The following is a 115343-nucleotide window of genomic DNA, read 5'->3' on the forward strand; positions in this document are numbered from 1 at the left end:
AATTGTATAACCCTTTCAAAACATAGCACATGGAACTAAATGATTTTTTGGCTCACGTAGCCATGCGGAAACCGCTTGATACACCCGAGATCATGGAATTGCTGAACCGCATGAGTGACGAAGCCCGCCGCATCACATTCGAACTGAACGGATCGTATCACACCATGGAAGAAATCCGGGCACTGATGTCCCGGCTTTTCGGTCGGCCGGTAGACGACACTTTCCGGGTATTTCCTCCTTTTTATACGGATTTCGGGAAAAATATCCATATAGGAAAAGATGTGTTTATCAATGCCTGCTGCCATTTCCAGGACCAGGGTGGAGTGACACTGGGCGACGGTTGCCTGATTGGACACAACGTGGTTTTCGCCACACTTAATCACGACATGAATCCGGAAAAGCGTGCGGCTATGACACCGGCTCCCATCGTGCTGGGAAAACGCGTATGGGTAGGCTCTAACAGCACCATTCTGCAGGGAGTCACCATTGGCGACAATGCCATCATTGCAGCCGGAGCCGTCGTAACGAAAGACGTGCCTGCCAATACCGTAGTAGGAGGTGTACCGGCCAAATTCATACGGAACATAGAATAATCAGGTTTCTTGATAGAATGATGTAAAAAAGCAAAGAAGATAATTTGCAAGCCTTTTTTCACCTTTTATGTTTCCCGATGCAGAACCGTATATTTTCCTAGCGTAAGCCTTAGGGTTCTGCGTACAGAAACGTAAGGTTTACGGTGCTGAAACATAAAAAATCGCCTGTCTCATTGGTAAAGAGACAGGCGATTTTTATCATATAGACTTTCATGTTCAGGCAGCCAGCCAGATGTATCCCAGCGGAATCAGAATACCCGCTAAAAGCAACCATTTTCCGCGTCCTGCCAGTCCATTTTTTCCCTTGACCATGAACAATCCGGAAACGGCAAAGAATACCAGCGAAACAGCGAAAAAGTCGCCCATGAGATTCCATCCCTGAATGCGGTTATAATGCAACCGGTTGAACCAGTACACCACCGGACGTTTTTCGTGTACTTCATAATCTACACAACCGCTGGCTGCGTCATACACACCCACGCCGCCTTCCAGCATCAGGCGATGATGGCTTTCATCAATAGACAGCACCCGCTTTACAGGAGGCAAATCTTCCTGTCGGTTCCATGCCGCAAGGAGTTCTTCGGCCTGCATGCCTTTCTCCAGTTGAACGGCCGCTTCCGTGGTACGGAAAGCCGGATCCTTGCCATTCATGTGGTTCAGCAGGATGCCCGACACGGCATAAATCAGGCAGACTCCTACCATCAGGTAGCCCAAGTCACGGTGCAGCACACGAAACCAGTAGGAGAGACTCTTATTCCGCCACTTCATATTCCGTGCCGTCTATGTAGTAAATGGAATAATAGTCCTTGTTATTGGTCTTCATCCATTCACGCATGCTCTGAATGTTGTTCATCTCCGCATCGCAGGTTTCACCGTTTCCTTCTGCTTTTTCCTGCTTTTCCTTCAATTCTTCTTCCGCCTGGTCAATGTATTCCTTGGTCAGACGGTTCTCGCGAAGAATCCCTTTGATGATGACCTCTGAACCAATCAACTCACGGTTGAATCCGCCGATATTACCTTTTGCCTCCACACGTACGGAAGTCTTCTGGTCTTTTCCCATCACAAAGCAACGGCGTCCGGAATGCTTGCAGGTATGCGTGATGAATCCTTTCAGCACCACCTCCTTGTCTACATTCTTTTCTGCATCCTTCAGAATGTCTTCCACATATTTTGCCTCATTGACCGACAGAGCGGCAGTAGGCTGTTCCTGAGAGGTCTCTGATTTTTTGCCATTGTTCACACACGAAGTAGCCGTCAGCAGACAGGCCGCAGCTACGATAAAAAACAGTTTTTTCATTTTCAATTGAGTTTATAGTTATTCATATTTATTCCAAGGAAGAAATAACAGTGCGACTATCCCGGATAAGCCGGCAGCGCACACGCATAGCGCCATCAGTATCCGTCTGTACAAAGATACCTTGTTTCTGCACAAAAAGAAAGTCAGGAGGGCTAAAAAGAAGCTCACCGCCAATCCCTTTGAAGAAAGATTGCCCGCATAGAGATTTACAAAGGAACTCGTTTCGGACGAAGGTGACAAACGGAACGGGAACAGCCATTCCGAAAGCTCATCCCACAAAACGCGCTTCCGGTCCTGATGATAGAAAGAGAGCGACTGAAGCGTCACGGCATCCAATCCGTAGCAGTCCATTCCTTCCGCATCCGATACGCGTACGGTCCAGTAAAGCAGGTTTCCCAGAATGCTGATTTCGTCTTTCGTGATGTCTACCGGACGGATATCGAACGGCAGGAAGCGATAACCGCCTTCGTCCGTGCTTTCCAGTAAGCCCATTTCACCCTTCTCACCAAACAGATAGCCATAGAAACGCTTGTCGCTCGTCTCACTCATGACAAACCATCTGATGCCCAGTTGCGAACCGATACCTGTATCTTTCACGAAAGGCCGTCCGTTCACCATCTTCAGGTGGAAGAGAGCTCCTTTGCTGTCCAGACAGAAATAGCCCTCCTCATAAGGCTTTCTCACTGTAGGGTTTCCCCAATATGCTTTTACCGGAAAGTTGAACCCTTTCTTGATAAGCTCTTTGGTGAAGATTTCACTCTTCTGCCGATTTACCGAATTGGACTGCGCATCGACAAAAGTCAGTTCACGGTCCATCCGGAAGTAGTCGCCGGGAAGCGTAAGATTTCCCCGTTTGGGCATGGCTTCCAACAACACTCCCATAGCGGGTTGCGGAGAGAATACATCGACCGGACGAAAACGGAACATCACTTGTTTGCTCCGCAGGATTTTCACGTCGATGGCCTGTCCTTCCAGCGAATCGGGCAACTGACCTTCCATGGCCAGCTGGCGATAATTCAGCAACGGAAGCAGTGAATCGTATTGTGCGCGAGGGTACTCGTTGCCATGAATATCATAAAATGAATTCTTATGCTCGCGAAAGTCAATCACGCAAAGTTCCTTCAACCGGGCACTATAATACATCAGCGGATAGCTGTGCGAATCGTCGGTCATTTTCTGTACCAGTGCCGGCACCGTCCAGGAAGCCAGCAGGGTGACAGACACCAGAATGATTGAAAAAATGAGAGATTTGTATTTCATTGTTCATTGTTTTTATTGTACACCATACTTGAACCGAATGCAGGATGAGAAAGGAAAGATAAAAGAAGCTGCCAGTATCCAGCAGATTCCTGCCCCGAACTGTGAATAGGCTCCGGGATAGGAAGAAACAAACAGCATGGACAGCAGTCCCACCGATACCACAATGCATAGCATCCGCTGTTTCCACTGGGGCTCGATACAAATCCACGCAGTGAAGCCATAGCCTGCCACTGCTGCCACCATCCAGGGAAGCAACTGCTGGAGCATCATTCCTACAATTTCGGAAGGCAGGAACAGGCAAACCACAGCTGAAAGGACCAGCGAAAGCAGCAGACAAAGCAACAAGACAATACTGAAACCATACCACAGCATGGAGGCCATAATCTGTGTTTCTCCTGCCGGAAGATGGAGTGTCAGCTTCAGCCGTTTCTGCGTCATCTCGGGCACATACTGCACGACTCCCAGTGCAATTCCGGCCAGTGGCAGCAGATACATCATCCACGGGGCAACCGATGTGCCCTGAAAAAGACAGCCATACCACACATTGACCGCTTCATTCAAACGGATTTCATGGGTAAGGTCGATGTAGGTATAACCCACAGCTGCTGCCATCAGCAACAACATCACCCCAATCAGGCGGCGGGTTTTCATCCATTCTTTATAAGATAAGGCTCTGAATAAATTCATGACATTAATATTTACCTGTTAAACCAATAAATGCATCTTCCAGCGAAAGATTCTCTTCTGTAATTTCCGTGACACCCATCGCCTTCAACCGTTGTTCGACTTCGGCCTTTGGCAGAAAAGAATATACTTCCCATTTATCACCCAATGCGGAGGGATGCCAGAAGTCTTCATCGGCTTCCAGCTTAAATCCATCTCCCGGACGGGTGAAACGGTATCGCTTGAAATGGTGCATGATTTCCTTTACCGGCTTATGCAACAGCAAGCGACCATAATCCATGATCATACAATCATCTATCAGCAGTTCCATGTCCTGAATGATGTGCGAAGTGAGAAAGACGGTCTTGTTCTCTGCCGACGCATATTCCCGAAGATATTCTACAAACAGACGACGATAACCCGGGTCCAGTCCCATGGAAAAATCATCCAGAATCAGCAGTTCCGGGTCCTGGGCAAAAAGAAGTCCCAGCGCTACCTGCGAACGCTGTCCGCACGACATGGTAGAGAGTTTCTGTGAAGGAAGTACCTGCAACTTTTTCAGCAATTCATAATAGGCCTCTTTCTTCCATTTCGGGAAGAAGGCCGAATAAAATTTCTCTATCTGCGAAACCGTAAAATAGGCATGTTGCACATGCCCTTCCAATAACAGTCCCACCTTCGATTTGGTAAGCGGAGAGAGGTGTTCCATCTCCTCACCAAACAGCCTGCACACGCCCGAACGAGGCTTCAGGTAACCGTTGAGGATATTAATGATGGTGGTTTTCCCAGTGCCGTTCTTTCCCAACAGGCCCAATACCTTTCCCTGCTCCACGTCGAAACTGAGATTTTCGTAAATCAAGCGGTTTCCGTAATAATGCGTAATATTTTCACACTCTATTATTTTACTCATTGTAAAACGATTAAATGATTAGTTCTTAAAATTTTACCCCTACCTTGATGACGGGTTGCACGAAATTCTTTCCTGCCATTGTAGTTGTAAAAGCCCTGGCATACGTCACCTCGCCCCGGACATAACCGGACAAGGCAGGAGTAATTTCTCTTTCATACCCCACGGCCGCATATGGCACCAGCCGGACAGCTGTCTGATAATCGTATTCTTGCACCAGTAAGTCTGCTCTTTCTGCCGGACGTTGCTGGTCCTCCGATACACTGACATATTGTCCGTCTTCCTTCATACAGCCCCATCCGCCCTGCAAGCCCAGTCCGGCGGAAGCAGTCCATACCTGCCGGCCTTTATACCAGTTTCTGGCACCCTGAAGCCATAGCCCCATGACGTGCAGACTCTGCTTCCGGAAGAACGGATATTGCGATGCCGTCACAGAGCGGGAACGATAGTCCAGCCGCACTTCGGCCGACCAGTCTGAACGGCTCTCTTTACCTCCTGAAAGAAGTTGATACGCCAACCAGGCACGCAGCTGGTCCCTGCTCATCACTTCATTGCTACCGTAATAGACAATCTGCGATACGCCCAGTCCGTCCGTACTCTCCTTATATGAGTTTTCCCTGTTCTCCAGTGATTTCAGCGCAATGCCCAGTTCCATCGCCTGAAAAAGTCGGGACTGCTGCCAGGTAAGCTTTGCACGGTAACCCACCTCACTCCCTGTATGAGTAGAGTAGGTGATGGAAGTCGAAGAACCGCTTCCAAAGCGTCCGGAAGTCTTTCGGATGAATACCTCCTGAAACCAGTGCAGGTCTCCGCGATGATACTGTCCCTGAAAGGCTGCTTCATGCGTTTGGGTAAACAAGGGTGTCGTGTTCGAGGTATATCCACTTTCACCAAACACCTCACTGCGCCCGTAGAAACCTCCAAAACTGATGAGAGAAGTGTATTGACGGTCGGTCGTTCCATAGATTCCGAAGCCTACCGTTTCCACGTTGCGCAAATACCCATAAGAAAGTCCGACCTGCCATCCGGAAAAAAGTTCGTACGAGAAACCCGTCGACAAATGCAGGTTCATCAGGGAATTCTGATGCCGCAAGTCCTTGAACTTGGCATAGTTTTCCGTACAGTATTCCAGTTGCCCTCCCCATGAAAGGCGAGGAGTGAGGAGATAGCCTGCTTCCCCTCTAAGCATGTACCATTCATGCCGTTTCGTACCGGCTCCCGAGTCGTCCATTTCCACAATGTCAAAAGGTGTCTCTTCCGGATGCAGAAAAGCCGAACCCGACATGTGCTTGCCTTTTTCCGTGCCATATGCCATGGCACCTCCTAATACCAGCCGCGAGTTCAGCCGCCAGTAGGATTCGGTTGAGACCAATCCGCCCAGCCGGCTGTCCGACTGATCATAATTCACCAGTTTCCCGTTTCCGTAACTGCCTTCCGCCTGAAGATAGGAGATGCGTCCGCACTCCATCCCCGACAGAAAAGAAGGATTGCTTCCGGCAGAAGCCGCATACCTCCACAAGGTTTCCTGAAAGTCCGTTCGAAGAGGAGAGGAGGTCCCTGAGGGAACACTTCCCCAGGACCTGCCTCCCGCCACAAGTACAAGAAAAAAGCAAGCGATACGATAATGCTTCATGTTTAGTTTCTCAAAGAAGATTTGCTCCGCTGATGGAAGTCAGCTGTCGAATTGTTTGTATCCTGAAAAATAATTCTGGCTCCGTTTTTCAAGGAGGCCTCGGCATCTATTCCGCTGGCATCGGTTAAATTTCCTACACCGAGCGAATAGTTATAGACCAGCTTTCCTTCATTCTCCGCAAGTACTTCCGTAGCCTCTTTATCCACGTTGCGATACAAGGTATATCCCATTCCGCGGGTAAGTTCCACATAGCCTGCATCTACCGAGGGAAGAAGGCGCTTCTGGTTGCCGTCGGCTCCCTGCACGAATACTTCGATACCGTCTACCACCCACTCTGTCGGCACTTTCTTACGCGGCTGACTGGCACTTCCTCCATAAAGGTTGGTGGTGGATGCATCGTCTACAAAAGCCTGTAGGGTAGTACCTTCCGGACGGAACACAAAGAATGCCGGTCCGAACTGGCTGACAGGCCATGCATTACCCAAACCATATTTGTAAGCCTTCAAGTAATGGTCGGTAGAAATAAGTTCCGAAGGCGAAGGATAGTATTTGGCATTGTTGAAGTCCTCAATGTCATACAGGCAGTAATAGGTACTGTTGGCCAAATTTACGGACTGAGAATAAGTCTGTGTGTGGTCGATGGCCCCATTCAGTGCAATCACCAGTTCTTTTCCGGCTTCCAGCTGTACCTGCTTGTCGAAATACCAGACAGCCGTTCCGGCCGGTATCCATCCTTCTGCCGCATAAAAGAGTTCACCGTTCACATAGTCCTTATTCGACGCATGAGGGTTGTAAGGATTGACCATACCCAATGCAAAGTCGCTGATATCGAGTGTTTCCGAAGAATTGTTATACAGTACGACATACTGATCCATGGCAAACGTACCCGAACCATCGTCTTTCGGACAGCCTCCTACATACAGTTCCTTAATCAGCACGGAACCTCCTGAAGACATTTCCAGTTTGATGGTAGCCTCTACCGTTTCCTGAGTCACATTGACCGATGTATTCAGTCCATTGAAAAGATACACTTTGGCATCGGCCACCCGTTTGTCGGAAGCCGAAGCTTCATAGATACCTTGCGGCACTTCAAAAACAGCCACCCCTTCCGCATTGGTCGACTGACTGAAAGTAGTACTGCCCGACGTATTCTTCAAAGTTACACTGACTCCCTCCACTGGTTCAAATCCGCTTCCCTCGGGATACACCAGCCGAATGCTTACACTGCTCACCTGATAACCACCGTTCTCTTTCTCTTTGCACGCGCTGAAAGCCAGTATCTGGATTAAGACACAGCACGCAAATAACATCTTTTTCATCATACTCATACGTGTTTATAGTTTTAATTTAAATGATATGCCATAGTTAAAGGGAGTGACCAGCGAAGAAGCAAACAGACTTCCCTCATTACCCGTCTGCCAGTTCTTTATCTTCTGCATGCTGTAGAAGAAATTATTGGCAAAAAATGACACCGTCAGGTACTTCCCGATTTCTTTTGATACGTTCAGGTTGGCTGAGAAATAGGGGGAATATCCCTGCTTCCTGAACATATAGCCGGTGGTGCTTTTTACCACCAGTTTACTGAGTTCGTTATACAACTCCTTGTCATGTTCGGCAGCCCACAGGAACTTTTCCGTAAACGGTATACGGGTTTCCATATCTTCTCTCGATACATAATACAGCGGATACGTAGCCACGTAACTGGCTCCGTTATAAATATCCGTCTGGGTGGACGAGGGAAGATAATCGCTCTGCGAGTCGAGCACATAGCTCCGGGTTCCACCGCTGTATTCACTCAGGTTCTGCCGCGTATTCAGAAGAGTGCTCTCAAAACGCAGAGAGAAAATCATTCTGATTTTCGGCACGTGCGTCACCAGGGTCAGGTTGGTGTTCAGTCGCTGTGTCATGAATCCGTTATAGTTGCCATTGCCTCCTACATAATAACCGATGTATTTATAAGGCTGTCCGTCCGTATCGGTCAGGCTGCTGGTAGACGGTACCATCACTTCATCAATTCCTTTGTAGCGATAATACTTCCCGTCTATGCGGATGGAGGTATTGATTGCCTTTATCCGGTCAAAATCAAGCACCCATTCCAGTCCCATCCGTGAAGAGGAAGAACCATTCACATTCATGACGGCCGACTGGAAATCATGAATCTCCTTATAGGCAAGCGTCTGAGAGGTAAGTATCCCGTTCTTGTCGGACACGGTCACGACTCCTGTTGTACGATCAATGCTATACACCCTGTCGGCTGAAGGTATCAGGCAATCATTGAGCGCGCTTTGGTCGGTCAACTTATAATCAAACGGAGTATAGATACGCGTACTGGTATAAGGCTGTGACAGGGTGTTGTAGAAGAACGACAACGAAATCCGTACCCCCTTCAGACGAATGTCCATTCCGGCTTCCCGCATAAGGCTGTACTGCCACTGCAACTCCGGATTATAGACAGGAAGCACAGGATGGGTGTGATAAGCATAATAGGTTGTTCCGTCGGCCATTGCTCCAGGGGCAAATGCCAGACGGTCTACATACGTTTCCCGGGGATACAGCATCTCGAACGAAGGAAGTTTCACCGCCTTTCCCCATCCGGCACGAAGGGTCGCTCCTCGAAAGAAACCATGCTCTTTTTCGCCAAATGAATACTTGGCACTGACACGGGGAGACAGACTGGATACGGTGCCATACACCGTGCCCGGGATGAAAGTCATGTCACTTCGGAGTCCTCCTTTAAGCAGCAACTGCGAATGACGGAAAGGCAGGGTTATCTCTTCTTCTGCATACGCAGCCAGATTGTGCATGAAAGGCAACTCATCGTAACGGTATTCCCTCCAGGTAGGAGCTACCGACATGTCTTCATAATACGTTCCCTTACCCAGGTTGCCTTCTCCTTTCATATCTGCTCCTGCCAGCAGGTTGCTGGTTACGCCTCCGATTTTATGGCTCCAGCGTGCTTTCAGGTAGGCAGTGTAATTTATGGGACGACTATCGTTGAATGACGTTACATACCAATAGCCGGTAGGCAACAAAATAATAGGTGAGGAGGGATCCTCTTCATATTTGGAAGCCACAAAATACCCTTCTTCGATAGTATGCAGTGCAGGCTGGACGGACGAAGCCGACTGGTTTTTCTTTTCTTCCACCCGGTTGTCGGCGTACGAGAAGGTCACTCCTCCACGCAAATTGGATAACCAGGGCGAATTCAGCATATAGTTAAACGAGAGACTGCTCCATAACGCATTGTCCCGACTCTTGGTATAAGTCTCCTTGAAGGCATCCGGATCGGCCTTGGTATTATTACCTCCCACATTACCGTTCAGACTGAAATCGACAGACAAGGTTTTTCCGGTCTTTGTATGCAGGCTGTTAGAGTATCTCACGCCAAACGCATTGCGTACATACGAGGTGTAGGGCGATGCAATGTCTGACACAGAACGAACCCGTTCATAGGACAGGTTCAGTACGCCAGCTTTTGCCCCCAGTTCCACTCCTTTACTTACGGCATACGACTGGGTGGTAGGACGCACAGCCACATCGACAATCAGCGGACTTTTTCCTTTGCGTGTCACAATTTTTACCACTCCGTTGGTCAGGTCACCATATTCCACAGAAGGTACACCGGTGATAACTTCAATCCGTTCTACATTGCTGTTGCCAATATTACGGGTATCCGTTCCGGAAGTAGAAGCGGCCGTAGCATTACCCGACAGGCGCACCCCGTCCATCTCAACTACGGTTCCAAAATCAGGATTCCCCATTTCAGTGCTTTCTCCTCTCAACGTGATTACCTGAGCGGAAGAAGTCAGTCCCTTGAACTTGCTGGTCTGTTCTCCGGGCAAAAGACTTAACGCATCAGACACGCTGACACTCTGCAAATGGTCCAGTGCCGTACGGCCCAGCGTGTATGCTGTAGTAGCATCTGCGGTTTTTCTTTCTGCCGTGACAGTCACTTCGTTCAGGGCCAAAGTCTGTTCGGAAAGATATACCACGATGTTTTCCTTATCCTTTCTGACGTCCAGCTGTAATTTATATTCAGAATAGCCCAGACAACGCACCAGCACCTCATGCTTTCCTTCTGCCAAATGCTGAATGACGAACTTTCCTTGCGAATCGGTCATGGTACCGATACCACTTCCTTCAATCCACAAAGTCGCAAACTCCACCGGTACTTTCGACTTGGCATCGAGCACGGTTCCTGCTACCTTATACGACTGCCCCCAGGCAGTCAGACTGGCACTTGCGAAAAAGGCTAAAACGATTGTTTTCATATCCTGATGATTTCAGGCGCAAAGGTATCCTTATTGGCAAGCTGTGTCAATCGCCAAAATTAGGTAATGTGAGGTCTCTTTCTCATCATATATAGGTACTCCGGAATCTGATGCATAAAGTAGGAGGATACTAAAAAAGGCTCTGAAAATCTATCGATTTTCAGAGCCTTTTCTCATTTTGCCTCACGGCTTCGGTACACCCTCAGGGATTCGAACCCTGGACCCACTGATTAAGAGTCAGTTGCTCTACCAACTGAGCTAAGAGTGCATCCACTATAATTGTCAAACTTTCCGAAATTTTGTACACCCTCAGGGATTCGAACCCTGGACCCACTGATTAAGAGTCAGTTGCTCTACCAACTGAGCTAAGAGTGCATCACTATTTTCATTTGCGAGTGCAAAGGTATATTTTTTACACGAAACAGCCAAACGTTTTCGAAATTTATTTTACAATATTTTTTCAATTCTTTTCTGAATGGCTGGTTATTAGTCACATAAAAAAGGTCGGCACTAAGAATTTGACATGCCGACCTTTCGTTTTTATGGATGAATATGAGATTTATTTCTCAAATTAGAAACGGTAACCTACGCCGATAGAGAAGGTCATGTTCTTAGGTTTGTCACCATCATATCCGTCAGGATAATCAAACGGAGAAATGAAACCATTCTGACCAGTCAAGTTAACCAAATAGTGGTCACCAATTTCAAGACCGATACCATACTGGATACCTAAATCAAAACGGCTGTATTCTGCATCCTCTCCATCTTCTCCTTTGAACAATTTGTAATCGCCACCTTCATCGAATTTACATTTACCACCTAATCCAAATGCCAAATACGGACCTGCATTGATAACAAATTTTGTATTATCGCTGATATTGAATTTGTAAGCAGCCAAAATAGGAATATCCAAATAGATTGGTCTCACTTTGGCATAATCCTTAACTTTATAACCTTTAGAAGAAATCATCAATCCAGACTGCAAAGACCAGTTTTCACTGAATCCATAGTCCATACCTACTCCCAATTGGAAACCTGGCAATGCTTTGGTATTTTCAAACTTAGTCATGTTACTGAAGTTCATGCCTACGCGTGCATCCCATTTTACCTGAGAAAAACCAGCCAATGCAAACATTCCCAATACAGCGGTCATTAAAAACTTTTTCATAATTCTCTTTTTTTAGTTTTAGGTTCCGTTCCCTTGAACCGTTTTGTTTTATTCCGGAAGCAGAGGAACCGCTTTCTCTTATAATATATAAAGAGAAAAGCCTGCTTTCGTTTGTGATTGTTTACAAATGTATAAAACTATCTCAAATTATCAAAACTTTACACAACATGAAAAAGCGTAAAAGAGTGATATTTTAGGTTATCATGCCTAAAAACGGGATTATCCGTCTGTTTTTGGAGATTAAAAAAAACGCCTTTGCGTTTACGCCAAAACACAAGTACATTTGAACTGAAACGCACTTACGTTTCAAATAAAACGCAAGTACATTTAAAACAAAACGCCTTTGCGTTTTGAATCAAACGTAAAGGCGTTTTTAAAGAGTACTTAAAGCTCCTTCAAGATGTCATAAAATCAGAATTAGAATCCCATATTTTTGCATTTTCCACTGACTTTCTGAATATCCAGGCGGATAATCTCCGTGCGATGAAAAGACTTGTTGGCATATTCGATGCCCTGCATCTTATGCTCCGGACAGTATTTCGAAATCAGCAGGGAGAGGGCAGACATCCGCTCGGCTTCGTGCAAGCTATGGTGTGCCGTACATTGCAGTACAATGCTTTCATACCCCGTAGTAAACTTGTCCGGGATAACTTTACTGCGACCGGTGACACAGAAAGACACGTTGGGACAGGCGTCAATGCAGCGCAATTTACGTCCCACCGGTGCACAATGGATGTAAATGGAGTTGCCACGGTCCCACACATAGTTTATTGGGATGCCGTATGCGCCGTCTCCCTCTTCAGTACGCATAGAAAGGATACCGAATTCACCTTCCTTTAATATTTCAAATGCACGTGCTTCATCGAGCAGACGATCTTGCCGGCGCACGTCTTGATTCGTATATTCCATAATGATAGTGCTTATTGGTTGGCCAGTTCATAGATTTCACGGGTAGCCTGTGCATCCAGACGGACATAGCTGCCCACGTATTCACCCTTGTTTTCATGCAGTTTTTTTACCAGCAGGTCGATGTCTGGATGCTCAATACCCAGTTCCTTGAAGGTGACAGGCATACCGATGGCGTGGAAGAAGGATTTCAGACGGGCTACACCTTCCAGCGCCATAGCCTTCTTGTCGTCCGATTCGGGCACATCCCACACACGATGAGCATATTGTGCTACCTTACCCACGTTATGGCTGGCCATGTAGGTTAACCAGGCAGGGAAAATAACAGCTAGTCCGGCTCCGTGCGTCACGTCGTATACGGCACTCACTTCGTGTTCCATAAAGTGAGAAGCCCAGTCCTCCACGGCTCCCACGCCGCACGTACCGTTGTGTGCGATGGTACCTGCCCACATCAGGTTGGCACGGGCTCCGTAATTTTCCGGCTCCTTCATTACCCGAAGGGCTTCCGTGATAATGGCCTTGAGTGTTCCCTCACACATACGGTCGGGCACCTCCTGATCTTCTGTATTGGTGAAATAGCGTTCCATGATGTGTGCCATCATGTCGGTCACCCCGCAAGCTGTCTGCCAGGCGGGAAGGGTATAGGTCAGTTCCGGGTTCATCACAGCAAACGTAGGACGCAACAATCCGTGCGTGCGGACACTCAGTTTCTTCAGTCCGTCCAGTTTCGTGATGACCGTATTACCGGAGCCTTCACTTCCAGCCGCAGGAATAGTAAGCACCACACCTAGTGGAATGGCTTTTTCAGGCACTACCTTATTTATATAGAAATCCCAGAAATCGCCTTCGTAAGGGATGCCCATTGCAATGGCTTTGGCTGTATCGATAACCGAACCGCCTCCCACCGGAAGCAGAAAGTCGATTCCTTCGCGACGTCCCAGCTCAATACCTTCGTACACTTTCGGATCGGTGGGGTTGGGTTGGATACCTCCCAGTTCCACATGAGCAATGCCTGCTTCGTCGAGGTATTTTTTTACTTTATCGAGTAGTCCGCTGCGCACTACGGAACCTCCTCCGTATACAATCATCACTTTCGTACCTTTATATTTCTTCACCAGCTCGGCGGTCTGGCTTTCCGTTCCTTTTCCGAATACGAATTCGGTAGGACTGTAAAAAGCGAAGTTATTCATATCTATTATAAATTATAGGGTTTACATGTAGTACGACAAAGTTAAAGAATTTCTTTGTATCTTTGCGCCACAATAAAAAAATTGAACCTATGAAATCAGATATTGAAATAGCTCGCAGTATTGAGCTGACAAAAATCAAGCAGATTGCCCGCGAGTATGGTATTCCCGTAGAAGAAATCTCTAACTACGGACGCTACATTGCCAAAGTTCCCGAAACATTGATCGATGAAGAAAAGGTGAAAAAGAGTAACCTGATTCTGGTAACGGCCATCACACCGACCAAAGCCGGTATCGGAAAGACTACCGTATCCATCGGTCTGGCACTGGGACTGAACAAAATCGGAAAGAAAGCCTTCTGTGCCTTGCGCGAACCGTCACTTGGTCCTTGTTTCGGTATGAAGGGTGGAGCTGCCGGAGGTGGTTATGCACAGGTGCTCCCGATGGACAAAATCAACCTGCACTTTACAGGTGACTTCCATGCCATCACTTCGGCTCACAACATGATTACGGCCTTGCTCGACAACTATATGTACCAGAACAAAGACAATGGCTTTGCCATGAAAGAAGTGCTCTGGAACCGTGTGCTCGACGTAAACGACCGTGGCTTGCGCTACATCGTGACCGGACTGGGCGGAAAGACCAATGGTATCACTCGTGAATCGGGATTCGACATCACACCGGCATCGGAAATCATGGCTATCCTCTGTCTGGCAAGAGATGAAAACGATTTGCGCCGCCGCATCGAAAACATTCTGTTAGGATTCACCATCGACAACAAGCCTTTCACAGTAAAAGACTTAGGAGTAGCCGGAGCGATTACGGTATTGCTGAAAGATGCCTTGTCGCCTAACCTGGTACAGACTACGGAACATACACCGGCCTTCGTACACGGTGGTCCGTTTGCCAACATCGCACACGGATGTAACTCGGTACTGGCTACCAAACTGGCAATGACCTTCGGTGACTATGTAGTGACAGAAGCCGGATTCGGTGCCGACCTGGGTGCAGAGAAGTTTTACAACATCAAATGCCGCAAAGCCGGACTTCAGCCGAAACTGACCATCATCGTGGCTACAGCTCAGGGATTAAAGATGCACGGCGGGGTAGATGTAGACAAAATCAAGGAACCGAACATGGACGGCCTGAAGGAAGGTGTGAAGAACCTCGACAAGCACATCGAGAACCTCCAGTCATTCGGACAGACCGTAGTCGTAGCTTTCAACCGTTATGCTAACGATACCGATGAGGAACTTGACTTCGTACGTCAGCACTGTGAAGAAATGGGCGTGGGCTTTGCCATCAACAACGCGTTTATGGAAGGCGGAGACGGTGCCATCGAATTGGCTAATCTAGTAGTAAACACCATCGAAAACAATCCGTCACAGCCGTTGACCTTCACTTACGACGAAACTGATTCAGTGGAAGAGAAAGTTACCAAGATTGCCTGCGAATTGTATGGTGCCAAACAAGTGCTGTTCGGCCCGGCTGCCCGCAAGAAGATTCAGATGATAAAAGAGCTGGGATACAACAACTTCCCTGTCTGCATTGCCAAGACACAGTATTCATTCTCTACCGACCCGAAACTCTACGGAGTGGCTTCCGGCTTCAACTTTGCCGTGCGCGATATCGTCATCAATGCGGGTGCAGAAATGCTGGTAGTAGTGGCTGGTGAAATGATGCGTATGCCGGGATTGCCGAAAGAGCCGCAGGCATTGCACATTGACATTGTGAACGGAGAAATAGAAGGATTGTCATAAGCAGATGAAGCCACAGTTTCTTGTCGGAGCCATGATGCCCGGAAGCGGGCAGACCCTCGTTGCCTTGGGACTGATGCGTGCGTTGCGTCAACGCAACCTGCGTGTGCAGTCTTTCAAATGCGGACCCGAACTGGCAGACCTTCGCTATCATGCGCTGGCTGCCGACCGTGAACCGGTAAGCCTGGACACCTGGCTGAGCTCACGCAGTCACCTGCAAGCCGTCTACAATCGTTATGGAGAGAAGGCTGACGTGTGCGTGGTAGAAGGACGGGCAGGTTTGTTCGACGGATTCCGGAAAACGCAGGGAAGCAGCGCCGAAATGGCCCGACTGATGAAGATACCTGTGGTGATAGTGGTGAGTGCACGCAATGCAGGCTACTCCATCGCTGCCATGCTGTATGGCTTTAAACATTTCAATACAGAACTGAAAATAGCCGGAGTGATTTTCAATCAGGTCACTTCGGCTGCACAATACGGTTTCCTGCGCGAAACCTGTGCCGAGGCCGGGGTGGAATGCTTGGGCTATCTCCCTTATCTGGAGGAAACAGGCCTTCCACCTCGTCATCAGGCACTGACACTTCCTGCAAGGAAGAGCCTTGACCTGCTTCTCAATCAAGTGGCGGAACAACTGGCACAGCATGTAGACATTGACAAACTGCTGAACCTTTCCACCCGTATTTTCCCTTGTACCTATTCGCTTCCTTACATTTCCGAAACAGAAACGGATATGTGGACCGGCAAGCGCAAACAGCGAATCGCATTGGCTTCCGATCCGGCTTTTCCTTTCGTGTATCGCCAGAGCACAGACAAGACAAAAGGAGACATCACACGTTTCAGTCCGGTATATGGCAGTGAACTTCCCGAAGCGGACATTGTATATCTGCCCGGAGGTTATCCGGAATTGTTTGCCCGTCAGCTGCATCGCCGGAAACGCCTGATGGAGCAGTTACGCGAATACGTAGAGAAAGGAGGAAAACTGCTGGCAGAAGGAGGAGGAATGGCCTTGTTGGGGCAGACACTAACCGCACGTCCCGGAGGTACAGCCTACGAAATGGCGGGAATTCTGCCTTATTCAGTCATTGCGAAAGACAATCGCCCGTGCAGCGGATACCGTCAAACACATTATCACGACTTATGTCTGAAAGGATATGAGTACCGTTACTTTGACATTGTTCCTTCGGAAGAAGCAGCTTCACTGCAAACACCAGTCTGTAATTTAAAAGGAGGAGAAGTATCGGGGTCATTTTTCTTCCGCTATAAAAACTGTATAGCCACCTCCGTACATCACTATTGGGGAGAAACCGGGTTGTATAAGCTCTGGGAATAGCTGGAGAAGGGAATTTTTCTATTTTCCACACGAAAAAAATCGGAGAAAACAGACGATTCTAAAAAATAAATTCTATATTTGCATCACCAAAGTCGCGGCAGTAGCTCAGTTGGTAGAGCATCAGCTTCCCAAGCTGAGGGTCACGGGTTCGAGTCCCGCTTGCCGCTCCTCAGTGTTTAAAGGCTAATATTCTGATAATTAAGGGTGTTAGCCTTTACTTTTTATATTCGTTCATCTGTAGAGATACAAGAAAGTTGCTTGTCCGGCATTTTTTATTTTCCCAAAATGAATCATAAAGAAAAGCAGGAAGAAACCCCACTCATGGATTTTCTCCCTGCTTTTCTTTATGTAAATGCTATATTCTTTTAAGAATTCATACTCATCAGGAACTCTTCGTTGTCTTTTGTCTTCTCCAGACGATCTTTCACGAAATCCATTGCTTCGATAGGATTCATGTCCGACAAGTATTTACGGAGAATCCACATGCGGTCAAGTGTAGTCTTGTCAAGCAGCAAGTCGTCGCGACGAGTACTTGAAGCCACGATGTTGACAGCCGGGAAGATACGCTTGTTGCTCAGGTTGCGATCCAGCTGCAACTCCATGTTACCTGTTCCCTTGAATTCTTCGAAGATAACTTCGTCCATCTTAGAACCTGTATCAATCAAAGCAGTAGCTACGATTGTCAGTGAACCGCCACCTTCAATGTTACGTGCCGCACCGAAGAAGCGTTTAGGCTTGTGCAACGCATTGGCATCCACACCACCGGAAAGTACCTTACCAGATGCCGGAGAAACCGTATTGTATGCACGAGCCAGACGAGTGATAGAGTCCAGGAAAATTACAACGTCGTGTCCGCATTCTACCATGCGCTTTGCTTTTTCCAGCACAATGCCGGCTATCTTCACGTGACGTTCTGCCGGTTCATCGAAAGTAGAAGCGATTACTTCAGCTTTCACACTGCGAGCCATGTCGGTCACTTCTTCCGGACGTTCATCGATGAGCAGCATAATCATATACACTTCCGGATGATTGGCCGCAATAGCATTGGCGATATCTTTCATCAAGATAGTCTTACCAGTTTTAGGCTGTGCTACAATCAGTGCACGCTGTCCTTTTCCGATAGGAGCAAACAAATCAACTACACGAGCCGACAAGTTGTCATTATATCCTTTGCACAATTTGAATTTTTCATCGGGGAAGAGCGGAGTAAGGTGATCGAACGGAATGCGGTCGCGCACCAAAGCCGGATCGAGTCCGTTAATTTTAGAAACCTTTACCAGCGGGAAATATTTTTCACCTTCTTTAGGCGGACGGATAGTACCTTCTACCACGTCACCGGTTTTCAAGCCGAGCAGCTTGATCTGTGACTGTGACACATAAATGTCATCGGGTGAAGAAAGATAGTTGTAATCTGAAGAGCGGAGGAATCCATATCCGTCGGGCATGATTTCCAGTACACCGGTACCTTGAAGAATATCATCAAAATCGTAGACTTTTTCTACCGGTTTGGGAGCCGGTGCCGGAGTATTATTGGCAGGAGTTTCAGTAGAAGGAGAAGATGGCTGCTGCTCTGGCACATTCTGGTTGGCAGCAGGCTGCGGGTTGTTGTCCTTTCCCTGATTACTGTTATTATTGTTGTTATTAGGACGGTTGTTGCGATTATTCTGACGAGCCTGACGCTGCTGATTTTTCTGTTTAGGTTCTTTAGCCGGCATTACAGGCACCTCCATTTTGGTAGCCTCAAATTTACCCAGCAATTCAGAAGGTATCTCGAATTTTTCAGACGGGAGGTCTTCGATAGGAATAAAATCGTTATTATTCAAGTCGAGCGGTGGAAGTTCCATGTCGTCATCATCGATAGGAAGCGGAGCCGGTTTAGCAGTAACTTCAGCTGGTGTACTTTCAGCGGCTTCCTGCGCTTCTTTTGCCAGAGTAGATTTATTTTTGGAACCCGGCTTACGTCCACGCTTGGCTTTGGGCTTTTCTTCAGTGGCAGGAGCAGCGATAACTTCGGGCTGAACTGTTTTTTCTGCAACCGGTGCCACGATTTCCTCTTTTTCCGTCGGTGCAGGAATTTCCTTGAACAAAGGAGTCGGTGCAGGAAGGGCAGGAGTATTGGCCTCCAGTTTCTGTGCCTTGTCTTTGGTTGCCGTGTATACTTTGTCCCCTTCTTTCTTTATACTGATGCGCGAGCGCTTACGTGGCTGTCCTTCCTTGCGTTCTTCGTTATTTTGCTGTGCGGCCACTTTTTTTGTCGCACCGACAATTGCCTGCTCATCCAGAATGCGATACACCAGTTCTTCTTTTTTCAGTGAATCGACTTTTTTCAGACCCAACTCTTTGGCAATCTGCTGCAATTCAGACAAATTTTTGTCGTTTAATTGAATGATATTGTACATAAATAGGTTAAATGAATTATTAATATTGGGTGTGTGAAGCATGACAAACCGTTCAGAGGTCTCTTTCCTCTTTCACACATTTGAATTATCAATGATTTTTGATTGTTTTTTATTGAATTCGGATTGGATACGAAACACGTTTCCAACTACCTTTTTGCATTATTGCGAGTACAAAAGTAAGTGTTTTTTGTTATAAACACGAATAAATGCGGACTTTTTTTACAGTTTCTGTCCCCGGATTAAAAGAATTGTGCTAAATTAGCGTTGAAAATACAATTTAATTGACACATTAATGCTTATGAAAAAAGTAATTTTTACAGAAAAGGCTCCTGCTGCCATCGGTCCTTATAGCCAGGCAGTAGAAGTAAACGGCATGGTATTCTTGTCGGGCCAGATTCCGGTAAATCCGGCTACAGGCGAAGTGGTAGAAGGTGGAATCACTGAACAGACTACTCAGGTATTCGAAAATATCAAGAATGTACTTGCAGAAGCCGGACTGACAACTGCCAATGTGGTAAAAACCACTGTGTTCCTGGCAGATATGGCACTGTTCGGTGAAATGAATGCCGTATATGCCAAGTATTTCGAAGGCGATTATCCTGCCCGTTCTGCGGTAGCTGTCAAAGCTTTACCGAAAGGAGTGCTGGTAGAAATTGAAAGTATTGCGGTAAGATAACCGTAAAGGAAGCAGGCCGTAAGGGGAATGCCTTTGTGGTCTGCTCCCAATTTGTTTAACAGGAAATTTTGTGACAATGCAACTGAACATGCGTACAATTTGGGGAGAGAACAAATGGAAACTGGCCACTTTCATACTGGCTATTCTGACAGTAACGGCTTCGGTTTTATATATTTACAGATACGAGCCTTTCTCGTCCGGACTGGAAATTACCGACGAACTAGGAGGAAATATCTTTCCGGTCACCATCCTGTCTACGGCTACGACCGATGCACAGCTGATTGTGCCGGCCGACAGTACTTATCTGGGAAATCCCAAATCGTGTATCGGTATTAAGATACGCAGTCCGCATGCCAACAGCAAACTTCACATAGAATTAGCAGAAACTCCTTTCTTTGCTCATTCGGTTTCTGAATTCATTCTGCCGGAATCAGGAAAGGAATACCTGGTTTTCCCGGATGTGATATGGAATTATCAAGCTCTGCTGGAAAATACTCAGGCCATGCCTGTTACCGTGTCCATACAGGCAAAGGTAAATAACAACCGGACATATTCGGCGGTACATACGTATTCCGTACGCAGCATCAATGAATGCCTGTTAGGCTACATTGACAGTAAAATGAAATTTCACGACACGGGCGATTTCTTTGCGGCCTATGTCAACGAAGACAACCCTAACATCAGCCAGGTGCTGCGCGAGGCACTGGATTCACGTATTGTCAACCGTTTCTGGGGATACCAGAGCAAGGATCCAAAAATCGTAGACAAGCAGGTGTATGCCTTGTGGTATGTCTTGCAGAAAAGAGGGTTCAAATACAGCTCCATCAGCAACAGCAGCCTGTCGTCCAACGTAGTCTTCACCCAGCGCGTACGTACGTTCGACGATGCCCTGCAGTCGGCACAGATTAACTGTGTGGACGGAAGCGTACTGTTTGCTTCCTTGCTGAAAGCCATCAACATCAATCCGATTCTGGTACGCGTGCCGGGCCACATGTTTGTGGGTTATTACACCGACCGTTTGCACCAGGAGATTCATTTCCTGGAAACGTCCATGATTGGCGACGTGAACCTGGATGACTTCTTCCCGGAAGAGAAACTCGACTCCACAATGGCGGGAAAATCGCAGGAAAGCGTGTCAAAATTCATGTTTGAGAAATCCAAGGAATATGCCACTCGCATTTACAACGAGCACAAGGACCTGATTCATTCGGGCAAAGTGAACTACATGTTCCTGGAGATAGACAAGGCTACCCGCGCGTATGTGCAGCCCATTGCGGCCAAATAAGACCTCAATCTCATGAAACTGATTTATCTTTATCATAGCGGCTTCGCCCTGCTGGGGGAAGGTTACACGCTTATTTTTGACTATTTTGAAGATTCCGTGTCGGCCGACAAAGGCATCGTGCACGAACAGCTTTTTTCACGTGAAGGACGGTTGTATGTGTTTTCCAGCCATGCACATGCCGACCACTTTAACCGGCAGATACTCTCCTGGAAAGCGCTTCGGCCTGACATCGTCTATCTGCTTTCGACCGACATTCCTCTTTCTGACCAAGACAAAGAAAATGGAAATTTCCATACACTGGCGAAAGGAGACACCTATCGTGACGAATATCTCACCGTGCGGGCTTTCGGCTCGACGGACATAGGCATCTCTTTTTTAGTCCAGACCCCGGAAGGAGCTACCGTATTCCATGCCGGCGACCTGAACAACTGGCACTGGATGGATGAAAGTCCGGAGGAGGAATGGAAACGTGACGAAGCTTTCTTCCTTCGTGAGCTGGAAGACATTGCCGTCTGCAAGGCGAAAATGGATATCGTGCTGTTTCCGGTCGACCCTCGTTTAGGAAAGGAATACATGCGAGGACCTTTACAATTTGTGAAACGGATAAAAACGACTATATTTGTACCGATGCACTTTGACGAAGCTTTTGAGAAGGCTTCGGCTTTTGCACCTTTGGCTGCATCGGAAGGAACTCAGGTTCTTACTCCTGTCCGTCGCGGCGAAACATTGAACTTAGACCACTATATCAACTTAAAATAAAAAGACAATGGAAATAAAAGGAAGATTTGACCACTTCAATATCAACGTAACTAATCTTGAAAAAAGTATCCAATTCTACGAAAAGGCGCTCGGACTGCATGAGTCTCACCGCAAGGAAGCGGCCGACGGTTCTTTCATCCTGGTGTACCTTACCGACGGATGCACGGGTTTCTCATTGGAACTGACCTGGCTGCGCGACCATACGGAAGCCTACGAACTGGGAGAAAACGAAAGCCATCTTTGTCTCCGCGTGGCAGGCGACTACGATGAAGTACGCAAGTTCCACAAGGAAATGGGCTGTGTATGCTTCGAGAACGAACAGATGGGACTGTATTTCATCAATGACCCGGACGATTATTGGATTGAGATTCTTCCGCTGAAATAAACCTTTATCTCTAATACTAAAAACAAAAAACGTTATGAAAAAGTACATTTCTCCGGGTTCCTGGTTTTCACTGGAATATCCCGACAACTGGTGTGAGTTTGAAGATTCGGAAGACTGCTTTCTGTTTTACAACCCTGACAAATGGACCGGGAACTTCCGTATTTCTGCCTATCGGGGCAATTCGTCAGCCTATGCCAACGAATGTCTGGAAGACGAACTGCATCAAGTACGCGGGGCCAAGAAGGTGAAAGTCGGTTCATGGGACTGTGCCTATTCTTCCGAAAGCTTTCAGGAGAATGGCGTGTGGTACACCACCCACATCTGGGTGACCGGTCGGGGAGAAATCTCCGTGGAGTGCTCGTTCACCGTGGCCAAGGGCGAGAGTCCCAAGGCTGGCGAGGCTATCGTAGCTTCCCTGAAGGTACGCAATGCATCCGACAAGCCGGTGAAGGAAGTAACTCCGGTCCGTATCCTGGAAATCAACCAGATAAATGAAAATTATGACTGGGCTGTTTCTACAGTGAAAAAACAACTGACCAAGGACTTTACCGGTACAGAAGCCGACTTGGAAAACTTGCAGAAAGTAATCGACAGCGGACGTTTTAACCCCAAACAGCGTCAGGCGTGGGAAAGCTTCGGTACGGCATTCGGCGTGATACTGATCAACGAGATGGACGGCATGGAATGGGTGACGGTCATCGACGGACAGAAAGAATTTCCGGCACTGCGTTTCCGCAATTCAAAAGTAATGGTCAACCCGATTTCCCTGATATGGGACAAGGCGAAAAGCGGACAGCCGTGCGACCTGAAAGCGGAATTCGAACGGATAAAGAACGAAGTGGAAGCGGTGATGGACTAATCCTGTCCGCATCCTATTTTTAGCAGCTACGAATTAGATTATGACTCCATATTTACAAGTAGAAAACCTGACCAAGTCGTTCGGCGACTTGGTCCTTTTTAACGGCATATCTTTCGGTATTGCAGAAGGACAGCGCATCGGACTGATAGCCAAGAACGGCTCGGGAAAAACCACCTTGCTGAATATCCTGGCCGGTAAGGAAGGCTACGATGAAGGGAAAATCACCTTCCGCCGCGATTTGCGCGTGGGCTATCTGGAACAGAGCCCGAAATATCCTGAAGAGCTGACGGTGCTCGAGGCCTGCTTTTATCACGGCAACTCTACCGTAGAGCTGATTAAGGAATATGAACGGTGTATGGAAACACCCGGCAACCCCGGCATGGACGAACTGCTGGTGCGGATGGAGCACGAAAAGGCCTGGGACTATGAACGACGTGCCAAGCAGATTCTTTCGCAACTGAAGATACGCGACTTCTCCCAGAAAATCGGACATCTGTCCGGCGGGCAGTTGAAGCGTGTGGCACTGGCCAACATCCTGATTACCGAACCGGATTTGCTGATTCTAGACGAGCCGACTAACCACCTCGACCTGGACATGACGGAATGGCTGGAAGAGTACCTGAACCGTGGTAGTCTGAGCTTGCTCATGGTGACGCACGACCGCTATTTCCTGGACCGTGTGTGCTCGGAAATCATTGAAATAGACAACCGCCAGTTGTATTCCTACAAAGGAAACTACAGCTACTACTTGGAGAAACGGCAGGAACGTATCGAAGCGACCAATGCGGAGATTGCCCGTGCCAACAACCTGTATCGCACGGAACTGGAATGGATGCGCCGTATGCCACAGGCACGCGGACACAAGGCCCGTTACCGCGAAGAAGCCTTCTATGAACTGGAGAAGGTGGCCAAGCAGCGCACGTACGACGCGAACGTGAAACTGGATGTCAAGGCTTCGTACATCGGTTCCAAGATTTTCGAGGCCGACCACCTGTGCAAGCGTTTCGGCGACCTGAAGATTCTGGATGATTTCTCCTACATCTTTGCCCGCTACGAGAAGATGGGTATCGTGGGCAACAACGGTACGGGTAAATCTACCTTCATCAAGATTCTGATGGGACTGGAAAAACCCGACAGCGGTACGCTGGACATCGGCGAAACGGTGCGTTTCGGCTACTACTCGCAGGAGGGACTTCAGTTTAACGAGCAGATGAAGGTGATTGACGTGATTACGGACATCGCCGAGGTCATTGAGCTGGGCAACGGCAAACGGCTGACGGCTTCACAGTTCCTGCAGCATTTCCTCTTCACGCCCGAAACGCAGCACAGCTATGTGTACAAGTTGAGTGGGGGAGAACGACGCCGGTTGTACCTCTGTACGGTACTGATGCGGAACCCGAACTTCCTGGTACTGGACGAGCCGACCAACGACCTGGACATCGTGACACTGCAGGTGCTGGAAGAATACCTGCATAACTTCAAGGGATGCGTCATCGTGGTGAGCCACGACCGCTACTTCATGGACAAGGTGGTAGACCATCTGCTGGTATTCAAAGGACAGGGCGACATCCGCGATTTCCCCGGCAACTATTCTGACTACCGCGACTGGAAGCTGGCCAAGGCAGAACACGAAAAGGAAGCAGCCAAGCCCAAGGAAGAAAAGACGCAGCGTGTCCGTCTGAACGACAAGCGCCGCATGACCTTCAAGGAACGGAAGGAATTCGAGCAGCTGGAAAAGGAGATTGCCGCACTGGAGGAAGAAAAGAAACAGATAGAAGAAGCCTTGTGCAGCGGTACACTCAGCGTAGACGAACTGACCGAGAAGTCCAAGCGTCTGCCTCTGCTCAACGATGAGCTGGACGAGAAGACCATGCGCTGGCTGGAACTGAGTGAAATTGAGGGATAAAAAAGCTGAAAGGACGTTTGAAATAAAACGCTTTTACGTTTAAAACAAAACGCAAAGACGTTTTACTTCAAACGTCCTTGCGTTTTATCTGAAATGCCTTTGCGTTTTCAAGCAAACGCAAAGGCATTTTTTATGTCCGTTTTTTTACTGATACAAGAAGCGCTTGATGCTCTTCTTAGCCGTCTTTTCAAATTCCTCCGGATAAAGTTTCACTTGCGTAATCTGCGAATAAGCCGGAAGTACCTTGTTCAGTTCGATGCGGTTCAGTTCCAATGCTTCCTCCAGCTGTTTCTTGTTCATTCCATGCGAGAAGGCGTCTTCATTGTCCGGATAAACCAGCGCCACAAGCTTGTTCTCTTTCAGAATCACCAGTGATTCGTTCACGTAAGGCATGTTGTTCAGGCGAGCCTCAATTTCTTCCGGATAGATATTCTGCCCGGAAGCGGTAAGCAGCATGTTCTTGCAACGGCCCTTGATGAAGATGTTTCCATCCGCATCCTTGATGGCCATGTCGCCAGTGTGCAGCCAACCGTCCTTGTCGATAGTCTGTGCAGTGGCACTTTCGTTCTTGTAATATCCCAGCATCACATTCATACCCCGGCACACCAGTTCACCCGGAATCCGTTCAGGGTCTTCCGAAATCACCTTGGTTTCCATGTTGGCCACGGTCTTTCCGCACGAAGTGTACAGGATCTCATCCCAGCGGCTGTGACAGATAAGCGGCGCACATTCGGTCATACCGTATGCGATGGTGTAGGGGAAGTTGATTTTACGCAGAAAGGCTTCTACTTCGGGGTTGAACGGGGCTCCTCCGATTACGATTTCAATAAAGTTTCCGCCGAACACCTCCATGGCCTGCTGACGAATCTGTTCCTTGATTTTATCGCTGATGATAGGCAGGTTCAGCAACAGCTTTCCGAGCTTGTTGTCCACCTTCGGGAGAATGTTCTTCTTGAAAATCTTTTCCACAATCAGCGGCACGCAGGCAATGACGCGCGGACGGATTACGGCAAACGATTCTGCAATGATTTTCGGGCTCGGCATACGGGTGAGGAACCACAGATGCGCTCCTTTGGTGATACCGTAAAGGAAGTCGAACACCAGTCCGAAGATATGTCCCAGCGGAAGCATGGATACGATGCTGTCGCCCGCTTTCAGTCCCACTTTCTGATCAATGTGTACGATGTTTGAAATAATACTGCGGTAGGGAAGCATCACCCCTTTAGAGTAACCGGTAGTACCCGAGGTGTAATTGATGACAGCCAGTTCTTCCGGTTCTTCCCGACGGTAGGAAACCTGTTCGGCACGGAAGCGGCAGGGATATTTCTTTCCGAATTCTTCGTTCAGGTGTTCGCGTGCATACGTCAGTTTCTCCGAGCGTGACACCACCAGGTCGAAATTCTTCAGCTCGATGATACCTTCCAGATTAGGCATGGCTGCTTCGTTGAACATCTCCCACACCTGATCGCCTACGAAAAGCATGCGTGCTTCCGAATGGTTAACAATGTGGTGTACGTTGTCGGCCTTGAATTCGTGAAGGATGGGCACAGCTACTGCCCCGTAAGTAACGACGCCTAGGAAGGTAGCCGTCCAGTTTGCACTGTTGCGCCCGCACAGCGCGATCTTATCCCCTTTTTTGATTCCTGCATGTTCGAACAGGATATGCATTTTCTCTATTTTTCTGGCTACGTCTTTATATTGCAGCGTAGCTCCTTTGTAGTCTGTCAGTGCATCACGGTTCCAGTTGGCGCGGATGCTTTCTTCAACAAGTTGTATAAAACTGTCTTGTATTTCCATTTCAAATTGCACAATGTTTGACACAATGTGCGCAAAATTAATAAAACTTGTCCGATTTCTTTTCATTCTTTGTCATTTTTTTGAGAGAATAGACTATTTGACAAGAATTTCTTCCGTTTGGGACAGAAGCTGATAAATGAATTTCCAGCCTTAGAATGCGGTTCTGCAGCTGCAATTCTCGATGTATCTAATTTTATTCGTATCTTTGCCGATTGAATAAAAAATAATAGCGAAAGAATGAATTTTCAGAAACTGACTCCCATTGTGAACAAACCCAATGCGTGGGCTCTGAGTCCGCTGGTGGTATTTTTATGCCTGTATCTGGTGACTTCCCTACTCATCAATGATTTTTATAAAATTCCGATTACCGTAGCTTTCATGGTGTCTTCCATTTATGCCGTAGCTACGACGAAAGGACTGAGCTTAAACGACCGCTTGTTGCAATACTCCGCAGGAGCGGCCAACAAGAACATCATGCTGATGATATGGATTTTCATCTTGGCGGGGGCCTTTGCACAGTCGGCTCAAGCCATGGGGGCTATCGATGCGACGGTAAACCTGACCTTGCGGCTGCTTCCGGGCAATCTGCTGCTGGCGGGAATATTTCTGGCATCATGCTTCATTTCCCTTTCTATCGGTACGTCGGTCGGTACCATTGTCGCACTGGTTCCTGTAGCTGCCGGTATCGCGGCCAAGACGGATGTCAGCGTGGTTTTCATGACGGCGGTAGTAGTGGGTGGTGCCTTTTTCGGCGACAACCTGTCCTTCATTTCCGATACGACCATCGCGGCTACCCGTACGCAAGGGTGCGTGATGCGCGACAAATTCCGGGTAAACTCTCTGATTGCCTTTCCGGCTGCCTTGCTCGTATTCATCTATTATATTATCTACGGAAGCCATATCGAAGTGGCACAGGATATTCCTCACGTAGACTGGATGAAAGTGATTCCATACATCATAGTGCTGGGAACTGCAGTAGCGGGCGTCAACGTTCTGCTGGTGCTGTTGCTGGGACTGATTTCTACGGGTATTGTAGGCATGGCATACGGCACGTTCGATGTGTTCGGATGGTTCGGCGCCATGGGAAAAGGTATGACGGGCATGGGAGAACTGATCATCGTAACCCTGATGGCCGGAGGTATGCTGGAACTGATACGTTTCAACGGGGGAGTGGACTATGTGCTGCACCGCCTGACACAGCACGTAAAGGGTAAACGCGGAGCTGAACTGAGTATTGCGGCCCTGGTAAGTCTGGCCAATATCTGTACGGCCAACAACACGATTGCCATTATTACCGTAGGTCCGCTGGCCAACGACATCGCCGAGCAGTTCCGGGTAGACAAGCGGAAGAGTGCCAGCATTCTGGATACGTTCTCATGCGTCATTCAGGGCATTATTCCTTACGGAGCACAGCTGTTGATTGCGGCCGAGCTTTCCGGTCTGTCGCCTATCAACATCATCGGTTATCTGTATTACCCTATGACATTGGGCGTAGTGGCCATACTGAGTATCTTGTTCCGTTATCCGCGCCGGTATTCCTGATCAGGCTATGCACCGGATTTTTTAATTTTGTCATCAAACTAAAACAGAAAAATATATGCTGATTTATAATACTACTTTTCATGTAGAGATGGGCGATGCCCGTAACTTTGTGATTTGGCTGAATGAATATTACATTCCCGAAGTGGAAAATCTGGGTGAGCTGAAGAATCCCCGTATTCTGCGTATCCTGAGCCATAAGGAGCAGGACAGTGAATGCTTCTCACTGCAGTGGGAAGTGGAAGACAGTGCTGCACTGCACCGCTGGCACGTAAAGCAGGGGGCGACACTGAATGCGGAGATGATGAAGGTGTTCAAGGATAAGGTTATCGGTTTCCCCACATTAATGGAGGTGATAAGGTGATACAGCCGGTCAAGGAAAAAATCATTCTCGGCATCGACCCGGGTACGAACATCATGGGATACGGAGTGCTGAAGGTGACAGGTGTCAAGCCGGAGGTAATGACCTTGGGTGTCATCGACCTGCGTAAATGTACCGATTCGTACCTGAAACTGAAGCATATCTACGAACGGGTACAGGGCATCATTGCTTCGTATCTTCCGGATGAGCTGGCCATCGAAGCTCCATTCTTCGGGAAGAACGTACAGTCCATGCTGAAGCTTGGACGCGCACAGGGAGTAGCCATCGTGGCCGCACTGACGCGTGATATTCCCGTAACGGAATATGCCCCGCTGAAAATCAAGATGGCCATTACCGGCAACGGGCAGGCCAGCAAGGAGCAGGTAGCCGATATGCTGAAGCGCATGCTGCACATACCCGACTCGGAAATGGGCCCTTTTATGGATGCGACGGATGCTTTAGGAGCGGCTTATTGCCATTATTTGCAGATGGGACGTCCGGAAATGCCAAAAGCTTATTCCAGCTGGAAGGATTTCATTGCCAAGAATCCGGGACGCATAAAGAAATAGGAGATTATAACCATGAATTTAAAACAGCTTGTAGTAATGTCGGCCGTGGCTGTGGCTACCGGGTGTACTTCTTCACAACAACATACCAGAACGCCGTTTGATGAATATCCGGTGTACGAGGGGGAATCGGTGGAAATGGCTTATACGCCAGCTTCAACCCGGTTCTCGCTTTGGGTTCCTTCGGCTCAGGAAGTGCGGGTGCTGCTGTATGAAAAAGGACAGGGAGGTTCTGCCTATCGTATGGTGAAAATGGAACCGGAATCTGACGGTATGTGGCAGGCTCGCGTGGACGAAGACCTGAAAGGAAAGTTCTATACGTTCAATGTCAAGATAGACAACGTGTGGCAGGGAGATACACCCGGACTCATGGCCAAGGCTGTGGGGGTGAACGGCGACCGTGCAGCCGTTATCGACTGGAAAGAGACGAATCCGGAGGGGTGGAACGAAGACAAGCGTCCGCCGCTGAAACGTTTCTCCGACATGGTGATTTATGAACTGCACCATCGTGATTTCTCTATCGATACCATCTCCGGCATCCAGAACAGAGGAAAGTTCCTGGCTTTGACGGAGGAAGGAACGCATACCTATCTGGGCGAGAAAACGGGTATTGACCATTTGAAGGAGTTGGGGGTGACACACGTACAGCTGTTGCCTTCGTTCGACTTTTCTTCGGTGGACGAAACCAAGCTCGACAAACCGCAGTACAACTGGGGATATGACCCGAAAAACTACAACGTGCCAGAAGGTTCGTATGCCACCGACCCTTATCAGCCCGAAGTGCGTATCCGCGAGTTCAAGCAGATGGTCATGGCACTTCACCGAGCAGGCATCCGGGTAGTGATGGACGTGGTGTATAATCACACGGCTATCACGAAAGGAGGCAATTTTGAACGGACTGTACCGGGTTATTTCTATCGTACGGACGAGGACGGGAAATGGGCCAACGCATCGGGTTGTGGCAATGAAACGGCCAGCGAACGACCGATGATGCGGCGTTTCATGATAGAGTCGGTCTGCTATTGGGCCAGAGAGTATCACATAGACGGATTCCGTTTTGACTTGATGGGGATTCATGACATCGAGACCATGAATGCCATCCGCAAGGCACTCGACAAGATTGACCCTACAATATGCATGTATGGAGAAGGCTGGGCAGCCGGAGAACCGCAACTGCCGGATAGTCTGCTGGCCATGAAGAAGCATGCGGCCCGGTTGCCACACATCGGCATGTTCTGCGATGAAATGCGCGACAGCCTGCGTGGCCCGTGGGGAAACGATGCCAAGGGAGCTTTTGTCATCGGACGCATGGGATATGCTGCAGGCGTGAAGTTCGGACTGGCGGGAGGAATTGCACATCCGCAACTGGTCAGCGACAAGGAGTCCACCGTTCCGGCTTTCTGGGCTGCACAACCGGAGCAGATGATCAGTTATGTGAGCTGTCACGATGACCTTTGTCTGGCCGACCGCCTGAAGGCGACGTTGCCGGGACTTTCTGCGTTAGAGATGAACGCCTTGGCCAAACTGGCCGCTACGGCAGTATTCACATCACAAGGCATTCCGTTCTGGTATGCAGGTGACGAAGTGCTACGCGACAAGCAGGGGGTAGCCAATTCGTACAAGAGCCCGGACGCAATCAATGCCATCAACTGGGGACGGAAGACTTCGCAGCGTGATTTCTTTGATTATGTGAGGGGCCTGATTGCCATGCGAAAGGCACATCCTTCTTTCCGTATGGGCGATGCGGACTTGATTGCCAAACACCTGGAGTTCTTGCCGGTACCAGCCAGCAATGTGGTGGCTTTCCGTATCAAGGGAAGTCCGGCTGGCGATTCGTGGCTGAACACGATTGTGGTGCTCAATGCCCGTACGGAACCAGTGCAGATTGACGTACCTGAGGGGCGTTATTGGATAGCCTGTCGTGACGGACGCATAGACAATGTGCTGGGACTGGGCACGCTGACCGGCAACAAACTGGTGGTAGCGCCTCGTACGGCCATGATTGTGCATCAATAAACCAAGAGAACAACTACTTAAAGAAACAAAATAAAAACAGAGAAAGACAATGCAGAATGTAATTACAATTGAGAACGGAGTGACTCGTCATCCGTTGTACCGGATGAAAGAGCCTGTGAACTTGCAGATTGCGGCAGGAGAACATGTGGCCATCGTAGGACCGAACGGCGGCGGAAAGAGTCTGCTGGTAGACACCATTACCGGACGCTATCCGTTGCTGATGAATGAAGTGAAATACGACTTCTCTCCTTCGGAATCGAAGATGGCTTGCGATAATATCAAGTACATCACTTTCCGTGACTCGTACGGGGATGCCGACGGGAACTATTATTACCAGCAGCGCTGGAATTCGCAAGATTTGGACGATACGCCTATCGTGGCCGATTTGCTTCCTCCCTGCAAGGACGAACAATTACGAAAAGCACTGTACGATTTGTTTGGCATTGAGGAGATGCTCAGCAAACATATTATTCTGCTGTCGAGCGGGGAGCTCCGCAAGTTTCAGCTGACCAAGACCCTGTTGAGTGGTCCGAGAGTACTGATTATGGACAATCCTTTCATCGGATTGGATGCGCGGACTCGGGGACTGCTGCACACATTGCTGGGAAAACTGACTGAAATGACCAACCTGCAGGTGATTTTGGTCTTGTCGAAGACAGACGATATCCCGACGTTCATTACGCACGTGATACCGGTGGAAGACCGTCATTGTGGTCTGAAAATCACTTTGCAGGAATATCTGTCACACCGTGAACCGGACCCTGCTCATGTGCTGTCTGACGAGAAACGGCAGCGGATACTGGACTTGCCGTATGCTGATAACCTGTTCCACACGGAGCATATCGTAGACTTGAACAAGGTAAGCATCCGTTACGGTGAACGGGTGATTCTGAAAGAGCTCGACTGGACGGTGAAATGCGGTGAGAAATGGGCGCTCAGCGGCGAGAACGGGGCAGGGAAGTCCACTTTGCTGGGCCTGATCTGTGCCGACAATCCGCAAAGCTATGCCTGCGATATTTCTTTGTTTGGTCGCAAACGGGGCAGCGGCGAGAGTATCTGGGAAATCAAGAAGCACATCGGTTATGTGAGTCCCGAAATGCACCGCGCTTATCTGAAGAATCTGCCGGCCATTGACATTGTGGCCAGCGGATTGCATGATTCCATCGGCCTGTATCGTAAGACACAGGAAAAAGATGTGGATGCGTGCGTGTGGTGGATGGATATCTTTGGCATTGCCGACCTGAAAGACCGTAGTTTCCTGCAACTCTCCAGCGGAGAACAGCGTATGGTGTTGTTGGCCCGTGCGTTTGTCAAAGACCCGGAACTGCTGATTCTGGACGAGCCGTTGCACGGACTGGATATGCGTAACCGCCGGCTGGTGAAGGATGTCATCGAAGCATTCTGCGCCCGGAAGGATAAAACCCTGATTATGGTAACCCACTATCAGGAGGAACTGCCCGCTACCATTACGAATTCTTTGTTCCTGAAACGTAATAAATAGAAGAAGCTGATTTTTGGTAGATGCAGATTCTTTTCTGCGAGAAAGCACATCTGTGTTTCATTTCCGGGTAGAAACCATGTTCAAGCGTTTCTCCGGGAATATGACAAATGAAATCAGATACAGAAACCCATATGAAAATGGCAAATGAAGATGACAGTGTAAAATCATCTTCATTTGCCATTTTATTTTAAAGGATATTTATTGAATTTGAAAAGTCTGTAAGCAAGAACTTACATGCTTAGTATGCGAAAGTTTTACCAACTCTGTTTGTCCTGCATCTGGCGAAGTGCTGTCCGGTAGTCTTCTACCAGCTCCTTCATCACCTCATCCACCGTCTGTAACTTGCGAAGCTGAGATGCGGCTTGTCCTATTTCCAGTTCTCCTTCGTAGAGGTCGCCTTCGAAGATTCCCTTTTTGGCCCGGCCTTTTCCCAACAAAGCCTTCAGTTCATCTACTGAGACTCCTTTCTGTTCCGCCTCCTCTATCTGCTTGTAGAAATCATTTTTAATCAGACGGGTAGGGGAAAGCTGCTTGAGTGTCAGAAGAGTATCTCCTTCATTCAATCGCAGGCAACGGTCCTTGAAATTGAAATGTGCCGAACTCTCTTCCGTCAGAGCAAAGCGGGTACCCATCTGTACTCCTTCTGCGCCTAACGCTTCGGCGGCTAAGATACCTTCACCCGAAACAATTCCTCCTGCTGCAATAAGAGGCACACTACACACCTTTTTGACGGCCGGAATCAGACAGAAAGTCGTAGTTTCCTCTCGTCCGTTGTGTCCGCCTGCTTCAAAGCCTTCTGCCACAATGGCATCTACTCCGGCTTCCTCACATTTCATGGCAAAACGGCTGGAAGATACCACGTGAGCCACCTTGATGCCTGCCTGTTGGAGCTTGGAAGTCCATGTCTTGGGATTTCCCGCAGAGGTAAACACGATTTTCACCCCTTCTTCCTGAATGATTTCCATGAGGGTTTCAATCTCCGGATACATCAGCGGCACATTGACTCCGAAGGGCTGGTCGGTAGCAGCCTTGCACTTGCGGATGTGTTCACGCAGAGTCTCCGGGTGCATGGAACCGGCCCCTAACAGCCCCAGTCCACCAGCATTGCTCACGGCTGAAGCCAGTCTCCATCCGCTACACCATACCATTCCACCTTGAATGATGGGGTAGCGGATACCGAAAAGGTGACAGACTCTGTTTTGCATATCAATCAGTTATTTTTTATATTTCTCAATCAGGTTCTTGGCTACGGTGTCACCCAGTTCTACTGCTTTTTCCAGGTTGGCCATGCCTTCCTTCTTCTTTCCCTGCTGTACCTGGCAGTAACCCAGCATACGATAGGCTGCCGCATTCTTGGCATCCAGTTCAATAGCTTTGTTCAAGGCTTTTACCGTTTCTTCCGGCTGGTTTACCCGCAAATGTACGCTTCCTTTTTCTACCCAGTATTCCACGTTCTTCGGTTCCATCTCAATAGCCTTGTTGATGTCATTGATGGCCTGCTGGTACATACGGCATTGCATTTCAACCTGCTCACGGATAAAATAGAAATCAGACGATACCTGGCCCATCATGGCGTCGTGGAACAAATTGTAGTCTACCACTGCTTCGCGGAACTGTTTGTCTTCCGCTTTCATGCGGGCACGTTCGTACAGATATGGAGCAGCTTCTTTTCCATAGGGAGGATTGTATTTAGCCACGGCACTGTCCATCAAGGCAATGGCTTCCTTCTTTGAAGCACCTTCAATCAGTTCCTTGGTCTTGGCAGCGGCATAGAAAGAAGCGGCAGAAGCTAACGGCGAGCGGTTTACTGCTTCGTAGCTGGCAAATGCTTCCGGATATTTCTTCATGGCAAAATAAATATCTCCCTGCAGCTGGTAGTACAGTCCCTGCTTGTCGTTTTCCAAGGCCGTATTGATTTCCTTCAGTGCCCGCTCCATGGTCCAGTCGCCATACGGTTTGGCTCCCTGGAGACCAAGCACATAATTATATAGCAGTTTAGAAAGGTTATAGTATGCGTCTCCCTTGTTTTCGTTCACTTCCACCATGGTTTGCAAATCTTTTTCTGCCAGTGCATAGTGTGCGTCGTCACCGTATCCTATGTAACAAACGGCACGGCGGGAATAACCTTCACTGTTTTTCGGATATTGCTGGACAAATTCGTTCAGCAGGTTCAGGTATTCTTCTTTTGACAGGTTGGAAGAAGACATATAAAGGTACACCAGTGCCTGAGACTCGTCTTCCGGCAATCCTTTTTTGATGCCGATGGTATTCAGCGTAAAGTCATTGGCAGAGAGTGCGGTGATAGACAGACTCTTTGCATAGCCTATTCCGATGGCATAGCTTGATGTACTTTCCTTGTCACTGTTCTTCTGTACCAATCCCACTACTTCTCCTTCTGCATTCATCACCGGACAGCTTACGGTCTTTTCGCCCGTTTTCATGTTCAGAGTATAATAGAAAGAGTTGTGGCTGATGGTATCGATTTTGGAGATGGTGCCGTGTGTGCCCGAAGCCGCTTTCTGTGTAGAGTAGGGAAGCACGTACACCGTTTCACTGACTGCACCCGGACGGGATGTCGGTTGCAAGGCCACAATCTTCTTATCGGCTGCTGTCTTGAACTTTACTACGTCGTACATATCGTTGGCTCCCAGAATGTATTCCACCGGCAGTTCTTTTCCATCGGCAGTCACGACTACGGCACGTTCGGCTCCTTTAAACAGGGTATAGTCGGATACGGCCGTACCGTTTTCATCAATGTAGAATCCGTTTCCGGTATTGAGAATCTGATTCTCCTTATTGTACGTGATGACAGAGAACACAGCTTTTCTGGCTTTGCTGGCCCATTTGGGAAGTTCCTGAGCCATTCCGGTCTGAAAAGCCATCCCACAGCATGTCAGCACGAGGGTAATTTTTCCTATTTTCATGGTAGTATGTATGTTTTATTGTTTTATTCTTCTCCGAATCCTCTTTGTTTCACAGCTTCATAGATGAGGATACCTGCTGCCACGGACACGTTCAGTGACTCAATGTTGCCGAACAACGGAATCTTGATCCATTCGTCGCAAAGTGCCAGGTGGTCATAAGGCACACCGGTATCTTCCGCACCCATGATGATACACGTAGGACCCTGATAATCGGCCTTGGTGTAGTCATAGTCACCCTTCTCTGTCGCTGCCACAATCTTGAATCCGCTTTCTTTTAAGAACTTGATGGTATTTGTCAGGTTGTTCTCGCGGCACACCGGAATGGTATGCAAGGCTCCGGCAGAGGTCTTGATGGCATCTGCATTGACACTGACACTGTTTTTTGACGGAATGATGATGGCATCTACACCGGCACATTCACACGTACGGGCAATGGCTCCGAAGTTACGCACATCGGTCAGGCCGTCCAGCAAGATGAGCAGCGGGTTCTTGCCCTGCTCAAACAAGAAAGGCACGATGTCTTCTGTACGCTGGTAAGTGATGGGCGAGATAAAGGCCACCACTCCCTGATGGTTCTTCTTGGTGATGCGGTTGATGCGTTCCACCGGTACGCGCTGCACGGGGATGAACGTATCTTTCAACACGGCGAAAAGCTCCTTCGACAAGTCGCTCTGGATGTCTTTCTTGATTAATACTTTGTCAATTTCTTTTCCGGCCTGGATAGCCTCGATAACGGCGCGTACGCCGAAAATCATTTCGTTCTTTTCTATCATGGTCTTGTTTGTTTCTTGTTATTGTTTAAAGCCTAACAGGGCACGGGCGTTCTGTACGGCAGCCTCTGTCAGGGTGGCACCGCTGAGCATGTGGGCAATTTCCTGCACCCGTTCTTCATCCGTCAGGCGACGGATATGACTGTTGGTTCCGGTGTCGGTATCTTCCTTGTACACCTTGTAGTGCGCAATTCCGCGTGCGGCAATCTGGGGCAGGTGAGTGATGCTGATAACCTGGCGGTTCTGGCGTCCCATGTCCTGCATTATCAGTGCCATTTTCTCTGCGATGGAGCCTGACACACCGGTATCAATTTCATCGAAGATGATGGTCGGTAGTTTGACGGCTCCGGCAATCATGGCCTTGAGTGAAAGCATGACGCGGGCAATTTCACCTCCCGAAGCGATGGAAGCCACGTTCTGCAAAGTTCCGTTCTTATTGGCTGAGAACAGGAAAGTCACGCTGTCCATCCCTTTGCTGTCGGGTTCTTTTCTGGGAGTCAGTTCCACGGCAAAACGCACGTTAGGCATACCCAGTGGGATGAGCAGGGATTCCATCTGCGATTCAATGTGCCGTGCCGACTGTGTACGAAGCGCGGTCAGCTTTTCGGCCTGACGAAGCACCTCGGCATACAATTTCTTCTTTTCACCCTCCAGTTCTGCAATCCGGTCGTCGAAAGAAGTGATGGCATTCAACTGGCTGCGATAGCTTTCCGTCTGTTCAATCAGTTCTTCTACCGACTGCACACGGTGTTTCTGCTGCAAGGAATAAATCAGGTTCAACCGTTCGTTGACAAAATCCAGACGTGCCGGATTGAATTCCACTTCTTCCTCCGCATTGTCGATTTCGCGGGAAATATCTTTCAGTTCAATGTAGCAGCTGTTCAGCCGTTCCATCCATTCCTTAGCCGGCGCATATACCTGTGTCAGGCCCTGAAGAGTCTGCATGCACTCCTTGGTCAGTGAAACCGTACCGCCTTCCTCACCGTTAATCAGCTGGCTGGCTTTATAGAGTCCAGCCTTAATGTCCTCGGCATGGCTCAGTGTCTCTGCTTCCTGTTCCAGTTCTGCCTGCTCTCCGTCTTTCAGTCCGGCTTCTTCCAACTGTTCCAGCTGAAAGCGGATATAATCTTCATCCTGACGGCTCTTTTCAGCCTGTGCGATGAAATCATCCAGTTCCTTTGCCACCTTTTTATAAGAAAGGTATACCGACTGATAAGCCGACAATGCCTGCTCGTCTTGTGCTAAAATGTCCAAAATGTTCAACTGGAAACCTTCCTTGTTCAGTAGCAGGTTTTGGTGCTGGCTGTGCACGTCAATCAGTTTTTCGCCCAGCATTTTCATCTGTGCCAGCGAAGCCGGCGTATCGTTGATGAAAGCACGGCTCTTCCCGTTGGCCGACACTTCACGGCGAAGGATACATTCGTCCGGTTCAAATTCGATGTCATTCTCCTGAAAGAACGGTTCCATGCCGTAGTTGGCAATCCGGAAAGTCGCCTCCACAATACACTTGGAAGCTCCCTTCTTGATGGATTTCACGTCGGCACGCTGTCCCAACAGGAGTCCGATAGCCCCTAAGATAATAGACTTTCCGGCACCGGTCTCACCGGTAATCACCGAAAAGCCGGACGTAAAGTCAATGTCCAGCTTATCAATCAGGGCATAGTTCTGTATAAAGATAGACTGTAGCATAACGGTTTAGGAATGAAACAGACTGGAAAGTTTATCCACAATGTCTTCGGCCACTTCCTGCTTGCGCTTTAACGGGTAGGAAACAGCTTCAGTGCGGTCTATAATCGTAATCTTGTTGGTGTCGCAACGGAAACCGGCTCCTTTGTCATTCAGCGAGTTCAACACGATGAAGTCAAAGTTCTTGCGTGCCAGCTTATCCTGGGCATGGCTTACCTCGTCGCAAGTTTCCAGTGCAAACCCCACCAGTAACTGGTCCGGACGTTTTTCCTTTCCTAAGGAAGCGGCAATGTCGCAAGTCGGTTTCAACCGCAGCACCAGGTCGTCCTTTTCCCGTTTGATTTTCTGGTCGGCCACCTGCTCCGGCGTGAAGTCCGCTACGGCTGCACACAAGATTCCTGCGTCTGCATCCTTGAAGGCATCGGCAGCTGCACGGTGCATTTCGGCCGCACTCTCCACGTCTATGCGACGAATGTTCGGATGAACCGTCTGCAGGGTAACCGGACCGCTCACCAACACCACTTCCGCTCCACGTGAAGCACAAGCCTCAGCCAGGGCATAGCCCATCTTTCCGGAAGAGTAATTGCCGATAAAGCGCACCGGGTCAATTTTCTCATAAGTAGGCCCTGCGGTAATGACGATTTTCCGTCCGGCCAGGTCTTGCTGACGGGCAAAGAACGCTTCTAATACCTCGATGATTTTCTCAGGCTCTTCCATGCGTCCTTTTCCTACCAGGTGGCTGGCCAGCTCGCCCGAAGCCGGTTCGATAATATGATTGCCATAGCTGCGCAGAATGTCGAGGTTATGCTGGGTAGAAGGATGAGCAAACATATCCAGGTCCATGGCCGGAGCCACAAACACCGGAGCCTTCATCGACAGGTAGGTCGTCACCAGCATGTTGTCGGCTACCCCGTGCGCCATCTTTCCGATGGTGGAAGCCGTAGCCGGAGCGATGACCATGGCGTCGGCCCACAATCCCAAGTCCACGTGGCTGTGCCATGTGCCGTCACGCTGTGAGAAGAACTCGCTGATGACCGGCTTGCTGGTCAGCGCCGAAAGCGTGATGGGAGTGATGAACTCCTTTCCTGCCGGCGTGATGACAATCTGCACCTCCGCACCTTTCTTAATCAGTCCGCGTGTCAGCACGGCCGCCTTGTAGGCCGCAATACTACCCGTAATACCCAGTACAATTTTTTTGCCTTGTAGTGTATTCATGCTACCTTCCGTTTACTTGACCAGCCCCGTTTCGCGCAGGCGGATTTTTGTCAATACATTCTTCGTGTTCAGTGTGAAGTCTCCGTTCATAATCCAGCCATAGTAGCCCAGATCTTTCTTGAGCACTTCCGACACCGGAATACCTTTGTATTTTCCGAAGTTGAACACTTCCACGCCGTTGTCGTCATACACGATTCTTCCGGCAAAGTCCACGTTCTTGCTGTAGCTGGAATATTCCGACAAGTAGTTGATGTCGTTCTGAAGCACGTCAGGATAATGGTCGAGCTGCGCCTTCAGCACCTCGTAGGTAGCCCGTGTATCGGCTTCTGCCGTATGCGCGTCTTCCAGATTCTTTCCGCAGTAGAACTTGTAGGCAGCCGAAAGCGTGCGCTGTTCCAGCTTGTGGTAAATCACCTGCACGTCGACAAACTTCCGCTTGGTCAGGTCGATGTCAATGCCAGCACGGAGGAATTCCTCTACCAGCACCGGCACGTCAAAGCGGTTGGAGTTAAAACCGGCAATGTCGGCCCCTTCAATGTCGCGGGCAATGTCCTTTGCCACTTCCTTGAAAGTAGGACAGTCGGCCACATCCTCGTCGTGAATGCCATGAATGGCAGTCGATGCCTCCGGAATGTGCATTTCCGGATTGATGCGCAAGGTCTTGGCCTCTTCGTTGCCGTTAGGATAAACCTTCAAGTAGCAGATTTCTACAATACGGTCTGTATTAATATTAGTGCCCGTGGTCTCCAAATCGAAGAACACGAGCGGATTTTTCAAGTTCAGTTTCATGAGTCTGTGTGTAACAAAAAAGGATTAGTCGTTCAGCATCATCGGCATCAGCAGCATCAGCAGGTCTTCGTCTTCCTCCTGTTCTTCAGGAACGATGACACCTGCGCGTGACGGGTCGGCCAGTTCGATGATGATGTTCTGTGCAGAAATGTTGTTCAGGATGTCAATCAGGAACGACGACTTGAAACCGATGCTCATCGGGTTGCCGCCATACTGACAAGCGATGGTTTCTTCGGCCGAAGTAGAGAAGTCGATGTCCTGTGCAGAAATCTTCATCTGGTTTTCCGACAAGCTCAGCTTGATCAGGCTGCTTGACTGTGAAGAGAACACAGACACACGGCGCAGGGCACTGATGAAGAGCGCACGGTCAATGATGGCACGGTGCGGGTTGTTCTGCGGAATGACAGAATTATAGTTCGGATAACGTCCCTCAATCAGACGGCAAATCATCTGATAGTTTTCGAGGGTGAACATGGCATTGCGGTCGTCAAAGCCAATCTGTACGTCGCCCTGTTCCTTCGGCAGCAGGTTCTTCAGCAGGTTGGCCGGCTTCTTCGGAAGGATGAAGGCAGCTTTTTCTGCTCCTCGTGCGGCATAGGTCTTGCAACGTACCAGCTTATGACCGTCGGAAGCCACCAGCGTAATGTCTTCCGTACTGATGTCGAAATAAATACCGTTCATCACCGGACGAAGTTCGTCGTCGGCAGTCGCAAAAAGGCTGCGGTTTACGCCGTTCATCAAGATTTCTGCTCCCATGATCACCTGTACGGCATTGCTGCCCAATGCCTGTGCCTGCGGATATTCGTCGGCATTCTGTCCCATCAGACTGTATTTTCCATTCAGGTATTCCACGGTAATTTCCATGTTGCTGGGTTCGATGTGGAAACTCAGCGGCTGTTCAGGAATCTCTTTCAATGCTTCCAGCAATGTCTTGGAAGAAACGGCAAAACGGCCGTCGCTGTCCGATTCATTCACTTCGATGGAAGTAGACAGCGTAGTGTCATTGTCCGAAGCAGTCATAAAGAGTGTACCGTCTCTCAGTTCGAAGAGGAAACAGTCCAGAATGGGTAATGAATTTCTTGAGTTGATTACTCGGCTGATAGCCTGCAAATGACTGAATAAAGCAGTACTTGAAACGATAAACTTCATAGCTGTTTTTATATTTGTTTTTGTTCTGTTTTTATTATTAAATGCATCTACGGATGCTCTAAACCAATTGCCAAAGTTACGAAAAGATTGCATACACCCCACAAAAAAAGGTCTTAAAAATTAGTTTTCTTCTATGGAAAGTCGTAATTTCGTCACCGAATTTAAAAATACTATTTATGGAATTAGCAGGAAGAGTGATTGCGGTTCTGGAACCGAAAGGCGGTACCTCGCGGAACGGCAACGAATGGAAGGTACAAGAATATGTCATCGAAACACACGACCAGTATCCGCGTCGCATGTGCTTTGATGTCTTTGGGGACGACAAAATCAAACAGTTTAATATTCAGGTGGGCGAGGAGCTGAACGTATCGTTCGACATTGATGCCCGCGAATGGCAAGGACGCTGGTTCAACAGTATCCGTGCATGGAAGGTGGAACGTGTGGGAGCCACTCCTCAGATGCCTCCGGTAGAAGCTCCATTCCCTCCGGTAAATGCAGCTCCGGCCGATTTCTCCATGACAGACGAGAAAGACGACCTGCCGTTCTAAATGAATACGGAAATTTGAATGCCTCCTTTGCTTCTGGAAAGATGAAGTGAAGGAGGTTTTTTATTGTCCGTTTTCGGCCGTGTACTTGACGGGTTGTCGGGGTTGGCAGGCATTTTTATAAAGTATATATACGCGGGGTGTGGAAAAATATAACGCTTATATTTTTCCACACCTGTATATAGGAAGTTTGAAAAACCGGTGCCAACCCCGACAACCCGTCAAGCTTTCCATTGTTCGTTTATGCTTCTATAGCTGATTAGTCTCTGTAAATCAAAGAGATATCATTTCCTCGGCATTCCTCCTATTATTGTTTGGAGGATTTGTTTAAAATCTCTCAACACGCTTTTTCTTACTGTTTTTGCATCTTTTTCACACACTTGCATGTCTGTGTGAAAAAACACACTTACGTTTTGGTTCGAATGTACTTGTGTTTGAGCTTGAACGTACTTGCGTTTTGATTCAAACGCCTTTGTGTTTCACAACAAAGGCACTTGCATTTTAGAAAAGAGCTGAGGGTCTTTTATTCTCTACAATTGGAAAGGTTTACAGAAGATTATATCTGTGTTTTTTCTAACTTTGTAGAAACCATTGAAAGTTATGAGAACAAAATTGTTGAATGCCTTATTCAGTCTACTCTTGTGTTTGGGCGGAAGCTCTTGCGTGGTGCATCGCCATGCACCCAAGCCACCACATAAGAAGGAGATTCCTCCTGGTCATGCGAAAAAAATACGTGGTAGAAAATCTGCAAAGTTCGATGCTCCCGGGCATCGTAAGCATCTTCCTCCTCAATTCTGAACTAGTAATATTTCAGAATCCAAGGGAGAATAACCAGTAAATTTTTCTTGATTAGCGGCTCATCTTTAATTCATATAGAAAAGTCGCTATAAAAACTATTCTCTTTAGTTATATTAACTATAAATATTAGTTTATGAACTAAAAAATTTAGTTCTTTGCAATAACCAATTGAAACGGAAATGAAAACACTTACTGCCAAAGAAGAAGAAATCATGGGATTTTTCTGGGAGAAAGGTCCGATGTTCGTCAAGCAGTTGCTGGAACTCTACGAAGAGCCACGACCGCACTTCAACACCCTGTCGACCATCGTAAGAGGACTGGAAGAAAAAGGCTACCTGTCGCATACAGCGTTTGGTAATACCTACCAGTATCATGCCCTAGTGTCGGAAGAGGAATTCCGACGGAAAACCCTGCGTGGGGTCATCTCCAAATATTTCAACAACTCTTTCTTAGGGGCTGTTTCCTCGCTGGTGAAAGAAGAAGACATTTCGGTGGAGGAACTCAAGGAACTGATACAGAAAGTAGAAGAGGGACGGCTATGAGAAAACGCATATTATTGGCGGCGTGGCTGTTATGTGGTCTGATGCTGCCTTCCTGGGGACAGACGGAAAGTAAAAAGAACCCGAAACTGCTGATAGACGGCTGTTTCTTCATGGAGACGCCCTCCGAACTGAATGGGGCAAAACTCAAGATGGCTGTTCTGAAGAACGAAGACGGACGGATGATGATGCTGGTGACAGGCGTCAAACTAAGCGAGAATTCAAAGAAATACGCTGTTCCTCTGTCTGAAGTGAAGGATGCAGATTATTGGCTGGAAAAAGCGAAGGGAAACGTAAAGTTTATGTCAATGATTACTCACACTTCTAAACTGGCCATGAAGGAAGGGGAGCGCATCAAACCTTTCAGCGTACAGGCTACCGACGGTACCCGCTGGACTGACCGCAATACCCTGGGACGGCCGCTGGTGCTCAACTTCTGGTACACGGGATGCGGCCCTTGCATTCGTGAGATGTCCGAACTGAGCAAATGGCTGGATGCCTGCCCGGATGTGAATTATCTGGCCGTCACCTGGAACACTCCCGAACAGATACAGAAGATTGTGGAACGTCAGGGATTCCGCTTCCGTCAGATAGCAGGCGATTCTGTGTTGTGGAAAATGTTTGGCGTACAGCAGACACCCACCACGGTTGTGCTCGATAAACAGGGAGTGGTGCGAAAGATCACTATAGGCACCAACCAGCAGAAACGTGATGAACTACTGAAAACCATCCGGCAATTATCTGCCGGGAAATAAGCGGAAGTTAGCGAAGACCTTGGTCGGTACAGAATAATATAATCGTAAACACACATAAAAGTCATGGGAACCTTTTTAGTCTATATACTCAAGTCGGCTGTCTGCCTGGCGATGTTCTATCTGTTCTATCGCCTGCTGCTCAGCAAGGAAACTTTCCATCGTTTCAACCGGATGGCTTTGCTGGGAGTAATGCTGCTCTCATGCCTGCTGCCTTTGGTAAAGGTGACGGTGGAACAGGCTTCGCCGGTAAATGCACAAGTGATGTCGATGGAAGACTTGTTGCTGATGTACCAATGGAATAGTGAAGCGGTAGTGGTAGAAGAGGGTAGTCGCCCGTTCCACTGGCAGGAAGGGCTGGTGTTAGTCTATTTTGCGGGGTTGTTTTTTGTCATCGTCCGTCACCTCTGGTCGCTGGGACGCATGCTTTATCTCATTCGTCACAGCCGGTGTGAAAGGTTGGACAATGGTATCCGCTTGGTGGTTCACCGTCGTAAACTGGCTCCTTTCAGCTGGATGCGCTACATCGTGATTTCGGAAACAGACTTGAAGGAAAGCGGACATCACATTCTGGTGCACGAAATGGCCCACATCCATTACCGTCACTCATGGGACTTGTTGCTGACCGAAGCCTGTGCCTGGTTGCAATGGTTCAATCCGGCCATCTGGCTGCTCAAGCAGGAGTTGCAGAACATCCACGAATACGAAGCCGACGAAGAAGTACTCCGTCAGGGCATCAATGCGAAAGAATATCAAATGCTATTAATAAAAAAAGCCGTTGGCGCAAGGCTCTACTCTATTGCCAACAGCTTTAATCACAGTTCACTTAAAAAACGTATCACTATGATGATTCGAAAAAAATCCAATCCGTGGGCACGTGCCAAGTACCTCTATGTACTTCCGTTGGCAGCCGTTACCGTAGCTGCTTTTGCCCGTCCTGAAATCTCTCAACCACTCGATGAGATTTCAAGTGTCAAAGTTAATGATTTATCGGCAGTTTTGGAAACGTATGCCGATAAAAATGTGTCGAATCCCGCCGAAAAGACCAAACTGAAGATGAAGGTGGTGGATAAAAAAGGAGCACCCATCATTGCAGCAACCGTACTTGTGGCGAATACGACCAACGGGACCATTACCGACGAAAACGGTAATTTCACGCTGGAAGTCGGCACCGACCAAAGCATCCAGGTGGCCTACATCGGTATGAGTACGGTTACCATGTCGGTCAAAGACTGTCTGAAGAAAGCCGACCAGACAATTGTCTTGTCTGAAAGTGAGACAAAGAAAGATGTGAAGGTGGTAGCACCTACTCCGCAAGCTGTGGTGTCGGACGACCAGACGTTTAGCGTAGTGGAGCAGATGCCGGAATATCCGGGTGGTATGCGTGCTGGTCTGGAATTTATGGCACGCAATCTCAGGTATCCTGCAAAGGCACAGGAAGCCGGTAAGCAGGGGCGTGTCATCGTGCAGTTTGTGGTAAGGAAAGACGGTTCGCTGAGCGATTTCAAGGTGCTCCGTCCGGTCGACCCGTGGCTGGATGCCGAAGCTATCCGCGTAATCAGCACCATGCCGAAATGGAAGCCGGGCATGCAGGACGGAAAGCCGGTCAGCGTGAAATTTACTCTCCCGGTGACTTTCATGCTGGAGGGAACCAACAACAAGCCGAAGGCAAGCGACAATGACGTCGTAGTAGTGGGATATGGAGTCACTCCGGCTCCTCAGAAAAGCGAAGTTCCGGCAGCAATCGTCCAGATGTTTCAGAACGGAAAGGACGGTCAGGGAAAAGAAGAAGCATTGCCGATGGTGCTGATAGACAAAACGGAGGCCTCCACCGAAACAATGAACAAGCTCGACCCTCAGTGTATTGAATCAATCACTGTATTGAAAGACGCAGATGCTACCGCAATATATGGCGAAAAAGGAAAGAATGGCGTGATTCTCATCACTACCAAAAAGAAATAAAAACACTCTCTATCTAAAAGAAACGCGCAAGGGTATTTGAAAATATCCTTGCGCGTTCTCTTTTAGTTTTCAGAGGTTTCTTTAAAGTGTGACACCATTCTTAAAAATGGCAATCTCACGGTAGTTCTTCTTCTCATTGTTCACAGGCTCTCCGCTGGCCACCTGAATCACATAATCAATGAAACGGCGACAGGTAGTTTCCATCGGTTCGTCTTCTACGATGACACCGGCATTGAAGTCAATCCATCCGGGCTTGTGCGCCGCCAGGTTAGAGTTGGTAGAAATCTTCATGGTAGGTACGAAGGTACCGAATGGCGTACCGCGTCCTGTAGTGAACAACACGATGTGGCAGCCGGAAGAGGCGAGGGCCGTAGCAGCTACAAGGTCATTGCCCGGAGCCGAGAGCAGGTTCAAGCCTTTTGTCTGCAAGCGTTCTCCGTAAGCCATCACACCCGATACGTAACTCTTTCCGCATTTCTGTGTGCAACCCAGTGCTTTTTCTTCCAGTGTAGAGATACCTCCGGCCTTATTACCCGGCGAAGGATTCTCGCCCACGGGCTCTCCATGTGAAAGAAAGTATTCCTTGAAATCATTAATCAGACTCACCGTCTGGTTGAACAGTTCCGTAGTACGGCAACGGTTCATCAGGATGGTTTCTGCCCCGAACATTTCGGGAACCTCAGTCAGTACCGAAGTTCCTCCCTGCGCAATCAGGTAGTCGGAGAACATGCCCAGCAGCGGATTGGCCGTAATGCCCGAGAAGCCGTCGGAGCCACCACATTTCAGTCCCACACGCAACTCAGAGAGGGGCACATCGGTACGCTCGTCCTGACAGCACTTGGCATACAGTTCACGCAAGATGCGCATACCTTCTTCGTATTCATCGTCTACCTTCTGTGCTACCATGAAGCGGATACGGTCTTCGTCATACATACCGACAAATTCACGGAACACATCGGGCTGGTTATTCTCACATCCTAATCCTACTACCAGCACGGCTCCGGCATTGGGATGAAGCACCATGTCGCGCAGAATCTTCTTCGTATTCTCATGGTCTTCACCCAACTGCGAACAGCCGTAGTTATGCGGGAAAGCCACAATGGCATCCACTCCCTTTCCTCCGTCCGTCTCGCGGCGAAGGCCCTCGGCCAACTGGTTCACGATACCGTTCACACAGCCCACGGTCGGGATAATCCAGATTTCGTTACGCACGCCGATGTCTCCGTTCCGACGGCGATATCCCTTGAACGTGCGGTGTTCCACCGGAATGTCCGTGTGCACCTCCACAGGCTGGTAAGTATAATCCAGCAGTCCTGCCAGATTAGTCTTAATTTCTTTCTCGCTCACCCATGTACCTTCGGGCACATCGGTAGTAACATGACCGATAGGGTAGCCGTATTTAATGATATTCTCTCCGGCCTGGAAATTCTTCAGCGTCACCTTGTGGCCGGCAGGCACATCCGTGCGCAGGGTAATCACCCGTCCGTCTGCCTCGATGGTTTCTCCTGTATGAAGGGGAGAAATAGCCACCGCCACGTTATCAGCCGGGTTGATTCTCAAATAAGTTGTTTTCATATTAATAGTGATGTAATCAGGTTATTCGTTGACATGTGCATCGAAATAGAAATCGATGTTTTCCGTCGTAATCAGGTTGATGGGCATGTAGTTGCAGTCCTTCACCTTCTTGCGCAGAATCAGGTGGTTGCACAGACATTCAATGCTGTTGTATCCCTGCACGGTAGGCTGCTGAGCTATGACAAAGTCAATGCTTCCAGCTTTCAGGCAAGCCACGTTGCGACGCAGCAGGTCGTAGCCCATAAGGTGGAAGTCCGTACGTCCGTGACGCTGCATATACTCACCGATGATATACGCCTTCGAGTTGAAGGTGATACCGCACTTCACGTTCGGATGCGCCGCAAAGAAATCATCCAGCAACGAAGCATCTTCACCCGGCTGTTTGGCATAGAGGTTCAGTTCCCACATTTTCAGTTCCGGACAGTGCTCCTTCATATATTCATAGAAACCCTCTTCACGATGGAGCTGCTGGTTCGAACCCAGACGTCCTTCGTTTATCTGACGGAAGAGGACAATCTCCGGCTCGCCTTTTGCCAGCAGACGCAACATGCGGGCGGCAAAGTATCCGCTCCGCTGGGCATGCTGTCCGTAGAAAGCCAGCGGTTCCAGTCGGGCAATATTCGAATCAATAAACACATACGGAATGCCGGCTTCACGCAGCAGGTTGACAAACTGCTCCGTTTCTTCTTCCACGGTAGGCGAAAGGATAACTCCGTCGGGCTGTGCGTCCAGAATGCGCATACCACTTTCTATAAAGGCGCCCGACTCATACTGGTCATAATAATAATCCGACAGAGAAACATTGAAATCGGAAAAGCGGGTGATGGCCTGTTGCATGCCGCGCTCCACATCTTTCCAATAGTCCCCCTCATTGTGCGAAGGAAGCAGATAGGCAAATCTGTATTTCTTGTTCGAAGCCAGCGCACTGGCATACATGTTGGGCTGATAGTTCAGCTTCTTCAATATTTCTTCCACTTTAATGCGGCTGGATTCGGACACACCGCTCCGGGAGTGAAGTACACGGTCTACTGTTCCCACCGATACTCCGGCCATCTGGGCGATGTCCTTGATTCGGATTCTATCTTGCTGTTTCTCCATGCGTTCTTACCTTATTATATTGTACAATCTGTGCATTCAGTAAAAAATCAATTTTTTCGATACAAATATATAACTTATTTTGGTTTTTAAAAAATAAACCGTACCTTTGTGTGCGTACACAAAATAGATATTTCAAAAGCAACCGATGAAAGAATCGTTTTTGTGATACGAGTTAAGAACTACATTATTAATCACATAAGTATAAAAATATCTGGCAATGGGAAAAATTGTTACTTTAGGCGAAATCATGTTGAGATTGTCTACACCGGGCAATACTCGTTTTGTTCAATCAGACAGCTTTGACGTAGTTTACGGTGGAGGTGAAGCAAACGTAGCTGTGAGCTGTGCCAACTATGGTCATGAAGCATACTTCGTAACCAAATTGCCGAAACACGAAATCGGACAGTCAGCTGTAAACGCATTGCGCAAATACGGTGTGAAGACTGACTACATCGCCCGTGGTGGTGACCGCGTAGGTATCTATTACCTGGAAACAGGTGCTTCTATGCGTCCTAGCAAGGTTATCTACGACCGCGCTCACTCTGCCATCGCTGAAGCTGATTCTTGCGACTTCGACTTTGATGCTATCATGGAAGGTGCTGACTGGTTCCACTGGTCTGGTATTACTCCGGCTATCTCTGACAAGGCTGCTGAACTGACTAAATTGGCTTGTGAAGCTGCAAAACGTCACGGAGTAACAGTTTCTGTTGACTTGAACTTCCGCAAAAAACTGTGGACAAAAGAAAAAGCACAGTCTATCATGCGCCCGTTGATGCAATATGTAGACGTTTGTATCGGTAACGAAGAAGATGCTGAACTTTGCTTAGGCTTCAAACCAGATGCTGACGTAGAAGGCGGTAAGACCGATGCAGAAGGCTACAAGGGAATCTTCACAGCCATGGCTAAGGAATTCGGATTCAAGTATGTAATTTCTACTTTGCGTGAATCTTTCTCTGCTACTCACAACGGCTGGAAGGCTATGATTTACAACGGTGAAGAATTCTATACTTCTAAGCGTTACGACATCGACCCGATTATTGACCGTGTAGGTGGTGGTGACTCATTCTCAGGTGGTATTATCCACGGCTTGCTGACCAAAGCTACTCAGGGCGAAGCATTGGAATTCGCAGTAGCAGCCTCAGCATTGAAGCACACTATCAACGGCGACTTTAACCTGGTATCTGTAGAAGAAGTAGAAGCACTGGCTGGTGGTGACGCTAGCGGTCGCGTACAGAGATAATCACTCAAACAAACAACATTTCATTTAAGGTTAAAAAAATGGCTAAATTCGATAAAATTGCAGTGTTGAACAAGATTGGTTCAACAGGTATGGTTCCTGTATTCTATCACAAGGATGCAGAAGTAGCAAAGAAAGTGGTAAAGGCTTGCTATGACGGTGGTGTACGTGCATTTGAATTCACCAACCGTGGTGACTTTGCACACGAAGTATTTGCTGAAGTAGTGAAATTCGCAGCAAAAGAATGTCCGGAAATGGCAATGGGTGTAGGTTCTATCGTAGATCCTGCTACTGCTTCTCTGTACATCCAGCTGGGCGCTAACTTCGTGGTAGGTCCGTTGTTCAACCCTGAAATCGCAAAAGTCTGCAACCGTCGTCTGGTGGCTTACACTCCGGGATGCGGTAGCGTATCAGAAGTAGGTTTTGCACAGGAACTGGGCTGCGACCTCTGCAAAATTTTCCCGGGCGACGTACTGGGTCCGAAACTGGTAAAAGGTTTGCTGGCTCCGATGCCATGGTCTAAACTGATGGTAACCGGTGGAGTAGAACCGACTCAGGAAAACCTGACTTCATGGATTAAGGCAGGAGTATTCTGCGTAGGTATGGGTTCTAAGTTGTTCCCGAAAGACAAGGTAGCTGCTGAAGACTGGACTTACGTCACAGAAAAATGTAAGGAAGCATTGGCTTACATTGCAGAAGCTCGTAAATAATACAGAAATTCATTTTGTTTAAAGGTGTATAAGTGAGAAGCCTCGCTACGTCCGGAAGGGTGCAGCGGGGCTTTCTCATGCCCGCAAGTGAAGGAATATTCATGAAAAAATACAAAAACGAATACTTCCTGCATGGATATGTGCGCGAAAAATCCTATCTTTGCATGAAATTTTTCGCGAAATATGAAAATTAAGGAAATTGTGAATGCCCTTGAGATATTCGCGCCTCTGCCTTTACAGGACGGATTCGACAATGCCGGACTGCAAATCGGATTGACAGACGCGGAAGCTACAGGGGCTTTGTTGTGTCTGGACGTAACCGAAGCCGTGGTAGATGAAGCCATCGCACTGGGATATAACCTGATTGTATCTCACCATCCGCTCATCTTCAAGGGCTACAAATCGATTACCGGACGTGACTACGTGGAACGCTGCATCCTGAAGGCTATCAAGAACGACATCGTGATTTTCTCGATGCACACCAACCTGGACAACGCACCGCAGGGCGTCAACTTCAAGATTGCCGAGAAAATCGGACTGAAGAACGTAAGAATTCTGGAACCGAAAGAAAACCAGCTGCTGAAACTGGTTACCTTCGTACCGCAGGCACAGGCCGATGAGGTACGTAATACCTTGTTTGAAGCCGGATGCGGGTGCATTGGCAACTACGATTCCTGCAGCTATAATCTGGAAGGAAAGGGCACTTTCCGCGCACAGCCGGGCACACATCCTTTCTGCGGAGAAATCGGCCAGTTGCACGAAGAGCATGAGGTACGGATTGAAACCGTGCTGCCGGCATTCCTAAAAGGGAAGGTGCAAAAAGCCCTTGTCGAAGCACATCCTTACGAGGAACCGGCCTACGACTTCTATCCCTTGCAGAATGAATGGACACAGGCAGGAGCTGGCATCGTAGGTGAACTGGAAGAACCGGAAACCGAAACCGATTTCCTGCGCCGGATAAAGAAGCTGTTCGAGGTGGGCTGTGTAAAACATTCGCGCATGACAGGACGCCTCATCCAGACTGTCGCCCTCTGTGGAGGAGCAGGAGCCTTCCTGCTGCCCAAGGCCGTAAGAGCCCATGCCGACCTGTTCCTGACAGGCGAAGTGAAATACCACGACTATTTCAGCTACGAGAACGACATTCTCATTGCAGAGATAGGACACTACGAAAGCGAACAATATACAAAAGATTTATTATATTCAATCATACGGGAAAAGTTTCCGACACTCGACGCCCAGCTGACGCGTGTCAATACCAATCCCATAAAATACTTGTAGAAAACTATGGCTAAAGAAGCAAAGAAAGATCCGAATGAATTGAGTGTGGAAGAAAAGCTGAAAGCACTCTACCAGTTGCAAACCATGTTGTCGGAGATTGACAAAATCAAGACACTGAGAGGAGAGCTTCCGCTGGAAGTGCAGGACCTGGAAGACGAAGTGACGGGTCTGAGCACACGCATCGAGAAAATCAAGGCTGAAATCGAAGAACTGAAGTCAAACGTAGCCAGCAAGAAAATCGAAATCGAAACTGCCAAGGCTTCTATCGAAAAGTACAAGAGTCAGCAGGACAACGTACGTAACAACCGTGAATACGACGTACTGACTAAGGAAATCGAATTCCAGAGCCTGGAAGTGGAACTCTGCGAAAAGCGTATCCGTGAATATACAGCCGGCATCAAGTCAAAAGAAGAGGAAATCGTAAAGAGCGAACAGTTGCTGGAAGAAAGAAAGAAAGACCTGGAAGTAAAGAAGAACGAACTGGACGAAATCATCTCAGAAACCAAGCAGGAAGAAGAAAAACTGAGAGAAAAAGCCAAGAATCTGGAAGCTACCATCGAACCACGTCTGCTTCAGGCTTTCAAGCGTATCCGTAAGAACTCACGCAACGGTCTGGGTATTACTTACGTGCAGCGTGACGCTTGTGGCGGTTGCTTCAACAAGATTCCGCCTCAGAAACAGCTCGACATCCGTATGCGCAAGAAAATCATCGTATGCGAATACTGTGGCCGTATCATGATTGACCCGGAACTGGCTGGTGTAGAAACAGAAAAGCATCTGGAAACAAAAATGAAATAAGCGTCAGACTTCCGTCTGACAGCAGAAGAAGGGATTCCCGCTCAGGGGATTCCTTCTTTTTTATGCACTATAAATCTGCATAACGGGGAATGTCCGGGAGAAAATAATACGTATTCCGTGCATAGTCGATGCGGCAGCAGTAGTGACGAAGCCCGTTGCTCACCACCAGGTAATCCACCTTCAGCACCATGTTGTAACGGGTAATCTGGTCAAAGACAGCCTGCGTAATCTCCACCGAAGGAGCCTTGTATTCCACAATCATCTGCGGAGTCAGGTCGCGCCGGTAGAGCACCGTATCACAGCGTTTCTTCGTCCCGTTCAGGTTGATTTGTATCTCATTGGCCAACAGTCCTTGCGGATACCCCTTTTCCTTCAGCAGGAAATTCGTAAAATGCTGGCGTACCCACTCCTCCGGAGTCAGCGCTACATACCGGCGGCGAAGCACGTCAAATATCACGTTCTTTCCCTCTCGCTGGGCAATCTTGGTCTCAAAAGCAGGCAGGTTCAATGCAAACATAAGCGTTCTTCTATTACGAAGCAAAGATACTCCATTTTCTCAAAAGTACATAAAAGCTGAATTATTTTCCAAAAACCGAAGGTCTCCGGTAAGAGAAAATCCCAAATTCTTTTTTCTGTTTGCATTATTATTGTACATTTGCGTTTAAGGAAGATAATATCATCTTCCCAATATTTTATTTGGCAACACAAATTCTGAGAGCTAATGAAAACAAAAGAAGAAATCGTAGCAAACTGGCTCCCGCGTTATACCAAGCGGAAACTGGAAGACTTTGGTGAGTACATCTTGTTGACAAACTTCAATAAATACGTCGAAATCTTTGCCGAACGGTTCAACGTGCCCATTTTAGGACGCGATGCCAACATGATTTCGGCCCATGCAGAAGGCATGACCATTATCAACTTCGGCATGGGAAGTCCCAATGCAGCCATCATCATGGACCTGCTTAGTGCCGTACATCCGAAAGCCTGCCTGTTTCTGGGCAAGTGCGGAGGTATCGACAAGAAGAACCAGATAGGCGACCTGATTCTGCCTATCGCGGCCATCCGTGGCGAAGGAACATCGAACGATTATTATCCGCCTGAGGTGCCGGCTCTTCCGGCCTTTATGCTCCAGCGTGCCGTATCTTCGGCCATCCGTGACCACTCACGCGACTACTGGACCGGAACGGTGTACACCACCAACCGCCGCATCTGGGAACACGATGAGGAGTTCAAGAAATACCTGCTGAAGACCCGTGCCATGGCAGTGGATATGGAAACGGCGACTTTGTTCACCACCGGATTTGCCAACCACATTCCTACGGGTGCCCTGCTGCTCGTGTCCGACCAGCCCATGATTCCGGAAGGCGTGAAAACGGAGCAGAGTGACAGCATGGTGACCAAGAATTTCGTGCATGAACACGTAGAAATCGGTATCGATGCCCTGCGCATGATCATCGATGAAAAGAAGACCGTGAAACACCTGAAATTTGACTGGTAAACCGACGAAAATGGCAAAGGAAGTCACTTACGAAGAGATTGTACGCAACCTGAAGAACCGCATCTATGCGCCCGTATATTTCCTCATGGGCGAAGAGGATTACTACATCGACCGGATTGCCGACTACATCATCGACACCGTGCTCAGTGAAACGGAAAAGGAATTCAACCTGACCGTCACATACGGGGCCGATACGGATGTGGCTAACGTCATCAACGCCGCCAAGCGTTACCCGATGATGTCGGAATACCAGGTGGTAGTGGTAAAGGAAGCACAGAGCCTGAAACGCATCGAGGAGCTGGCTTTCTACCTGCAGAAGCCCCAGAAATCGACCATACTGGTGGTATGCTACAAGCACGGCAGCATTGATCGCCGGAAGAAACTGGCCGCCGAAATCGAGAAAAACGGGGTACTGTTCGAATCGCGGAAGCTCAAGGACAGTCAGATTCCCGGTTTCATCTCCTCATACCTGAAGCGGAAGAAAGTGGAAATCGAGCCCAAGGCATCGGAAATGATGGCCGAGTTTGTAGGAGCCGACCTGAACCGTATGGCCGGCGAACTGGAGAAGCTTATCCTGACACTGCCGGAAGGCGCACGCCGCATCACACCGGAACAGATTGAGCGGAACATCGGTATCAGCAAAGATTACAACAACTTTGAGCTGCGGAGCGCACTGGTGGAAAAGGACGTGCTGAAGGCCAACAAAATCATCAAATACTTCGAGGAGAATCCCAAGAACAATCCGCTACAAATGACACTGGCCATTCTGTTCAACTTTTTCTCGAACCTGATGCTGGCCTATTATGCACCTGAGAAATCAGACCAGGGAATAGCGGCTCAGTTAGGCTTGAAAAGTCCGTGGCAGGCGAAAGAATACATGGCAGCCATGCGACGTTATTCAGGCGTAAAGGTGATGCAAATCATCCATGCCATTCGCGAATGCGACGCCCGGTCGAAAGGTATAGGCAATCCTTCCACGCCCGATGGAGAATTACTGCGCGACTTGATTTATTTCATTCTTCATTAACCGAAACTGAATCTCTGAAAAGAGGAAAGCAATACGCTGTACAAGCGGCATACATCTGAAAAAGACCGGATGTATGCCGCTTTTTCGTTTTTCACGAGAATTGAAAAATCAGGAGGAGAATACAAATGGACGTCAAATTTTCAATTCTCACGAAGTTTCCCTACAAACGGTAAATTACAGATAGAAGTGGAAGGTACAAAATACAAATGTAATCACTTATTTGTGTAGAATTGGATGATTTACATTTGTATTCTGCCTATTTATCCGCCACAAATGTAAATTTTAGCAAACGGGTAGGGGAGATATTACACTGATACAATGCAATTTACAAGAATAAAGTGTTACTTATCTAAATGTAAACGAATAAATATAACATGCAGCTTTAAGAAGCATAATACACTGAATACCAGCATATTTTAGAATAATATCTACAAATCTGTTCAATAAAACAACCTGAAAGAGCGAATAAACTCTTATTTTTCCCATATATACACATGTATACAATTATAATATACTAATATCCAACCCAATAACCGACTAAACTAAAGTTAATTACAAATGTATTTACACTTGTATAAAAGCGTAAATGTACAATTGGAATGATATGATTTACACTTGTAACAATGTAAATTTAGATTTATAAATTTGCATTTCTAAATTTAAAGAATTACTTTTGTAATCAACAAACAAAGCCATTTCCATTTGTATATGAAGGACCGGATTCTAAAAGTCATGCAAAAAGAGGGTTTATCGAATGCCGAATTCGCCGAAAAGATAGGCATCTCCACCTCTTCACTGTCGCACATCTTCAGCGGGCGAAACAAACCCAGCCTGGAAGTCGTCATGCGCATCCATAAAGCATGTCCGTACATCAACATCAACTGGCTGCTCTACGGTGAAGGCGAAATGGAAGAAAGTGCTCCCGCCGTAACAGGCATGGACTTGTTCTCACAACCGCTCGAGAATCCGAAAAACACGACCGAAGAGCCGGCTCACTCCGATTTTCGCAAGGAGAACGAGGTTCCCACCGTGGTTTATCCGCCAAAAGAGATTATCAGAGAGGAAGTTAAGTACATCGAAAAGCCGCATCCGAAGATTACCGAAATACGTATTTTCTTCGACAACGGCACATACGAGGTATTCAAACCCGAAAAATAAGTCCCCGAACGACAAAAGCACCCGCCAAGGTGTTAGGCATATAAAAGGTAAATTCGTATCTTTGCGCGAAAGAAACGAATTTACCTTTTTTTATATGAAGAAATACATCTTAGATTTGATAGTCACCGAGAACACTCGCCTGCACGCGAACTACGTTCTCATCAAGCTGACGCAAGAGGCTCCCTTGCCCGAAATGCTTCCGGGACAGTTTGCCGAAATCCGGGTGGACGGTTCGCCGACTACCTTCCTGCGTCGCCCCATTTCCATCAACTACGTAGATAGAGAGAAAAACGAAGTATGGTTCCTCGTCCAGCTTGTGGGCGACGGTACCCGTAAACTGGCTACCGTACAGAAAGGCGATACAGTAAACGTAGTGCTCCCGCTGGGCAACGGATTCACCATGCCAGCTTCTGCCGATACCAAGGTGCTGCTCGTGGGCGGCGGTGTAGGTACGGCTCCCATGCTCTACCTGGGCGAAGCGCTCCTGAAGCAGGGATGCAAACCCACCTTCCTGCTGGGTGCCCGCTCGAAGAACGACCTGCTCCAGCTGGAACAGTTTGAAGCCCTCGGCGACGTATACACCACCACCGAAGACGGCAGCATGGGCGAAAAGGGATACGTCACCATGCACAGCGTACTGAAAGCACAGAAGTTTGACATGATTTACACCTGCGGCCCGAAACCCATGATGATGGCAGTGGCCAAGTATGCCAAAGCAGAAGGCATCGAATGCGAGGTGTCACTGGAAAACACCATGGCCTGCGGCGTCGGAGCCTGCCTCTGCTGCGTGGAAAAGACAGACGAGGGACATGTGTGCGTATGTAAAGAAGGTCCGGTATTTAATATAAAGAAACTATTATGGCAGATTTAAGCGTAAACATCGGTAAATTGAACTTGTCGAACCCGGTCATGACCGCATCGGGTACATTCGGATATGGACTGGAGTTTCAGGACTTCGTGGACCTGGAGAAAATCGGAGGTATCATCGTGAAGGGAACCACACTTCACCACCGTGAAGGAAACCCTTACCCGCGTATGGCCGAAACGCCCATGGGTATGCTCAATGCCGTGGGATTACAGAACAAAGGCGTGCATTATTTCGTGGACCATATCTATCCGCAAATTAAGGACATCCGTACGAACATGATTGTAAACGTGTCCGGCTCACAGGTGGAAGACTATGCGGAGACGGCTTCCATCATCAACGAACTGGAAAACATCCCGGCCATCGAGCTGAACATTTCCTGCCCGAACGTGAAGCAGGGAGGTATGGCTTTCGGTGTAACAGCTCACGGAGCTGCCGAAGTGGTGAGTGCCGTGCGTAAAGTCTACAAGAAGACACTGATTGTAAAACTGTCGCCCAACGTGACAGACATCACCGAGATTGCCCGTGCCGTAGAAGGTGCCGGGGCCGACAGCGTGTCGCTCATCAACACCCTGCTGGGTATGGCCATCGATGCAGAAAAGCGTCGTCCTATCCTGTCGACCGTGACCGGAGGTATGAGTGGTGCTGCCGTGAAACCCATCGCCCTGCGCATGGTATGGCAGGTAGCTAAAGCCGTAAACATTCCGGTAGTAGGTCTGGGTGGTATCATGAACTGGAAGGACGCCGTAGAATTCCTGCTAGCAGGTGCCACTGCCATCCAGATTGGTACAGCCAACTTCATTGATCCGGCCATCACCGTGAAAGTGGCTGAAGGCATCAACGACTATCTGGACCGTCACGGATACAGTTCCGTACGCGACATCATCGGTGCACTGGAAATCTGAAAACAACACTTTTCAAGGCCCGAAAACAAGCATAAAAAAACGTCCTTGCGTTCGTCACAAAACGCAAGGACGTTTTCTTTTAAACGCAAGTGCGTTTTACCTAAAACGTAAAGGCGTTTTAAATGAAACGAACTTGCGTTTTTTTGAGAGGGAAAGAGCCGCTGTAAGGTGTACTGGGAATCACTTGAATAATTACTTCAACACCTAATCCTGCTGGTATCCGGACATACTTTTGATATAACTCCATTTTGACAAAAAAGATAATTCAACTTTTCCTTCACTGCTTATTATCGTAATCTTATTCTTATCAATTGCTATTTTCTCACTTTTTAAAATACATTCTTTTTTAAAGTCTTCATCTATATTAAACTCAATGAATTTTACACTTAGAAAACCGAATACAAACTGAACTATATTTATCTTTCTTTCTATCCACTTAGAAGGCATATCTTTAGGCATGTCCTTTATATCAAATCTTATATCTAACTCAATGTCTTCACCTGTTATTATTGTAAATTCATGGATATATATAGATTCCAAATCTGGCAAAATACCGTTATACAGTTTTTCTACTTTTTCTTTTCCATCAATAATTGACCACATAAATATTTTTATTATTCATTTATCATAAATATAATGTTTTCTGTACCTGGATATATTACATACCGAGCATTTTACCCCAAAGAGGTACTGTGTCCATTACTTCCATAATTTACTTTCTGTTTTAGGAAATATTTTGGGAAGTGAAAATAAGATATTTATATGACTTCTCAAAATAGAAATATAGGGATCTCTTAAACCATCGTTTTGAGGAATTATCAGAGATGTAGAATTTTTGATATAATTATCAACTAATATCAAGAAATAACATCTGTAGTAAATGTTGGTGGTATCCCTAAAAGAGATTTATATTCTTGATATTAAAAATGGTCTGAAGTACTTTCCATGACCTTCTTTTTTCGCTATTTTTGTAGGGTAAAACAGATGGGATAGTTATAAACGAAAAAACCCGTTCTTGATGAACGGGTATATCCTTAACTTGGTTACGTGTTTTGATAACAGAGGCTTTACCAAGCATTACAATGCAAAGGTACGGTTTTTATTTGAATAAGCAAAATGAAATATAAAAAAGTAGTCAGATTATATTCTAATTCGAGAGTTTCCAAATATTACAAGGCGACCAACCGCAACAAAAACAAGGCAGTCATGCTCTATTTTGCCAACATGAAGATAGCACAGGCATTTCATCCGTTGCTGTCTTCCTTTGAGGTCATATTGCGTAACCAGTTGCATTATGCGCTGGCACGCCATTTCTCCGACGGAAACTGGATTATCAACCAGAAGTCCGGATTCATGGTTGCTTCTTCTCTGACATACACGAACAAGCGGACAAAGAAAAAAGTTACCAATGACTATATCTTAAAAGAAGTTCTGAAAGCAGAAAAGAAAATAGCCGACCGGGGGGTCAAGGTTACGACTGGCAGGGTAATAGCTGAACAGACCTTGGGATTCTGGAATAGTTTTTATGAAACGCACCACTATGCGCTTTTGGCTGGTGTACCATGCCGGATTTTCAAGAAGCTGCCTTCCGGGTACGGACGAAAGGAGATTAACGATATTATAGTGAAGGTTCGTGAACTGCGCAACCGCATCAACCATAACGAGCCGATATGTTTCGTAAATAGAAAATGCGACTTCTCCTATGTGAAGAATATGTATATGATAATTAGTGATTTTCTCACATGGATAGACCCAGAGATTATGCCCTCGCTAAGAGAGGTGGATAAAGTATGTAAGATAATAGAAAAAGAAGAAAATAAACAAAAACAATGATTGGTTCTTATTGGGCTTGGTGTCTCTTTGTTGCTTCATCTTACAAACGTTATGATATAAGTTTATTTGGACAAGATTTGTACGAGTTTCGTGTCATCAATTTGTTTGGCGAAATCCAATGAAGACCGACCTGCTTTATTTAAATGGTAAATATTTGCATTGTATTCGATGAATAGTTCTACCATTCGATAGTCACCTCTTGCATTAAATACCGCAGTCCACAAGGGATTATTGCCGTAGGCATCCTCAATATTAATATCCGCATTTTTGCTCAACAGCAACCTTGCTATCTCAATATTGAGGTATTGGGCACAGTAATGCAAAGGCGTTTGCCCATTTGAATCCTGATGATTTAGGTCTATATTCCTATTTATTAAATCTTTTGCTATGTCATTCTTGCAGGCGGCAATAGCCTCTTGCAGCAGATTTTGCTTATACTCATTACAGCAATCAATATCTACCCCAACAATACTCTTTTCGTACAGTGCGTATGTACCAAGTCTGATTATTGAGAAAATTTCATTATTTTTCATATTTATGTCTTTTATTTGTTTTTTCAATGATTCCTGTGTACTCCGAGTTTTCATTATATTAAGAAAAACATATTCCTAAAATACCAGCTAGTATTAAGAGAAAACCGGCACACCATATTCTATTCTTGCCATAATTATTATCATACAATGCTTTATCTACTTTTGTTCGAGGCGTATTTACACCTGTGAGAAAATTTGAATATATAACTTTTTTCCTCTTAACATATTTATAATATGTAAATCTTAATAATGCCCCCAAATAATCTGTTATCCATGCTTTTATCATATTTTCATTCTTATTGCTTTTCCTCCTAATACTCCAGTTGATTTATTTAGATTGTTTCAGTAACGTACAGTTTTCATCTTTATAGTCTTGTAGCTGGGAATTGTATATTAACAAATCCAGTCTTTTATGATTTAAGACCTCCAATGCAAAGGCAATTGAAATAGAATCTGTATCTATAATTATGATAGTCTAATACATTTTTTACACTCTCAAGTTTTAGTTAAAAACAAACCTATTAAATTTTGTATTAGCCATATAAGCCTTTACAAAATGCTCTGAAATAGGCCCGATTATTGAATCATTATTACAGCATTTCAATTTTTCACCAGATGATTTTATAACCCACCAATTATACGTTCTCCCTTCGCGTCTAATTATTATAGTTGAATCATTCCAATAAACTGCACGTACACTATCGATTACAGGGTCATGATCACTTGACAATTTACATTTTAAATAATGTGTAGCATAATAATCGTCAGGAGAATATATATAGTAGTCATCTACCAGTTTAATACTGGTTGGTGAACAACTTATAAGAAAAAAAAACAATATAAAATTAAACAATGTACCATTTTTTGAATGAGAAACTCCCAAATGAGAGAATCGCATTAACAGTTTTTCCAAATCTTTCTTATCCATGACTATTCTTTTATCTGACGATTAGTACTATTATTTCCGGATTTTCGCCAAAGATATTGTAAATCAATGGCTATTTACAAATATAGAATATATTTTCAATAATCTCTCATAAAAGACAGACTACCTTTGTAACAATTGAAAATTATTCAGAATCAAATGTTTAGTTGAATCTTCTACTCGTATTTATGGGGAAATAATGGTACTACTGTATGCTGGAAATCTTGAGCCCTTGTTTGTAGAAATATATCAAATTAAATATAGCTTGTCCAAATAGAATATAAATCAAATCCGAAAGGAAGATTGTCAATAATTTTATACTCATTCATGAATTATTGCTTTTATCTTGTTACGTTCCAGTGCCTTTAATAATAGGATTGTAGCTATTGTATGTCCATGCGCCTACATAAACGATGGATATTATTTTATTTTTACAAAGAAAATTTTATATACCTCAGATATATTTCTTTGAGAGTAATGTGGGGTCGCAGAATTGATATATAGTATAGAATCTCCGTTATCATAATAAGGAATCCCGAATTGGTCAACAATATTATTAGAATAAATCAATTTACACCACTCATCCATGCCTCCAACTTCCCATATACCATGAGAAGCTGCCATAAAAGGCACTGGGAAATTCAAAGAAAAGGTCATATCTCGATTGAAAGTCAGTATTAAATGTTTGTACTTATCTATTGAATCCTTATAAGTGCTAAGTTCCGTACGATATATATCTAATTTATATTCACCTACGATACTTCGTTTTTTATCCATTTTATAATCATCGTTGGATATGCCCCAATATAGTGCATATCCAATAATAAGGGACAATAATATAATTATCATTTTTTTCATTTAACCTTATCTTTGCTTTTTAAGAAATCGATGATTAGCATTTTATATTTATACTCACTTGTGCCAAATTCTGATAAATCCTCTAAATAATGCTATGCAAGTGGTATATCGTATCGAGTTTAAATACATATTTAAGTCAAAGGCAAGCGCAAACTGAGCCGAGAATACGCTTAATTTCCACAAATATACATAACATTCCTCATATCTCCGTGATGACGGCCAACAATATTACAATATGAAATTATTCATAATCATACAATTAGTTCACTATACGGTTGCCTCCCACCCAAATAGTAACGGTATTCTTCAATGAAGGATTACCTTATCGAGAATTCACCATTGTTCTTAAGAGTAATGTGATATTTATCTTTTTTGTATAGATAGTAAGATTCCTTCTTGAACCACGTATATACTTGTTTGTTGGTATGGTCCAATAAAGCAAAAGATATGGTATTGATTCTCGTAAGATTGTTATCCATTATGAAAGGTACATTCTTAACCGTTATATTTTTCTTGAATGGTCCCTTATATATTACTCCCCCTCGTATTATCATAAAGTCATAGCTTAGGGATGACATGTCTATAAGAGCTTTCATATCAAAGACAAACGAGATATCTTTCATCAGGATAGAGTCAGCGTCATAATTCTCTGAATAACCGGAAGTCTTGTAGTCAAGATAACCCGTGTAGTCCTCCTTAGAGACAAACGGATATTGCGGCTTCTCGCTTGGAAAGAATACAAGCAAACATATTGCATATATCGACAGGCACAACAGCGCATACAGTATTTTACGTGAAGACATATTTATTATCCGTTTATTGGTGCATCATTTCATATTATCAAGAGTATAACCAAAGTTACGAATTCTATATCGAATTATCAATCAGTCTATTAAAAGAAATATCTCTTTTTTCTATAGTAACTATCATTCATAGCCTGTTTATGATGTAACACTATACTAACGACAACATCCTTAAAACACCATACAGTAATAACATTATTCCTATAGCATACAACGCTAGGATATTAAAATATATTTGATCAAATCGAGGCTTCTCTACTTTACTTGTCAATTTTATAAATATGATGACATTCAGCCCTATTAGCATTATACATATATTTTCATACTTACTGAGAACAAGTTCAAGTAAACTAAAAATAGTTGAGACTATAACAATTATCCAGCAAATGCCATTCTTAATGCTACCTGTTGGATTTCTTTTCCGTATTGTAAATAGCATGACACAACTTATTATAAGTAGTACAATACTCCACCAGATTTTACTTTCCATATCACTTTATTTTAGATTTTTAGCAGTCTAACTTAACCGACTGATAAACAACATTTATCAAAACATTTGATTACTCTTTCCTTTTTTTATCGAATGGATAATCTTCTTTCCATGAATTTTCTTTTATGATATAGATGCAGCTTCTATCTTCAAAGACCTCATCGCTTATTTGACGAAAAGTAACGGCGTCGATATCATCCAGTTGCTTCCTGTCAAAGAAGACATGATGTTTGTCGGTTGCAATGCGCCCGTAAAAATAGAATGTGGCATTTTTTACGTCCAATGAATCTTTGAGGAAAGGTTCTCCATTCAAGAAAAGCATATCATTAACTAAATATTTGCCGACACCGATTTCCTCAAAACGCCGAATATCTATATCCCGGATAATTACAGAATCACCATAAATGACATTCCTGCCATTGCGGAAATAACAGTACCCCGGCTCGATAGGATGTTGTAAGGAGTCTATACGACATAAATCCCACGCTTGAGTTTTATTATTATACACGGTCAGATAGACATAGTTCTTATCAATAAACCAGTCTTCCCCTATAATTCTAAAACTGTTTCTGTCAACATCCGTTCTCTTATCATAGTGATAAACGTAGTCTTTATCCCGCATCCATTCGTCCTGTTTGGAACCGAGACGATACACAAAGTATTCTGCTGTTTCGACATCTATGCCACTGTGAGAAGGGCTTATGTAGGAACTGTATGAACCGCTACCCGAATAGTCTCGGATATATACATTGTCTTTATCCACAGCAACTCCACTGGCATTGATATGGAATGTTTTGGCATCTACGTTTTCTATCAACTTGTCTCCAAACCAGACATGGGTTGCATCCTTTGCCCATTGGTTATCTAATACCGTAAATGTTGATTCGTCCACATCTTTGAGGTAGCCCCAACTGCCGTGATTTATCAATTCAAGCGAATGTTCAACCGAGATATAGTATATTCCTCTGATATTTTTATAGTAGGTATAATAATCACTATCAACTTTATTACCTCTAGGAATAGGTAAAACTAAATACAGCGACACAAAAACAAACAGACCAATTATGGAAGCTATAATAGTTACTATTTTAGAATACATCTTTAATTCTTGTTTTTTCATCGCTTGCCTCCTTTCCGCCAAAGGGCTTAGAATAGTCGTATGATTAAGATAATGTCAATCAAAGATAGTGTATTATATTACGACCGGCGTTGTCGGAACATCTTCATCGATACAATGTCCATCCGCATCAAACAGACCAAATATCCTCTCAATCTCAGAAGTCAGCATTGCCGATAGCGAATCCCATGATTTAAGCGGTGTCGCATCATAGCGGTCACAATAGCATATCTTATCATCCAACGTATTGAGATAGAGTTTTGAGCCGTCATATTCATAAGTACCCAAAAGATACCATGAATCCAAATCGCTTCTGTCATAGGATGTCCTGCAACCATGCAATGCCAATGTGCAATTCATTATATCAAAGCCATTGGATACATTCATCAGAAAATCCTTGTAAACTTTAGGTATAGCGATTCCCAATCTCTTCTCCAAATCGCAAACTTCTGTTTCCGTGACACATGGGTACATAACATTAAGCCAGGCATACTCGGCAATATGAGGAGCTTTTCCAATTCTTTCTTTTCCATATTTATTTAGATAGGTTAATACATTACTTTCCAGGTTTCTCACTAACGATATCGTAAAACGATGTTCATATACAAATATATGAAACATTCTTCATAATTCCCCTCGATAACCATTCTATTCTCTTTATAAAGAATAAATTAGATATAAATTATCCTACAATAGAAGAATAAACACAAGAAAGAAAAAGGCAACTGATTAGAGTGCTATTCACGTCAAAAGAAAGACCTAAAGCAAACAAAAGAAGAGATGGAATAATACTTTCCGACATGCATATAAGCATTTCGGACGTAATGCACTCTCCTGTACATTACGTCCGAAATATCAAATACTTTATTTTATTTCCCTTCCAGCAAATCCGGACGCAAACGCTGGGTCCGTTCAAGCGACTGCTGGAACTCCCATTCACGAATCTTCGCTTCATGGCCGGACAGCAAAATGTCGGGCACCTTCCAGCCGTTGTATTCTGCCGGACGCGTGTACACCGGAGGAGCCAGCAGGTTGTCCTGGAACGAATCGGACAAAGCCGACTGCTCATCGGAAATCACTCCCGGAATGATGCGGACAATCGAATCGGCAATCACCGCTGCCGCCAGCTCGCCGCCCGTCAGCACATAGTCACCAATGCTGATTTCCTTCGTGATGAAATGCTCGCGGATGCGGTAGTCGATGCCCTTGAAGTGTCCACACAGAATAATCAGGTTCTGCGACAGCGACAGCGTGTTGGCCATCTTCTGGTTGAACTGCTCGCCGTCGGGCGTCGTGAAAATCACCTCGTCGTAATGACGTTCCGCCTTCAGTGCAGAGATACACCGGTCAATCGGCTCAATCTTCATCACCATGCCGGCACATCCCCCGAACGGATAATCGTCCACCTTACGGTAACGGTCGTACGCGTAATCGCGCAGGTTATGGATGTGAATCTCGGCAATTCCTTTCTTCTGAGCACGGCTCATGATGGAGTAATTGAAGAATCCTTCAATCATTTCCGGCAATACGGTTATAATGTCTATTCTCATTTGTCTGCGATTGTTTTTTGCAAAAGTACGAATATTTTTGCTACTTTTGCATGAAACATTACGCTTTAATGTCATGACAGAAATAGAAAGAATCGACCAGCTGCGTGAAGAGTTACACACGCATAATCATAACTACTACATTCTCAATGCACCAACCATCAGCGACCAGGAATTCGACCGGCTCATGCGCGAGCTGCAGGATTTGGAAGCGAAACACCCCGAACACTACGACGAGAACTCGCCGAGCGTGCGCGTGGGCAGCGACCTGAACAAGGAGTTCCGCCAGGTGGAACACAAGTATCCTATGCTCTCACTGGGCAACACGTATTCCGAGACAGAGGTGCGGGAGTTCTACGAACGTGTGCGGAAGGCACTGAACGAGGACTTCGAAATCTGCTGCGAGCTGAAGTTTGACGGTACGTCCATCTCGCTGACCTACGAAGACGGACGACTGGTGCAGGCGGTGACGCGTGGCGACGGTGTACGGGGCGATGACGTGACGGACAACGTGAAGACCATCCGTTCCATTCCGCTGCGTCTGTCGGGCGATGGTTATCCCCGCCGGTTTGAAATCCGCGGTGAGATTCTGATGCCGTGGACGGTGTTCGAGGAACTGAACCGCGAACGTGAGCAGCGTGAGGAACCGCTTTTTGCCAATCCGCGTAATGCGGCTTCGGGTACGCTCAAGTCGCAGAACTCGGCAGTAGTGGCTTCGCGCAAGCTGGATGCCTACCTATACTATCTGTTGGGCGAGGAACTGCCGCACGACGGGCATTATGAAAACTTGCAGGAAGCGGCACGCTGGGGTTTCAAGGTGTCGTCGCACATGCGCAAGGCCCGTACGCTGGAAGAGGTATTCGACTTTATCAACTACTGGGACTTGGAGCGCAAGAATCTGCCGGTGGCTACCGACGGCATTGTGCTGAAGGTAAACTCACAGCGCCAGCAGCGCAACCTGGGTTTCACGGCCAAGTCGCCGCGCTGGGCCATCGCTTATAAATTTCAGGCGGAACAGGCTTGCACCAAACTGCTGAAGGTGACGTATCAGGTGGGACGTACGGGAGCAGTAACCCCCGTAGCCAATCTAGAACCGGTTCAGCTTTCGGGTACGGTGGTGAAACGTGCTTCTCTCCACAATGCCGACATCATCGAGTCGCTCGACCTGCATTTGGGCGATATGGTGTACGTGGAAAAGGGCGGCGAAATCATTCCGAAGATTACGGGAGTGGATAAGGACGCACGTCCGGAAGGAAGCGAGAAGGTAACTTTCATCACACACTGTCCGGAATGCGGCAGCCGACTGGTACGCTACGAGGACGAAGCCGCACATTACTGTACGAACGAAGACGGTTGCCCTACACAGATAAAGGGCCGCATCGAGCATTTCATCAGCCGTCGTGCCATGAACATCGAAGGACTGGGACCGGAAACCGTCGACCAGTTCTATCAGGAGGGACTGATTCACGATGTGGCCGACCTCTACGCGCTGCAAGCTGCGGACATCTGCCGCCTGAACCGCATGGGAGAAAAATCGGCCGAGAACATCATACAGGGAGTAGAGAAATCGAAGACCGTTCCCTACGAGCGTGTCATCTTTGCACTGGGCATCCGCTTTGTGGGCGAAACCGTGGCCAAGAAAGTGGCACGTGCGTTCCGCTCCATCGACGACCTGAAATCGGCTACGCTGGACGACCTGATTCACGTGGACGAAATCGGCGAAAAGATTGCACAGAGTATCCTGCGTTATTTCCACAGCGAGAAGAATCTCCAGCTCATCGAACGCCTGCGTGAAGCCGGAGTGCAGATGGCCATCAGTGAGGAAGAGACAGCCGGACAGACCGACAAGCTGCAAGGCCAGTCCATCGTCATCAGCGGCGTATTTGCCCGCCACTCGCGCGACGAATACAAGGCACTTATCGAAAAGCATGGCGGAAAGAACGTGGGCAGCATCTCCAAGAAAACAAGCTTCATTCTGGCCGGAGAGAACATGGGCCCCAGCAAGCTGGAAAAAGCAGAAAAACTGGGCATCCGCATCGTAAATGAAGAGGAGTTTCTCGGAATGATCGGCGAATAAAGTGCCAGTCCTTTACAAATTATTTATAAAAGGCAAAAAAACGATTAAATCTATAGGTTAAATTGAAAATATTCGTACTTTTGTACACTTGTTAAAGTGATTATATTTCATTTATGATAGTAAGAAGACTGAAAGGAATGGGGGTGGCTCTGATTACTCCCTTCAAGAGCGACGGTAGCGTGGATTATAACGCGCTGGTACGACTCGTTGAATATCAGGTACAAAATGGGGTGGATTTTCTCTGTGTACTGGGTACCACTGCGGAAACACCGACACTGACTGAGGAAGAAAAAAGACAAATCAAGAAAGTGGTGATAGAACGCGTCAACGGTCGTGTGCCAATTTTGCTGGGCATCAGCAGCAACTGCACGCAGACGGTGCTCAACACGCTGAAAAATGAGGACTTCACAGGAGTGGATGCCGTACTGGTGGCCGTTCCTTATTATAATAAACCTTCACAGGAAGGCATTTACCAGCACTATAAAGCCATTGCCGAAGCTACAGATCTTCCGGTAGTGCTTTACAATGTGCCGGGACGTACCGGTGTGAACATGACGGCCGAAACAACCTTGCGTCTGGCACGCGACTTCAAGAACATCGTGGCTATCAAGGAAGCATCGGGCAACATTACACAGATGGACGATATCATCAAGAACAAACCGGAGAATTTCGACGTAATCTCGGGCGACGACGGTATTACCTTCCCGCTGATTACCTTGGGAGCCGTGGGCGTTATCTCCGTTATCGGAAATGCCTTTCCGCGTGAGTTCAGCCGCATGACACGTCTGGCACTGGCCGGCGACTACAACAATGCGCTGACCATCCATCACCAGTTTACGGAGCTGTTCAAGCTGCTGTTTGTCGACGGTAACCCTGCCGGAGTGAAAGCCATGCTCAGCATGATGGGAATGATTGAGAACCGTCTGCGCTTGCCGCTGGTTCCTACCCGCATCACTACTTACGAACAGATGCGCCGCATACTGGATGAGCTGAAAATAAAATGCTAAAAAAATCACGGCAGAGTCCTGCCGTGACCGCATAAAAAAAAGAGATTTCAAATCTGTACAGAACCTGTCTGATTTGAAATCTCTTTGCTTTTTGTTGTATCCAAAGTCATCTTCTTCAAAGGGCGGGCATCAATTTTCTGCCTGATGCAGAAGCGATGCCAGTTCGGAGGGAGTTACATTCTTTGCCACAATGGCTCCACGGTCGTTCACCAGGTAATTGATGAATCCGTGCTTCAGGTCGTACGACTTGAATATCTCCGAATTTTCACCTTCCATTTCCTGATAGACGTTATCGCTGATACCGTCCTGGCGAACCGCAGCGTTGAATACCGACTGGTAGCGGTCGAATGAAATGGAAATCATCTCAACACGGGCGTCGTCCGAAACCACATTGTGCAGTCTGGCATTGCGTGTACGCGATGCGGCGTCGTAACTGGCCCAAAAGCTCAGCAGGATGTAATTGCCTTTTGCGGCTTGCAGGCTGAGCGGCTGCTTTTCTTTTCCGAGCACTAACTCCGGAGCCTGAGCCCCAAGCGGAAGTTTCTCGGTGGGAGTCTTTCTCTTGTCAAATGACAGAGAAATGAAGGAACTGAATACTAATACAACAAAAAACCACTTTACATTTTTAAGCATGTAATTTGATTTTAGTTAATACTATCCGGTACTGTGTCCTTACAGTGATTTCCTGCCCGGAACATTACTTCTGTGGCCGGAACAGCAGGACTGCCCGGCCACGTGAATCTGGGAAATCCGTTGCAAATATACGGTTTATTTCCCTAAAAAGTTCAGAAAAGTCTAATATTTTATGTTTTTAAGCATAATTTTTAAGTTTCATCTGAAGCATCTCCCCATTTTCTGCCACGTAAACGTACTTGTCGGCCCCACGGTCTTCCACTTCTATACGGTAGTAATTTCCGGTTTCTGTTTCAAAGAAATCCACATCGTCGACCTCCATTCCGCTTCCTGACAAATCGGCCAAAGCTTGACGTACGCCTTCGGGAAGGGTACTGTATTCGCGCTCTTCTATCTCGTATGTAGTATGCATCCAGGAAAGAACTCCATCAGCCAGTTTGTAGTACACTTCTTTCTGACGGCCACCGTCGCTAATTTCCACTTCGATACCTCCTTTTTCTTCTTCAATGTCCAGAATCACAGCCTGAGGATATTTTGTCTTTACCAGCTCCTTCACCTCCGATGTCTGTCCGGGAGTTACCGGAGTATGTTCTCCCCATTCTGCTTCTTCACGAATCAGCGTGCCATCTTCCAGATAGGTAAGTTCATATTCCTTCTCACCCGATTCCACTTCAATGACGTAAATCACGCTGGCATCGGTTTTCTCAATCTTGTCCACATCATCTACTCTCCATGATGCGTATGCACCGGTTTTAAATGCATCTTGCACAGTTTGCGGTAATTGAGCAAAAGGAATGTCATATTCCGTCATCACCCATACACCGTCGGGAGTAAACCATGCTTTGTTCTCATACCCGTTATCTGCAAACTCAGCTTCATAGAACTGACCTTTTTGTTCCCAGTCCACTCTCGATACATTCGGGTATCGGGTATCAAAAGCTTCTTGCAGGTTTGCCGAAACTTGCAAACGGTCGTCATCATCTTTATCACAGCTCTGCAGGCCGACTACACCTAGTGTCATCATTGCCCAAAATACAAACTTCTTCATAATTCAGTGTCCCTTTTTTCTTTTGTTTGTGACAAAGGTCTGACACAATTCTGAAAAGATTTTGAAATAATCTGCGAAGTTGGAAAAAAAATGAGATTTCGCGTGCCCAGTCTATTTTTATCACTATATTTGGGGCACAACAACTTAGCCTATTTATATATGATATATATACACCGCATTCTTGTGATCTTTTTCTGTCTGTTTTTCTCCACTGTATCGGCTCAGAAAGTGGGACTGGTACTCAGTGGGGGCGGAGCAAAAGGTCTGACACACATCGGCATTATCCGTGCACTGGAAGAAAACAACATCCCCATCGACTATGTCACGGGTACTTCCATGGGCGCCATCATCGGTTCGCTGTATGCCATGGGCTATTCGCCGGACGACATGGAAAAGCTCATCAAATCGGAAGATTTCAAACGATGGTATTCCGGAGGGATACAGGAAAAATACATCTACTATTTCAAACGGAATCCGCCTACACCGGAGTTTATCAATATCCGTGTATCATTGAAGAATCCGCTGCACAAGGTAAAAACACAGTTTCTGCCTTCCAGCGTGGTCGACCCGTTGCAGATGAACCTGGCATTCGTGGAACTGTTCGGACAGGCTACTGCGCTCTGCCGGGGGAACTTTGATAATCTGTTCATTCCTTTCCGCTGCGTAGCTTCCGATGTGTATAACAAACGCCCAATCATCTTCAAGGAAGGTGATTTGGGAGATGCCGTGCGTGCTTCCATGAGTTTCCCTGGCATGTTCAAACCCATTGAAATAGATTCCGTACTGGCGTATGACGGAGGAATATATAACAATTTTCCTGTTAATGTAATGACGGAGGACTTTCATCCGGACATCATTATCGGTAGCGTGGTAAGTTCCAATCCCGGGAAACCGCAGGAGGGAGACATCATCGGACAGCTGGAAAGCATGATCATGCAGAAAACAGATTACTCCGTTCCCGATTCTACGGGCATCCTGATGACCTTCAAATACGATGATGTGAGCCTGATGGACTTCAACCGCTTTGACGAACTCCACGACATCGGCTATAAGCGTACCATGGAACTGATGGATTCCATCAAGAACCGGATATCGCGCCGTATGGACTATCGCTTGCTGGAGAAGGAACGCATGGCATTCAAAAAGAAAATGCCTGAATTCCGCTTCCGCAATATCATTATTCATGGAGCAAACGACCAGCAGAAAAAATACATCCGTAAGGAATTCCATAGCGAAGAAGACGGCACATTCTCTCTGGAAGAGCTTCGGAAAGGATATTTCCGCCTGATGTCATCCGATAATATGATTTCTGAGATTATTCCTCATGCGGTATATAATCCCTACGAAAACGATTTTAATTTGGATTTGAAAGTACGTATGAAGGATGACCTCTCTCTGAGAGTAGGAGGAAACGTTGGCTCAAACGGAGCCAATCAGGTATATATAGGAGCCACCTACCACAACTTGAACAATTTATCCAAGGAATTCTCACTGGATGGGCAGCTGGGACAAATCTACAACAACTTGCAGCTATCCGGACGTATTGACTTGCCAACCCGGTTGCCGACTTCGTATCGTCTGGTTGCTTCCTTATCTACCTTCGACTACCTGAAGCAGGAAAAACTGTTGAGCAAAGGAAATACTCCGATTTTCAACAAACAAAAAGAAGAGTTTGTCAAGTTGTTTGTATCCATGCCTTTCCTGAGCAGGCAAAAAGCAGAATTCGGTATCGGGGTAGGCCAGTTGGAAGACCAATACTTCCAGACGAACGTCATTGACTTTAGCTCAGACGTACGCGACGCCAGCAAATATACCATATTTGGCGGTTCGGTTGCATTGGACGGAAATACACTTAACAGCCGGCAGTTTGCCACTTCCGGACGGCATGAAAGACTTGCCGCACACATTTATACTGGGGTGGAACGGTACTATCCAGGAAACGAAGATCCCGCCTATACGGAAAACTATAAATACATCCAATCATGGCTGCAAATAGCCTATGAACTGGAAAAGTATCATACACTCAACCCTCATTTCTCGCTAGGAACCTACCTGAAGGCCTATTATTCTTCGCGTAACTTTAGCCACAATTACCGGGCTACCATGATGCAGGCTGGAGAATTTGCACTTACGGCTCACAGTAGAATCACCTACAACGAAGCATTCCGGGCTAATCAGTTTGTAGGAGCAGGTGTATGTCCAATCTACCAGTTCAACAGCGTGCTTCAGGTAAGACTAGGCATGTATGGATTCGCACCGATTTTCCCCATTCGGGAAGAAAGTGGTAAAGCACGCTATGGAAAAGTGTTCTCACAGTTCGAATATATGGGCGAACTGAATCTGGTAGTCAGACTTCCTTTCGGCTCCATATGTGCCTACCTAAATCACTATAGTTCACCGAGTAACAACTGGAATTTAGGCCTCACACTAGGCTGGCAGATATTTGGAAGTCGGTTTATGGAATAATTTTTATTGAAAAAAATCGCAGAAATATTTGGAAGTTTCGTACAAACTCCATACCTTTGCACCCGTCAAACAAAAAGGACATGGCCGCGTAGCTCAACTGAATAGAGTAGCTGACTACGGATCAGCCGGTTACAGGTTTGAATCCTGTCGCGGTCACCTTCCTTATTAGTTTGAATGAAATGATTGGCCGCGTAGCTCAACTGAATAGAGTAGCTGACTACGGATCAGCCGGTTACAGGTTTGAATCCTGTCGCGGTCACCATTTTCTACTGAAGATTTAGAAATAATTGGCCACGTAGCTCAACTGAATAGAGTAGCTGACTACGGATCAGCCGGTTACAGGTTTGAATCCTGTCGTGGTCACTTTTCTAATCAAAATTTGAACGATTGGCCGCGTAGCTCAACTGAATAGAGTAGCTGACTACGGATCAGCCGGTTACAGGTTTGAATCCTGTCGCGGTCACCAAAAAGCACCTTTTTAAAAGAGGTGCTTTTTTTGTATCTGCAACTTTGCTATCTACAGCATAATCCAAGGGATTCGGCCGTTTATCAAGTTTAACTGCGAATTTGCGATTCAACATAAAATTTGCTAGAAAAAGACTCTTCCATGTGCCAACGCTTACTCTTTATTAATTTTCCGTAAGAAAAAACGTAGAACAACGTTTCCTGAAAATATTTTTTACAGAAATCCCCTCAAAAGACTAAGGAAGAAGAGAACACCATACGAAAATCTCAAAAACAGAGCGAGAACTACTTTCCACAATGAAATTTCCTGCTCCTATAAAATTTTGAACGCATTTCTACAAAGAGAGAGAATGTTATTTTTCTAATTAAACATAATACGGATTATATCCATTATGCGTTTATCAAAAAATGTAAGTGTATTTAAAGGAAAACGTACTTGCATTTAATCTACAACGCCTTTGCGTTCCAATTAAAACGTAAGTACGTTTTTTAAGGCCTTATTCGCACGATTCTATACATCAATAAGCAGATGATTTCAATACCATTTTTATTCGCTTTTGGGGCTTGAGATTATCGATTCTGCGAATAATAAAAACCAAGGACCGAATCCACGGATGGAAACGGCCCTGAGAATTCGTTTTTCTATGACAAGACTTTATTTAATCACCAAAATCGGCGTGTTGGAATGGAAAATCATCCGACGGGCAATGCTGGGATTAAACAAGCGTGCAAAGACGTTCCGCTTGTAATTTGACAGACACAGCACGTCAATGCCTTTTTCCTTGACATATGCGTCCAAATTGCTAAGCAGACTTTCTCCGCCCAACATGTCGTAATCAATTGTCAGCTGCGGATATTGCTTCTTGAAATATTCCTGGATGCCCACCAGCTTGATTTCATTCCACGTACGCTTCTGCGCATTGTCGCTCAGATGGATCAACGATACTTCAAAATGATAATCCTTGAAAGTCGTTACCAGTGAGTCAAATGCAATCAAGTCACGCTGGTCAAAACTGGTAAAGAATGCGACCTTATGGATTTCATCGAAGTTTTTCTTCTGCGCATTTTTCGGGATGGCATAGACAAATACCGGGCTACGGTCGATGATTTCGGCCGTTACACTACCGATAAGATCCATTTCCTTCTCGCCTTTTCCGCGCGTTCCCATGATGATTATGAGCGGCTTTTCCTCGCGTGCATAATGCAGGATTTCTTCTTCCGGTACACCTTCTTTCAGAGTGCAGGTGTACTTCACATCAGGAAGTTCTCCTTTCTGAATACGTTCTTTAATACTGTTTATCAAATTGTTAAGCTGTTCATGAATACTATCGAGCATGCTCTTAATGCCCAATTCATGCTCCATCGGCAACCCGTAGTTTTCTGTCGCATACTGCAAACTCGGCATGTATACCGGACTGAAATACACGTGCATCAGCACGACTTCTGCCTGTATCTTGGCTGCAAAATTGAAACCGAATTCACAGGCAGCCATCGAATAATCAGAAAAGTCGACCGGTATCAGCACCTGCTTGCCATGCTTTTCTTCCGTTTTTTCCTCATTGACCACGTCTTCGGCCAACCACGCAGAACTTTCAATGATTTTCAATGCCCTGGGCAGATCACTTTCGCGGATGCGTATTCTCACGCCCGAAGAAATGACAGGCTGAATCAGGTTGACATTATGGATGCAAGCCTCAATTCCTTCATTTTCAAGCACATTCTTTAGAATCTGGGCTTTAGAATAAGTAAGAATGGCCAGTGTTACAAGTTTTTCTTCCATGGCTTCTGCATTTTTAGGTTAATATCATATTATCGGATAAACAATAAGGGCCGTAACAGGAACGGATACTCTCCCACTCTCTTGTTACAGCCCTTATCTTATATCAAGCGCGTTGTTCTTCCTTCAGAATGGCTATTGCCTTATCGAGTACCGTAGTATCGTCAAGCATCACCAGTCCGCCGTCAGGACCCGGTTCGAGATGGATACCTACGCTTTTTCCGTCCTTGAAGTTATGTCCGCCAAAGAAATTACGCACCGTTTCCACGCTGAGGTTCAACTCATCCGCAATGCGATGCATGCTTCCCGTGGGCAAAGAATCTTTGATTTTACGAAGTTCGTTAAAGGTTATTGTTCTGTTCATAGTAGTCATAATTAAGTGTTAGACAAAATGTTGTTTTTAATATCGATTTAAATATAGCAAAAGATTGTGATAGCACAAACTTTCCAACCGTTTTTTTCGAAAATATCTTACTTCCCGGTCAGAAATGCAGACCTTTTGCCACTATCATTCCTCCGATTATCGCATAGAGATAAGTCAGCAGCAGTGTAGCATGCAGAATGGAAATATCATCTTTGGTATATCCGCCCTTGGTGTACTGGGTGGAAATATACTGCGGACAATCGAAGAATTTCTTGCGCAGACGTGCGTACAGCAGGTACACAAGCACACCGACAACCGATCCGGCCACTGCCCCACACAGAATGTCACCAGGATAATGCACACCTAAATACATGCGTGAGTACGAAGGAATCATTGCCCACAGAAACATCATGCAGGTGAAAGGCAGATAGCGCACCAGCAACGAAGCAAACATCGCTACGGCAAAGGTATTGGCGGCATGGCTGGAGATAAATCCATACAAGCCTCCCCGATAGTCGTTCACCGTCTGCACCAGATACATCAGTCCTGGGTCTTGAGTGGGACGAAAACGGGCAAAATAAGGCTTGCAGAGTCCCGACGCAAACTGGTCGGCCAGCGTAACGCACAAAGCGAACACCAGCGTGATGACTATTCCTTGCGGCACACGGTTATTCTTAAACACGACATACAGCAACACCAGTACGGCCGGAATCCATGTCTTGGTGTCTGTCACTGTCCACATGAATCCATCCCAGAACAAGGAGTCGCTTCCGTTAAGAGAAAGTAGCAAAGCCTTGTCGGCCTCTATGAGTTGCTGTATGTCTGCCATTTATGCTTATTTGAATTAAATGATTTCAATTGCTTCCGTCTTCACCCAGCCTTTGTTGCCGTCTTCCAAGCGGATTTCCTTCCAGCCTTTCATCGAATTGTCCTCGATGAAGACTTTCGTACCTTCATGCAGCACGAACAAGTCGGTTCCGCTTTCGTTCGGCGTACTCTTGACATTGATTGTCGGCTCCATCACAATGGCTCCCGTACGGTCTACCAACTCCGCTTTCTGCTCACTGGCAAAAATATTGCTGCACACCGTCACAATCAGGAATACCACCGCTCCGATAAATCCGGCTTTCTTTATCCAAAGGCGGTTGCCGAAGATATAAAAAGATACTCCTATCAGCAAAAGAATGAACGAGAAAATTCCCACATAGCCCCAGCTCTGTTCGCTCATCATGTTGACCAGCGATTTATACCACGTCACGATGAACACTTCGGCAGTAGGCGTAATCTTATCCACCGTCTTGCTGCGTGCCATGTCCAGATTAAAACGGATATCCGCGTCTCCCGGGTTCAAGAGAAGTGCCCGTTCGTAGTTGAGCACTGCCTTGGCCGTATTCTTCAGCTTGAAGTACGCGTTTCCAAGATTATAATAGATGTCGGCCGATTCTCCCTGCGTCTGCAGGATTTCTTCATACAAGGACGCTGCCTCGCTGAACTTTTCCTTCTGGTATGCTTCGTCAGCTTCCGCCTTTGTGGGAGCTGCCACGGCAAACTGAATATACCCAATCAGGCCTATCAATAATAAAGACAATTTCTTCATATTTAGTCTGCTCTCCTATCCGTTTTAATGTTTGATACTATTTTCCATTTTACTGATGACTTCCACAGAAGCGGAATATACCTTGTCCATCGCCTCGTTTTCGTTGCCCGGAGCATAACGTGCATATTCACATTCGTTGAGCACACCAATGAACTCGGCAATCAAGGCTTTCTGCACGCCGTAGTTGGTCAGTTCGGCCTCAATATTGTCTTTCGACAGCTGAGATACCGGAATACTGAGCTTGTCGCTGATGTATCCCCACAAAGCCTTCAGCACTTCGTCATAGAACTCATTCTTCTTATTTTCTGCCAGCAACTTACCAGCCAGTTTCATACGGCGTGTAGCCACCTTGTTGGCTTTCTTGGTCTTCACCTTCGCCACGTTGGCATTTTCGAGGGCTTTCTGGCGATAAATCACTGCAAAGACAACGAACAGCAGCAACGGAATCAGGTAGCACAGGTAATATCCCACGGTACCGAAGAAGAAGTCTCCCTTCGGACGAAGTGAAGAATCGCCCAACTTGATAAAGCGGATATCCCTACCCAGCATCTTCACGCTCTCCTTGTTAGTGAAGTCTGAAATTACCTGATCGGCATTTCCCTGTCCTTTGGCCACCTTCAGGTTATAAGCCTCTGTTTTCAGAGTCTTGTAGCTGTTGCTCTTCAGGTCGAAGTAGGTAAATTCTACTGCCGGAATTGTAAAGTTGCCGGCATGACGCGGAATTGCCAGGTATTCGAATGTCTTCGTACCCGTCAGTCCACTGTTGGTCAGCTTATAATCATCGGTCACTTTCGGGTCATAGATTTCGAAATCCTGCGGGAATTTTACTTCCGGCGTACCGATAAGCTTCATGTTTCCTGTACCGCTCAGTGTCAGTTTGATGGTCACAGCATCGTTGGTCTTTACGTCAGTCGCATTGATAGACGATGCCAGTTTGAACTCACCCACTGCTCCAGAGAATCCGGCCGGTTTGGCAGGAAGCGGCTGCACGTTAATCACTACTTTCGGAGTCGTAATTTTCTTCTTCACTTCCACGTGTCCTCCGCCATTGAAGAAAGCATCAAACGGGTCGTCCGAAACGGTCTGCTGGGCAACCACCCCATCAAATGTAATAGAAGGGATTTCCAGTTTACCCGTCTGCTGCGGGAACAACACATACTGGCTCCATACAGTCGTATTGTAATTCCGTCCTTTATAATGTTCCAGCGTAAAAGTCTTCTGCTGCGGCAATTCTACCTCCTGCGTATGGAAACCCTTCAAATCGGGCATCTTGCCATACAACTGACGCAGATTCACCACGGTATATACCTTATAAGTCAGCAGAATGGCTTCCTGCTCGTGTACGGTGGTTTTGCTGGCTGTAGCCGTGATAAACAAATCGTTGGCTGAGATACGGCTGCCTGCTGCCTGGCTACGTGAAGAAGAAGCACTGCCTCCCCCGTTGTTGCCACTATTTCCCGACTTCTGGTCCTGCGGAAGCACCTTGATGGAAATGGCATTGGAAAAGACTTTCTCTCCATTTACCTCTACACTGGCTGCCGGAATGGTATACGTACCGGGACTTCCCGCCAAAAGGATATAAGTGAACGCCGTAGAGCTATTCGATGTACGCTTTCCGTTGATAATCTGAATACTGCTCTGCTGAGAGCGGCTCGGTCCCATCAGCACGTCAAAGCCCTTGATGGAAGGAGCACGGAAATCCTTGATGTCTTGCGAATTGACCGTGAATACTAGTCGTACCTGGTCACCGCTTACCACCACGTCGGCAGCTTCTGCCACAAAGCGTACCTTGTCGGCAGCTTTCACCTGCCACGCCGCAAGTATCGTAAAAAGTAAGAATATTATCTTTCGCATTATTCTGTTATTTATGATTATTCATTTGTTCTTCATTGCTTCCAGCCTTACCAGTCTTTTTCCAGCTTGCGTCCCTGCACCTGAATCTGCTTCTTCACCTTATCCTGCACGTTCTTTTCGTCCTGCATCACGGCGTTGAGCAACTGCTGGGCATTTTCCTTCGACATCTGGTTCTGGTTTTGCTGCTGTTGCTGCGGATTCTGCTGCTGTTCTTTCTTGTTCTGGTCTTGCTGGTCCTTGTTCTGCTGCTTGTCATCCTGCTTCTGGTCCTGCTTGTTTTGCTGCTGGTCCTGATTCTGCTGATTCTGCTGCTGATCTTTCAACTGCTTCTGCGCCAGTGCCAGGTTGTAGCGGGTTTCATTATCCTTCGGATTGTTGCGCAAGGACTGCTTATAGGCTTCGATACATTGCGGCAACTGTTTGGACGACTGCAGAATGACTCCCATATTATGGTAAATCTGTGCCAGCTTCTTCTTGTCCTTCTCCAGACGGGAAGCTGCATCAAACTGCTCCATAGCCTCTTTGGCCTTTTCCTGCATCATCAGCGCATTTCCCAGATTGTACATGGCATCGGCCGACTTGGGATTCAGCTCCAGCGCCTTCCGGTAGTCTACTTCCGCCTTGACAAACAAGCTGTCCTTGTAAAGCTTGTTGCCGCTTCGCAGATAATCACGGTCTGTTTTCTGTCCGTATCCGGCCACGGCAGTCAGGGCCAGACACATACACAGAATATATCCTTTCACTTTCATCTCCAGTTTCATTTAAAGAGTTTCACATTCTTGAAAAGCGGATTCTTGCGGTTCAGAATCATCAGGTCGGCAGCCAGTAAAAGAATGGCCAGCCAGGCCAACACCTGGAACTGCTCGTCGAACTCCGTAAAGACCTGTGTCTCTACATCCGCCTTCGCCAGTTTGATTATTTCCGCATTCAGCGCCTTTTCGGCATTGTTGGTATTGTCTACACGCACGTAAATACCATTTCCGGCTTTAGCAATCTCCTGACACATCTGTTCGTTCAGGCAAGTCACGACCACATTACCGTCCTTGTCGCGACGGAATTCATTGGTACCTTCCACCGGAATAGGTGAACCATCGGGTGAACCTACTCCCAAAACAAATACACGCATACCCTTCTTGGCAGCTTCCTGAGCAGCCTCGATGGCTCCTCCTTCGTGGTTCTCACCATCGGTAATCAGCACGATGGCACGTCCTACTCCTTCATTCGGAGTGAAACTCTTCATAGCCAGGTCGATGGCTCCGCGGATGTCCGTACCCTGTGTGGTAATCAAGGAAGGAGAAATCGTCTCCAGAAACATCTTGGCCGATACATAGTCGCTCGTAATCGGGAGCTGTGTGAAAGCTTCACCTGCAAACACAATCATGGCCACTTTATCGTTGTTGAAGGTCTCCACCAGACGGGAAATCAGCTTCTTCGATTTTTCCAGACGGCTGGGAGCAACATCCTGTGCCAGCATGGAGTTTGAAATATCCAGTGCCACCACCGTTTCCACACCCTGACGCTTCACCGTTTCCATCTTTGAACCGAACTGCGGACGAGCCAGCATGAAAATAACCATGGCCAGCGCAGAAAGCGTCAGCCAGAATTTTACGTCCGGACGATATTTCGACACATCCGGCATGAGATGTGCCAGCAACTCCGGACTACCATATTCGCGCAACTTCTTGCGACGGCGATAGTTCGAATAAAAATAGAACACAGCCAGCAAGGGCAGCACAATCAGTAAATACAAATATTGAGGTTCTCCAAATCGAAACATGACTTCTTATTTTAAGGTATTTTCTTCAAAACTGTATTCCGCAAAAGAATTTCAAGCAAGATGCTCAGGAATGCAATCAGTGCAAACACCGCATAGGCTTCTTCACGTTTGCTGAATTCCTTCACGTTCAGTTTTGTTTTTTCGAGTTTGTCAATTTCACGGTACACTTCCTTCAGCTTCGTATTGCTGGTAGCACGGAAATAGTTTCCATTAGTTGTTCCGGCAATCTGGCTCATGGTCTGTTCGTCGATTTCCACCGGCATCTGTACATACTGCACACCGGCGTACGTCTGCATCGGATAAGGTGCCGTACCGTTAGTTCCTACACCGATGGTGTACACACGGATACCAAACTGCTTGGCTATTTCAGCCGCAGTAAGCGGAGAAATGTCTCCCCGGTTGTTCACACCATCCGTCAGCAGGATAATAACCTTTGACTTGGCCTTGCTGTCTTTCAGACGACTCACTGCGTTGGCCAGTCCCATACCCAGTGCCGTACCGTCTTCAATCATTCCGCGCTGTACCATGTCGCAGCTCACACTCTGGAACAGATTCAACAGTACTCCGTGGTCTACTGTCAGCGGACACTGCGTAAATGCTTCTCCCGCAAAGATAGTCAGACCGATATTATCGTTCGGACGCCCGTTGATAAACTCTGCCGCTACCTGCTTGGCTGCTTCAATACGGTTCGGCTTCAAATCCTCGGCCAGCATACTGGTCGACACGTCGACCGCCAGCATGATGTCAATACCTTCAATCTCCGTGTTCTGCCAGTTATCGGTAGTTTGCGGACGTGCCAGTACCAGCACAATCATCACAAACGTCAGAATACGAAGCACAAACGGCGCATGCAGCAAATAAATCTTCCAACTGCGCGGAGCCTTCATGTACATCCATGTGGTAGATACCTGCATGGTCGGTTCCGCCTTTTTGCGGCGCATCACGTACCACACGATATACGGAATCAGCAGCAAAAGCAGAAACAGATATTCTATATTCGCAAAAATCATAGTCTCAATTCATTATTAAATTAGAAAAAGAGGTCGATGATATGGCGCACAGACAAATACAAAGCAATCAGTGCGGCCACACCCGTAATGGCAATGCTGCACAGCAAGGCAATTCGTCCCTGTTTGGAACGCTTCTCCTCCACTTTGATTTCCGTCGGCTCCTTCTTGGCGTTCGGGTCTTCCTCTATCTTAGTCTGGTTGATGAAATCTACCGCATTCACCAGGTTCATATCGTTTTCATTCATCAGCGGCGCATATTTCGCAAACTTCACCAGGTCGGCTGTTTCAAACATCACCTTCAGGTCGTGGATAGATTCCTTGTCCTTCTCCTCCAACAGACGCTCGATAATTTCCGCAGACGTCATTTCCATGGCATTGAATCCGAAACGCTCCTTTATATATATACGGATGACATCGGTCAGCTCCGTATAATAAGCTTTCGGATCTTCACGCTTGACCACCTTGTCTGCCTTGATAGTTTCAATCTTCTTCATGGCAGCCAAATGAGGCGGAAGTTTAGGTTCTACCTTGATAATCTTGATGATAGGCTTATTGTCACGATAGCGAATGATAAAGAAGGCAGTCACCACTCCCAAAGCAATCAGCAACAGGATAGAATATACCATCGGTGCCAAGTCTTCCCAGGTAAGAGGTACTTCCTGAATGGATTTCGGACCAAAGAACTGGTCAAGATGCAAGGTATCCACCGGAATGGAGTACACTTTCAATGCCAGGGCTTTTGAACGGTAAGCCTTATCATTGACCAGCACTTCAAACGGCGGAAGATAATACAGAGCCGAATCAAAAGAAGTCACTGTATATTCCTGTGACACCAGCCAGCGCTTGTTGTCGTTCAGCAGCTGCGTGTCGGGCTTGGCCACATCCAGAATCTCCACTCCCCTGACCAGCGTATCACGCAGCAACGGCAGGCGCAATTTCTGGTTGGCATCCATGCTGACCTGCAATTTGATTTTCGCCTGCTCACCAATAAGCAGCTGCAAGGAGTCGATAGTAGCTTCCACCGTCACCTGCTGGGCTTTCAAGCCCGTTACACAGCATAAAATCAACACAGCACAGCAACATGCCTTTATCATTTTTGAGTAGTATAATAAGAGATGTCTCATGTCAACTGTCAGTTTCGTTTTGCAAATAAATTCAGCAATGCCTTCACATAATCCTGATCTGTACGTACAGATACAGAATCCACATTGCTGTGAGTAAATGTGTCATTCAGCTTCTGCTGCTTTTCCTTCCACCAGGCATGATGTGCATTACGCAATGCCTTTGATGAAGTATCAATCCACTGCTCATGACCGGTTTCCGCATCACGCACGTGCATCAGTCCCACGTCCGGAAGTTCTTCCATACGACGGTCGTACACCTGCACAGCCACCACATCATGTTTCCGGTTGGCAATCGTCAACGCATTCTGGAAATCACGTTCGTCAATAAAGTCGCTCAGCATAAAGGCCGTACAGCGTTTCTTCAGCACATTCGTCAGGTACTCAATGGCACACTGCAAATTGGTGCGCTGACTTTCCGGCTTGAAATCAAGCAGCTCACGAATAATATACAGAATATGCTTGCGGCCCTTCTTGGGAGGGATAAATTTCTCGATACGGTCGGAAAAGAAAATCACACCGATTTTATCATTGTTCTGAATGGCGGAAAAGGCGATTGTAGCCGCAATCTCCGTCACCATTTCTTTCTTCAGCTGCTGAATGGTACCGAAGTCCAAACTGTTGGACACGTCCACCAGCAACATGACCGTAAGTTCACGTTCTTCCTCAAAGACTTTCACGAATGGTTTGTCGAAGCGAGCGGTCACATTCCAGTCAATATCGCGCACGTCATCCCCATACTGATACTCGCGGACCTCTGAAAAGGCCATACCACGCCCTTTGAAGGCCGAATGATACTGACCGGCAAAAATATTGCTCGAAAGTCCCCGGGTCTTGATTTCAATCTGACGGACACGCTTTAAAAGTTCACTTGTCTCCATTCCTTTAATATTTGACCGTGTTCCTCTGGGGCAACCAAAGGAACACAGCTTAGTCATTTATAATCATGCAGCCTTCCGACTGCGAATAAAAGCCGACGGGAACTCTCTTCCCCGTCTGCAACCGTTACAGGTATCAATGAATCAGGGCACTTCAACCTTGTTCAGAATCTTGCTGACGATTTCATCAGAAGTCACGTTGGTAGCTTCTGCTTCATAAGTCAGACCGATACGGTGACGAAGCACGTCATGAGCCACGGCTCTCACATCTTCCGGAATCACGTATCCACGACGTTTGATGAAAGCGTAACTACGTGCAGCCAGTGCCAGATTAATAGAAGCACGAGGAGAACCTCCAAAGCCAATCAAGCCCTTCAGTTCTTTCAAGTCGTATTTTTCCGGATAACGGGTAGCAAATACGATATCTGCAATGTACTGTTCAATCTTTTCATCCAGGTATACCTGACGAACCACTTCACGGGCAGCAATAATGTCTTCAGTCTTCAAAATAGGACGAACTTCCGTACGCTCTCCGTTGATGTTCTGACGGATAATCTTCTTTTCTTCTTCCAGCTTCGGATAATCAATAATCACCTTCAGCATGAAACGGTCTACCTGTGCTTCAGGCAACGGATAAGTACCTTCCTGCTCAATCGGGTTCTGCGTAGCCATTACCAGGAAAGGCTTCGGAAGTGCAAAAGTCTGCTTACCCAGTGTCACCTGACGTTCCTGCATGGCCTCGAGCAAGGCACTCTGTACTTTAGCCGGTGCACGGTTAATTTCATCGGCCAGTACAAAGTTGGCAAAAACCGGTCCTTTGTTGGCAACGAACTGCTCATCCTTCTGACTGTAAATCATCGTACCGATAATATCGGCCGGCAGCAAGTCAGGAGTAAACTGCACACGACTGTATTTTGAATCGATCAATGAAGCAAGGGTTTTGATTGCCAAAGTCTTTGCCAATCCCGGAACACCTTCCAGCAGAATATGTCCGTCGGAAAGCAACCCAATCAATAAAGATTCGATAAGATGTTTTTGACCTACGATTACCTGATTCATTCCCTCCATCAGGTTTGTCACAAACGCGCTCTGGCGTTCGATTCGTTCATTCAATTCACGAATGTCAATAGCTTCAGCCATAATTTTCTTCTATTTTAGTTCTCTTTTTTTTCATTAAAAAATGCCCTTTCAGAACATATATCCAAAAAGACACCCCAAAATTAAGGTATTCCCTTAACAGGCACAATAAATTTTGATAAAAAAATATAGACGGGGTTCGCCTTTTAAGGCTTATTGAACTAAAGAAAATTAAAAAGGCCTTGTTTGAATTGAAACAAGGCCTCTCGTTATTTTTTAGGAGTAAGTTGCGGAATCTGAATTGTGGTACCCACCGGCACGTTATCCGGATTCTTGATAATAGCCTTATTGTGCTTCACCAGATAAGGCCACAGTTTTTTATTTCCGTAGAATTTCAGGGCCACACGTACCAGGCTCTCCCCTGGTTTAAGGGTATATGAGCCCTGACTTCCAGTTATCTGGTATTCAACCGTATCGGCTAAGGTTTCCCTTTTCGGTACAGACGTAGATGCTACGGGAGTTTTTTCTTCTTTCTTCGCGACGGTTTTCAAGGTATCCTTCTTCTGCACCAAGGAAGAATCCGTTTTTACGACTAAAGTATCAGCCAACTGCAAGGAGTCCGAAACCACAACAGGTGCAGGCGTTTTCTGTGTTTCGTTCATCAACTTCTCTACCACCTGTTCCGGAATATAGCGTCGGCCCGAGGTCAATACCCATGTCACGATTCCTCCTATGAAAATACCTGCCAGCAAGATGGAGGCAATCATACACCACGGCACATTGGCTTCTTTCCCTGATGGAGTCAGATCAGCAGCGGGAATCCTTTCTTCCTTTTCAGGCAACGTATCTTCCTGCTTTTCTTTCACCTCCTCTTTCTCAGAAACCACCTTCTCCGTTATTGACGCCTGAACAGGTTCCTCTTCTATCGGAGAAGCAGCTTCCGTTTGTGGCAATACTTCATCAGTTTCTTCCGTAGCCGGTTCTGTTGGAGATTCAATTACCACATCGGTTTCTCCGGCCTTCTCTTCCTCGGTTACTGTCTCTTGAGCTTCCACCCCGGTTTCGCCCTCAGGCAAGTCAGTAAAATGCACTTCATCTTTCAGCAGTACCGGCTGGAAATGCGCAAAAGGCTTATTCACCAAATCCTTCAATCCGGTTTCCGGGATAAACGAAACACGCGTATGTGATTGGCTATCCGTAGTTTCCTGTCCGCTGGGAATCGTTTCTTCAGTAGCGTCTACCGTAATCAGTTTAAACGTACCCAGACCTTTCACCTTTACATACTTGTCCCTTGCCAAAGCTTCTTCTATCAATGACAGAAATTCCTTGGCAAAAAGCGCCGCATCAGCCTGGCTCAACTGGCTTTTGCGAGCAAATAAATCCACAAGTTCATGTAAAGTTATTTTATCATTCATCCGACAAGACGTTTTTAACCCTTCCTTTTAACGAAGTAGCCGACTTAAAACTGACAGCCAGTTCGGGAGGTACCAGAAAGCGCTGTTTGGTGACGGGATTCACAGAAATATACTCCATCTTTTTCTCCACCTCAAACGAGCCGAAATCCTGTAGCACCACCATCTTATTCTCCTGTAAAGACTGCGACACACACTCCGTGAAAGAAGCCAGCAAAGACGCTGTTTCCTTTTCGGTTTTCTCCAAACGACGGGAAAGTTCTTCTATGAATTCCTTGTTGGTCATTTTATTTTACGATTGTAGCATACAAATCAAAATCATCTGCATCGTACACCTTTACCCGATGGAAACTGCCGATTCTCAGACGGTGATTTTCCACCTTTATCAATACCTCCGGATCGACTTCCGGTGAATCAAACTGTGTACGGCCGATATAATAATCACCTTCCTTACGGTCAATGATTACCTTGAATTCCTGTCCAATCTTGCGATGAGACAAGTCGGCAGAGATTTCCTGCTGCAATTCCATCAGTTTATCCAGGCGCTGCTGCTTGACTTCCTGCGGAATCTCATCTTTATAATGCTTGGCAGAATAGGTGCCCTCTTCTTCCGAATAGGCAAATGCACCCATACGATCGAAACGTGCCGTACGGACAAATTCCATCAGTTCCTCAAAATCCTGCTCCGTTTCACCCGGATGACCTACCATCAATGTAGTACGCAAATGAATGCCAGGCACCTCCTTACGGAACTTCTCTATCAACTGATAGGTTTCTGCCTTCGTCACATGGCGACGCATCTTTTGCAGCATGTTATCGCTGATATGCTGCAAGGCAATGTCCATATACTTACATACGTTATCGTTTTCACGCATCATGCGGAACAAATCTTCCGGGAAATGAGCGGGATAAGCATAATGCAGACGAATCCATTCCACACCCGGGATATGTGCCATCTGTTCTATCAGATCCGGCAACATCTGTTTTTTATACAAATCCACTCCGTAATAGGTCAGTTCCTGTGCAATGACCTGAAATTCTTTCACCCCTTCGGAAACCAGCAAGCGCACTTCGTCCAGAATTTCTTCCATAGGACGAGACACATGTTTACCGGTAATGATAGGAATGGCGCAATAAGAACACTTGCGGTCGCAACCTTCTGATATTTTCAGGTATGCATAATGCTTCGGAGTCGTCAGATGACGCTCAATGGCAAATTCAGAATGATAGGCCTTTCCTAAATCGGCCAAAAGTTCATTCCAGTTGAACTTCCCATAGAATTTGTCGACCTGCGGAATCTCCATCTGCAAGTCCTTTAGGTAACGTTCCGACAGACAACCCATTACATACAGTTTTTTCAAGCGTCCCTCTTCCTTTGCCTGACAGAACTCCAGAATCATGTTGATAGATTCCTCCTTGGCATCACCTATAAAGCCACACGTATTGATAACGGCAATTTCTCCCTGCGGATGGTCGCTGTCATGTGTCACCTTGTAGCCGCTAGCTTCCAGCTGTTTCATCAGCTTTTCGGAATCTACCAGATTTTTCGAGCATCCTAAAGTAATTATATCGATTGTATTCTTTCTCATTTTTCAGTGGTTGAGCCAAACAATGAATCCACGAACTCACGGCGACGGAATATCTGCAAATCTTCCATGCCTTCTCCCAGACCGATGTATCTTACCGGAATCTTAAACTGGTCGGAAATTCCAATCACTACTCCACCCTTGGCCGTTCCGTCAAGTTTGGTGATAGCCATGGCGGTTACTTCTGTAGCCAAAGTAAACTGTTTGGCCTGTTCGAATGCATTCTGTCCGGTAGAGCCGTCCAGCACCAGCAACACTTCATGAGGTGCATCGGGTACCACCTTTTTCATCACGTTCTTGATTTTTGTCAGCTCGTTCATCAAACCAATCTTATTGTGCAAACGTCCTGCCGTATCAATGATTACCACGTCAACATTATTAGCCTTGGCAGAACTCAGCGTATCAAAAGCTACTGAAGCAGGGTCAGCTCCCATTTTCTGTTTTATTACCGGTACACCCACACGTTCTCCCCAGATGTCAAGCTGTTCTACAGCTGCGGCACGGAAAGTATCTGCGGCACCCAGATAGACCTTTTTCCCGGCTTTTTTAAACTGATAAGCCAGCTTACCGATAGTCGTCGTTTTTCCTACTCCGTTCACGCCTACCACCATAATCACATAAGGAGTCTTATCCTGAGGCACATCAAAATCGGCAGCATCCACCGTATTGTTTTCCATCAGCAACGCCGCAATCTCCTCACGAAGGATATTGTTCAGCTCCTGTGTATTCACATACTTATCCTTTGCCACTCTGGTTTCAATGCGCTTGATAATGTTCAGCGTAGTTTCTACTCCCACATCAGACGTAATAAGCACTTCTTCCAGATTGTCCAGCACCTCGTCATCCACCTTTGATTTTCCGGCCACCGCACGTGCTATTTTTCCAAATACACTTTCTTTGGTCTTAGACAATCCTTTGTCTAATGTTTCTTTTTTTTCCTTTGAGAAAAAACTAAAAAATCCCATACAACTTACTTTTATCAGTTTCTGACACAAAGATATAACTATTATTAATTATATCAAATGCAATCATTTAAAAATCAAAACATTAATACTAGCGGAAGATTTTTATGTAAAACATACGTAAAACAAATCACAGAATTTTTTGTATCTCACGCTATTTTCAGTACAAATATAGTGATTTTTTTTTAAGATTCCTGTAACACATAATTTATCGCTTCCTCAGTGGCTTTTTCTCTTTCTTCCTCCAACTCAGAAGATAATCGGCTTATCAAGTCCATGTCTCCGGTAACAGATTCCATACGATTCCCCTCTTTGTCGGCAATAATGAGTTTATAATGCCCGTATCCGATGAACTTTTTAAATAAGGTATATTGCTGCTGTGCCATAAGAAAGCGTTTTACAGCGGGAAAAGAAAACGACCCACTGACCCGTCGCGTTACATATTCTTGAGTCGAATACAGTGATGCCATTAAGCTACCACACGGGAGTGAGCCGTATATGATGAAGCAACTGGCAAATATGTATTGTCAGTTGCTCAACGACCGAAACACATGTTTCGACTCAAATAAAATATGTAACGCAATACAAAGATGGGGATTTTATCTGGAAAAACAAAGCCCCTTCCGGATATTAATCTGGTCGGGGCTTTTGTTTGCTAATAAAAGCAAACTTCTACACGACAAAGATAGTCATTTATATTAGATACTTTATTTTTTTGCCATTTCTTCCAAATTATCAGCAGCCCATCTTAAAGCCTGTATGAAAGTTTCTAATTCAGCATCTCCTCCTAACATAACTTCCACTCCTCTTTTATCCTTGAGTAAACGAATATTAATATCAGTTGAAGCTAAATCCTCTAATCTAAAATAGGTTCTTGATCCATGCCCGGAATCGCCACCACAATATCCATTTGTCGCAACTTTTACACCCAAAATATTACAATTAACAATCTCTGTTTCTTTTGAGCTTTTAATCAGTTCTAAATCCTTAAAATCAGCCATAGTTTTATTATTTTTTACAACGAGACAAATGTAAATAATAATTCGATTTTAAGTTACAAAACTAACAATATTTTTTTGTTAAATAGCAAATGGGAATTACCATTGAAATAAATTGTAGTTTACCGTTACCGCCAAGATAGGAGACAACCCGTTTCTACCGATACCATAGCCAGCAGATAGACCAAGCCCCCAGCGTTTGTTTTTTTGTACGATGTCACGGTAAATGTATTCAGTCTGGTAGATGGTTCGTGGATACACCCGGATTTCATCAAGACGTGGAGCCACACCGCTAACCTTTGCGTAGTAATTGCTATCCTGGTACTCCTTATATTCACGCAGATGATAGCAGGTGTCGCTCGCATGAATGGTGTCTGAGTTATCAATCCAGGCAAGATAAGGCTGCGGAGAAAGAATGTACATTGTATCCACATCTACCTTTGTAACTATATGTACCGATGTAACGGTATCAGACTTCCCGATATTGCCTTCAGTTGGCGAACGGCTGCACCAACCTAAACAGAAAGCCAGTACAGCTATTAAAAGATATGGTAGGTAGTTCATGGCTTCACAACGATTTCTGGGATAAAAGGATATTCCGCACGCACATCGAAGCAAGGACACATCTTTGTCCATTCTTCAGGTTCAACGATTCCATCTCCGTCCAGGTCAGGCGATGTGTCACGATGGCCCAACACTTCCACAATCTGGTACTTTCCGCAAAGTTCCTTAATCAACTTGGCCAGCGCTTTCTTCTGTTCCGGCGTTCGGGTGTCGGCTGCCTTACCGTGCGCGTCCAGACCGCCCACATAGCAGATACCTATTGAATGTTTGTTATATGACACACCTGAGAATCCCTTACTGTTACAGTGCGCCCCGTCAATAGTGAGCGAACGGCCAACTTCTACCGTACCATCCAGCCGGATAACGTAGTTGTACCCAATACACTGAAAGCCACGGGATACGTGCATCTGATTAATCTCCTTTTTACCTATGTCCAGCCCGGCACGTGTGGCTGAGCAGTGAATTATTATTGAATCTATTTTGTTCATAATAAAATTACATCTATATTTGTGGAGTTCTGCCAATGGTAGGATGGTTAATAAAAAATTTATTACAAGGAGTGCAGTGGCACTCCTATTTTATTTTAGTTCAGTTCCTTTTCTTCAGCACACTAATCCGTTTCCCGTCTTTGAAATACATTCGTGACATGTTCTTATCACGAACAAATCTTCTGTCCATCGAAAAATATCCATGCTTCCCGTCACTGAATACAGCCCTTTCGCCGGTCTTAAACCGAACCGGCATATTAGGCAGTCCATTATTCATGGCCGCCAGTATAAGCAATCTGCGTCTTAACAAACTCATAAAGCACCTCCCATCACAGCTATATTATTAAGAATACTTACCTGATACGTCCTGTTGGCCCTGACAACACTGCTTCCTATCCATTTCACACCTTCAGGAAGATTCAGGACGGTAGGCGTAACACCACTTGAAAACTGGAACATGTACTCATTGGCAATGCCTGGAAAGCCTTTTCCAAATGTGACGTTAAGTACGGATACTTCTCCGAACACATGGAACATGTTCGGAAGAAGCTCGGCACTGACCTCACCCGTACCAGCATTCACGCTGGATATGCAGCCATTGCCATAATATTCCCCATGGGTATAGATAGCCCGTATCTCCTTGATGTAGGAAACGGAATCAGGCAATATGTTACCGGCTTCCAGTTCTTTCTTGAAGGTGGCATATTTCAAATAATTGTTGAGTCTCTTTTTCGCCATGTCATTGGGATTTATGGGGGGCTCTGATACAAAGCCCCCACATATTATTACTCGGTTTCCTCATTCCATGCAAACGCATCATCAAGATCCTGTTTAGTGGCATACTGCTTCAGAGTCTCGTTCGTTGCATAGCTGGTCAGTTCAGCCTTGGTCGCATAAGTGGAGGAAAGCCCTTCGATAGCCTCACTCAGTGCAGCTTTTGTGGCATAGGTGTTCGCCACATCTACAGCCTTGGCATATCCAGCCAAATCCTCTTCGGTAAGAAATCCTTCGAGGTCAGCTTTCTTTGCATACGCTGTCAAATCGACCGTACCACCCAAGGAATCCCAGTTAGTTTCCACACTTGCCTGATTGGCCGTTTCTCCGATGTAGACGAAGTTCGTTTCAGCCGGATATTTCTTGCCGTTCAGGGTAACTTCTGCCGTAACGTTATATACGTGGCCTTTCGATACAGAAGACACCCCTTTCAGGGCACTAAGGTCTGCCAGAGTACCCTTTGGCACATATACGGCACCAAGCGCGTTGACCTTGTTTGTCAGTGTGTCAACCAGACCTTTCAGAACTTTACCCTGCTCGGCGGAAAGTGCCTTATTAGTCCCACCTGTTGTAAGGTCGTTGATAATCTGGATAAGAGTCTGTGCACCAACGTCAAGACGAAGCCAGCCGCTATAGTCTGCCTGAGTGATTTTTGTCATATCCTTCAGAACATAAAGGGCAGGTTGGCCGTCTCCGTTGTTTCCAACAACAACCAACATTCCATTATAGGTATTTTTCCCCGAATATGTAGCAGCCGCAATAAGGTCTGTCTTGTTCGGCACGAGCTGACGGGCATCAAGCGGAGCCTGACCACCCGGCTCGAAATTCACTGCAAATGCGGCAACTCCGGCAGGACGGTTACCAGTAGCGGCAGCCATAGGCATTACACTGTTCATCGGAGAGATGAAAGGAACTTCACGGCTGTTTCGTGCAAGCATCGCTATTATTTCATCCGTGATTTCCTCGCCGTTGTATGTGTCAGGTTCATCGACCAACTTTTTTCCAGCATCTGCAACAGTGAAACGGAGCTGCAAAGCACCGGACATAGCTCCTGTAGTGGTAAGCTTCTTATAGGCAACGTCCGTTCCCTGTACCTGTTTGTTCCCTGCATCCGAAGTAGTGTACTTGTCAGTGCCAAACACTTCCCATTTGCCGGAAACAGTGTTGTAGAACTCTACCTTTGTAACATTTTTTGTTGCCGGGAAATAGAACTCCAGACGCTTGCCTGTGCTTGCCTCGGATGCGAATTTCGCTCCAATAAGAGTATCGGTCCATTTCTGTAAAGGCAGTTTCGTATCAGGAGTAACAGTGCTTGGGAAATTGGTATCACCGGCTGAACTTGATGCAGATGCACCGTTACAGAAATACGGATAAGTACCATAAAGATACACTGCTCCCGATTTAACTATACCTACAGGAAGTGGGTTAGGTGAAACTGTTGCCTTGTTCCCTTTGGAAGTCAGCAATGTGTCACCTGCGCCATGATGAGCCTGGTAATTGTACTGCATCGTACCGAGTGTAACTTTCGTCGGCAATGTCTTGTTGCTTGTACTGTTTCCTACATAGATGAAAGACTGGTCATCGGAGATAAGTTCTCCTGCACGGTTCTTGTTTGTCTGGCCAACAACCGTACAATTACCACGGTTAAATCCTGTCTGAATCTGTTCTGCGGTAGGTGCGCTTTCACCAACCTCCAGAATCTTGTTGGCGGTAAAAGGAGACTTGAATGATATTGTTGCACTTGGTGCCTGTACCGTCGGCTGGATTTCCTCAAAGAGAATATCCTCGAAAATCTGGCTCAACGTCTTTGTCTTCAAGGTCTCGACCTTTGTCCCAGCCGGAAGACCTCCCAGTTTCGAAGGAGTGGCAAGGCTGTCTGGCAATGATGTCTTGAACCTGATGAGTTCCGTCAGGTCATATTCGGTCTTGCCTGATGATTTGGTAACGATAAGTTTATTGCTGCCTTTGTCAAAACTGACATCTGTGACACCGCTTCCTCCATAATTCACACCGTTCATCAACAGTTCTTTGGTGTCGGTTGCAAAATAGATAGCATCCAGATGTTTTGACGCTGCATCATAACGGGCCTTTAAGCCCCTGTAGAATTTTAATTTTGTTGTTGCCATAAAAGTCTGATTTTAACTGTTTGTTTCTTCATTCCATACTGCTTCTGTTATCTCCTCCCATTCTCCATCCTTCCGGCCGTATATCTTCCCGTCTTTTGGCGCATCAGGAATGGGAATGCTTCCACCGGTTGATATGTCAATGGAAGAAGCACCAAGGTTGACGGTGGCCATTTCAAGGTTAGGGACACTTATGCTGTCCTCTTCACAAGTTGTTGCAACAAGCCTGAAAGCCTCACACATGTCAACGGCAGTCTGTCCTTCCTTACCATAGTTCTCCCACAAAGTCAGCGAATACGTACCAAGGTGTTTGTGGTCCGTTCCATGAAAAGTAAATTTCAGCTTGTTTCCCTGGTATATCTCAAAATGGAAATCGAGAAATCTGCCTAGAGGATTCTTCAGCATCAGTTTCAAGTCCCTTCCTTCCAGTGGAACAGGCTCCTTGTTCGTGAGTATCTGCCAGGTGAAGTATATATCTTTCCCTATCCTTATCTTTCTCATATCAACTAGGTCATGAAACTTATTGTCATAAGTAATATTATGATTACGGAGTAGATGATTTCCGCTATCAGGCGTCTATCTGTCTTCTTCATCCTTTGTAACTTTTTCGATAATTTCGCCAGCCGTTGTGTACTTCTTTTTAATGTAGCCCACCAGCAGGCGCTTAATGGAAACCTTGTTCTTGATTCCGTGAATTTCACATACATGTTCCATGATTGAATCAAATTCAAATACAATAGCTATCCCCAGTCCGCACATTGACGATGTCGTATAGGAACAAATACCTACAGGCTGGAGAATAGCAACACCAAAACCGAATCCCAACACTAAATACGAATTATATTCGATGAACTTGCACATCGTTCGGCGGCCTGCTCTGGAAAAGCGGAAATCCTCTCCTCGCTTGACCACGCTGTCAATGATACCAAGGACAAAATCCGCTATAATCATGGCTACAATGAAGACCAGCATCCAGCGAAGCTCAAAGACAACGCTTCTTATCTCTCCTACAAAGGAGTAAGCCCCGGCAACAAGAATCTGCGGGGCTATGACGGTTATAAGGTTCTGCATCACTCCTTATTTACCTTACCACCGAACAACCTGGACAGCCATTCACTTGTTACAACCGACACGATACCAGTAGATGCCAGGGCGACAAATAACGCATCAATCAGCACAACCCAGACACTTGCATCTGCAGGAGGAAAACCGAGATTCATCCACCAGCTGAAAAAAGTAACAAGCATACCGACAACTGCTGTCACCCACATAGTCACCCACTTGTTCATAGGATTGGATAGCTTCGAAGCGATAAATCCTACTACAGCAGGAACCACGACCGTAACAAGCCCGGTGAAGCTGGCAAATCCGGTCAGGAACTCCGGAACGGAAGGTTCTACACTAACGGAAGTCTCCGCGAAAACACTCACTACGCACATCAGCAGTGCGACCATCATGAAAACGAATCTTTTCATCTTACTAAGGTTTTAGATTAAACAAAAAATGCCCATAAGCGCATCCCAACTTAATGGAACACGCTCATGGGCGTAACTACTATTTCACACACAAAACTACTCATTTACCATCCTTTTTCAGCGAAGGTAAATGATATAAAAACGAACAAAGAATAAAAGGTTTCAAATCGACTGACACGCCTTGTCAGTAAGTTGGTAGAAGCCGGGTAGAATAAGCAAGCTAGTTACTATTTTCTACCCAATTTCTACCACTCAAATAATTCTCAATACAGCTTTCTTTATTTCAGTTGTTTTCATTCATACCCATAAGTCCTGGCGGAACTTATTGGAACGGCTACTTTAAAAAATGATGGATTAATGTCAAAATCAGGTTTCCTGAGTGCAATTGGATTAAATTTGAAAGGTGATGCCAATAACGTAAAAAACGGAGTTTATAAATTTGACTCACAACAGGACAATATGCCTGTGAATTATGGCATATTAGTGGCATTTTCTTGTGACGGATGGATTCGTATGCAATTATGTGCAGGTGGAGATAATGGATTAGCATATATAAGAATGCATTATAATAGTTGGACATCATGGAAACAAATTTAAAATGAAAAGCTGTCTGAGTCAGATAGATCAAGAAAATACAGATAGCTATTTTCGCATAAAAGCTGGAGAAGGTACAAATCCTGCATATATTTTTGTAACTGTATTGGGTATTAAATAGCCGTAGTATAACATGCGTTATATGGCAATGCTCTTCCATTCATTCCACTTCCCGTCAACATGATTGTAAGATCTAACCATTAAAGAATAGCCACCATAGGACATTGACTCCTGAATGCATGAATCGCCACATTGAATCGAGAAAAATGGGCCAGCTTGTGGCGTATTAGAATAAGTCGTATATGTGCCCACTTCATTAATATCGTGATAATTACCTTTTTCGAGAAACCCAACTCCCATCAGTCCCGCCAGAACTGACGCAACCTGCTCTTTTGTCATTACTCCGACGGCATTTCCGGCTGCGTTAATAGCGACAAAACTGGATATGTCTTCCAAAGCAGGGAGAGCCAGTGTAGACTTCTTCAGCAGTTCCGTTTTCGACACTTTATGCGGAACGCCGTTTGTATCGTACACCTGTACCGTTTCACCGTCATCTGCCGTTGTCTGATTCTTCATACTTTCTGTATGCTTCAATAGATTGTCAGTTTCTTCACCTGTAAAGCTTAATACAAAATCTTCTTCTGCTGCCATAATTGTTTTTAATTTATAGTTATTAATGATATTACCAACATGTATATTATAATTATCTCATTGCATCATTAAGCCCAGCAAGAAACCATGGAAGAAGCGACGCTGCATGATGTCTTACCCTGTTAACTTCATCATCTGAAAATTCGGTATCGTCATCGCTGGAAAAAATTTTCTCAGCCAATTTTAAATCAGCAATACCAACTCCTGTCACATTGAAAATGTTATCTGCAAACATTTCTCTGACATCAATCTCCACGAATTCAGATTTATCTATCTTCGTGTACTTCTTAAATTTCTTAAAATCTATTTTCATGATTAATCGACTAAAATTCCATTTTCAAAAACCAGTTTATACGTTGAAGGTATCGAACCATTCTGTATAGTCCATGATATTGTTCTCGTTGCTCCTTTTTTGTATGTATATGATCCATCGGCTTGCAATGACCATCCGGTACCGAACTCATTAGACAATATCGTATTGGTATAAAGATTTCCGTTTACATGTACTCCTCCGTCAAAATATCCGGCATAAGTATTAGAACTATGTGGCTTGCTAGTACCGTTCCTTGAAGCATAGATGCATGCTCCACCGTCATTGCTTCCAATTACTTTAACCCCAAATTTCCCGTCAGTCGCACCATTGAAATTTATGTCAATCATACCACTGTTATCATCCGTAGGAACACCAATCCGTATACTCCTGCTATCATTGCCGAAAAAATCCCTTCCCTTCCAATTCAAGGAACCGTTGTCTATAGTGAAACCTCCAATCTTAGCACCATCGGCAGATATTGTTCCGGAAAAAGTACCTTTAGCGGCTTTCAGTTCACCCGAAAATGTACCGTCTGCACCATCCAGATGTTTCACTTTTAACGAGTTTACATCTATGCACTCTGTAAGAAGAAGTGGTTTCCCATTTTTAACCGTAAACACGGCTATTCCTTTCCCTTCAGAACTTTTAATTTTAAACTTATCTGAAGAAATAACAATCTCATTTTTTTCGATGTCAATACCCGTAGCACCAAGTTTAATTGAGATATTTTTCTCTGCTACATCTACAACGCTTTCACCATTTGACAACAATATTCTTGCTGCACGTACCTCTATTTCTCCAGAAGCAAGTCTGATATAATTTGTCTTGTCCCTATTACCGATATATGTCTTTCCATAAACATTAAAGTATCCTTCTTTAGTTAGACGATCATATCCGATTGAAACTATATCTTTCCCGGAGAGGGAGTAAGAACTTATCCCCTGATAGAAGGTAAGAGAAGGCGCACCGTCTCCATATGCAGACAACACGATTGCAGCCTGATAGTCCGGGTCGGCTATGTCTCCAAGTTGTACCATCACATCTCCAACTGCCGGTATGTCGCTGCCTTCGTCACAATGATTCACGGATACCTCTATCCAGTTATCACCAACATTTTCCACCAGACGCCACCAATAGTGATTGGATACGCCGTCATACGCGCCTTCCTTAATATTAAAGGACTGTGAGCGTACTAAATTCCCTGGCTTAAAACGATTTTCTATGGCTTTCTCACCATCATCTGCAAGGAAGTAACAGCGATAAACAGAACCATAAGTTCCAGGAGATGAGTTACCTCTTTTCCCGTCTGAGAACTTGACTTCTTTACCATCCCTGAAACGAATTCCCTTTTTTTCTATAAACTCGACCTTAGTAATCGTTGCTCTGGCCCCGCTGGCGTTGAACATGAAGGAAGCTCCGGCCAGCTCGGTCTCCATTATTGAAAGTAACTGGAAGATAGCTTTCTTGCGCACGTACAGTTTGTCAATCCATCCGACAGACTCGCCGCCCTTTTCTGAAGAGAATGACATACCAGCACCCATCATTCCGGTTACGAAGTCGGGCGACTCCAGGAAAGGAGATATAATACCTCCCAAGAGTTTAAGAAGATACTTCGTTTCATCCTCACAATCCTTCTGCAAAAATATCTTCCTTAGCTTGTCAAGGGTAACAGTTGATAAAATATCGACTATGCCAACAAATGTTCTACCCACCCGTTCAGCCGTATTCTCTCCGCTTTTCGTAGCATTACGAATAAGCAAAGACAACTCCTTTAGCATCTCGATACTATCCATATTAATCTCCTAAAATTCTAAATACAGTCCTGTTTGCTTTAATTTTTCCGCTTCCCTTGTAAAGAGGATAATCAGCCTTTTTCTCTTCAAGAAACCTTACACACTCCTTCAGGTATCTGTCAGCAATGGAAAACGCATCATTATAAGCCATCACCTTCTCTTTGATGTCCGGACGGCTGCTGTATTCATCCTCCTTCTGCATAAGTCCGTATCTAGTCACATTCAAATCACCGTTCTTCACGATCCGTGCATAGGTATAATATGCCAACGCCGTTTTAATACCCATGAATATCTTTTTCTCTCCACACTTGTCCTCGTACGTTCCACCATCAAGAAGAAGCGCGTACTTCTCCGGATGTTCCCTCACATCCAGATAAAATGCATCACCAAGAGCTGACTTTATATCAATACTCTCCGATTCACGTATATACGTATCTATCTTATCTTCATCCACATGTACGGACATGCTACGTGACAAATCTGCGACCTCAAGCGTTGTTATCAGATACTGCTGCATTTCTTATATACTTTAATGGTTGTACACTAAAATCCATTGACGGGTTTGCCACCTCATACCAGTTGCGGAAAATACGGTCAAACGTGCGCTCTATTAAACGCTGTTGCTTGCTGACAATAGAATTATAGTATTCAAAGGCATCTTCCAAAATATCGCCGGAAAAGCCCACTTTCCCGATACGAATACAATACCACGGCTCCTGACCATAGGCGGAATAAATGCGCTCCACCACACTTGCATCCGTAACGGTAAACTCCTTATCATAATTCTGTGTAGTGAACGGGATAAATTCAGGCTTTTCTTCATCATTTTCAAGCGTTACCTCTATAAGTTTCAAGGAATTTGTATCCCCCTGAAGCTTGACAAGGCTATCAGAAAATCCGTCATCCTCCGAAATCTTTATTTCATTACCTTTTTCATCGTATCTGACAATATCCGAGCCTTTCTTAGTGACAACCATACCGGACGGAAGGAAATTATTGCGCACATTCCTGAATTTCACGTTGGAAAGCCCTTCATCCGTGCTCATCTCAGTAATTACACGGTCAGATTTACCTACCGGATAAGTCTGTTTTCCGGCCATGGATACCCATAGAACCTGCCCCTTGTAGTATTCTATCCCGCCAGCAGCTTCAATCTGCGCCAAAACAACAGATTTCAACGGATTGAACACATCAATGTAGTCGATATTCTCTTTTGCTACACGTATCTTCTTCCCTTTCCTGGTTTTCGTACCACTCCAGTCAGGATGCACGGCAATCTTAGCTACATATCCGTTATCATCCTCCTCCACCAGACGGCAGTTTTCAAATGGGACATGCTGAATTTCCACAATCTGGCCCAAAATGTTGTAATTTACATGAATGGCAATCCCATTGAAGTCAGCCATATCCCGGCAAACAAGAGAATGTATGTCATCAGCCGTATCTCCCTTTCGGTTTACCACATACTCCGAAAAAGAGACCTCACGGAATCCGTTACCTTCAATGAAATCCGCGAAACGGTCAGCACATTCACTTCCGGTAGAACTCGCTGCAATGATATTTCTTACCGTCTGCGGATAGAGGTTGTCATCCCCATAAGACTGTATTCCAAGCTGCTGCAAATAGCGTATATCTACCCTTACACTGCTCTTCTTTCTAAGCTCCTTTACTTTCATAATTCCGTGAGGTTTTAATTTATTCAGCGCCTTCTACCGCTTCTCCGTCTTCATCGGTCTGCCCATCAGTAGATTCATTATCATCCCCATTCTCACTGCCTCCTTCACTTTCTTCCGGATTCTCCTGCATATCAGCAAATACTTCCAGAGCCTTGTTTACGTGAGCTGTCATGGCTTTTTTTGTAATAGCCTTTCCGGAGATTTTATAACCCTTGAACTCTTCCTGAATTGATTTGCTTGAAACTCCATCCTTCATAGATTCCACCATGAGAGAGACAAGCTCGTCATTAATCACCACATTTCCGTCCTTTCTGGACTTTACAAGTTCTTCCCAGTCATCGGGTTTCTTTGAGAAATACTTAATGTTGTCCGGGTATTTCGCCAGATACTTCTCCGCTGCTTCATCAGTAAGGTTAGCATTCGTATACATTTCGCTACTGCCAAATCCCATCTGCAGGAGAACACCGTTCTTCAAGCCGTATTCTGATTTTTCTTTCATCTTTCCGTTCTTGTTAAGGTAAACACTCATTTCTATCACCGCATCATGATAGCAGTCGCTACAAGATGTGCGGACAAACTTCTTATCAAGGACAAGCGCATAAAGGTTTTCAATCTCTGCCTTGTCAGAAGAAGAGAGGGAAGCAATGCTTCCCAACTCCTTCAACCTATTAACCACATCAATCACTTCCATATCAAGCTGCTGGAGATGTCAACGTATCGATGGCCGTCTTGGTAGTCTCGTAGTCTGTCTTGTAAAGGAACAAAGCAGATTTTGGCACTTTTGTTTCCTGCAGGGATACTGACCAGCCACCATCGGTTTCTTCCGAATATTTGTCGTTGCTGATTTCGGCAGCCTTCAAGCCTTGGTAATAACCGTAAATCTGGAATGCAGAATCACCCGGATTCTCTTCCTTCTGCAAGTTCTTCGCCTTGTTCTCCAGGATTACCACATATTCACCGTTTGCCAGCCCGTCAATAATGTCCGCACACACGTCCGGGTCATTGGCAAGAATCACCATATTCACCGTATTGGTAAACGTATTCTGATACGTACCGACAGCAAGTGCCGTGTTCGTCCCGGTAAACGGAGTGCTTCCAGGCACAATAACCTTATAGGCTTTCTTTCCTTTCTTCAAGGCAAGCGTTTCAATCACATTCTTACGCGTTGCATTGAATGCTACTGTAGCGAAATCTATGTCCTTCCGGTTCATGATAACGCCTTCCTGCTCTACTCCAGGAACGAGCGGGTCATCGCAGCTTGCCACGATGTCCCTTTTTATTGCATAGTCACAGATTCCTGACATAACTCCTCCTTTCATTAATAAGCCAACTGGAACAAGTTATCTTCCCCAATAAGGCATCCTAATTTTCCGGTAGAATACAGCTTGTTAGTTCTGGTATTTCTGTCAAACCAAATGTCAAGGTCTGAAATGATGTCATCAGCTGGAGTACCTACAAACAACTGCTTCGGAGAACCAAATACAGCACGGTGAGGTAGATTAAGTTTAGTACCATTATTCTGGTATTTCTGGATGAATCTATCCCAAATGGATACACGATAGACAAACACACCGTTGTACTCTGTTACGTCAAGACCTTTGAAAATCTGTCCCCATTCAAGGATTTCCTTGTATTCACGCTTCAGGTCTTTTGTAAGCGCATCGCACAGCGACTTTGTACAGAAGATACCAGCTCCATCCATTGAAGCGATACGTGAGTCTGCATTTTCAAGCAGGCTGTCAAAGATTCCGATTGCTACTCCAGATTCTTTCAGCTTGCTGAACTGTAATGCGGTAGACGCTTCATCGTTGGCAGCAATAGCAACTTTCTGACCTGCGTTTGCTGTACCAATCGCAAACAACTGTTTCCAAAAACCGTCTGCTGTCTTGAACAGCTCAACATTCACACCATCTGTAATCTGACCTGAAGATGTTGCATTCTGCGCTTCTGTGTCACCAAACCAGATGAATCGCCACATCATGCGCTTAACTGCCAAATCCAAAGCAGGATATACGATATCATCCATGTATTCAGTAGACGACAAGTCCGCGATTTCTGTTCCAGTTTTCAGACAGTATTCTGCGATTGTATTCTGTAACTCTTCATAACACCACTCCAAAGGAATCTGCCAATCACCGATTTTCCACTCCTTCTCCGCAAAGTTGATGTTTGCTTTCTTGTATTCAGGATTACAGCCGGAACCTGCCCAACCGATATCATCCATCTCTCCGACCCATCCTAGCTTATCACCATTATGCACATTCTGACGAAGAGTGAAGAACCGTCCAAGTTCCTCATCGACGAAGTTTGTCATGATAAGCAAGTCTCTCAGACTCTGTACTGCTCCATTACCTGGAGTAAGATTCGAAAGCTGCTCCCAAGTAATTCTTTCTTTTGCCATAATTCTTAGTTATTAAATTTCTGTTTGTTCTTTTCTCTAATCTCAGCAAGTTTCTTCTCAATCTTGCTTTCATGCTTAACTTCCTGCTTCTTTCCGTAAGTCGTTGTACGTCCTGCAGGAGTGTACTTGCTTGCGGCCGCTTTAGTCAGTTTTTCAATTCCTCCAGCCTTAGCCACTGCATCCAGGATTCTGACATCATCCTCTGTCTTGGCGTTGGCTGTCAAGTCAGAAACCTGCTGTTCCAATTCTGCGATACGTGCCTCCAATGCTGCTGTATCATCATTTCCACTTTCAGCTTCACGGATTTCGGTAATTACGCCGTCAGTCACTACGATAGTCTTCCCGTCTGGCATTACGTGTTCCCCATCCGGGCTTGCCGCGTCACCTACTTGCGGTTCACCTTCTTCACGCTCTACTGTCAATGTGTCGCCACCTGCAGTTGTAAGCTCCAACGCTACCGCAGGAACATCTTCGATTTTTGCATAGCCTAACTTGGCCAGCATACGGTCAAGCAATGACTTGCTTACCGTAACTTCATTTTCTTTTTTTCCCATAAATTTATTGTTAGATACTACTTTAGCTGACTTCGGCATAATTACCTCACTCACAAATCCAAGTTGCTTGGCTACCTCACCACCAAACCATGTCTCTTTAGCCATCTGTTCCTCTATCACCGCACGATCAACCCCACAGCGCTCAACATAGATTGAAATCATACGTTCACGCTCTGCTTCCAGCCCAGCTTTTAATGATTCAAGCGCTGAAATATCAAGAGAACCTTCTACACCAGGACAATAAGGTGAATGAATAAGAATCTTTGCGTGCGGATACATCTTTCTGCGCTCGATAGGAGCTGCCAAAAGAATTACTGTCGCCATTGAAGCACATCTTCCTACTACAGTAGCAGAAATTTCCTTCCCAGTAGCCCTTAAAGCATCATATATCGCATATCCTTCAGCCACATCGCCACCGCACGAGTGTAATTCAATATCAATGTGATTGTCATCCGGAGCAATCCATCCAAGAAAATCCTGTACATCAGAGAAGGACATACCATCAACGCCAGTCAGATACCAGTTTTCCATTTTTTCGGTATCAGCTACAATGTCTTTGTTGATAAATAATTTCGCCATATCTCGTAATTGTTTGAAACAAAGGTAGTGAACGCGATATGGCTATAAGAATTTTTGAAAGGAATAGCACTGACACGCCTTGTCAGTCGATTTTTCAAACAAAAAGAGGTGAGCCGCTGCCCACCTCAAACAATTACATATCCACTTCCGTGGAAAACTTCTTTACAACCCTGTATATCGTCCTCTCATCCACGTTGTATTCGTCCGAAAGGTACTGCAATACGTAGGTTTTCTTATGCCCTTCTTTCATCAGACGGCTATATTCCTTGTAAAGTTCAAGGTATCTCACGTCCGACGGCTGTACCGGGAGCGTCTGTAACTGCTCCATCACTCCCTTATGTGTGTTTAGAAATTCATACACGTTCATACATTACCAAGATTCTCCAATACTTTTACACGGTTACTCACACTGGTTATCTCTTCAACCGAAACAACCGGACGCATAGACTGAACTCCCTTGGCGACAGCTCTGGCCAGCATGTCCTCTCCGAGAGCCTGACTACTTGTCTGTGTTACGTTGATAGGAACTCCCCCTCCCATCTGATTGAATGATGAGAGCAAAGGAGCAAACATCGAGGTGGCTCTGGCCGTCATCACCGACTCACCATTACTAAGCTGTGCAGGTATGCTGTCGCTTGTTCCGGTACCTGGTCCGGTGACTAAACCACCTGTTGCAAATTTAGCTCTTTTTACCGTTTTTGTAGCTACAGCAATATTAGAAAGTATCGTTGCCACCGTTGTTGCGATAGCTGCCAAATTAGCCGGGAACGGGACAGACTGAGCCTGCGCTATACCGGCAGCCAGAGCCTTTCCGGTATTGATGGCAATCTCAGCAAGAGCCAGTGTCTTTGAGAGTATGGCAAAAGTCTTGTTATTTTCACCCAATGTTTCAAAGGCGGATGAAAGACCTGATGTTATTGTCTCTATTGCCTGAAATTTTACCTGCTCTATCTCAACCTCCTTGTCTGCAATGGCCTTCTTCGCATCGATATATTCCTGATTAGCCTGAAGCTTACGGTTAAGGAACTCCTGTTCACTCTCCCCTTCCTGCTGCTGTATGCTGTTCAACAACTCTAATTTCTGCGAAGCCTGTTCCTGAAGTATTTCCAGTTCACTTGCACCGGACTGCTGGAGCTGCATGATTTCATTCTCCATTCTCAGTCTGACGGCTTCCTGCTGCTTATCCGATATTTCCTGCTCACGCTGTAATATCAGATCGTCCATCTGCTTGTCATACTTGTCCACGATGGCAAGCTTCATCTGCTCGGTCAGTTCCTTGTCAGCAAGCTCGGCATCACGCTGGGAAAGTAGCTGCTGCATCCTCAACTGATATTCCTGCTCACTACCTTTCTTTACTGCTTCAAGCTGTAAGGAAATAAGCTTGGTACGGTTGTCTATCTCTTTCTGTAATTCCTCCTCAGACAGCTTTTGCAACTCAGCAGCCTTCTGCTGTTCCAGAGCTTTTATCTGGTCGTTGATAGCCTGGCGGGCTTTTACAGTAAGGTCTGTCTCTGTTTTCAGCCTCGTACGCAAATCCTCAATCTGACGATTATACTGTAAGGTTATCTCCTTACTTTGTTTATCACGCCCATCTTTCACAAGAGCCAGCATGGCATCCTCTGCCGCTCTTACCGCTTCCAATTCTTTCTGCTTTGCAGCAATAGCCGCATCCGATTTTTCCTTTTCAGCCGACTTTATTTCGTTTGCCAAAGACACCTCACGACCAAGCAATTCACCCCTTTTATCCTGATACTCAGTCAACGCATTATACATCTCCACCTCAGCCTGAGCAATAGCATCATTAGTTTCCTTAGTGTTCTCAGCCATCGCATTCTGCTGTACCATCAGTTCATATCTTCTCTTGGCCAGTTCGTAGTTCTTCTTGCTGGCTTCCTCCTCCAGTCTGTTAGCTTCCCTGATAGCTTCCATACGTTCCTTTGCAGACACATTCAGTTCATCGTCAGCCTTTGCCTTCAAAGTAGCTATCTGAAGAGCATTCTTTGCATTCTGCACCTGAAGGTTTCGTGTATCCCTGTCTATTGCCGCCTGCTCCTTTGCCATAGCAATGTATCTCTCATTCTCCTTGTTCACCTCTGCCACATATTTACCAAGTACCGGAAGTTTTTCAAGCTGCTTGGTAATCCATCCCATCATCTTACCACCAGCTTCTACAACAGAAAGTATTCCACTTGCCACAATCTGAAGCACTTTACCCACGGCATCCAAAGCCATTTTCAATGGAGCAAGAACAGCATTCCATCGGCTTGTATTTTCCTCACTCGATTTAATACCTTTAGCTACAGCCATAATCACCACGGAAATCGCAGTAAGAATAGCTACAATCGGGTTGGCCAACAATGCAAGAAGTGTCTTTGAGAAATTCTTCACGGCAGCACCTGCAGCCACAGCACCTGCCTTCACACTTCCCATCTCATCCTGAGTCTGTATTAATGTTCCAATAAACGGGATATTGCTTGAAACCGCACTCTTAATCGCTTCCTCATAGTTACCCACATTCCGGTAATACCTCTGCGTTTCCTCCTCTCCACCTTTCAAAGCATCCGTAACCTCGTTTATCTTATTTTTCAGTTCCTCACCACTGGCACCCTTTCTTTCAGCTTCCGACAGAGCATCATATTCAGCCGTCAAATTAGACAGCTCAGCGCGTAGTGCTTTCAGGCTCCCCTCCTGCTCTTTCTCCTGCTTAATCTGATTCTGTACTGTCTTGTTGATGATACGTATCGCATCATTATAATCTGCAATGGCAATCTTTGACGCAGCAATCTCCTCGTTATACTGCTGACGGGATATTTCCCCATCCTTCAACTGCTTTTTCAGGTTCTTTTCTGCATCTCTGGCCGCATCAATCTTTGTCTGGTATTCCGCTATCGCCTTTACAGCTTCATTGTAATTCACCTTGATGTCAAGGATTTTCTCCACCTTATCCGCCATAACACTATATTTTTAACAATTCAACTTCGCATATATTATTCTCCTTGGTTTTCACCTTCACAATCGCAAAATATGAACCGTATTGTCGAAGATATACTGGTACTGTCAAATCCAGCTCTTTAAGCTCTACAGGACTTAATCTGACATATTCTGAAATTACTTTAGGATGCTTCACAATATCCTGATAAGAACTGTAATACTTAGACAATAACGTCCCCCACTCCAACTCCTTAAATGAAGCTATCGTACCATCATTTCCTGAACGGTATATAAGACGTGGTTCTATATCATTCATTTCCAGCTTTCCTTCCGAATTATAGGAATATAAAGGAATGCTTACCATGTTACCTGAATAATCACAAGCGGCAAACGGCAGTGTTATCACGTCTCTTTCATCATCCAACGATTCACTCTCTACAACTATCTTTCCATCATAGTTGCCTTTGACTGTATCATCTTCCTTATACCTAAACCAGTTGTTCTTGGAAAACCCGTTAAGACTGTATGATATTGTTCTTGGCAAATCACCATAATATGCACATACAATCTTCATACTCCAGTCTACAGCCTTTGATTTATTTTCTAAAATAGTATCAAACGAGAAGAAGCGTATTCCTGTACCATCCGATTTTGGCACGGCAAAGAGTCCCAACATTGCAGTAATAGCTTTCAAAAAGTCCATCTGCTTAATATCCGGAAGATTTGGTATATGATAGTATCTGTTATTATATCCATCTCCATCATAAGCCGTTACCTCTGAATCAGGTGCCAATGTCATATCCCCAGACAATTCAGATACTACATTCACATCTTGAAGTCCTTTAATGAAAAATTTTATTCTACCGTCAACATTACCATATTTACCTACTATATCGGTAGTACCATTAAGATTAAAAGCCACCTTACTTCCGTTAATGCTATATGGAGATGCTGACATTATCTCAGTTCCTCCAATACTCATAACAAGATACAATTCTTCAGGTATCGTCCCAGATATTGAGCACGTCAAGTTCCATGATACAGAATACTTAGTATTTACAAAGTTATTGATTACTCCCGCTGTAAACGAACCACCAGCTCCAGTTCCTAAAAGTGCAGAAAAGAAATAATTACTAACACTTATACGTTCAAATAGTATTTCCTTCCCTGAATCGCTTGAATTGCCCATACCATTCGGTACAAGAATAAGACTACATTCTTCTGACTGTTCAGGTGAACCGTTTTTTGTCAGTAAAGGTATTCTTATTTCAGCCAATACACTTTCCCTATCATATTCAAAGCTAATCCCATTATCTGTTGCTATCTGCCGCATAAGTTCGCTTACCGGAATTACAGGATGATACCATACGCCTTCCTCTGCATCATTGAACCCATAATTAACCATAGGATGGTCCATATCAGGTGTCCTCAACTTCCACCAATAACTCCATGCTCCACTCAGTGGAAGCGCCGTCAGGTCTCTTAAAGTCTTATCACTATTGAGGATATTTTCAAAACCTTGAATATTTCCCCATGAAAGCGCAATCTCTATAGTGTCACTTACTGACATCAATACCACATTGGCTCCATCAACGATCTGCACACCGTCACGTAATAAAGTACCTACATGAGGAAGATATGGGAAGCTGCTCACTGCACTGGGTATATGAGCACATTCTATCAGCCGAAGGTTATTCTTTGTCTTCGGCAGCTTAATCGTATAGCTGAAATTACTTACAATCTTGCTAATATCAGTCAGGATATTGCTACGGTATTCAAGAGAAACACCGGACTCCCCCATATCCACTTTCGTCCCGTCAATATATAATTCATCTCTCATAAGCTCTGCGAAATAATAGTTGGCAATATGACCGTTATCTCAAAATCCTGCAGGTGCTCACCTGAATCAACAGCCGTATCAGCTTTTATACCAACCGGAACCCAGGTCTCATCCACATACATATCGACAAGAGGAGAAGAATGTATTGAAAGCAGCATGTTGAATATCTCCTTAGAAACCAATGACGCACATGCCTTTTTAGTTCCCTCGGTAGTCTTTCCCTGAATTCTGGATACGCCGTAATACCCATACTTGCTCCCATAAAAGTTTTCCATAAGATGCTCTCCATATTCCTCAGATTTATTTTCGTTTGACCCTTCCTGGAAAAGCCAGTATTGGTAAAATCCATGACGGTCTATCCAGCGCAAATAAATACCATCTTCAGAATCATCCTCCACGACTTTTACATATTCCGGTACGTCAGAAGGACTCACATGCTTAATCATCTGGTCAAATATCGTTACAGTAAATGGATACTTCGTAAAATGTACTACGGTACGTGGAGCATCAAACTGCTCACCGATATTCATAGCTCCCCATATGGCAGTTACATCGAAAGAGAAAGATTCACCGGATATGGATACTTTCACATGAATAACCTTTGATTCCACCATCCCTCCACTTCTGTTAATATCGAAACATGCCTGAAGATATGCGGATATGTCAAGTTCTACATAATTAGCGTATTCATCACGATTATCCGAAAAATACGGTCTCTTCACAATCGTAAACGTCCTGTCAAATGTAGTATCGAATACACCTCCGGAACCTCCGCTATCGGAAGATATTACAAAAGTGACATCACTGGAGGTATTCACTGTAATCATATTCGGATTAAAGCAGAATACCACTTCATCCGGATATTTAATGCTGCATCCGTTAATAGTTCCCGTTCTCATTGAAATTAAGATTTATATGTTCCACTTCACTCCCGAACAGAATACCGATACCCTGCGATACCCTTTCTACCATATCCTTCACTTCAGGAGAATAAATATCATCCCTACCGCCATTCCGGAATAGCTGTGTCCCTTCATTGGCTATCTTTCTCGCCACAAGGTAAGCAAAGGAATCAGGCTTCTGTGCCTGGATGCCCTTGTCATCCATCCATTGCCGGATTATCCTCCAGAATCCTGCCGGCACCTTACCCGGTTTTCGTCCGGTCTCCAGCGTCCCGAACGGGCTACGTCCCCACAGAACACCGCCATCCTCCGTAACCTCTACCTTCATGCTGGCTATCGTTCTGCCGGAAGCAACCTGACCGGAGTTCTTCTGGTTTTCGATTACCTTCTGTTTCAATGCTTCAAGTTCTGAAGACACAAGCTCCATCACCTTATCCCTCAGCAGAAGTTCCATACACTATCTCCTTCACTGTTTTTGTAGGGCATATCACGATTCCTCTTATTTCCTTCAAAGGAATCTGGATGACAATCCCCGTCACATTCACGTCCAGCTTATCATAGAACACCGAATACTGAATGTCACCCTGTACAGGCTCAAACATTCCACTTCTGTTCACGTTCAGTATAAACTCCCTGACCAAAGACTTGCATCGTTCTATCACCATGTCATTCTCTTCACCGGAGAAATCATGCTTCGTTTTGTCCATAAAGGCTATCATGCAGTTAGGAAAGTCTTTCATCTGCATAAGCCCCACATTCAGATTTCCGGAAGCCGGAAGCACATACATCACGGCAGGAAGCTGCATCTTGTCAAGCCTTACATTGGCAGCCTGCCAGTTCTCAAACAGATAGGTAACTCCCATCTGTTCCACTATTTTCCTAACCTTCTCTTCTACTGTCATTTCTTCTTTCCCTCCAAGATTTTACGTAACCTGCGTTCATACCTCATCTTCCTGGCATCCATATCCAGGCATTTATACACACGTACCCACGGAACATATTCTACCGCCTCATGGTCCGTTATTCCCATTCTCAGTGCATAATAGTCAAGCAGTCCGAACGGCCCGAAATTCAATGCTTCTGCCCCAGCCTGCTTCTCCTCCGGTGTAGGAGGAACGGACGTGGAAGCAAACAGCTTGTTTATCCGCTTCACTTCCCTGGCCACCCAGAAGCAAAAGCCGATAACCTCAGATGCATCAGTCCTCATCACCTCACGCTCCGACATTCCCAGAAGCACACGACAAGGAACCATTATCGTTTCCTTCTCCGTACTGATTGATTGCAACTGCATAAGCTCACCCATATTCATGTCATTCAAGGTATCAGGTGTCCTGACCCTTCCCACTTTCCACGGTTTACGGAGTTTCTCAAGCTCTCCTTCAATACCGTGTGACAGATTACCAACTACCAACAACTCCTTTACCGTCATATATTCCCAAGTTTTGCTTTCGGCCGCCTTAACACTGGTTTTATCCTGAAAAACATCGCCATAATCAGCATGTCAAGATAGTCAGGAGAGCGGCCAAGTATCTCCTTCATCTTTTCCTTGCTGATAATTCCCTTCTTTCTCGTATCCGCATCTATGTGGTCCTGCTTCAACACCCCAAGCTCTTCAATGATTCGCTCCTTCTGTGCTTCCGTACATACTATACGGAGAAGGCGGTTGTTTATCATATCCGCCAGTTTGAAGGCACATTCCGATTTCAGGTTGTCATACTCAGGATTGATGGGACGTGTTCCTCCATGGAACTCCATGATTCCGTTCAGATAGCTTTCAAGATAGCTGCCAAGCCCGTCAGAGTCCGCTATCATCCGGCTGCGTGGAATGGAACACTCTATCATCATACGCTTCAAGTCTGTCTCGATGGACTTCCCAGTACTGTATTCCTGATCCAGCTTGATATAGCAGACATTCCCTTTCCAGTGTCCGGCTATGAAACGGTCACGTCCCTTCATGGCAAGGTCAGCAGAACCGGAAGAATCCCCGGCAGGCTTGACAAACTCATTCGTGAACAGGTCACAGATAGCCTCGTAATCACAAAGGACTGTCGGGTCATTGTCATACTCCCAGTTCCCGAAATACAGACGTTCCTTCGTCACCCTGTCCTTCGTATTACGAAGGCTCTCAATATAGTCCTCTGTAGCCCAAGGGTTATCCTGAACCAATGCCTGAATGAAAGCATACGGTTCTTCCAGCTTTCCTTCTCTCCACGGCTTGTAGAAGTCACGGTACAGCCAGTTCTTCTTAGGGTTGCAAGTGATAAGTATCTTTCCAGGTACGCCATAGACATCGTTCATGTGTCGGCCGATACGGGTTTTCAGCACGTCAAAGGCAAGGTAATGCACCTCACCAGCTTCCTCTATCCATCCTCCGGTATATTCCTTTGAGCCCAAGCGTTCATACAACGGGTCTTTAACCGGATAATATGTCAGGTCGATATAAACTATTTCGCTACCGTTGTCAAAAGCTATCCCTTCATTGGTTGTCTTGTACGCCCTGAAGCCATGAGACTTTGCCACCTTGTTGAAAGTAACGGTCACGGATTCCCGGCTGTCCTTCAGGTTATTTCGCCCTACAAACCAGCGAGTGCCGGGAAGGTAATAGGCACATTGCATCAGCCATTCACAGCCAAGCCATGACTTTCCACCACCGCCGGCACCGCCATACAGCAGGAACTTCGTCCTGTCATCACGAAGGTAATTGTATGCCAATCTCTGCTTTATATTGACCTTCTGTCCCATATCATTTCAGTTTGTCCGCTTCCGGAGTATAGGGAAGAAAATCGAATCCCTTGAATGGCTTTCCCTGCGTCGTATGGTCCACCTCCTGCTTGTCGGCCAGCCCCAAAGTACGGGCTATGATATTCGCATTGAACGCACCGACACACGCCCCTTCGAACTGCTGGGTCTTGATGGTTTCCTCCACACGCGCGATGACCTCCAAAAAATCTTTATCCCCTTTATTCATGCAGGCAGAACGAAACTCGTTCCACCAGTTTGTAGAAGCGCCCAGATACACGCACAGTCCCATGAGAGAATACGGCCGTGACGTGGGAGTAACCTCCTGCTGTGTGTGCTGCTGGTTCTCTGTTACAATCTCCTTCCCTTTATTCACTCTTACGGGTACAGTTTTCTGTATAGCCTTTCTGGTTGTCCATGGATTCTCATCGCACCACTGGAAATACTCGCACGCCGCATCCCATAGAAGTTCAGGCGTAGCAAAGAGCTTGTCCCTGCCATGCTTGCTTCTTAACATCCAGAACTTATTTCCTTTTGGTGCTGCCATAATCACAATTTTTCAAAAACGGGTAATATTTCCTTATCCAAATCCCATCTTCTGTTGTTAGGAAGAGGAAGGTTAAATTCGTATCTGAGAGCTTCAGCATATACATCGTGCTCAGCTCTTCTTTCGTTCATGACGGATACCTGAAAGGATGATCCGCGCAGTTCCCGTGACTTGTCTACCTCGATACCCTTCTCATATATCCTGAAATCAGAACCGATAAGTTCTTCCGTGAGACGGCATACGTCTGCCGTGGAATGATAATGCTGGAAATACCATTCTCCAAAGCGGAAGTTTGCCGTGAAGTTATCCGCATCCAGAAACAGTGCTTTCGAACGGTAGTCGTGAGTCTCCTTTCTCTCGGAAGCCTTCTGTGCGAACAATAGCGGGATACCTGACCAGAAAATCATACCTCCCGGCTTGCACAGTGCAGAAAGGGAAAGAAGGACGTTCCTTTCATCGTCAAGGGAATTTACGGAGTTCAGGACGCTGTCACATACCACGACATCATACAGGCCATACTCCGACAATGTCCTGCACACGTCCGCACAGTCCTGACGTATCTCCTTCTCGTCTATCACGTCAGCCCCGTCCTTCCGGTGAAAGAACTCTATCGCGTCAATGAGGTATCCATCCTTCTTCAGCCTGGTAGCATAGTCCTTCTGTCCGGCTCCGAAGTCAAGCACATGCATGTCCTTCGTGATGAACGGAAGCACCAGACGCTCGTACAGCGTGGAATGGCTCCTGCTGCTCGGAACACCGTTTTTCTCCCTGAGACGTGCCTTCTGTGCAAAAGACTGTATGTAAGTCTTCCGTTCCAGATGGGAGTATTCAAAGACACCGTATTCCTTCGAAAAATAAGACAGGGCCAGCTCCTCCTTTCCTCCCGGAAGTACATAGACAAGCAGGTCCATACCCATAAGCTTCACCGCCTTGGCGTATACGGTGGATATGATGACCTTACCTTCATGGTTGCATACGGCATTCGCAAACTGGCCATAGCGAAGAATCATCTTCGTTAGGTCCACTACACGTGAGTTGTTTCCACCCTTGGTAATGACGGCTATATCCTTGTTCGGTACCATAAAGAAACCTTCCGTTCCTTCAGGAACAGAAACACGTATGTCCGGCTGTACCTCCGACACCTCGCATTCGGCATAGTTGTGAAGCTGGTTGAAGCGTACCTCATCCGTTGAGTTCACGCCATCCAGCACGAAAGCCGGAACATGAGTATATCCAAGCAGCTTCATGATCTTTGTGCGCTGGTGGCCTGCCATGATTCGTTTGTCAGACCTGCGGATAATTATCGGCTTGATGATGCCAAGCTCCGTTATCGACTTCTTCAGGTTTTCCTGTGCTTCCGGAGTAAGCAGCCTTGGGTTGTACTCTGCCGGATTCAGTGATTCTATGTCAATGTATTCCATCATAAGCCCAACAGATTATTTACGAAACCAATCATCACTCCGTTCTCTTCAAGATACTCGGCAGCACGCTGTTTCAGCCCTTCAAGCTCCACATCGGTTATCGGTATCTTGTACCCTTCAAATGCCAGGTACTTAATATGCGCTCCCGCTTCGTAATTTTCATTCCGAAGCACATTGTGAGTATCTTCCATCCCTCCGGGAAAATCGTCCAAATCAGGGAAGCTGATGCCTTCTATACCCCATTCCATGAGTTTCCGGCAGTCCCATTCAAACAGTCGGGCCATATCCCATTCCCCGTTACTCACATTGTCACGGATGATGATTTCGCGCTCACGCTCTTCTGTCAGGTTCGGAATAAGCACCGTAGGAACCTCCTTGATTCCAAGCTGCACGCACGCATCATAGCGCTGGTTCCCTGCAATAATGACAAGATGTCCCGTTCGGTCTGACAGAATGATCGGACG

111 protein-coding genes and 7 tRNA genes (1 of these 118 running past the window's edge) are annotated in these 115343 nt (G+C 46.1%); 37 read left to right on the plus strand and 81 right to left on the minus strand.

The features are described from left to right. Positions 1-29 precede the first annotated feature (29 nt). Positions 30-593 (plus strand): sugar O-acetyltransferase, encoded by a 564-nt coding sequence (locus tag WKT20_RS00005; RefSeq protein ID WP_117701839.1) that lies wholly within the window; start codon positions 30-32, stop codon positions 591-593. A 216-nt stretch (positions 594-809) separates the two neighbouring features. On the opposite strand, the gene WKT20_RS00010 is transcribed toward WKT20_RS00005, so the two are convergent. The 13 genes from WKT20_RS00010 to WKT20_RS00070 all read right to left on the minus strand — a co-directional run bounded on the left by WKT20_RS00010 (position 810) and on the right by WKT20_RS00070 (position 13888). Beyond that, complete coding sequence (locus tag WKT20_RS00010; RefSeq protein WP_118244643.1) at positions 810-1361, minus strand: PepSY-associated TM helix domain-containing protein; 552 nt, start codon at positions 1359-1361, stop codon at positions 810-812. Then, positions 1345-1890: a hypothetical protein gene (locus tag WKT20_RS00015; protein ID WP_340416591.1), complete on the minus strand. Its 546-nt coding sequence runs from the start codon at positions 1888-1890 to the stop codon at positions 1345-1347. Before WKT20_RS00015 ends, WKT20_RS00010 begins: the two co-directional genes overlap by 17 nt. A gap of 18 nt (positions 1891-1908) precedes the next feature. Then, positions 1909-3150: a DUF4857 domain-containing protein gene (locus WKT20_RS00020; RefSeq protein WP_278613648.1), complete on the minus strand. Its 1242-nt coding sequence runs from the start codon at positions 3148-3150 to the stop codon at positions 1909-1911. Positions 3151-3162: 12 nt separating this feature from the next. Beyond that, on the minus strand, positions 3163-3837 hold the full coding sequence (locus tag WKT20_RS00025) for a hypothetical protein (RefSeq protein WP_117701843.1): 675 nt from the start codon (positions 3835-3837) through the stop codon (positions 3163-3165). A 4-nt stretch (positions 3838-3841) separates the two neighbouring features. Then, positions 3842-4723 (minus strand): ABC transporter ATP-binding protein, encoded by an 882-nt coding sequence (locus WKT20_RS00030; protein WP_117701844.1) that lies wholly within the window; start codon positions 4721-4723, stop codon positions 3842-3844. A 25-nt stretch (positions 4724-4748) separates the two neighbouring features. Beyond that, entirely contained in the window at positions 4749-6353 is a 1605-nt protein-coding gene (locus WKT20_RS00035; protein WP_340416592.1) for a DUF6850 family outer membrane beta-barrel protein, read from the minus strand. A 2-nt stretch (positions 6354-6355) separates the two neighbouring features. Beyond that, positions 6356-7675 (minus strand): DUF4876 domain-containing protein, encoded by a 1320-nt coding sequence (locus tag WKT20_RS00040; protein WP_340416593.1) that lies wholly within the window; start codon positions 7673-7675, stop codon positions 6356-6358. Positions 7676-7687: 12 nt separating this feature from the next. Further along, positions 7688-10624, minus strand: a complete 2937-nt coding sequence (locus WKT20_RS00045) for a TonB-dependent receptor (protein ID WP_340416594.1) — start codon at positions 10622-10624, stop codon at positions 7688-7690. 195 nt (positions 10625-10819) lie between these two features. Next, positions 10820-10892, minus strand: a tRNA-Lys gene (locus WKT20_RS00050). A 34-nt stretch (positions 10893-10926) separates the two neighbouring features. Then, a tRNA-Lys gene (locus tag WKT20_RS00055) sits at positions 10927-10999 on the minus strand. Positions 11000-11195: 196 nt separating this feature from the next. Next, positions 11196-11792, minus strand: coding sequence for a porin family protein (locus WKT20_RS00060; RefSeq protein ID WP_118244654.1), 597 nt, complete (start codon positions 11790-11792; stop codon positions 11196-11198). 417 nt (positions 11793-12209) lie between these two features. Beyond that, the gene (locus WKT20_RS00065) at positions 12210-12701 is read right to left on the minus strand and encodes a pyridoxamine 5'-phosphate oxidase family protein (protein WP_117673792.1); all 492 of its coding nucleotides are present in this window, start codon (positions 12699-12701) and stop codon (positions 12210-12212) included. An 11-nt stretch (positions 12702-12712) separates the two neighbouring features. Next, positions 12713-13888: an iron-containing alcohol dehydrogenase gene (locus WKT20_RS00070; RefSeq protein ID WP_117701850.1), complete on the minus strand. Its 1176-nt coding sequence runs from the start codon at positions 13886-13888 to the stop codon at positions 12713-12715. Between the two features lie 89 nt (positions 13889-13977). Here WKT20_RS00070 and WKT20_RS00075 point away from each other — a divergent pair, with 89 nt between their 5' ends. The 3 genes from WKT20_RS00075 (at position 13978) to WKT20_RS00085 (ending at position 17139) form a co-directional block, all read left to right on the plus strand. Beyond that, positions 13978-15645 carry a formate--tetrahydrofolate ligase gene (locus tag WKT20_RS00075; RefSeq protein WP_340416595.1) on the plus strand — a complete coding sequence of 556 codons (1668 nt, stop codon included), beginning with the start codon at positions 13978-13980 and terminating at the stop codon, positions 15643-15645. 4 nt (positions 15646-15649) lie between these two features. Further along, positions 15650-16972 carry a cobyrinate a,c-diamide synthase gene (locus tag WKT20_RS00080; RefSeq protein WP_278454548.1) on the plus strand — a complete coding sequence of 441 codons (1323 nt, stop codon included), beginning with the start codon at positions 15650-15652 and terminating at the stop codon, positions 16970-16972. A gap of 94 nt (positions 16973-17066) precedes the next feature. After that, positions 17067-17139: transfer RNA gene (locus WKT20_RS00085), tRNA-Gly, on the plus strand. Positions 17140-17337: 198 nt separating this feature from the next. Here WKT20_RS00085 and rho read toward each other — a convergent pair. Further along, positions 17338-19371, minus strand: coding sequence for a transcription termination factor Rho (rho, locus tag WKT20_RS00090; RefSeq protein WP_117701853.1), 2034 nt, complete (start codon positions 19369-19371; stop codon positions 17338-17340). A gap of 298 nt (positions 19372-19669) precedes the next feature. On the opposite strand from rho, the gene WKT20_RS00095 reads away from it, so the two are divergent. From WKT20_RS00095 to WKT20_RS00120, 6 genes are all read left to right on the plus strand, one after another. Continuing rightward, positions 19670-20047, plus strand: a complete 378-nt coding sequence (locus WKT20_RS00095; RefSeq protein WP_022053367.1) for a RidA family protein — start codon at positions 19670-19672, stop codon at positions 20045-20047. Between the two features lie 76 nt (positions 20048-20123). Further along, positions 20124-21332, plus strand: a complete 1209-nt coding sequence (locus WKT20_RS00100; protein WP_412295410.1) for a hypothetical protein — start codon at positions 20124-20126, stop codon at positions 21330-21332. A gap of 12 nt (positions 21333-21344) precedes the next feature. Next, positions 21345-22091: an MBL fold metallo-hydrolase gene (locus tag WKT20_RS00105; protein WP_340416596.1), complete on the plus strand. Its 747-nt coding sequence runs from the start codon at positions 21345-21347 to the stop codon at positions 22089-22091. Between the two features lie 7 nt (positions 22092-22098). After that, positions 22099-22476, plus strand: a complete 378-nt coding sequence (locus WKT20_RS00110; RefSeq protein ID WP_007558389.1) for a VOC family protein — start codon at positions 22099-22101, stop codon at positions 22474-22476. 34 nt (positions 22477-22510) lie between these two features. After that, a complete protein-coding gene (locus WKT20_RS00115) occupies positions 22511-23335 on the plus strand; it encodes a DUF3805 domain-containing protein (protein ID WP_118243862.1) in 825 nt (274 codons plus the stop codon). A 40-nt stretch (positions 23336-23375) separates the two neighbouring features. Continuing rightward, the gene (locus WKT20_RS00120; protein WP_118166245.1) at positions 23376-25241 is read left to right on the plus strand and encodes an ABC-F family ATP-binding cassette domain-containing protein; all 1866 of its coding nucleotides are present in this window, start codon (positions 23376-23378) and stop codon (positions 25239-25241) included. A 144-nt stretch (positions 25242-25385) separates the two neighbouring features. Here WKT20_RS00120 and WKT20_RS00125 read toward each other — a convergent pair whose 3' ends face one another. Next, positions 25386-27038, minus strand: coding sequence for an AMP-binding protein (locus WKT20_RS00125; RefSeq protein ID WP_118165452.1), 1653 nt, complete (start codon positions 27036-27038; stop codon positions 25386-25388). Between the two features lie 237 nt (positions 27039-27275). Between WKT20_RS00125 and WKT20_RS00130 the strand changes: the two genes are divergently transcribed. The 5 genes from WKT20_RS00130 to WKT20_RS00150 are packed head-to-tail and all read left to right on the plus strand — an operon-like array spanning position 27276 to position 33021. Further along, positions 27276-28580: a Na+/H+ antiporter NhaC family protein gene (locus WKT20_RS00130; protein ID WP_117701859.1), complete on the plus strand. Its 1305-nt coding sequence runs from the start codon at positions 27276-27278 to the stop codon at positions 28578-28580. A gap of 55 nt (positions 28581-28635) precedes the next feature. Next, positions 28636-28941, plus strand: coding sequence for a DUF4286 family protein (locus tag WKT20_RS00135; protein ID WP_007558379.1), 306 nt, complete (start codon positions 28636-28638; stop codon positions 28939-28941). Then, positions 28938-29507, plus strand: coding sequence for a crossover junction endodeoxyribonuclease RuvC (gene ruvC / locus WKT20_RS00140; RefSeq protein WP_117701860.1), 570 nt, complete (start codon positions 28938-28940; stop codon positions 29505-29507). The genes WKT20_RS00135 and ruvC overlap by 4 nt, the downstream gene beginning before the upstream one ends. 12 nt (positions 29508-29519) lie before the next feature. Then, a complete protein-coding gene (pulA, locus tag WKT20_RS00145; protein WP_270765559.1) occupies positions 29520-31520 on the plus strand; it encodes a type I pullulanase in 2001 nt (666 codons plus the stop codon). A 49-nt stretch (positions 31521-31569) separates the two neighbouring features. Beyond that, positions 31570-33021 (plus strand): ATP-binding cassette domain-containing protein, encoded by a 1452-nt coding sequence (locus tag WKT20_RS00150; RefSeq protein ID WP_270765560.1) that lies wholly within the window; start codon positions 31570-31572, stop codon positions 33019-33021. A gap of 254 nt (positions 33022-33275) precedes the next feature. Here WKT20_RS00150 and WKT20_RS00155 read toward each other — a convergent pair whose 3' ends face one another. The 7 genes from WKT20_RS00155 to dnaN are packed head-to-tail and all read right to left on the minus strand — an operon-like array spanning position 33276 to position 41554. Then, positions 33276-34226, minus strand: coding sequence for an NAD(P)H-dependent flavin oxidoreductase (locus tag WKT20_RS00155; protein ID WP_117701864.1), 951 nt, complete (start codon positions 34224-34226; stop codon positions 33276-33278). A gap of 9 nt (positions 34227-34235) precedes the next feature. After that, complete coding sequence (locus tag WKT20_RS00160; protein WP_445323254.1) at positions 34236-35945, minus strand: trypsin-like peptidase domain-containing protein; 1710 nt, start codon at positions 35943-35945, stop codon at positions 34236-34238. Positions 35946-35968: 23 nt separating this feature from the next. After that, on the minus strand, positions 35969-36718 hold the full coding sequence (gene rlmB, locus WKT20_RS00165; RefSeq protein ID WP_340416597.1) for a 23S rRNA (guanosine(2251)-2'-O)-methyltransferase RlmB: 750 nt from the start codon (positions 36716-36718) through the stop codon (positions 35969-35971). Between the two features lie 18 nt (positions 36719-36736). Continuing rightward, a complete protein-coding gene (recN, locus tag WKT20_RS00170; RefSeq protein WP_117701866.1) occupies positions 36737-38404 on the minus strand; it encodes a DNA repair protein RecN in 1668 nt (555 codons plus the stop codon). A gap of 6 nt (positions 38405-38410) precedes the next feature. Further along, positions 38411-39616 (minus strand): bifunctional phosphopantothenoylcysteine decarboxylase/phosphopantothenate--cysteine ligase CoaBC, encoded by a 1206-nt coding sequence (gene coaBC / locus WKT20_RS00175; protein WP_007558362.1) that lies wholly within the window; start codon positions 39614-39616, stop codon positions 38411-38413. Positions 39617-39628: 12 nt separating this feature from the next. Further along, positions 39629-40405: a 3'-5' exonuclease gene (locus WKT20_RS00180; RefSeq protein ID WP_117671577.1), complete on the minus strand. Its 777-nt coding sequence runs from the start codon at positions 40403-40405 to the stop codon at positions 39629-39631. A 24-nt stretch (positions 40406-40429) separates the two neighbouring features. Then, positions 40430-41554: a DNA polymerase III subunit beta gene (dnaN, locus tag WKT20_RS00185; RefSeq protein ID WP_118165456.1), complete on the minus strand. Its 1125-nt coding sequence runs from the start codon at positions 41552-41554 to the stop codon at positions 40430-40432. A gap of 176 nt (positions 41555-41730) precedes the next feature. On the opposite strand from dnaN, the gene WKT20_RS00190 reads away from it, so the two are divergent. From WKT20_RS00190 to WKT20_RS00205, 4 genes are all read left to right on the plus strand, one after another. Then, positions 41731-42102: a DUF3127 domain-containing protein gene (locus WKT20_RS00190; protein WP_007558357.1), complete on the plus strand. Its 372-nt coding sequence runs from the start codon at positions 41731-41733 to the stop codon at positions 42100-42102. A gap of 974 nt (positions 42103-43076) precedes the next feature. Beyond that, positions 43077-43439 (plus strand): BlaI/MecI/CopY family transcriptional regulator, encoded by a 363-nt coding sequence (locus tag WKT20_RS00195; protein ID WP_340416598.1) that lies wholly within the window; start codon positions 43077-43079, stop codon positions 43437-43439. Further along, a complete protein-coding gene (locus WKT20_RS00200) occupies positions 43436-44191 on the plus strand; it encodes a TlpA family protein disulfide reductase (RefSeq protein ID WP_340416599.1) in 756 nt (251 codons plus the stop codon). Before WKT20_RS00195 ends, WKT20_RS00200 begins: the two co-directional genes overlap by 4 nt. A gap of 63 nt (positions 44192-44254) precedes the next feature. Next, a complete protein-coding gene (locus WKT20_RS00205) occupies positions 44255-46150 on the plus strand; it encodes a M56 family metallopeptidase (protein WP_340416600.1) in 1896 nt (631 codons plus the stop codon). An 81-nt stretch (positions 46151-46231) separates the two neighbouring features. On the opposite strand, the gene WKT20_RS00210 is transcribed toward WKT20_RS00205, so the two are convergent. Both WKT20_RS00210 and WKT20_RS00215 read right to left on the minus strand, forming a co-directional pair. Beyond that, a complete protein-coding gene (locus tag WKT20_RS00210) occupies positions 46232-47725 on the minus strand; it encodes a UxaA family hydrolase (RefSeq protein ID WP_340416601.1) in 1494 nt (497 codons plus the stop codon). A 21-nt stretch (positions 47726-47746) separates the two neighbouring features. Next, on the minus strand, positions 47747-48823 hold the full coding sequence (locus WKT20_RS00215; RefSeq protein WP_117701875.1) for a LacI family DNA-binding transcriptional regulator: 1077 nt from the start codon (positions 48821-48823) through the stop codon (positions 47747-47749). A 217-nt stretch (positions 48824-49040) separates the two neighbouring features. Here WKT20_RS00215 and WKT20_RS00220 point away from each other — a divergent pair, with 217 nt between their 5' ends. From WKT20_RS00220 to WKT20_RS00235, 4 genes are all read left to right on the plus strand, one after another. Next, positions 49041-50063 (plus strand): sugar kinase, encoded by a 1023-nt coding sequence (locus tag WKT20_RS00220; protein ID WP_117673805.1) that lies wholly within the window; start codon positions 49041-49043, stop codon positions 50061-50063. Positions 50064-50101: 38 nt separating this feature from the next. Further along, positions 50102-50770, plus strand: coding sequence for a bifunctional 4-hydroxy-2-oxoglutarate aldolase/2-dehydro-3-deoxy-phosphogluconate aldolase (locus WKT20_RS00225; protein WP_007558337.1), 669 nt, complete (start codon positions 50102-50104; stop codon positions 50768-50770). Between the two features lie 183 nt (positions 50771-50953). Continuing rightward, positions 50954-52048 carry a Nif3-like dinuclear metal center hexameric protein gene (locus WKT20_RS00230; protein ID WP_270653568.1) on the plus strand — a complete coding sequence of 365 codons (1095 nt, stop codon included), beginning with the start codon at positions 50954-50956 and terminating at the stop codon, positions 52046-52048. 6 nt (positions 52049-52054) lie between these two features. Next, on the plus strand, positions 52055-52846 hold the full coding sequence (locus tag WKT20_RS00235; RefSeq protein WP_007558331.1) for a zinc ribbon domain-containing protein: 792 nt from the start codon (positions 52055-52057) through the stop codon (positions 52844-52846). A gap of 67 nt (positions 52847-52913) precedes the next feature. Here WKT20_RS00235 and WKT20_RS00240 read toward each other — a convergent pair whose 3' ends face one another. After that, positions 52914-53363 (minus strand): type I restriction enzyme HsdR N-terminal domain-containing protein, encoded by a 450-nt coding sequence (locus WKT20_RS00240; RefSeq protein ID WP_304323712.1) that lies wholly within the window; start codon positions 53361-53363, stop codon positions 52914-52916. Positions 53364-53567: 204 nt separating this feature from the next. Between WKT20_RS00240 and WKT20_RS00245 the strand changes: the two genes are divergently transcribed. The 5 genes from WKT20_RS00245 to WKT20_RS00265 all read left to right on the plus strand — a co-directional run bounded on the left by WKT20_RS00245 (position 53568) and on the right by WKT20_RS00265 (position 58299). Further along, positions 53568-54344 (plus strand): AMP nucleosidase, encoded by a 777-nt coding sequence (locus WKT20_RS00245; protein ID WP_007558324.1) that lies wholly within the window; start codon positions 53568-53570, stop codon positions 54342-54344. A gap of 10 nt (positions 54345-54354) precedes the next feature. After that, positions 54355-55371 (plus strand): DNA polymerase III subunit delta, encoded by a 1017-nt coding sequence (holA, locus tag WKT20_RS00250; protein WP_117673808.1) that lies wholly within the window; start codon positions 54355-54357, stop codon positions 55369-55371. A 708-nt stretch (positions 55372-56079) separates the two neighbouring features. Further along, on the plus strand, positions 56080-56529 hold the full coding sequence (locus WKT20_RS00255; protein ID WP_007558318.1) for a helix-turn-helix domain-containing protein: 450 nt from the start codon (positions 56080-56082) through the stop codon (positions 56527-56529). Positions 56530-56623: 94 nt separating this feature from the next. Further along, the gene (locus WKT20_RS00260; RefSeq protein WP_118441591.1) at positions 56624-57400 is read left to right on the plus strand and encodes a dihydroorotate dehydrogenase electron transfer subunit; all 777 of its coding nucleotides are present in this window, start codon (positions 56624-56626) and stop codon (positions 57398-57400) included. Further along, entirely contained in the window at positions 57388-58299 is a 912-nt protein-coding gene (locus WKT20_RS00265; RefSeq protein WP_117673811.1) for a dihydroorotate dehydrogenase, read from the plus strand. Before WKT20_RS00260 ends, WKT20_RS00265 begins: the two co-directional genes overlap by 13 nt. A gap of 204 nt (positions 58300-58503) precedes the next feature. Here the strand turns inward: WKT20_RS00265 and WKT20_RS00270 are convergent, their stop codons facing one another. Beyond that, positions 58504-58902 carry an Imm50 family immunity protein gene (locus WKT20_RS00270; protein ID WP_340416603.1) on the minus strand — a complete coding sequence of 133 codons (399 nt, stop codon included), beginning with the start codon at positions 58900-58902 and terminating at the stop codon, positions 58504-58506. Between the two features lie 513 nt (positions 58903-59415). Here WKT20_RS00270 and WKT20_RS00275 point away from each other — a divergent pair. Beyond that, positions 59416-60132 (plus strand): Abi family protein, encoded by a 717-nt coding sequence (locus WKT20_RS00275; RefSeq protein WP_022053277.1) that lies wholly within the window; start codon positions 59416-59418, stop codon positions 60130-60132. Positions 60133-60194: 62 nt separating this feature from the next. Here WKT20_RS00275 and WKT20_RS00280 read toward each other — a convergent pair whose 3' ends face one another. The 8 genes from WKT20_RS00280 to trmD all read right to left on the minus strand — a co-directional run bounded on the left by WKT20_RS00280 (position 60195) and on the right by trmD (position 66408). Further along, positions 60195-60665: an ankyrin repeat domain-containing protein gene (locus tag WKT20_RS00280; RefSeq protein ID WP_270765641.1), complete on the minus strand. Its 471-nt coding sequence runs from the start codon at positions 60663-60665 to the stop codon at positions 60195-60197. A 58-nt stretch (positions 60666-60723) separates the two neighbouring features. After that, on the minus strand, positions 60724-60951 hold the full coding sequence (locus WKT20_RS00285) for a hypothetical protein (RefSeq protein WP_270765640.1): 228 nt from the start codon (positions 60949-60951) through the stop codon (positions 60724-60726). Between the two features lie 216 nt (positions 60952-61167). Beyond that, positions 61168-61593 (minus strand): hypothetical protein, encoded by a 426-nt coding sequence (locus WKT20_RS00290; protein ID WP_178287817.1) that lies wholly within the window; start codon positions 61591-61593, stop codon positions 61168-61170. Positions 61594-62010: 417 nt separating this feature from the next. Then, entirely contained in the window at positions 62011-62448 is a 438-nt protein-coding gene (locus tag WKT20_RS00295) for a hypothetical protein (protein ID WP_340416604.1), read from the minus strand. 317 nt (positions 62449-62765) lie between these two features. Next, complete coding sequence (locus tag WKT20_RS00300; protein ID WP_340416605.1) at positions 62766-63251, minus strand: hypothetical protein; 486 nt, start codon at positions 63249-63251, stop codon at positions 62766-62768. A 560-nt stretch (positions 63252-63811) separates the two neighbouring features. Continuing rightward, a complete protein-coding gene (locus WKT20_RS00305; RefSeq protein WP_340416606.1) occupies positions 63812-64861 on the minus strand; it encodes a DKNYY domain-containing protein in 1050 nt (349 codons plus the stop codon). Positions 64862-64933: 72 nt separating this feature from the next. Further along, complete coding sequence (locus WKT20_RS00310; protein ID WP_340416607.1) at positions 64934-65479, minus strand: SMI1/KNR4 family protein; 546 nt, start codon at positions 65477-65479, stop codon at positions 64934-64936. A 248-nt stretch (positions 65480-65727) separates the two neighbouring features. Beyond that, on the minus strand, positions 65728-66408 hold the full coding sequence (gene trmD, locus WKT20_RS00315; RefSeq protein WP_022053273.1) for a tRNA (guanosine(37)-N1)-methyltransferase TrmD: 681 nt from the start codon (positions 66406-66408) through the stop codon (positions 65728-65730). Between the two features lie 73 nt (positions 66409-66481). On the opposite strand from trmD, the gene ligA reads away from it, so the two are divergent. Both ligA and dapA read left to right on the plus strand, forming a co-directional pair. Then, positions 66482-68482 (plus strand): NAD-dependent DNA ligase LigA, encoded by a 2001-nt coding sequence (gene ligA, locus WKT20_RS00320; RefSeq protein WP_118165418.1) that lies wholly within the window; start codon positions 66482-66484, stop codon positions 68480-68482. A gap of 113 nt (positions 68483-68595) precedes the next feature. Further along, complete coding sequence (gene dapA, locus WKT20_RS00325) at positions 68596-69489, plus strand: 4-hydroxy-tetrahydrodipicolinate synthase (protein WP_007558307.1); 894 nt, start codon at positions 68596-68598, stop codon at positions 69487-69489. A 129-nt stretch (positions 69490-69618) separates the two neighbouring features. Here the strand turns inward: dapA and WKT20_RS00330 are convergent, their stop codons facing one another. After that, entirely contained in the window at positions 69619-70122 is a 504-nt protein-coding gene (locus WKT20_RS00330) for a thioredoxin family protein (RefSeq protein ID WP_117701886.1), read from the minus strand. Positions 70123-70300: 178 nt separating this feature from the next. Beyond that, positions 70301-71170 (minus strand): PepSY-like domain-containing protein, encoded by an 870-nt coding sequence (locus WKT20_RS00335; protein ID WP_117673815.1) that lies wholly within the window; start codon positions 71168-71170, stop codon positions 70301-70303. A gap of 159 nt (positions 71171-71329) precedes the next feature. Between WKT20_RS00335 and WKT20_RS00340 the strand changes: the two genes are divergently transcribed. The 5 genes from WKT20_RS00340 (at position 71330) to WKT20_RS00360 (ending at position 74102) form a co-directional block, all read left to right on the plus strand. Then, positions 71330-73636, plus strand: coding sequence for a patatin-like phospholipase family protein (locus tag WKT20_RS00340; protein WP_340416608.1), 2307 nt, complete (start codon positions 71330-71332; stop codon positions 73634-73636). Positions 73637-73718: 82 nt separating this feature from the next. Then, positions 73719-73792: transfer RNA gene (locus tag WKT20_RS00345), tRNA-Arg, on the plus strand. Between the two features lie 29 nt (positions 73793-73821). Next, positions 73822-73898: transfer RNA gene (locus tag WKT20_RS00350), tRNA-Arg, on the plus strand. Between the two features lie 27 nt (positions 73899-73925). Then, positions 73926-73999 (plus strand) — tRNA-Arg (locus WKT20_RS00355). A 26-nt stretch (positions 74000-74025) separates the two neighbouring features. Then, positions 74026-74102 (plus strand) — tRNA-Arg (locus WKT20_RS00360). A 654-nt stretch (positions 74103-74756) separates the two neighbouring features. On the opposite strand, the gene WKT20_RS00365 is transcribed toward WKT20_RS00360, so the two are convergent. From WKT20_RS00365 to WKT20_RS00485, 25 genes are all read right to left on the minus strand, one after another. Further along, positions 74757-75881, minus strand: coding sequence for a universal stress protein (locus tag WKT20_RS00365; RefSeq protein WP_340416609.1), 1125 nt, complete (start codon positions 75879-75881; stop codon positions 74757-74759). 103 nt (positions 75882-75984) lie between these two features. After that, positions 75985-76242 carry a hypothetical protein gene (locus WKT20_RS00370; protein ID WP_022052836.1) on the minus strand — a complete coding sequence of 86 codons (258 nt, stop codon included), beginning with the start codon at positions 76240-76242 and terminating at the stop codon, positions 75985-75987. A 118-nt stretch (positions 76243-76360) separates the two neighbouring features. Beyond that, entirely contained in the window at positions 76361-77071 is a 711-nt protein-coding gene (locus WKT20_RS00375; RefSeq protein WP_340416610.1) for a phosphatase PAP2 family protein, read from the minus strand. Positions 77072-77086: 15 nt separating this feature from the next. Further along, positions 77087-77839 carry a tetratricopeptide repeat protein gene (locus WKT20_RS00380; RefSeq protein WP_007558281.1) on the minus strand — a complete coding sequence of 251 codons (753 nt, stop codon included), beginning with the start codon at positions 77837-77839 and terminating at the stop codon, positions 77087-77089. Between the two features lie 24 nt (positions 77840-77863). Next, positions 77864-79693, minus strand: a complete 1830-nt coding sequence (locus tag WKT20_RS00385) for a BatD family protein (RefSeq protein ID WP_340416611.1) — start codon at positions 79691-79693, stop codon at positions 77864-77866. A gap of 47 nt (positions 79694-79740) precedes the next feature. Continuing rightward, complete coding sequence (locus tag WKT20_RS00390; RefSeq protein ID WP_022052832.1) at positions 79741-80442, minus strand: tetratricopeptide repeat protein; 702 nt, start codon at positions 80440-80442, stop codon at positions 79741-79743. Between the two features lie 8 nt (positions 80443-80450). Beyond that, positions 80451-81470 (minus strand): vWA domain-containing protein, encoded by a 1020-nt coding sequence (locus WKT20_RS00395; RefSeq protein WP_340416612.1) that lies wholly within the window; start codon positions 81468-81470, stop codon positions 80451-80453. A gap of 11 nt (positions 81471-81481) precedes the next feature. Next, entirely contained in the window at positions 81482-82480 is a 999-nt protein-coding gene (locus WKT20_RS00400) for a vWA domain-containing protein (protein ID WP_340416613.1), read from the minus strand. A gap of 20 nt (positions 82481-82500) precedes the next feature. Next, entirely contained in the window at positions 82501-83574 is a 1074-nt protein-coding gene (locus WKT20_RS00405) for a hypothetical protein (protein WP_340416614.1), read from the minus strand. A gap of 38 nt (positions 83575-83612) precedes the next feature. Next, entirely contained in the window at positions 83613-84482 is an 870-nt protein-coding gene (locus WKT20_RS00410; RefSeq protein WP_117671649.1) for a DUF58 domain-containing protein, read from the minus strand. A 141-nt stretch (positions 84483-84623) separates the two neighbouring features. Further along, a complete protein-coding gene (locus WKT20_RS00415) occupies positions 84624-85619 on the minus strand; it encodes an AAA family ATPase (protein WP_118165410.1) in 996 nt (331 codons plus the stop codon). A 206-nt stretch (positions 85620-85825) separates the two neighbouring features. Beyond that, complete coding sequence (locus WKT20_RS00420; RefSeq protein ID WP_118165654.1) at positions 85826-86971, minus strand: HU family DNA-binding protein; 1146 nt, start codon at positions 86969-86971, stop codon at positions 85826-85828. Next, positions 86964-87254 (minus strand): HU family DNA-binding protein, encoded by a 291-nt coding sequence (locus tag WKT20_RS00425; protein ID WP_340416615.1) that lies wholly within the window; start codon positions 87252-87254, stop codon positions 86964-86966. Before WKT20_RS00425 ends, WKT20_RS00420 begins: the two co-directional genes overlap by 8 nt. A gap of 1 nt (position 87255) precedes the next feature. Then, positions 87256-88557: a 30S ribosomal protein S12 methylthiotransferase RimO gene (gene rimO, locus WKT20_RS00430; RefSeq protein WP_340416616.1), complete on the minus strand. Its 1302-nt coding sequence runs from the start codon at positions 88555-88557 to the stop codon at positions 87256-87258. Beyond that, positions 88554-89519 (minus strand): signal recognition particle-docking protein FtsY, encoded by a 966-nt coding sequence (gene ftsY / locus WKT20_RS00435; RefSeq protein WP_117702973.1) that lies wholly within the window; start codon positions 89517-89519, stop codon positions 88554-88556. The genes rimO and ftsY overlap by 4 nt, the downstream gene beginning before the upstream one ends. Positions 89520-89701: 182 nt before the next feature. Further along, positions 89702-89902, minus strand: coding sequence for a hypothetical protein (locus WKT20_RS00440; RefSeq protein WP_340416617.1), 201 nt, complete (start codon positions 89900-89902; stop codon positions 89702-89704). A gap of 321 nt (positions 89903-90223) precedes the next feature. Then, complete coding sequence (locus tag WKT20_RS00445) at positions 90224-90517, minus strand: hypothetical protein (RefSeq protein ID WP_118210932.1); 294 nt, start codon at positions 90515-90517, stop codon at positions 90224-90226. Positions 90518-90613: 96 nt separating this feature from the next. Then, the gene (locus WKT20_RS00450) at positions 90614-91078 is read right to left on the minus strand and encodes a DUF6808 domain-containing protein (protein WP_340416618.1); all 465 of its coding nucleotides are present in this window, start codon (positions 91076-91078) and stop codon (positions 90614-90616) included. Then, positions 91075-91566: an N-acetylmuramoyl-L-alanine amidase gene (locus WKT20_RS00455; protein WP_340416619.1), complete on the minus strand. Its 492-nt coding sequence runs from the start codon at positions 91564-91566 to the stop codon at positions 91075-91077. The genes WKT20_RS00450 and WKT20_RS00455 overlap by 4 nt, the downstream gene beginning before the upstream one ends. A gap of 100 nt (positions 91567-91666) precedes the next feature. Then, positions 91667-91843, minus strand: coding sequence for a hypothetical protein (locus tag WKT20_RS00460; protein WP_181977455.1), 177 nt, complete (start codon positions 91841-91843; stop codon positions 91667-91669). A gap of 35 nt (positions 91844-91878) precedes the next feature. Then, a complete protein-coding gene (locus tag WKT20_RS00465; protein WP_340416620.1) occupies positions 91879-92304 on the minus strand; it encodes a hypothetical protein in 426 nt (141 codons plus the stop codon). Between the two features lie 47 nt (positions 92305-92351). Further along, on the minus strand, positions 92352-94466 hold the full coding sequence (locus tag WKT20_RS00470) for a hypothetical protein (RefSeq protein WP_340416621.1): 2115 nt from the start codon (positions 94464-94466) through the stop codon (positions 92352-92354). Between the two features lie 12 nt (positions 94467-94478). Then, entirely contained in the window at positions 94479-94964 is a 486-nt protein-coding gene (locus WKT20_RS00475; RefSeq protein WP_022052817.1) for a hypothetical protein, read from the minus strand. A 75-nt stretch (positions 94965-95039) separates the two neighbouring features. After that, entirely contained in the window at positions 95040-95534 is a 495-nt protein-coding gene (locus WKT20_RS00480; RefSeq protein WP_117748537.1) for a hypothetical protein, read from the minus strand. Then, positions 95534-95938 carry a hypothetical protein gene (locus WKT20_RS00485; protein ID WP_117748538.1) on the minus strand — a complete coding sequence of 135 codons (405 nt, stop codon included), beginning with the start codon at positions 95936-95938 and terminating at the stop codon, positions 95534-95536. The genes WKT20_RS00480 and WKT20_RS00485 overlap by 1 nt, the downstream gene beginning before the upstream one ends. Before the next feature lie 357 nt (positions 95939-96295). Between WKT20_RS00485 and WKT20_RS00490 the strand changes: the two genes are divergently transcribed. Next, positions 96296-96535 (plus strand): hypothetical protein, encoded by a 240-nt coding sequence (locus tag WKT20_RS00490; RefSeq protein ID WP_178269747.1) that lies wholly within the window; start codon positions 96296-96298, stop codon positions 96533-96535. A 135-nt stretch (positions 96536-96670) separates the two neighbouring features. On the opposite strand, the gene WKT20_RS00495 is transcribed toward WKT20_RS00490, so the two are convergent. From WKT20_RS00495 to WKT20_RS00590, 20 genes are all read right to left on the minus strand, one after another. Then, positions 96671-97183 carry a hypothetical protein gene (locus tag WKT20_RS00495; RefSeq protein ID WP_340416622.1) on the minus strand — a complete coding sequence of 171 codons (513 nt, stop codon included), beginning with the start codon at positions 97181-97183 and terminating at the stop codon, positions 96671-96673. Positions 97184-97235: 52 nt separating this feature from the next. Continuing rightward, positions 97236-97496 (minus strand): hypothetical protein, encoded by a 261-nt coding sequence (locus tag WKT20_RS00500; protein ID WP_304183064.1) that lies wholly within the window; start codon positions 97494-97496, stop codon positions 97236-97238. Positions 97497-97498: 2 nt separating this feature from the next. After that, complete coding sequence (locus WKT20_RS00505; RefSeq protein ID WP_340416623.1) at positions 97499-99289, minus strand: hypothetical protein; 1791 nt, start codon at positions 99287-99289, stop codon at positions 97499-97501. Between the two features lies 1 nt (position 99290). Continuing rightward, positions 99291-99806, minus strand: a complete 516-nt coding sequence (locus WKT20_RS00510; RefSeq protein WP_340416624.1) for a DUF6712 family protein — start codon at positions 99804-99806, stop codon at positions 99291-99293. Next, on the minus strand, positions 99778-100965 hold the full coding sequence (locus WKT20_RS00515; protein ID WP_118494519.1) for a hypothetical protein: 1188 nt from the start codon (positions 100963-100965) through the stop codon (positions 99778-99780). The genes WKT20_RS00510 and WKT20_RS00515 overlap by 29 nt, the downstream gene beginning before the upstream one ends. Before the next feature lie 19 nt (positions 100966-100984). Next, positions 100985-101656 carry a hypothetical protein gene (locus WKT20_RS00520; protein ID WP_340416625.1) on the minus strand — a complete coding sequence of 224 codons (672 nt, stop codon included), beginning with the start codon at positions 101654-101656 and terminating at the stop codon, positions 100985-100987. 1 nt (position 101657) lies between these two features. After that, positions 101658-102269 carry a hypothetical protein gene (locus WKT20_RS00525; protein WP_340416626.1) on the minus strand — a complete coding sequence of 204 codons (612 nt, stop codon included), beginning with the start codon at positions 102267-102269 and terminating at the stop codon, positions 101658-101660. A 14-nt stretch (positions 102270-102283) separates the two neighbouring features. Beyond that, the gene (locus WKT20_RS00530; protein ID WP_340416627.1) at positions 102284-103366 is read right to left on the minus strand and encodes a hypothetical protein; all 1083 of its coding nucleotides are present in this window, start codon (positions 103364-103366) and stop codon (positions 102284-102286) included. Between the two features lie 5 nt (positions 103367-103371). Then, complete coding sequence (locus WKT20_RS00535) at positions 103372-104499, minus strand: Clp protease ClpP (protein ID WP_304125183.1); 1128 nt, start codon at positions 104497-104499, stop codon at positions 103372-103374. A 133-nt stretch (positions 104500-104632) separates the two neighbouring features. Then, a complete protein-coding gene (locus WKT20_RS00540) occupies positions 104633-104866 on the minus strand; it encodes a hypothetical protein (protein WP_118494529.1) in 234 nt (77 codons plus the stop codon). Further along, positions 104863-107451: a hypothetical protein gene (locus tag WKT20_RS00545; RefSeq protein ID WP_340416628.1), complete on the minus strand. Its 2589-nt coding sequence runs from the start codon at positions 107449-107451 to the stop codon at positions 104863-104865. Before WKT20_RS00545 ends, WKT20_RS00540 begins: the two co-directional genes overlap by 4 nt. A 4-nt stretch (positions 107452-107455) precedes the next feature. Next, entirely contained in the window at positions 107456-109270 is a 1815-nt protein-coding gene (locus WKT20_RS00550) for a hypothetical protein (protein WP_340416629.1), read from the minus strand. Continuing rightward, on the minus strand, positions 109267-110169 hold the full coding sequence (locus tag WKT20_RS00555) for a hypothetical protein (RefSeq protein WP_340416630.1): 903 nt from the start codon (positions 110167-110169) through the stop codon (positions 109267-109269). Before WKT20_RS00555 ends, WKT20_RS00550 begins: the two co-directional genes overlap by 4 nt. Continuing rightward, positions 110150-110626 carry a hypothetical protein gene (locus tag WKT20_RS00560; protein WP_340416631.1) on the minus strand — a complete coding sequence of 159 codons (477 nt, stop codon included), beginning with the start codon at positions 110624-110626 and terminating at the stop codon, positions 110150-110152. Before WKT20_RS00560 ends, WKT20_RS00555 begins: the two co-directional genes overlap by 20 nt. Further along, positions 110604-111074: a hypothetical protein gene (locus tag WKT20_RS00565; RefSeq protein ID WP_340416632.1), complete on the minus strand. Its 471-nt coding sequence runs from the start codon at positions 111072-111074 to the stop codon at positions 110604-110606. Before WKT20_RS00565 ends, WKT20_RS00560 begins: the two co-directional genes overlap by 23 nt. Then, the gene (locus tag WKT20_RS00570; protein WP_340416633.1) at positions 111071-111601 is read right to left on the minus strand and encodes a hypothetical protein; all 531 of its coding nucleotides are present in this window, start codon (positions 111599-111601) and stop codon (positions 111071-111073) included. The genes WKT20_RS00565 and WKT20_RS00570 overlap by 4 nt, the downstream gene beginning before the upstream one ends. Beyond that, a complete protein-coding gene (locus WKT20_RS00575) occupies positions 111598-112914 on the minus strand; it encodes a phage terminase large subunit (RefSeq protein WP_340416634.1) in 1317 nt (438 codons plus the stop codon). The genes WKT20_RS00570 and WKT20_RS00575 overlap by 4 nt, the downstream gene beginning before the upstream one ends. Before the next feature lies 1 nt (position 112915). Next, entirely contained in the window at positions 112916-113458 is a 543-nt protein-coding gene (locus WKT20_RS00580) for a DNA-packaging protein (RefSeq protein WP_317345835.1), read from the minus strand. A 2-nt stretch (positions 113459-113460) separates the two neighbouring features. Beyond that, entirely contained in the window at positions 113461-114882 is a 1422-nt protein-coding gene (locus tag WKT20_RS00585; RefSeq protein ID WP_340416635.1) for a ParB N-terminal domain-containing protein, read from the minus strand. Further along, positions 114879-115343, minus strand: the 3' portion of a protein-coding gene (locus WKT20_RS00590; RefSeq protein WP_340416636.1) for a ParB N-terminal domain-containing protein. 126 nt of this gene lie beyond the right edge of the window; only the last 465 of its 591 coding nucleotides appear in the window; its start codon lies beyond the right edge, outside the window — the gene reads right to left on this strand; the stop codon is at positions 114879-114881. The genes WKT20_RS00585 and WKT20_RS00590 overlap by 4 nt, the downstream gene beginning before the upstream one ends.

The sequence above is a fragment of the Phocaeicola sp. ICN-14070 genome (assembly GCF_037892625.1).
Classification (GTDB): domain Bacteria; phylum Bacteroidota; class Bacteroidia; order Bacteroidales; family Bacteroidaceae; genus Phocaeicola; species Phocaeicola plebeius.

Excerpts from the sequence above, each read along its gene's own strand:
- WKT20_RS00005 (WP_117701839.1), top strand. The coding sequence starts at position 30 with ATGGAACTAAATGATTTTTTGGCTCACGTAGCCATGCGGAAACCGCTT.
- WKT20_RS00010 (WP_118244643.1), bottom strand. The coding sequence starts at position 1,361 with ATGAAGTGGCGGAATAAGAGTCTCTCCTACTGGTTTCGTGTGCTGCAC.
- WKT20_RS00015 (WP_340416591.1), bottom strand. The coding sequence starts at position 1,890 with ATGAAAAAACTGTTTTTTATCGTAGCTGCGGCCTGTCTGCTGACGGCT.
- WKT20_RS00020 (WP_278613648.1), bottom strand. The coding sequence starts at position 3,150 with ATGAAATACAAATCTCTCATTTTTTCAATCATTCTGGTGTCTGTCACC.
- WKT20_RS00025 (WP_117701843.1), bottom strand. The coding sequence starts at position 3,837 with ATGAATTTATTCAGAGCCTTATCTTATAAAGAATGGATGAAAACCCGC.
- WKT20_RS00030 (WP_117701844.1), bottom strand. The coding sequence starts at position 4,723 with ATGAGTAAAATAATAGAGTGTGAAAATATTACGCATTATTACGGAAAC.
- WKT20_RS00035 (WP_340416592.1), bottom strand. The coding sequence starts at position 6,353 with ATGAAGCATTATCGTATCGCTTGCTTTTTTCTTGTACTTGTGGCGGGA.
- WKT20_RS00040 (WP_340416593.1), bottom strand. The coding sequence starts at position 7,675 with ATGATGAAAAAGATGTTATTTGCGTGCTGTGTCTTAATCCAGATACTG.
- WKT20_RS00045 (WP_340416594.1), bottom strand. The coding sequence starts at position 10,624 with ATGAAAACAATCGTTTTAGCCTTTTTCGCAAGTGCCAGTCTGACTGCC.
- WKT20_RS00060 (WP_118244654.1), bottom strand. The coding sequence starts at position 11,792 with ATGAAAAAGTTTTTAATGACCGCTGTATTGGGAATGTTTGCATTGGCT.
- WKT20_RS00065 (WP_117673792.1), bottom strand. The coding sequence starts at position 12,701 with ATGGAATATACGAATCAAGACGTGCGCCGGCAAGATCGTCTGCTCGAT.
- WKT20_RS00070 (WP_117701850.1), bottom strand. The coding sequence starts at position 13,888 with ATGAATAACTTCGCTTTTTACAGTCCTACCGAATTCGTATTCGGAAAA.
- WKT20_RS00075 (WP_340416595.1), top strand. The coding sequence starts at position 13,978 with ATGAAATCAGATATTGAAATAGCTCGCAGTATTGAGCTGACAAAAATC.
- WKT20_RS00080 (WP_278454548.1), top strand. The coding sequence starts at position 15,650 with ATGAAGCCACAGTTTCTTGTCGGAGCCATGATGCCCGGAAGCGGGCAG.
- rho (WP_117701853.1), bottom strand. The coding sequence starts at position 19,371 with ATGTACAATATCATTCAATTAAACGACAAAAATTTGTCTGAATTGCAG.
- WKT20_RS00095 (WP_022053367.1), top strand. The coding sequence starts at position 19,670 with ATGAAAAAAGTAATTTTTACAGAAAAGGCTCCTGCTGCCATCGGTCCT.
- WKT20_RS00100 (WP_412295410.1), top strand. The coding sequence starts at position 20,124 with ATGCAACTGAACATGCGTACAATTTGGGGAGAGAACAAATGGAAACTG.
- WKT20_RS00105 (WP_340416596.1), top strand. The coding sequence starts at position 21,345 with ATGAAACTGATTTATCTTTATCATAGCGGCTTCGCCCTGCTGGGGGAA.
- WKT20_RS00110 (WP_007558389.1), top strand. The coding sequence starts at position 22,099 with ATGGAAATAAAAGGAAGATTTGACCACTTCAATATCAACGTAACTAAT.
- WKT20_RS00115 (WP_118243862.1), top strand. The coding sequence starts at position 22,511 with ATGAAAAAGTACATTTCTCCGGGTTCCTGGTTTTCACTGGAATATCCC.
- WKT20_RS00120 (WP_118166245.1), top strand. The coding sequence starts at position 23,376 with ATGACTCCATATTTACAAGTAGAAAACCTGACCAAGTCGTTCGGCGAC.
- WKT20_RS00125 (WP_118165452.1), bottom strand. The coding sequence starts at position 27,038 with ATGGAAATACAAGACAGTTTTATACAACTTGTTGAAGAAAGCATCCGC.
- WKT20_RS00130 (WP_117701859.1), top strand. The coding sequence starts at position 27,276 with ATGAATTTTCAGAAACTGACTCCCATTGTGAACAAACCCAATGCGTGG.
- WKT20_RS00135 (WP_007558379.1), top strand. The coding sequence starts at position 28,636 with ATGCTGATTTATAATACTACTTTTCATGTAGAGATGGGCGATGCCCGT.
- pulA (WP_270765559.1), top strand. The coding sequence starts at position 29,520 with ATGAATTTAAAACAGCTTGTAGTAATGTCGGCCGTGGCTGTGGCTACC.
- WKT20_RS00150 (WP_270765560.1), top strand. The coding sequence starts at position 31,570 with ATGCAGAATGTAATTACAATTGAGAACGGAGTGACTCGTCATCCGTTG.
- WKT20_RS00155 (WP_117701864.1), bottom strand. The coding sequence starts at position 34,226 with ATGCAAAACAGAGTCTGTCACCTTTTCGGTATCCGCTACCCCATCATT.
- WKT20_RS00160 (WP_445323254.1), bottom strand. The coding sequence starts at position 35,945 with ATGAAAATAGGAAAAATTACCCTCGTGCTGACATGCTGTGGGATGGCT.
- rlmB (WP_340416597.1), bottom strand. The coding sequence starts at position 36,718 with ATGATAGAAAAGAACGAAATGATTTTCGGCGTACGCGCCGTTATCGAG.
- recN (WP_117701866.1), bottom strand. The coding sequence starts at position 38,404 with ATGCTACAGTCTATCTTTATACAGAACTATGCCCTGATTGATAAGCTG.
- coaBC (WP_007558362.1), bottom strand. The coding sequence starts at position 39,616 with ATGAATACACTACAAGGCAAAAAAATTGTACTGGGTATTACGGGTAGT.
- WKT20_RS00180 (WP_117671577.1), bottom strand. The coding sequence starts at position 40,405 with ATGAAACTGAACTTGAAAAATCCGCTCGTGTTCTTCGATTTGGAGACC.
- dnaN (WP_118165456.1), bottom strand. The coding sequence starts at position 41,554 with ATGAAGTTTATCGTTTCAAGTACTGCTTTATTCAGTCATTTGCAGGCT.
- WKT20_RS00190 (WP_007558357.1), top strand. The coding sequence starts at position 41,731 with ATGGAATTAGCAGGAAGAGTGATTGCGGTTCTGGAACCGAAAGGCGGT.
- WKT20_RS00195 (WP_340416598.1), top strand. The coding sequence starts at position 43,077 with ATGAAAACACTTACTGCCAAAGAAGAAGAAATCATGGGATTTTTCTGG.
- WKT20_RS00200 (WP_340416599.1), top strand. The coding sequence starts at position 43,436 with ATGAGAAAACGCATATTATTGGCGGCGTGGCTGTTATGTGGTCTGATG.
- WKT20_RS00205 (WP_340416600.1), top strand. The coding sequence starts at position 44,255 with ATGGGAACCTTTTTAGTCTATATACTCAAGTCGGCTGTCTGCCTGGCG.
- WKT20_RS00210 (WP_340416601.1), bottom strand. The coding sequence starts at position 47,725 with ATGAAAACAACTTATTTGAGAATCAACCCGGCTGATAACGTGGCGGTG.
- WKT20_RS00215 (WP_117701875.1), bottom strand. The coding sequence starts at position 48,823 with ATGGAGAAACAGCAAGATAGAATCCGAATCAAGGACATCGCCCAGATG.
- WKT20_RS00220 (WP_117673805.1), top strand. The coding sequence starts at position 49,041 with ATGGGAAAAATTGTTACTTTAGGCGAAATCATGTTGAGATTGTCTACA.
- WKT20_RS00225 (WP_007558337.1), top strand. The coding sequence starts at position 50,102 with ATGGCTAAATTCGATAAAATTGCAGTGTTGAACAAGATTGGTTCAACA.
- WKT20_RS00230 (WP_270653568.1), top strand. The coding sequence starts at position 50,954 with ATGAAAATTAAGGAAATTGTGAATGCCCTTGAGATATTCGCGCCTCTG.
- WKT20_RS00235 (WP_007558331.1), top strand. The coding sequence starts at position 52,055 with ATGGCTAAAGAAGCAAAGAAAGATCCGAATGAATTGAGTGTGGAAGAA.
- WKT20_RS00240 (WP_304323712.1), bottom strand. The coding sequence starts at position 53,363 with ATGTTTGCATTGAACCTGCCTGCTTTTGAGACCAAGATTGCCCAGCGA.
- WKT20_RS00245 (WP_007558324.1), top strand. The coding sequence starts at position 53,568 with ATGAAAACAAAAGAAGAAATCGTAGCAAACTGGCTCCCGCGTTATACC.
- holA (WP_117673808.1), top strand. The coding sequence starts at position 54,355 with ATGGCAAAGGAAGTCACTTACGAAGAGATTGTACGCAACCTGAAGAAC.
- WKT20_RS00255 (WP_007558318.1), top strand. The coding sequence starts at position 56,080 with ATGAAGGACCGGATTCTAAAAGTCATGCAAAAAGAGGGTTTATCGAAT.
- WKT20_RS00260 (WP_118441591.1), top strand. The coding sequence starts at position 56,624 with ATGAAGAAATACATCTTAGATTTGATAGTCACCGAGAACACTCGCCTG.
- WKT20_RS00265 (WP_117673811.1), top strand. The coding sequence starts at position 57,388 with ATGGCAGATTTAAGCGTAAACATCGGTAAATTGAACTTGTCGAACCCG.
- WKT20_RS00270 (WP_340416603.1), bottom strand. The coding sequence starts at position 58,902 with ATGTGGTCAATTATTGATGGAAAAGAAAAAGTAGAAAAACTGTATAAC.
- WKT20_RS00275 (WP_022053277.1), top strand. The coding sequence starts at position 59,416 with ATGAAATATAAAAAAGTAGTCAGATTATATTCTAATTCGAGAGTTTCC.
- WKT20_RS00280 (WP_270765641.1), bottom strand. The coding sequence starts at position 60,665 with ATGAAAAATAATGAAATTTTCTCAATAATCAGACTTGGTACATACGCA.
- WKT20_RS00285 (WP_270765640.1), bottom strand. The coding sequence starts at position 60,951 with ATGATAAAAGCATGGATAACAGATTATTTGGGGGCATTATTAAGATTT.
- WKT20_RS00290 (WP_178287817.1), bottom strand. The coding sequence starts at position 61,593 with ATGGATAAGAAAGATTTGGAAAAACTGTTAATGCGATTCTCTCATTTG.
- WKT20_RS00295 (WP_340416604.1), bottom strand. The coding sequence starts at position 62,448 with ATGAAAAAAATGATAATTATATTATTGTCCCTTATTATTGGATATGCA.
- WKT20_RS00300 (WP_340416605.1), bottom strand. The coding sequence starts at position 63,251 with ATGTCTTCACGTAAAATACTGTATGCGCTGTTGTGCCTGTCGATATAT.
- WKT20_RS00305 (WP_340416606.1), bottom strand. The coding sequence starts at position 64,861 with ATGAAAAAACAAGAATTAAAGATGTATTCTAAAATAGTAACTATTATA.
- WKT20_RS00310 (WP_340416607.1), bottom strand. The coding sequence starts at position 65,479 with ATGTTTCATATATTTGTATATGAACATCGTTTTACGATATCGTTAGTG.
- trmD (WP_022053273.1), bottom strand. The coding sequence starts at position 66,408 with ATGAGAATAGACATTATAACCGTATTGCCGGAAATGATTGAAGGATTC.
- ligA (WP_118165418.1), top strand. The coding sequence starts at position 66,482 with ATGACAGAAATAGAAAGAATCGACCAGCTGCGTGAAGAGTTACACACG.
- dapA (WP_007558307.1), top strand. The coding sequence starts at position 68,596 with ATGATAGTAAGAAGACTGAAAGGAATGGGGGTGGCTCTGATTACTCCC.
- WKT20_RS00330 (WP_117701886.1), bottom strand. The coding sequence starts at position 70,122 with ATGCTTAAAAATGTAAAGTGGTTTTTTGTTGTATTAGTATTCAGTTCC.
- WKT20_RS00335 (WP_117673815.1), bottom strand. The coding sequence starts at position 71,170 with ATGAAGAAGTTTGTATTTTGGGCAATGATGACACTAGGTGTAGTCGGC.
- WKT20_RS00340 (WP_340416608.1), top strand. The coding sequence starts at position 71,330 with ATGATATATATACACCGCATTCTTGTGATCTTTTTCTGTCTGTTTTTC.
- WKT20_RS00365 (WP_340416609.1), bottom strand. The coding sequence starts at position 75,881 with ATGGAAGAAAAACTTGTAACACTGGCCATTCTTACTTATTCTAAAGCC.
- WKT20_RS00370 (WP_022052836.1), bottom strand. The coding sequence starts at position 76,242 with ATGAACAGAACAATAACCTTTAACGAACTTCGTAAAATCAAAGATTCT.
- WKT20_RS00375 (WP_340416610.1), bottom strand. The coding sequence starts at position 77,071 with ATGGCAGACATACAGCAACTCATAGAGGCCGACAAGGCTTTGCTACTT.
- WKT20_RS00380 (WP_007558281.1), bottom strand. The coding sequence starts at position 77,839 with ATGAAGAAATTGTCTTTATTATTGATAGGCCTGATTGGGTATATTCAG.
- WKT20_RS00385 (WP_340416611.1), bottom strand. The coding sequence starts at position 79,693 with ATGCGAAAGATAATATTCTTACTTTTTACGATACTTGCGGCGTGGCAG.
- WKT20_RS00390 (WP_022052832.1), bottom strand. The coding sequence starts at position 80,442 with ATGAAAGTGAAAGGATATATTCTGTGTATGTGTCTGGCCCTGACTGCC.
- WKT20_RS00395 (WP_340416612.1), bottom strand. The coding sequence starts at position 81,470 with ATGTTTCGATTTGGAGAACCTCAATATTTGTATTTACTGATTGTGCTG.
- WKT20_RS00400 (WP_340416613.1), bottom strand. The coding sequence starts at position 82,480 with ATGATTTTTGCGAATATAGAATATCTGTTTCTGCTTTTGCTGCTGATT.
- WKT20_RS00405 (WP_340416614.1), bottom strand. The coding sequence starts at position 83,574 with ATGATAAAGGCATGTTGCTGTGCTGTGTTGATTTTATGCTGTGTAACG.
- WKT20_RS00410 (WP_117671649.1), bottom strand. The coding sequence starts at position 84,482 with ATGGAGACAAGTGAACTTTTAAAGCGTGTCCGTCAGATTGAAATCAAG.
- WKT20_RS00415 (WP_118165410.1), bottom strand. The coding sequence starts at position 85,619 with ATGGCTGAAGCTATTGACATTCGTGAATTGAATGAACGAATCGAACGC.
- WKT20_RS00420 (WP_118165654.1), bottom strand. The coding sequence starts at position 86,971 with ATGAATGATAAAATAACTTTACATGAACTTGTGGATTTATTTGCTCGC.
- WKT20_RS00425 (WP_340416615.1), bottom strand. The coding sequence starts at position 87,254 with ATGACCAACAAGGAATTCATAGAAGAACTTTCCCGTCGTTTGGAGAAA.
- rimO (WP_340416616.1), bottom strand. The coding sequence starts at position 88,557 with ATGAGAAAGAATACAATCGATATAATTACTTTAGGATGCTCGAAAAAT.
- ftsY (WP_117702973.1), bottom strand. The coding sequence starts at position 89,519 with ATGGGATTTTTTAGTTTTTTCTCAAAGGAAAAAAAAGAAACATTAGAC.
- WKT20_RS00440 (WP_340416617.1), bottom strand. The coding sequence starts at position 89,902 with ATGGCACAGCAGCAATATACCTTATTTAAAAAGTTCATCGGATACGGG.
- WKT20_RS00445 (WP_118210932.1), bottom strand. The coding sequence starts at position 90,517 with ATGGCTGATTTTAAGGATTTAGAACTGATTAAAAGCTCAAAAGAAACA.
- WKT20_RS00450 (WP_340416618.1), bottom strand. The coding sequence starts at position 91,078 with ATGAACTACCTACCATATCTTTTAATAGCTGTACTGGCTTTCTGTTTA.
- WKT20_RS00455 (WP_340416619.1), bottom strand. The coding sequence starts at position 91,566 with ATGAACAAAATAGATTCAATAATAATTCACTGCTCAGCCACACGTGCC.
- WKT20_RS00460 (WP_181977455.1), bottom strand. The coding sequence starts at position 91,843 with ATGAATAATGGACTGCCTAATATGCCGGTTCGGTTTAAGACCGGCGAA.
- WKT20_RS00465 (WP_340416620.1), bottom strand. The coding sequence starts at position 92,304 with ATGGCGAAAAAGAGACTCAACAATTATTTGAAATATGCCACCTTCAAG.
- WKT20_RS00470 (WP_340416621.1), bottom strand. The coding sequence starts at position 94,466 with ATGGCAACAACAAAATTAAAATTCTACAGGGGCTTAAAGGCCCGTTAT.
- WKT20_RS00475 (WP_022052817.1), bottom strand. The coding sequence starts at position 94,964 with ATGAGAAAGATAAGGATAGGGAAAGATATATACTTCACCTGGCAGATA.
- WKT20_RS00480 (WP_117748537.1), bottom strand. The coding sequence starts at position 95,534 with ATGCAGAACCTTATAACCGTCATAGCCCCGCAGATTCTTGTTGCCGGG.
- WKT20_RS00485 (WP_117748538.1), bottom strand. The coding sequence starts at position 95,938 with ATGAAAAGATTCGTTTTCATGATGGTCGCACTGCTGATGTGCGTAGTG.
- WKT20_RS00490 (WP_178269747.1), top strand. The coding sequence starts at position 96,296 with ATGTCAAAATCAGGTTTCCTGAGTGCAATTGGATTAAATTTGAAAGGT.
- WKT20_RS00495 (WP_340416622.1), bottom strand. The coding sequence starts at position 97,183 with ATGGCAGCAGAAGAAGATTTTGTATTAAGCTTTACAGGTGAAGAAACT.
- WKT20_RS00500 (WP_304183064.1), bottom strand. The coding sequence starts at position 97,496 with ATGAAAATAGATTTTAAGAAATTTAAGAAGTACACGAAGATAGATAAA.
- WKT20_RS00505 (WP_340416623.1), bottom strand. The coding sequence starts at position 99,289 with ATGGATAGTATCGAGATGCTAAAGGAGTTGTCTTTGCTTATTCGTAAT.
- WKT20_RS00510 (WP_340416624.1), bottom strand. The coding sequence starts at position 99,806 with ATGCAGCAGTATCTGATAACAACGCTTGAGGTCGCAGATTTGTCACGT.
- WKT20_RS00515 (WP_118494519.1), bottom strand. The coding sequence starts at position 100,965 with ATGAAAGTAAAGGAGCTTAGAAAGAAGAGCAGTGTAAGGGTAGATATA.
- WKT20_RS00520 (WP_340416625.1), bottom strand. The coding sequence starts at position 101,656 with ATGGAAGTGATTGATGTGGTTAATAGGTTGAAGGAGTTGGGAAGCATT.
- WKT20_RS00525 (WP_340416626.1), bottom strand. The coding sequence starts at position 102,269 with ATGTCAGGAATCTGTGACTATGCAATAAAAAGGGACATCGTGGCAAGC.
- WKT20_RS00530 (WP_340416627.1), bottom strand. The coding sequence starts at position 103,366 with ATGGCAAAAGAAAGAATTACTTGGGAGCAGCTTTCGAATCTTACTCCA.
- WKT20_RS00535 (WP_304125183.1), bottom strand. The coding sequence starts at position 104,499 with ATGGCGAAATTATTTATCAACAAAGACATTGTAGCTGATACCGAAAAA.
- WKT20_RS00540 (WP_118494529.1), bottom strand. The coding sequence starts at position 104,866 with ATGAACGTGTATGAATTTCTAAACACACATAAGGGAGTGATGGAGCAG.
- WKT20_RS00545 (WP_340416628.1), bottom strand. The coding sequence starts at position 107,451 with ATGGCGGATAAGGTGGAGAAAATCCTTGACATCAAGGTGAATTACAAT.
- WKT20_RS00550 (WP_340416629.1), bottom strand. The coding sequence starts at position 109,270 with ATGAGAGATGAATTATATATTGACGGGACGAAAGTGGATATGGGGGAG.
- WKT20_RS00555 (WP_340416630.1), bottom strand. The coding sequence starts at position 110,169 with ATGAGAACGGGAACTATTAACGGATGCAGCATTAAATATCCGGATGAA.
- WKT20_RS00560 (WP_340416631.1), bottom strand. The coding sequence starts at position 110,626 with ATGGAACTTCTGCTGAGGGATAAGGTGATGGAGCTTGTGTCTTCAGAA.
- WKT20_RS00565 (WP_340416632.1), bottom strand. The coding sequence starts at position 111,074 with ATGACAGTAGAAGAGAAGGTTAGGAAAATAGTGGAACAGATGGGAGTT.
- WKT20_RS00570 (WP_340416633.1), bottom strand. The coding sequence starts at position 111,601 with ATGACGGTAAAGGAGTTGTTGGTAGTTGGTAATCTGTCACACGGTATT.
- WKT20_RS00575 (WP_340416634.1), bottom strand. The coding sequence starts at position 112,914 with ATGGGACAGAAGGTCAATATAAAGCAGAGATTGGCATACAATTACCTT.
- WKT20_RS00580 (WP_317345835.1), bottom strand. The coding sequence starts at position 113,458 with ATGGCAGCACCAAAAGGAAATAAGTTCTGGATGTTAAGAAGCAAGCAT.
- WKT20_RS00585 (WP_340416635.1), bottom strand. The coding sequence starts at position 114,882 with ATGATGGAATACATTGACATAGAATCACTGAATCCGGCAGAGTACAAC.